Origin of the sequence: Pectobacterium parvum (genome assembly GCF_020971565.1) — a bacterium.
Lineage (GTDB): Bacteria > Pseudomonadota > Gammaproteobacteria > Enterobacterales > Enterobacteriaceae > Pectobacterium > Pectobacterium polare.
On the sequence record NZ_CP087392.1, the window covers coordinates 980,418 to 1,095,760 of the forward strand.

Sequence of the window (115,343 nt, forward strand, 5' to 3'; positions counted from 1 at the left end):
TACCACGCATCGGCAGTTGAATGCGGAAGAGTTAGCGAAAGCGGGAGTGAGTGAGGATCTGGTCAGAATTTCGGTCGGCATTGAGCACATTGACGACATCATCGCGGATGTGGCGCAGGCGCTGGAAGCCTCACAGAAAAAGTAAACGGTAGGGATATTAGAGAAACGCGTTGGAAACCGATTCGGGCTTCCAACGCGTCATAGGCGATTACGAACGGTTAGCGTCGGCTGCGGTCGTTGTCTGTGCTTCAACGGGTGCGGCATTTTGCACGGCATTCAGGCTATCTTGCGGCTGTGCTTCTGGTGCGACAGGTGCAGCAACAGATTCAACCGGAATGGCTGGCGTGGCTTGTTCGATCAGACCATTGATTTTGGTCGGCATACCAGAACGTCTCTGGATTGCCTGATCAACTTCGCTGGTGTTCACGCTGGCGTCGGCCAGAACTTTGCTCACTTTTGGCGTCATGCTGATCGGTGCCGGAGAATCAGAATGGAATTCTTCTACCGTGCGAGACAGCGGATTGTGAACTTCAACATAGCGTGAACCATCTGGTTCCACGGTGGCTTTCACTGGCTCATTGATGAACTGAACGCGAGTACCGACCGGAACGTTGTTGAACAGATACTTGATATCATCGGCGCGCAGACGGACGCAGCCGTGGCTGACGCGCAGACCAATACCGAAGTTGGCGTTGGTACCGTGGATCGCGTACAGGTTACCGATGTACAGCGCATAAAGCCCCATTGGGTTATCTGGGCCAGCTGGGAAAACTTTTTGCAGGGTTTCACCGCGTGCCGCATATTCTGCATGCATCTTCGCGGTTGGTGTCCAGGTTGGGCCCGCTTTCTTGCGCTGAACAGACGTTGTCCAGTTAATCGGCGTATCTTTACCTAACTCACCAATGCCGATTGGCAGCACGACCACGGTCTTGGAGCCTTTCGGGTAGTAGTACAGACGCATTTCTGCGCTGTTGATGACAATGCCTTCACGTGGTGCATCCGGCAGAATCAACTGATGAGGAATCACCATTTTGCTGCCGGGAATAGGCAGGTAAACGTCCGTATCTGGGTTGGCTTCCATCAGGTTGCTCAGACCCATTTGGAACTGTGCTGCAAAATGTTCCAACGGCTGTGTGCTGTCTTCCGGTACGGTGATGTCGATATTCTCGCCTATCAGTCGGCTGTTAGCCGCAGGCAGAGGATAAACAACGGCAAAAGCGGCCTGGCTGAATGCGGCTGCTGCAAGAACTAAAGTCAAGATCGCGCGAATACTCATTTTCATTTCTTTATTTGAGTGGTGAATGCACCCCCCGAATCAGGAGGCTGGTCTGCTAGGGTCGCCATGACGACCGGATGCGCATTATATGTGCAGAACGGCCTCAGAGGGAAACAACATGTGTAACTAATCACACTTTTTGGCGCGTGGATGAGAAAGAAAACCTCTTAGGGTGAACCGTGGCTCAGTTTTCCTCTTCCAACGTGGGTGTGCTAAAGCGGCGATTCGCCAGTACCGGGAGAATCTGACGGGCATACGCCAGTCGCTCTGGGTCAATGTCGGCATAGATAAGAGCCGGTGTTTCCGGTGCCTGAACCACGACAACGCCTAAAGGATCGACCACCATACTGTTGCCGATATTCTTGACGCCGCACTCGCCAACGGCGACGAGATAAGTGGTGTTTTCCAGTGCCCTGGCACGCACCAATAATTCCCAATGCGCTTCTTTCAGCGGTCCCTTAATCCAGGCTGAAGGGAGAACGAGTACGTCAGCGCCGTCCAGCACCAAGCGGCGTGCAAGCTCGGGGAAGCGAATGTCATAGCAGGTCATCAGTCCGACGTTCAACCCGGCGATGGTTAACAGCGGCGGAACCTCTTCGCCTGCCAGTACGTTTTCCGATTCCTGTACGGAAAACGCATCGTACAGATGCAGTTTCCGGTATTGAGCAACGATCTCGCCGTTGCGCAGCGCCAGCAGCGTGTTCCAGACTTTCCCTTTGCCATTCGGGATATGTACACACAGCATGGTCGTCAGGTCGCTGCCTTTACTGGCTTCCAGCAGATGCGAGATAAACGGGCCATCAAGCGGTTGGGCGGCGGTGAGCACCATGTTGGGATTGGTAATATCGCGAGCCAGCACGCCTTCGGGCAGCACCAGCAGGTCGGCACCGTTTTGCTGTGCTGACAACATAAACTCAGTGATGGTCGTGGCGTTTTGCTGCCACTCGCGGTCAACGGCGAATTGTCCCAGTGCGACTTTCATGCTTGCTCCTTCGTTGCCTGATTAATCGCGCTTGGCTGGCATCATGCGCAGCAGCGTATTGTCTTTCATAACATAGTGGTGGAACAGGGCGGCGGCGGTATGCGCGGCAATGAGCCAGTAGCCTAACGGTGCCAGTGTTTCATGCCAGCCAATCAGCGTTTCAGCCAGGTCGAAATTCGGCGTCGCGGCTGTTGGCATGCCGATACCAAAAAGCATCCAGTCCCGACCGCTGTAATAGCGGGAGGCAACGCCCAGTATTGGCAGCGTAATAAACAGCAGGTAAATAACGGCGTGGGTGAGCGAACCCAGTGCACTTTGCCAGCGAGGGGGCTGTGGCGTAATGGCGGGCGAGGTATGCCGATGGCGCAAGAACAGGCGAGCCAGCATAAGAACCAGTATGGCTACGCCGCAGCTAAAGTGCGTCACCATCATCACGGTGCGCAGCAGCGAACCGCGTTCAGCAAATCCGCGCAGCTCGATGGTGGCATAAGTCACAACGAGCAACAGAAAAACCAGCCAGTGCAATGCAATCTGCGATGGTGCGAACTTTCCTTTCATGTTTCGTCCTCTGCGACGTTGAGAGCGGTTTGACACCGTAACGAGCGAATAAACTCATAAAGTATAAGGTAACTTGCGTCTTGTCAGCCCCTCTTTACCATGCCTGACAAACTGGATTATTCGCGCTGGATTCTTCGATATTCAATCTTGTTTGGATGAGGAAAACCGCAACGACTCGTAAGGGTGGCGGCCAGGGATGGCACGCCATAAAAAAACCGGCCGAAGCCGGTTTGGAGCGGAACAATTATTCCTGCGGGTTTTTCTCCGCCTTGCCCGCCATCATCGTTAGGAAGTCAAAGCGGTGGCGCAGATCCCGTTCTGCTTCTTCATAGAGCTGCGCGGTTTCTTCCGGCATCATGTTATTCAGTCGGCGGAAGCGTTGCTCTTTCAGTAGCGTTTCACTCAGGCTGCTGGATGGCGGACGAGAATCCGTCACCAGTGCTGGTTTACCTTCCTCAGCGCGACGTGGATCGAAGCGGTAGAGCGGCCAGAAGCCGGTTGCCGTCAATTGACGCATCTGATCGTGGCTGAATGCCAGATCGTAACCGTGCTCTTCACACGGGCTGTACGCGATAATCAGCGATGGGCCCGGCCAGGCTTCGGCTTCCTGAATCGCTTTCACCGTCTGGTTCAGCTGTGCGCCCAGTGAGATCTGCGCGACATACACGTGACCGTACATCATGACGTTGATGCCGAGATCTTTACGCGCTTTGCGTTTGCCTTTCTCACCAAATTTGGTCACTGCGCCCAGCGGTGTCGCTTTGGACTGCTGTCCACCAGTGTTGGAGTAGCACTGCGTATCCAGCACCAGCACGTTGACGTTTTCGCTCAGGCTCATGACGTGATCCAGCCCGCCGTAGCCGATATCGTAAGCCCAACCGTCACCGCCGATAAGCCAGATAGATTTATCGACAAAGTGGTCGGCTTCGCTCGCCAGCACCTTGGCGTCGTTATCATTGATGGCTGCTAACAATCCACGTAGCTGTTCAATCTGCTGACGGCGCAGATCGGGCGCGATGGACTCTTCCTGCAACGCGTTAACCAGATCCGGCGGTAGTTGCGGCGCCAGCTTGTTGAGTAGGCGCACTGCACGCTGGCGGTGCTGATCGACGCTCAGGCGGAAGCCCAGGCCGAATTCGGCGTTATCCTCGAACAGCGAGTTAGCCCAGGCCGGACCGCGGCCGTTGGCATCGGTGGTCCACGGCGTGGTGGGCAGGTTACCGCCATAAATAGATGAACAGCCCGTCGCATTCGCGACCAGCAGACGATCGCCATAGAGCTGCGTTAGCAGTTTGATGTACGGCGTTTCGCCACAGCCGGAACAGGCACCAGAGTACTCGAACAGTGGCGAAATCAGCTGAGAAGTACGGATATCGATACGTTCCAGCGTAGATTTGTCGATTTCTGGCAATTGCAGGAAGAAATCGAAGTTCTCTTTCTCCGCCGTCAGATTATCCAGACGGGATTCCATATTGATGGCTTTGATTTCTGGGTTCTGACGGTCTTTGGCCGGACACACTTCCACGCACAGGTTACAGCCAGTACAGTCTTCTGGGGCGACCTGCAACACGTATTTCTGGCCGCGCATGTCACGGGCTTTCACATCCAGCGATTGCAGTGAAACGGGGGCATTTTCCATCGCATCAGGCTGGACGACTTTGGCACGAATAGCCGAATGTGGGCAGGCGGCAACGCAGTGGTTACACTGCGTACAAAGCTGTGGCTGCCATAGCGGAATCTCTTCCGCGATATTGCGTTTTTCCCACTTGGTGGTGCCGGTCGGCCAGGTGCCATCGGGCGGCAGGGCGGAAACGGGCAGCGTATCGCCCAGACCCGCCAGCATCGCGGCCGTGACGGTCTTGACGAAATCGGGCGCGGCGTCGGAAACCACTGACGGGCGCTGCGGGCTATCTGGGTTGACGGCTTCCCGCGGCACTTCTGCCAGCGCTTCCAATGTGGCGCTCAGCGCCTGCCAGTTACGTTCAACCAGCTCCTGACCTTTACTGCCATAGCTCTTGGCGATGGCGCTACGCAGTTTTTCCACCGCTACATCGGCTGGCAGAATCTGTGACAGGTGGAAGAATGCCATCTGCATGACGGTATTGATGCGAGCGCCCAGATGACACTCGCGGGCAATCTTGGCGGCGTTGATGCAGTACACGCGAGCGTTGCGCTGATTCAGCCCTGCCTGCACTTCCTGCGGCAAACGGTGCCACAGGTCGTCGCTGCTATACGGCGAGTTGATCAGGAAAACGCCGCCGGGCTTCAGCCGTTCGACCATGCTGTACTTGTCGATGAACTGCCACTGATGACAGGCGACGAAATCGGCCTGATCGATCAGGTAGGCGGAGTTTATCGGGTGCGGGCCCACACGCATGTGGGAAACGGTCAGGCTACCGGCTTTCTTCGAGTCATAGACAAAGTAGCCCTGCACAAACATCGGGGTGGTTTCACCGACGATTTTGATGGCGTTCTTGGTCGCAGAAACGGTGCCGTCACTGCCCAAGCCGTAGAACAGGGCTTCGAGCGATGCGCTGCTGGGAAAATGCTGTTCCGGCAGTGGCAAAGACAGATTGGTGACATCGTCATAAATCCCAACAGTAAAGCGCGGTCGTGGGTTAGCAAGCGCTAACTCATTAAAGATCGCCTGTATGCACTGCGGGGTAAATTCTTTGGAAGACAGCCCATAACGTCCACCAATCACGCGCGGCATAAGTGAACGCTCACCTACGGAGAACGCCTCGGCCAGCGCGGTCATCACATCGAGATACAGCGGCTCTGCCAGCGCACCCGGCTCTTTCGTGCGGTCCAGTACTGCGATGCTCTTCGCCGTTTGCGGAATGACGGCCAGCAGATGCTTGGCGGAGAACGGCCGATACAGGCGGATTTTCACCACGCCGACTTTCTCGCCGAATGTCAGCAGCGTATCGATCACTTCTTCGCAAGTGCCAACGCCAGATCCCATCAGGACGACGATTTTGGTCGCTTCCGGGTGGCCGTAGTATTCAAACGGCTGATACTGGCGTCCTGTCGCGGCGGCGAAATCGTTCATCGCCTGCTCAACGTGCTCATAAGCTGCGTCATACCAGCGGTTGGTTGCTTCGCGCGCCTGGAAGAAGGTATCCGGGTTAGAGGCGGTACCACGAATCACCGGACGTTCCGGTGTGAGTGCTCGCTCACGGTGTGCATCAATAGACTGCTGCGGCAGAAGCTGGCGAATCACGTCATCGCTCAGTGGCTCAATCTTATTGATTTCGTGTGAGGTACGGAAACCGTCGAAGAAATGGATAAACGGCAGACGGCTGTTCAGGCTGGCGATTTGCGAAATCAGCGCAAAGTCTTGGGCTTCCTGCACATTGCTGGCGCATAGCATGGCACAACCCGTCTGGCGAACGGCCATGACATCCGAATGATCGCAGAAGATAGAAAGCGCATGTGTCGCAACCGTACGGGCAGCGACGTGCAGGACAAACGGGGTTAGCTCACCGGCCAGCTTATACAGCGTGGGGATCATCAGCAGCAGACCCTGCGATGAGGTGAACGTGGTGGCGAGCGTGCCAGTCTGCAATGCGCCGTGGACGGTAGCGATCGCGCCGCCTTCCGATTGCATTTCAACAACGCGGGGCGTATCTCCCCATATATTCAGCCCGCCGTCGCTCGACCAGGCGGCCGCGTGTTCAGCCATGCTGGAACTGGGGGTGATGGGATAAATGGCGATGACTTCATTGGTTCGCCAGGCCACGGAGGCGACTGCGTTATTACCGTCGGTGGTGATCATGACTTATAGCCTTTTTGCTCACTAAGCCTTTCATTTTACATGGTCTTTTCGGGCGATGAAAATGATTGGGCATAAACGAAAATACGATTTTTATCGGAGGATTATCGCATTTCATGAAAAAAGAGGGTGGAACGATGTATGCAGAGTTGTATCAAACTGTGTTTGATCCCCGTCATACTTCAAGCCGCATGTGCGTTGGCTTTCTATTCTATCTATATCTACGCGCAGCTCTGGCTTTAGGATGTCCGCGTTTCCTAAAGTTGGGCATATCATACACCTCAGCGCGGATTGATGTCTTTTTGTACCCATTGAAGGGTATCGCCGCATGATTTTATTTGCTCATTACTGCCATGACAGGTAGCGTGCTTATACTAAAATGACATCTGTAATCAATGCATGAAGGAACCGAACAATGGCAAATGATGAAATAAAAAATAAATTGGTTTCCGTACTGGCTTCACAACAGGCGCAGGGAAAAACGCCAGAACAGGCTGTCGAACACATCCTTCAGGCATTGGGTGGACGAGCTAATGAGGTGTCCCGTATTTCGATTTTGACGTCGACATTAATTGCCGATGTGCTTTATACCGTGTATCAGGATGCGATAACACACCAGCAGATTGCGGTGATTTTACGCAAACTGTGTTACGCCGCCCGTGACATTGCCACTGCATTACACGCCATTTATCCCCAACTCACCGCCCATGAAATCGGCCAGCTTTTGCAGAGTCCGGAGATTTATCCGACGATCGATCGCGCTGCATTGCTTGATGCGCTGACCTACGCCACTTTTTCCAAAGCGGAAAGTGAGCAGGTTGCTGACGCTCTCGGAGTTTAGAACCCAAATAACAACGCAGAGCATATAGGTGGCTCTTTTGCCGCTGCGGCGACGGATCGATGCTGGTACACGCTGTTAAATACCACCAGTAAATTTAAATCGATACGCCGCAAATCGAGATGCATGATATTCATCAGTCGCTGTAGAGAATGCAGTTCATACAGTATTTTTAATCCGGTAGCATGGCAAGCCTTGGTCATGGTTAGCATTGGAAAAATTAGCACCGGAGAAGAGAGACGTTATGAACCCAGACGTTATGAACCCAGACGTTATGAACACAGCCTTTATGGATATAGTCATTCGCCCCGCGCAGAAATCAGATGCGAGCGTGATTCTGGATTTAATTATCGAGCTTGCCGTGTATGAGAAAGCGCGCCACGAAGTGCTGGCCTCGCTTGAGGATATTGAACGCTCGTTATTTGGCGAGGAAGCGACGGCTGAAACGCTGATTTGCGAAATTGATGGTAAGCCTGTTGGCTATGCGATTTTCTTCATGAGCTACTCAACCTGGCTGGGGAAATATGGCATCTATCTGGAAGATCTCTACATCGCGCAGGCGTATCGTAATGCGGGTGCGGGCAAAGCGCTGCTGAAACAGGTTGCGCGTCTTGCGCAGGAAAGACAGTGCGGACGGCTGGAATGGAGCGTGCTGGACTGGAACCAACCCGCGATCGATTTCTATAAGAACATTGGTGCGAAGCCGCAGGATGAGTGGGTTCGCTATCGGATGGACGAGAAGGGCATCGCTGATTTTGTCACGGCATCGTAGCGGTGTCGCTCCTGCCAGCCTGAAGGCAGCAGGAGCCAGTCAATTAACGCGTTGACGCCGCCAACGTGGTGCCTGCCAGAATTAAAATCCCATCAGTTGAACGTTTCAACCGTCCTATGCTGCTTGGGGTAAAAAACAGGTTCAATATTTATTTTTGCTATTTCAAAATTTGGTTGAATTTTTCTTATTGCACAATTTGGCTTCGGAAACAGTGCCGGTTTCACCGGCGATGGCGGGAGTTGATGATTTTTTGTCTGGCTTACCTGCTCACCAACGCTGCTCTTGGTTATCCCACGCTTCGCTTTTATCATTTCAATACTCCGCCGAAAGTCAGCCAGTTTTGACTCCGAGGGCTGAGTTGGCTTAAACGAATATAGCGGGAGTTGATGATTTTTTGTCTGGCTTACTTGTTCACCAGTACTCTCCTTGGCTGAGGTCCATTTCTCTATTTCGCTATTAGCAGGCCCCTGAAAATCTTTCCCTGTCTTATTTAGATTTTTGGCCATTAAGGGGCGGGGACAGGGATATGTTTTTATTCTTTTCTCTAAATCTTCCTTATTGGTTGTGTATTTAGAGTTTTTATTTTTTGTTTTTAGTGTGGGTAACAGAGAGGCACTAGGCTTTTCTGTCTGATTTATCTGTGTACTTGTATTTTTAGAATGAATATGTTTTTCATTTCTAAAAATGCTTTTGATCTTTGAAAGAATTGCGTGTGAAAATTTGGTTTTGGCTTCTGTTTTTAGCGTTGGGTTAGTTGCCTGTGGTTCATCAATAGAAGAAGAAGAAGAAGAAGAAGAAGAAGAAAAAGAAGAAGAAGAAAAAGAAGAAGAATGAGAAATCATTTTTACTACTCCAGTTGATTTTAAATCCTATTGTCCCGTTTTTAATAAGGCGTTGTCTTTCAAAGAACGATTAAACGTTAGCAAAGGCTCAGCATGGTCTTGCATTATGGGCAGCGTTCATGTCTCTGCTCTGACGCTTATCTTCAGGCTGCTCTGAAGGTAAAGTAAGAAGTATGGAATTAGCTACTTTGGGGAGGGTAGAGCCTGTCAGTAATTCTGTGTAACTGCCCAGTCGTTAAAGGTGATCGCTCAGGCGGTCACCGAACTCGATAATAAAACGACTCATCGCCAGTCGCCAGTTCTGGATCGGCATACTCCATTTTTTCGACGCATCCCTGATCGCCAGATAAATCACTTTCCGTACCGAGTCATCTGTCGGGAACACTTTACGTTTCTTTATTGCCTGACGGATTACGCTGTTCAGCGATTCGATAGCGTTTGTGGTGTAGATGGCCTTGCGGATATCCGGTGGATAGTTGAAGAACGTATTCAGGTTTTCCCAGTGCGCACGCCAGCTTTTGCTGATTTGCGGGTATTTATCGTCCCAAACTTTTGCGAACGCATCCAGCGCCATCAGTGCCGCCTCTTCGGTCGGGCCTGATAAACCGCCTTCAGCCCGCTGGTGACCGCTTTGTAGTCCTTCCAGGATACGTATTTCAGGCTGTTACGCACCATATGGATGATGAACAGCTGGATATGGGTCTGGGGGTAGACGCTGTTTATCGCATCCGGGAAGCCCTTCAGCCCGTCCACACAGGCAATCAGGATGTCCTGAAGACCCCTATTTTTCAGCTCCGTCAGCACGTTCAGCCAAAACTTTGCGCCTTCATTTTCGGCCAGCCACATACCCAGTAATTCTTTCTGGCCTTCGAGATTAATACCTAAGGCCATAAAACAGCTTTGTTTTCACACTGCCATTCTGACGGACTTTTACGACAATGCAGTCCATATAAACAATGGGATACAGCGCATCCAGTTGCCGGTTTTGCCACTCAGTAACCTGCTCTTTTACCGCGTCGGTGACCTTAGATATCAGCGTGGGCGACACATCAGCGTCGTACATTTCTTTGAAGGTAGCGACGATTTCGCGGGTGGCCATTCCTTTGGCGTAGAGGGATAAAATCTGGCTGTCCATCTGCGTAATGCGCGTCTGGTTCTTCTTAATCAGCTGCGGTTCGAAGGTATTTTCACGGTCACGCGGCGTGTTCAGTTCTATCTCGCCGTCATCGCACAACACCGTTTTTGACGAGTAGCCATTACGGGTGTTTGAACCTGTTTTGGGGGCGTTTTTCTCATGCCCGAGGTGGTCAGTCAGCTCCGCATTGAGCGCCGTTTCGACGGTTAATTTCGTCAGCATACGGGAAAACTGATTGAGGTCGGCTTCGGTTTTAAGACCTTTAGCCAGTTCAGCCGCGAGGGCTTTGAGTTTCTTTTCGTCCATAATTGCCTGTCTCCTTTGCTGGAGTGAACATATCAAAAACAGGCAATTACACAATTTTAATTACAGTCTCGGAGGGTATGCATTATATCACTACATTAGCCCATGGTTTTTTGCCATTTTTACTTTCCTTAACGATTTTAAACGTTATTCTCCGTTTATTTTATTGTTCTTTTCTTTCAGAAAACGATTAAAAATCACTATTCTCAGTATTGTTTTTAATTATTTACAGTGAGTAACCTGTCTTTTATGTCATTCAGAAATACTGCTTAATTGCGTGTTACTAGTAAATGATTGGAGTGAGTAAGATAAATTAGCATGGGGTGTAACAAGTATACGCTAATTTAAAATGATACAGATGGTGTAAAAAGTGAAAAAAAGGGCAAGCCGTGGCTTGCTCCCTTTAGAACGTTTATGCTGTCGCGTGGTTGACCATCTGTGTCAGCACCTTGCGCCATGCGTCTACCTGACCCAGATAGTTTGAGGCTGGGATTTGCTGGAAATTCCCGTTGGCGTCTTCCAGCGCAAAAGTAGGGAAGCCTTGTCCACGTACTTTCGCCAGTAATTCCCGGCTAGCGCTGATGTGCTTTGACAGCGTTTCTGCCTGAATAAAAGCGAACTCGGTGCTGAAAGCCTCGCCATCCAGACCGATTGCTTCCGCGCACTGACGCAGCACGGCGGCGTCGACGATTTTTAGCCCGGAAACGTAGTGCGCACGCTCAATCTCGTGCAGCATCACCATGCCTTTATCATCCATCGCTTCCGCAGCGAGTACGGCAGCTGTCGGCGGCGCGGAATCCAGCACAACGCTGGTGTCGCGCAGCAGCCCTTCGTAATACGCTTCCCCGAAGGTCTGCCCGGTCATTTGTGCAATGCGGCGATCGTGGGGGATCACGTAATCGTGCCACTCTGGGGTGATGGTGCGGCTATTGCTGCCCGTCATCATACCGCCGCCGTGGAGGATCAGATCCAGCCCATCAATCTCCTGCGCGGCCAGCGCGAGTGGGGCGGCGCCGTAGCACCAGCCGCACAACGGATCGTAAATGTAATGCAGTCTTACTGTGGCCACTTCATTTCACCTTTCAGGACTTTGGCGCTCAGTTCAAGACCCGATTCTTCTTTCAGCGTCGGGTAGTGTTTTTTCATTGCTGCGATCAGTTCGGCAGAATCTTTGCTTTTTGCCAGCTCTTTTTCCACCGTATCCAGATATTGCAGCGTAAACGTCACGTTTTTCAAGGTGTAATCCGTTGGCGCGATAAAGTGACCCGGCACGACGGTGGTTGGCTTCAGCGCTTCAATGGATTTCAGCGTGTCACGCCAGTGAACGCGAGATTCTGGTGTTTGGGTATCGGCAAGCCAGACGTGGATGTTGGCAGATACCGGAATACCGCCGACTACGGCTTTCAGCGAAGGGATCCAGACGTAAGTGCGATCCGGCGTTGGCCCTTTCAGACCTTTCACTTCCAGTTTTTTGCCGTCAACGGTAAAGCTATCGCCTTCAAGCGCTTGAGGAACCACGATCTCTTTCGGCGCGTTCTCTTTCAGTACTGGGCCCCAGTGCGCCACTTTGCCGTCTTTGCTGGCGTTGATCGCATCGATGGTTGCCTGAGTCGCAATAATTTTAGCGTCCGGGAACGCGGCTTTAATCACGTCCAGACCGAAATAGTAGTCAGGGTCAGAATGGCTGATATAGACGGTGGTCAGTTTTTTTCCGGTGGCCTTGATGCGATCAACCAGCGTTTGGGCATCGTTACGCTGGAACTGCGCATCGATCAGCGCGACTTCTTTATCGCCGCTGATAATTTCAGAAGAAACCGGGAATATGCTGGCTTCACCAGGATTAAACACGTCGATTTTTAACTCGGCGGCGTTAGCCGCAGAAGCCAGACCTAGCGATGCAGCGAGTAAAGACACGGTAAAAGCGACAGATTTAGACATGGTGATACTCCACAGGTATGACAGAAAGTGGGATCATGTTATGTTGCATTAATCGTACGAAAAACCGCAAAACGGGCAATTGTTTGTTGCATAAAACGGACTAATTTATGGATCGCATTACGGCTGCTGAAGTGTTTGTAACGATTATAGACCGCGGTAGCATGATTGCGGCGGCAGAGACGCTGGATATGTCTCGGGCGATGGTGACGCGCTATCTGGCGGAAATGGAAGCATGGGCAGGAGCGCGGCTATTGCATCGCACCACGCGCAAGCTGAGCCTGACGGATGCGGGTGAAAAAACGCTGGCACGCTGTCGGGAAATGCTGGCGCTGACGGCGGATATGCGCGTCGAGGCCGATAGCGACGATGCCACGTTAAGCGGTTTGCTGCGCGTCAGCTGTTCGCAGTCGCTGGCGCAGGGTGCGCTCGGTATGGCGATAACGGCTTTTCTGCGGCGGCATCCTCGGGTCGCTATCGATCTGCAAATGAATAACCGAACGGTGAATCTGGTTGAGGAACGTATCGATCTGGCGCTGCGCATCACCAACGAGCTGGATCCCAATCTAATTGCCCGACCGCTTTCAAGCTGTGAGTCGGTGCTGTGTGCATCGCCTTCTTATCTGAATGAGCACGGTATTCCGCGACAGCTTACCGATCTCTCGATTCATAACTGCCTGACCTACACCTATTTCGGCAAAAGCCTGTGGCATTTTTCCCGTGGTGATGAAAAATTTACGATTCCTGTTAGCGGTAATCTGAGCGGCAGCGAGTCACTGGTGCTGCTGGCGGGTGCGCTGGAAGGAGCTGGCATCGCGCTGCAACCGCGCTATTCTGTGGCACCTTATCTCGCTAGCGGACAACTGGTGGCGCTGTTGCCGGAATACCGCCCGCAGGCGAGGGGGATTTACGGTATTTACACCTCGCGCCGCCAGATGCCTGCTGCGCTGCGTACTTTGCTGGATTTTCTGGTGGAATGGTTTGCTCACGATCCTCGCTGGCGGGCGCTGGCACAGCCATCGGTGGTGTGACGGCGCTAATCGCAAGCGAATCACGTTATTAGCGCTGCAAGACCTGCTCCAGACGGGAAGGCACATCGGCGGCATACTGCTTGAGTTGATCAATCACGGTATCGACCAACGCCGAAGCGGGGCGATGCAGCGGACGAATCAGGCTGACCGTAAAGGGCACATCGATGCTGAAAGGCCGCACGACTACGCCGGAGGCGGCATAATCCAACGCAGTGAGCGGGTTAACGATCGACAGCCCGATGCCCGCCCGCACCATCGCACACACGGACGCCGCGCTGTGGGTTTCCAGCACCATCCTGCGCGACACGCCCTGTTCCTGAAACAGCTTATCCAGCAACTGGCGATAGCTGTCGGCGCTCGACAGGCTGATAAAGGGCTCATCGGCAAAATCCTGCGGCGTGAGCACCGCTTTTTGCGCCAGCGGATGCCCGGCAGGCAGCACGCACACTTCATTGAGCAACATCAGCGTTTGCCGCTCGGTGCCGGCGGGCGTGAGGCTGTTTTCCGTTAAGCCCAAATCGTGGCGCTGGGCAGACAGCCACTCTTCCAGCAGCGGCGACTCTTGCGGGATAATGTGCAGATTAAGCAACGGGTAACGCGCGAGCAGCGGCTTGCAGGCGTCGGGCAGCAGCGACTGTGAGAACACAGGCAGACAGGCAATCGAAAGCTGCGCCTGCTGAAAACGGCGAATATCGCTGGCGGCGTTGATAATCCGATCCAGCCCATAATACGAGCGCTGCACTTCTTCAAACAGCTGTAGCCCCTGCGCGGTGGGGTAAAGCCTGCCGCGCAGCCGCTCGAACAGCGTCATCTGAATCAGCTTCTCGAAGCGCGCCAGCTCGCGGCTGACGGTCGGCTGTGAGGTGTTCAGCAGGTCCGCTGCTTCCGTCAGATTCCCGGTCGTCATCACCGCATGGAAAATTTCGATGTGCCGTAAGGATACTGCTGCCATGTTGCCTCCTTCATTCATGTTTATAAACAGGCACTGTGATAAACCATATCAGAAATGAATAGAGTCAGCTAAAAACGATATTTGTTTACCCATTGGGTACATTTTATAGTGCCTGCCTATCATCTTTAACCCTGCCAATCGGTAATTTTTTATGCCTCACGATCTGAATGACGTAACCCATGCTCTGAATGCGCAAAGCCTGCGTGAACTGCCTGCCCGCTTTGGTTGCCCGGTTTGGGCCTATGACGCGCAGACTATCGTTAACCGCATCGCCCAACTGCGCCAGTTCGACACAATCCGCTTCGCGCAGAAGGCGTGTTCCAACACGCACATTTTGCGCCTGATGCGTGAGCAGGGTGTGAAAGTGGATTCGGTATCGCTGGGTGAGATCGAGCGTGCGCTGATTGCAGGATTTGTGCCGGGCACCGATGCGCATGAGATCGTATTTACTGCCGATCTGCTGGATCGTCCGACGCTGCAACGCGTTTCCGAACTGAACATTCCGGTGAACGCGGGTTCGGTCGATATGCTGGAACAGCTGGGGCAACAGTCGCCGGGGCATCCGGTATGGCTGCGCGTGAATCCGGGCTTTGGTCATGGTCACAGCCAGAAAACCAACACCGGCGGTGAGAACAGCAAGCACGGTATCTGGTACGGTGATTTGCCTCTGGCGCTGGCGCACATTCAGCGTTATCAACTGAAGCTGGTGGGAATCCACATGCACATCGGTTCCGGCGTCGATTACGGCCATCTGGAACAGGTGTGCGAGGCTATGGTGCAGCAGGTCGTTGAGCTGGGTCAGGATATCGAGGCGATTTCAGCGGGCGGCGGGCTGTCGATTCCCTATCGCCACGGTGAAGAAGCGATTGATACCGAACACTATTACGGGCTGTGGAACGCGGCGCGTGAGAAAATTGCCGCGCATCTCGGTCATCCGGTGACGCTGGAAATTGAGCCAGGACGTTTTCTGGTTGCGGAATCCGGCGTGCTGGTGGCGGAAGTACGGGCGATAAAATCCATGGGAAGTCGCCACTTTGTGCTGGTCGATGCCGGGTTTAACGATCTGATGCGTCCGGCGATGTACGGCAGCTATCACCACGTTTCTCTGCTGCCGGGCGATGGCCGCGATATCAGTCAGTCCACGCTGCGCGATAGCGTGATTGCCGGGCCGCTGTGTGAATCCGGCGATGTGTTTACCCAGCAGGCGGGTGGCGGCGTGGAAATGTTCGCGCTGCCGGATGCGCAGGTTGGCGACTATCTGGTGTTCCATGACACCGGTGCGTACGGTGCATCCATGTCTTCTAACTACAACAGCCGTCCGCTGCTGCCGGAAGTGCTGTTTGAAAACGGCGAACCGCGCCTGATTCGCCGTCGTCAGACGCTGGACGAGCTGCTGGCGCTGGAAGCGCTTTAATCGGTTTTATTCGGTGGTATCAGGGGAGAAGCGCTCTGCTTTTCCCCCAGAACGTGATACGCCAGCCAAACGTCATTCCGGCAGCGGACAGCAGAATGGCGACCGCCCCGGCAAGTTGCATCGCGTCAAGTCGATGCCCAAAAGCCACCCAGTCGACCAGTGCGGCGATAACGGGATAGATAAACGACAGTGCGCCAACCAGCGCGGTCGGGATCTTCTGGATCGCGCTGTATAACAGCGTCGACATCAGCCCAGTATGGATCACGCCAATCGCCACAAGCATTCCCCACTGTGAAGCCGTAGGAGACGCAGGCATTGCCGCGAAGGGGACAAGCACCACGACGCCAACGAGCAGCTGTATCAGCACCAGCAGGTGCGGCGGGATCCCTGACAACTTTTTCGTTATCGCAGCTGCCACGGCGTAGAAGAATGCCGCACCCAATGCCATCAGCACACCGGACAGATAGCCTTTGCCATCGCTGTCGGCCCCCATTTGGGCGCTGACGATTAGGACGATGCCGCCAAAGGCACACAGTAGCCAGAAGGTTTTGTTGAGGGTCAGCGCTTCCCTGAAAAAGACCGCGCCTAGCCCCACGAGCATAAAGGGCTGCGTGTGATAAACCACGGTGGCGACGGCGATAGAGGCGTGTGCATAAGCGCCAAACAGTAGCGTCCAGTTGAGCACCAGCGCCAGGCCGCCGAGTACGGCAATGCCAGCCTGCTTTCTGCTAATGATGCCTCGCCGCAGCAAGCCCAATAGCCCGCAGACGATTAACATCGTCAATGCGCCGAACGCGCAGCGCCAGAAGACGGCTGTCATCGCGGGTTGCCCTGCCGTTAAAACGAACCAGCCAACCGTACCGGAAATGATCATCGCGATAGTCATTTCTATCGTGCCGCGAGTCTGGGGTGTCATCTTTTTTTCCTGCCTGTCAGTGTGAAAAGTGTGCTGCTATAGCGAACAAAATTTTTTATAATGAACAACAGAACAAAATAATGAACACAAACTATTTGTTCGTCAAGTCGAACAAATGGACATTATGGTGAACGCTATGACGATCGATAATCAGGAAAATGGCGCGCAGGAAATTACGCCTATTGCACGGCTGGCCGTTGCTATTCGGCGTGAACGTGAGCGGTTAAACCTGTCAGTCACCGAGCTGGCAAAGCGCGCAGGGCTGGCAAAATCAACGCTTTCGCAGCTGGAAACCGGGGTCGGCAATCCAAGTCTGGAAACGCTCTGGGCGCTGGCGATGGCGCTTGACGTGCAGGTCAGCCAGTTGATTGGTCAGTCTCGCCAGCACGTGCAGGTGATTCGGGCTAACGAAGGCGCAGCAACCTATTCGGAGCAGGCAAACTATGCCGCAACGCTGCTGGCGGCGTGTCCGGCAGGCGCGCACCGAGATATCTATCGGCTGAAGGTGCAACCGGGAGAAGCCAGAGTCTCCCAACCGCATAAACCGGGGACGATCGAACACGTGATTCTGAGCAGCGGTCGCGCCAGAATTGGGCCTGTCGCACAGCCCGTTGAACTGAGCGCGGGGGATTACATCAGCTACTCCGCTGATGTCCCGCATCTGTTTGACGCGCTGGAAGCGGATACGAGTGCGGTGATGCTGATTGAGCATGGCTAAAGAGGCGAACCCCGTGCAGGCTGTTTGCGCGGGGCGTAATTTTATGGTGAGTTTTACTTAGCGTAATACGGCCCTTTCTGTACCGACTCGCGCAGCTTAAGTTCGCCGGTGAAGGGCTGTAGCGGGTTGACGTCTTTGCCTGCGATCAGATCCAGTACTTGCGTAATCGCGGTGGCGGCCATCTCTTCAATCGGCATGTAGACGGTGGAAAGAGAAGGGTGCAGATAGGTCGCGCAGGGTTCATCGTCAAAGCCGAAGACGGAGATATCCTGAGGCAATTTTTTCCCTGCCTCGTACAGCGCTTTCATTGCGCCAATCGCCATGTGATCGTTGCTGACAAACAGCGCGCTAAAGCTGACGCCGCTGTCCAGCAACTGGCGTGCAGCCTGATAGCCGCTGGCGACCATGCTGGTGCCATATGCCACCCGACGTGGTTCAAGCGCGATCTGGTGGGTGGTTAATGCCTGCTGATAACCCGCGAGCCGCGCCTGTGCCGTCGGCGTTTTCATGGGGGCGGTGATAAAAGCGATCTCACGGTGGCCCTGTTCGATCAGGTAATTCACTACGTCAAATGCGGCCTGCTGCTGGCGGAAGAAAATACAGCGTTCCCGTGCCTGTGGCAGATCGCGATTCATCACGATCATCGGAATAGTCAGCGTGTCGAGCAGCGTCATGAGGTCCGTTTCGGACATATAGCGGGTATAGAGAATAATGGCGTCGCATTGTCTGTCAGACAGAAGCTGCACCGCACGATGCTCATCTTCCGGCGTATCGTGCCCGTCGGTGACGATCAGGTGTTTGCCGTTGCTTTCCGCGATATCCGCCGCACGCCGCAACAGGCGGCCAAAGTAGGGGCCGTCAAAATTGGAAATAACGAGACCAATGCTGTTTGAAGTACGACGAGCCAGCGAACGCGCCAGAAAGTTAGGACGGTAGCCTAGCTCCTCCATTGCCTGAAATACGGCATCGCGTGTTGCCTGTTTGACCTGACCCGTGCCGTTTAGCACTCTGGAGACGGTCGCTTTAGACACGCCTGCACGTCTTGCCACCTCAAGCATGGTTTTCATCGCTGCACCTTAATTGAGTATGATGACGGGCTAAAAACGCCTATTCATCCCTGTTACGAACATCATATGGCATGTTACCACAGGCATATTGTTGGATTTAACGCCTGATGTTCGTTTCTCAATCAGATTTTTGTCAATTTTGTGATGCAGCCATTTCTCGGCGTAGCAAGACAATCTCTTCTGCCAAATCCCGGCAGAGCATGGCGGTCATCAGATGATCCTGCGCATGCACCATGATCAGGTTGACGGGCACCTTGCCTTCCCCTTCGTCCAGACCGATCAGCCGTGTTTGAACGCGATGAGCCGCACGCGCCGCTTCTTGTGACGCCGCGAGCAGATCGTCAGCCTGTTGCCACTCCCGTTGGCGTGCCGCCTGAATGGCCATCATGGCGTTTGAGCGCGCTTCACCCGCATTAATCAGCAGTTCCATCACGGTTTGTTCCATATCGAATGCAGGAATGTTTTCTGTGTCTTTCATCGTAGGTTTCCTTATCGCAGTCAGGAAAGCAGCCCAAGTTGGTTGATAACTTATGTGGCTGACAATCTATGTAGCTGAGAAATTATGGTATGCCAAAAATCACATTTTCATCATATTGGAATTCCAATATCGTCTTGTGAGAATCATGTCACAGAAAAATAATTCATTATGGTTGATTTTTGGTATGCCAAACGCGAAAGCGCGGTACCTGCATTTACCCTGCGCGTAACGGCCATCCCGCGTGTCACACGCGATATAACAATATGATGATGAAAGAGGTGGTGTTATGTCATTTAAGGACCAACTGATTGATTCATTGGGCTCCTTTGCCAATAAATTTAACAGTCTGCGTTACATTATGGCGATTAAGGCATCTTTTATTACGCTGATGCCTGTCATTATCGTCGGGGCGTTTTCCGTTCTGATTTCCAACATGGTGATGGATCCGAAAAATGGTCTGGCCAGTTTTTCTATGTTTTCGTTTCTGGCGGAACTGAAACCGATTATGAGCGGCATTAACTACGCCACGCTCAGTTTTCTGACTATCGGTGCCGTCTTCCTGATTGGTATCGAGCTTGGGAAGATTAACGGTTCACGCGGGCTGTTTCCCGGCCTGCTGGCGGTGATCTGCTTTATTGCCGTCACGCCAACCACGATCGAAATGGCCGTCAACGGGCAGATGATGGTGGTGAAAGATGTGCTGGCGAAACAGTTCTCCGATACCAAAAGCCTGTTTCTAGGGATGTTCATCGCCATCCTGTCTGTCGAGATGTATACCAAGCTGCAAAATGTCGATCGGCTACAGATTAAAATGCCAGACAGCGTGCCGCCCAACGTCGCGGCCTCTTTTTCTGCGCTGTTCCCTTCCATCATCACGGTGGTTGCTATCGCCACCTTTGGGTTTGTGTTTCACCGCGTGACGGGCATGTATCTGTATGACGCTGTTTATAAAGTCGTACAGCAGCCGCTGGAATCCGTGGTGCAAAGCCTGCCTGGTTTACTGGTGCTGATGTTTGTCGCTCAGCTGTTCTGGGTGATCGGGATTCACGGCAACCAGATGATTAAACCGATTCGTGAACCGCTGCTGCTGGGGGCGATTGCCGTCAACATGACCGCGTTCGAGCAGGGGCATGAGATACCAAACATTATCACCATGCCGTTTTGGGATGTGTACATGAGCATCGGCGGTTCCGGCCTGACGATTGGCCTGCTGCTGGCGGTGATGATTGCTTCCAAGCGCAAAGAGATGAAAGAGATCGCCAAAATTTCTTTCGGCCCTAGCGTGTTCAATATTAATGAGCCGGTGATTTTTGGTATGCCGATTATGCTCAACCCAATTCTGGCTATTCCCTTCATTATCACACCGTTAGTGACGGGCACGATTGGCTATTTCGCCACCAGCATGGGGTTTGCGGGCAAAGCCGTGGTGATGGTGCCGTGGACGACACCGCCGATCATTAACGCCTGGCTGTCGACGGCGGGATCGATGGGGGCCGTCGCGACACAGATCGTATGCATCATCGTCGCGATGCTGATCTATCTGCCGTTTGTCAAAGTGGCGTCCCGTCGTGCCGAGCTGGCGCAGTTGGAAGCAGAAAAGCAGGCCGCAGCGGAAAAAGCCTAAAACGGACGAGAAGAGAGGTAACGCATGAGTAAGGTTGCACTGACTATTCCACCGGATTTTATTCTGGGCGCGGCGGCATCGGCATGGCAAACGGAAGGATGGAGCGGCAAGAAAGCCGGGCAGGATTCCTATCTGGATCTCTGGTACAAGCAGGATCGCCAGGTCTGGCACAACGGCTACGGTCCGGCGAAAGCGACGGACTTCTTTAATCGCTATCGGGAAGATGTGGCGCTGATGAAGCTGGCAGGGCTGACGCACTACCGTACGTCGATCAACTGGTCACGCTTTATGCTGGACTATGAGAAAGGCATCGTCGATGAGGAGTACGCGGCCTATATCGATAACCTGCTGGATGAAATGCACCGGCAGGGGATCGAGCCGATGATCTGCCTTGAGCATTACGAGCTGCCCGCTTGCCTGCTGGAGAAGTATCAGGGTTGGTCATCCAAGCAGGTGGTGGAGTGGTTTGTGCTGTACGCCGACGCGGTTTTCGCCCGCTATGCCGGGAAAGTGAAGCGCTGGTTTACCTTCAATGAGCCGATTGTGGTGCAGACGCGCGTTTATCTGGACGCGCTACGCTACCCTTATGAGCAGAACACGCACACGTGGATGCAGTGGAATCACCATAAGAATCTGGCGACGGCAAAAGTGGTGCAGCGGTTTCGGCAGCAGGGCTATCACCGAGATGGCGGCTCGATCGGCGTGATTCTCAATCCCGAAGTCACCTATCCGCGATCCCGTGCGGCGCACGATGTGAAAGCAGCGCACCTTTACGATCTGTTCTATAACCGGGTTTTTCTCGATCCGGCGTTAAAAGGCGAATACCCGGCGGAGCTGGTGGCGCTGCTGGCGCAGCATCAGGTGAAGTGGGATTACACGGAAGAAGAGCTGGCGATCATTCGGGAGAATACGGTCGATGAGGTTGGGATCAACCTGTATTACCCGCATCGGGTCAAAGCGCCCAGCCGTGAGTGGAACAAAGAGACACCGTTCCATCCGGCCTATTATTACGAGCATTTTGAGCTGCCGGGGCGTCGGATGAACACCTCGCGTGGCTGGGAGATCAATCCCAAAATCATTTATGACATGGCGAAGCGCATAGAGCGCGACTACGGCAATGCGCCGTGGTTTGTGGCGGAAAACGGCATCGGTATCGAGAACGAAGCCCGCTTTAAAGACGATGCGGGCGTGATTCAGGACGATTACCGCATCGCATTTATTGCTGAGCACCTGTACTGGACGCTGAAGGCGAAGGAAGAGGGCGCAAACTGCCGTGGCTACATGCTGTGGGCCTTTACCGACAACGTCTCGCCGATGAACGCGTTTAAAAACCGCTACGGATTGATTGAAATCGATCTGGAACAGGATCGGCAACGGCGGCCGAAAAAATCCGCCGCCTGGTTTCGTCAGCTACACGACACGCGTCGGCTTGAATTGACGCTGGATGATGAAGAGAAATAGGTGCAGATAACCAAAATGAGGAACGGAATATGAAAAGAATCGTACTGGCCTGCTCAGCAGGAATGTCGACCTCACTGGTGGTCACCAAGATGGAGAAGGAAGCGGAAACGCGGGGAATGGAACTGAAGATCTACGCGATCCCAGAACAAAATTTGCGGGATGAGTTACAGGAGTTCGGCTGCGACATTATTGCGGTTCTGCTGGGGCCGCAGGTGCGCTTCAAGCTTAACGAAAATAAAAAGCTGACGGATAGCTACCAGATTCCTATCGCGGTGATCGACCCGGTCGCCTACGGCACATTAAATGGCGCAAAAGTACTGGATCAGGCGCTGAGTTTGGTAAACTAATGCCCCACCGCCACGTCAGTACGTGGCTGGAGACGTGCCCGTCATCATTCAAGTTGCAGCTGAGGTATGACGGGCAAAATCAGAGCGGGCCTGACGCCCGCACTCAGGGCGAAAGTGCATGTAGGGTGAAAGCGTGGCGAAGGATGTGGTTCTGCAAGAGAAGAAGCAATATCAGGAAATCGGCTGTGATTTACGCCAGAAGATTCAGTCAGGGGATTATCCCGTCGGATCGCGCCTTCCTCCTGAACGAAATATTGCGGAAACCTATGGCGTTAGCCGGACGATAGTGCGCGAAGCGCTACTGATGCTTGAGTTGGAAGGCACAGTCGATATTCGTCAAGGCTCCGGGGTTTATGTCTTGCGTATTCCTGATGAAGATGACGCGGCAGACGGTGGCAAAAATCATATCGGCGCGTTTGAAATGCTACAGGCTCGCCAACTGCTGGAAAGCAATATTGCGGCGTTTGCGGCACGTATGGCAACGCGTGCGGATATCGAAAACCTGCGTAAGACGCTGGAACAAGAGCAGGCCGCGATTGCCGGAAAAGATTACCGTGGCGATTTCGATCGCCTGTTCCATCTGCAAATTGCCGGTGCGACGCAAAATCAGATGCTGCTGGAAACGGTCAGCAATATCTGGGCGTGCCGTGACGATAATGCGCTCTGGCAGCAGCTTTATACGCACGTCGGGACGCAGGGCTATCGCCTGAAATGGCTGGCGGATCATCAGGCCATTCTGGCGGCGCTGCGGCGTCGCGATGTGTCAGGTTCTTATCAGGCTATGTGGCAGCACCTCGAAAATGTCAAAAATACGCTAATGGAAATCTCTGACGCCGATGCGCCGGAGTTTGACGGCTATTTGTTTGATTCTGTGCCAATTTTTCAGGGGAAACTGGTGTAAAGATGGCGGGTATTTCTAGCGTGAAGATTGTTTATCTGGCGGATCATCCTCAGCATCAAGAGCAGGTGATTGACTGGATATGGCAGGCGTTCGGCAGCCAGAACAGCCGTGAATTCTTTGCAAGCGTGGTGCGTAATAGCCTGAACCCGGCGGCGCTGCCGCTGACGTTTATCGCGCTGGAGGACGAGCGTTTAGTCGGGACGGTAGGGCTCTGGCGCTGCGATTTAATCAGCCGACAGGATCTGACGCCCTGGCTGGCATCGCTGTACGTGGAAGAAAGCCAGCGTGACAAAGGGCTGGGCATCGCACTGCAACAGCACGTACTGGATTTCTGCCGCCGTCAGGGCTTTGACGATCTCTACTTGTTCGCCACGTTTAGCGGCTATTACGAAAAACACGGCTGGCGTTACATCGGCGACGGGCTGGACTACCCAGACAAAGCCGTGCGCCTGTATCACCAGCCGCTGTCGGTTGTCTCTTATCCTGCATGAGTATGTGACTAAGAGACAGCAGACCCGAGAAGTATCGGGAGCGTCAGAACGATGTCCAATCCCCGTCACCCGTTGAGGTACTACTCTTCCCCGGTGCTGCTAGCGCAGGTTTTAGGGTTAACGACGGCGCTGCCACTGGGGGACGGGCGTTCTGATGGCTGTTGCCCAAGCGGAACTGACTGACCGTCTCGGCTAGCTGTGCAGCCTGTTGCTGTAGTGACTGCGTCGCGGAAGACGCTTCATTCACCAGTGAGGCATTCTGTTGGGTCGTCACTTCCATCTGGTTCACCGCAACGTTCACTTGCTCAATGCCCATCGTCTGTTCATTGCTGGCAGAACTGATCTCTCCAACCAAATCGCTGACCTTGCGCACGCCGTTGACGATATCCTGTATTGATGCCCCTGCCTGTACCACCAGTCGGTTGCCCGCTTCCACGGTTTGAACGGAACGATCGATCAGCTCTTTGATTTCTTTGGCAGCAGAGGCGCTGCGCTGTGCCAGACTGCGCACTTCACTGGCGACCACGGCGAAACCGCGACCTTGCTCGCCTGCTCGTGCGGCTTCTACGGCGGCATTTAACGCCAGAATGTTGGTCTGGAACGCGATACTGTCGATGACGCCGATGATATCGACGATCTTCTTCGATGACGAGTCGATCGCGCCCATCGTCTCCACCACTTCAGTCACCAACTGTCCACCCGACTGCGCTTGTTGCGTAGTCGATTGTGCCAGTTGGTTGGCCTGACGGGCGTTATCGGCATTCTGTCTAACCGTCGAGCTTAACTGCTCAATGGACGCTGCGGTTTCCTGTAGCGCGCTGGCTTGTTCTTCTGTACGGCTGGAAAGGTCGATATTGCCTGCGGCAAGCTGTGAAGATGCGCCAGCGATGGATTCGGAACCCTGACGAACTTCGCCAACGATAGCGCGCAGACGTACCGTCATGTCTTGCAGGGCGTGCAGCAGTTGGGCTGCTTCGTCACGCCCTTCAGGTTGCACGTTATGTGTCAGATCGCCTGCCGCGACGGCCTGTGTCGCACGGACGGCATGCGCCAGTGGCTGCACGATACTGCGGGTGAGTATCCAGGCGATCAGGACGCCGATGATGGCGCTCAGCACGCCCGTGATGGCAAGGATGAGATCGCCACGGCTTGCGCCCGCGCTGATGTCTTGTCCCATTTTGTCGATACTGGCACGCTGGTGATCGCGCAGTGCTTCGACGCTTGCCAGATAGTCCTTGGACGCTGGGACGAAGTCGTTGTCGAAAAGGGTTCTGGCACGCTCAAAATTACCCGCACCTTTTTCCGTGATAATGGCATCGCGCTTTTCGAGATAGACCTGACGATATTCGCCGACTTTGTCGAATAAGGTTTTTTCTTCGGGCGTGGAAATCAGGCTGGTAAACTGTTCTTGTCGCTTGCTGTTTTCTTTACTGACACGTTCGTTTTCTGCGGTAAATAGCTCTACCAGTGAATCGTCATTGCTACGTGCTACCGCCATACCACGCTGGATACCAGCAACGAGTGCGGCATGCCAGTCTGATGCCAGTCGCTCTTTGCGCAGCGGCTCTTGCATCATCTGTTGTGTACTGCTGGACACTCGGTTGAGTTGATAGATGCCGCTGGTCAACATGACCAGCGAAAGTGCAATAAGCAGGCCAAAGCCGCCGGCCAGTCGGGTACCTATTTTGTAGTTTTTCATTATTCGTTACACAAACCTGGTTAAATTCAGCGTCTGCCCCATGCAGACGCAGCGATCATACCCTTTACTGTCTGATTGATCCTGTTGAAAAAGTGGACTAATACCCCTGTATTTGAATGGTCACTTATCCATAAAAAATCAGGAAGTGTGATCTGACGATAAAATGATGGAAATAGGATACGGGGAGAAAAGGCATCTTTGAGGGTAAATAGCGGCATTTGTATGGTTAAAGAACGGCTGCCTTACATGATTCACCAGAATCTTACAGTTGGTTGCACTTATAGAATAACTCTTTCGATTCATCGCTGGTGATGAGAGGTGACGATCTTTAGAGTTACAAGTCCCAGAGGTATTGATTGGTGATATGCCGATGTACTCTGTACATTGGAATCATTTGATTACACCAACCTACGCGGATGCGTAGGTTTTTTTTTGCCTGAATTTCCCGCTTTCGTTATTTCCAGCCATTTTAAGGCGATGTGAATGCTGTGCCGTCGGCAATCTTCGCGTTCAGCCGCGTACCCGTCGCTTGAAGTATGGTGCATATGTAGTATTTTGACGTATCGCTTGGTGGTTTTTGCGCTTCAGCAAGCTGCCCGTTTATCTGTCTATTGGGAGAAGGCATGATTCATACCCTGTTACGTTGGGTGTTCCAGCGTCTGTACCGCATCCGGATCGAGGGCGACAGCAGCCAGTTTCAGCAATCCAAATTGCTCATTACCCCTAATCACGTCTCATTCCTTGATGGCGTTTTGCTGGCGTTATTCTTACCGATAAAACCCGTCTTTGCCGTGTACTCCTCCATTTCCGATCGCTGGTTTATGCGCTGGCTGAAGCCTTATATCGATTTCGTGCCGTTAGATCCCACTAAGCCTCTGGCAATCAAAGGGCTGATCAAGGTGATCGAACGCGGCCAGCCCGTCGTGGTTTTCCCGGAAGGGCGTATCAGTGTAACCGGATCGCTGATGAAGATTTACAGCGGCGCGGCGTTTGTCGCGGCGAAATCCGGGGCAACGATCATTCCCGTGCGCATTGATGGCGCAGAATTGACGCCGTTTGGTCGGCTGGCGGGCGTCTTTAAACGCCACTGTCTCCCGCAGATTACGATCACCTATTTGCCCCCCACCACGTTGCCGATGCCGGTAGCCAGCAGTGCCAGAGAACGCCGCGCGCTGGCCGGTGAGCATTTGCACCAGATTATGATGAAGGCGCGGATGGATACGCGCCCGCAGCACACGCTGTATCAGGCCTTTCTGGCCGCGAGAACCCGTTACGGGCGCTCCTCCCCCAGCATTGCGGATATCTCATTCAATGAAGACAGCTATCAGGGCTTACTGAAAAAATCGCTGGGTGTGTCGCGCATTTTGCAGCGCTTCACCCGCGCCGATGAACATGTCGGCATGCTGTTGCCTAACGCGACCATTACCGCGGCATCCATCCTGGGTGCATCGCTGCGTAACCGTATTCCTGCCATGCTGAACTACACCGCTGGCGCGAAAGGGCTACAAAGTGCGATGAAAGCGGCGGGGATCAAAACCATCGTCACGTCTCGCCAGTTTCTTGAAAAGGGCAAGTTAACAGATCTACCGAAGCAGGTTAGCGAGGCCAACTGGGTCTATCTGGAAGATTTGAAAGACACGGTGACGCTGACGGATAAGCTGTGGATCCTGTTTCATCTGCTGTTTCCTGCCCGTGCGATGCTGCCGCAGAAGCCAGACGATGCGGCTATCGTGTTGTTTACGTCCGGTTCCGAGGGGAATCCGAAAGGCGTCGTGCATTCCCATGACAGCCTGCTGGCGAACGTTGAGCAGATTCGTACGGTGGCGGATTTCACGCCGCGCGACCGCTTTATGTCCGCGCTGCCGCTGTTCCATGCGTTTGGTCTGACGGTGGGGCTGTTAACGCCGCTGATGACGGGCGCTCGCGTGTTCCTCTATCCCAGCCCGCTGCACTATCGCATCGTGCCGGAGCTGGTTTATGACCAGAACTGCACCGTGCTGTTCGGAACGTCAACGTTCTTAGGCAACTACGCGCGCTTTGCCCATCCGTATGATTTCGCTCGTCTGCGCTACGTGGTGGCCGGGGCGGAAAAGCTGTCTGAAACCACGCGTCAGGTCTGGCAGGACAAATTTGGTATCCGCATTCTGGAAGGCTACGGCGTGACTGAGTGCGCGCCGGTGGTGGCGATCAACGTGCCGATGGCGACGAAAATTCATTCCGTCGGCAAGCTGTTGCCGGAAATCGAATCACGTTTGATTACGGTGCCGGGCATCACGCGCGGTGGCCGTCTACAGCTGCGCGGGCCGAATATCATGAAGGGCTATCTGCGGGTGGAAAACCCCGGCGTGCTTGAAGCGCCGGCGGCAGAAAATGCCCAAGGCGAGTTGCAGCAGGGCTGGTATGACACCGGTGATATTGTCGAGCTGGATGAAAGAGGCTTTTGCACCATCATTGGCCGCGTGAAGCGCTTTGCCAAGCTGGCAGGGGAGATGGTCTCGCTGGAAAGCGTAGAACAGCTGGCAGTGAAGATATCGCCGGAAGCACAGCATGCGGCCAGTGCGAAAAGTGACAGCAGTAAAGGCGAGGCGCTGGTGCTGTTTACGACGGACAACCAGATAACCCGTGACGCATTGCTTGCACAGGCACGCAGCAATGGCGTACCGGAACTGGCGGTGCCGCGCGATATTCGCTATGTGAAAGCCTTACCGTTACTCGGCAGCGGCAAGCCTGACTTTGTCACGCTGCGCCAAATGGCCGAAGAACCTGCAACTAACGCGTCGGAGCCGAATGCATGAGTCAACAGACTGAACCCGCGACGCCTTTGCTGTCGCGTAGTATGAGCGCGGTGATTATCGCGCAGTTCTTCTCCGCGTTTGGCGATAACGCGCTGCTGTTTGCCACGTTAGCGCTGATCAAACAGCTGGTGTATCCCGACTGGAGCCAGCCGTTTTTGCAGATTGGGTTTGTCGCCGCGTACATCATTCTGGCACCGTTCGTCGGGCAAATTGCGGACAGCTTCTCCAAAGGGCAGGTGATGATGTTCGCCAATACCCTGAAGCTGGCGGGCGCGCTGCTGATTTGCGTGGGCGGGAATCCGTTTCTGGGATACACGCTGGTGGGGATCGGTGCCGCCGCGTATTCCCCAGCGAAATACGGCATTTTGGGTGAGATCACGCGTGGCGGCCAGTTGGTCAAAGCGAATGGCCTGATGGAAGCCTCGACGATTGCGGCGATCCTGACCGGTTCAGTCGCAGGCGGCGTGCTGGCGGACTGGAACATTTACGGGGCACTGTCGGTTTGCGCGGTGGCTTACGGCATAGCGCTGGGGGCGAACATGCTGATTCCTCGTCTCAACGCGGCACGACCGGGACAGCCGTGGCATCCGGTGCAGATGGCGAGCAGCTTCTTTTCCGCCTGTCGGGTGCTGTGGCGCGATGGCGATGCCCGACTCTCGCTGATCGGCACCAGCATGTTCTGGGGCGCGGGCGTGACGCTGCGCTTTCTGCTGGTGTTGTGGGTGCCGCATGCGCTCGGCATCACCGACAATGCGACGCCGACGCTGCTTAACGCGATGGTCGCCGTAGGCATCGTGGCGGGTGCGGGGGCGGCCGCGAAGCTGGTGACGCTCGATAATGTACGGCGCTGCCTGCCTGCGGGGTTCCTCATCGGCGTGGTGGTGGTGATTTTCACGCTTCAGCACAATCTCATGAGCGCCTACTCTTTGCTGATTCTGCTAGGAGCGCTCGGTGGGTTCTTTATCGTCCCGCTGAATGCGCTGTTGCAGGAACGTGGGAAGGCCAGCGTCGGTGCGGGTAATGCGATCGCCGTACAGAATTTGGGTGAGAACGGCGCTATGCTGTTAATGCTGGGGCTCTATTCTCTGGTGGTAAAACTGGGTGTGTCGGTTATCGCCATCGGGATTGGCTTTGGCGTCTTGTTTGCGCTATCGATTGCGCTGCTGTGGGCATGGCTGATTCTGGCTAAGCGCCGCGATCGTTCCGTCGGCGCAGGTAAAGAATAAACGTATCGTGTAATGAACACATTGTGTAATGGGGAAAGGTATGAGTTTGATATGGCATGACTGGGATGTGGCAGACCTTAACGTGTATTCACTGCATGACATATTGGCGCTGCGCAATCAGGTATTCGTGGTCGAGCAAACCTGCCCCTATTTGGATATTGATGGCCGCGATCTGGTAGACGGCAATCGCCATATTACGGCGTACCGTGACGGCAAGCTGGCCGCCTGCGCCCGGCTGCTTGCTCCCCATCCGAACAACGATGTGGTAACGATTGGGCGCGTGATTGTCGCGCCGCATGCCCGCGGGCAACATCTGGGGCACCAGTTGATGGAACACACGCTGATCGCCTGCGCACGCCACTGGCCGCAAAAGCATCTTTTCCTGTCCGCGCAGGCTCACCTGCAATCGTTCTACGGCGCGTTTGGCTTTGTGGCGACCGGTGAGGAATACGACGAAGACGGCATTCCACATATTGATATGCTGTCGGCGTTCTGATGTACGGATTTCAAGCTAACTATAGGGCCAATCAACGAGCGGTATAAAAATCCGGAATCTCTGAAAGATTACGGATTTTTGTGTAACCGCTTAATCGCTAAATCACGCTTTAATTAAGTGGTCTTGGTTATGCTGAGAAAAACTTGTCTTTCGCCAGATACTGAATTTGATGCATTCCGCATCACGCCAAATCATCGTTTTTCTCCGCACCCACGTTGAGCTAAATCCTTTGCGGATTGGTGCGAAAATCAGCGCGGTATAATAAAAGTCGCCGTTGCGCTCTTGCCCACATCTTCCGTGTTGTTGCTCACTTTAGCAGTCACAATCATGTTGCCTTCGGTCTGGCTTGACAGTGTTGTACTGACTTGCCCTTTGCCATCGGTTTTGTCCTGTTCAGGGGTAAGCACGCCTCCGGTCGTGGTAAACGCCACATCGACATCCGGTACGGGATAGCCGCTACTGTTTTTCACAGTCGCAGTGACGGTGGTTTTCCAGGGCGGGTCTGCAACAATCGTGCGGGGGTGGACGCCCACGCTGGCAACAATGGCTGTGGTTAGATTGTCGATAAAAGTTACCGCTTTACTTTTCCCTATATCATTGGTTCCCGCTTTTGCTGTCACTGTGACCTCACCCATTTTTTCACTGGTTAGCCTGACGCTGGCCTGCCCGTTAGCGTTGGTAATGACCGTTTTCTGGCTGAGTGTTCCGCCAGTGGTGGTAAAGCTGACGCTGAGACCCGATACAAAATGCCCGTAACTATCCTTCACGGTGGCGGTAAAGGTGAGGGGGGTGAGGTTGTCTGCTGGTGCAATGTCGGGATTGGCCGCCAGAGTGTTTATTCCTGCCGTGGCTGCATCAGCGATAAAGGCCACCGTTGCACTTTTGCCAGCATCTGCCGCGTTGTTATTCACTTTGGCAGTGACGGTGGTATCGCCAATATTTGCGCAGGTCAGCGAGACTGTGGCTTCCCCATTAGTGTTGGTGGTGGTTGTTTGCTGGCTGAGCGTGCCGCCGGTGTTGGTAAAGCTGACATCGCTGTGCGCGACAGATTGACCGTTGCTATTCTTCACGATGGCAGTGAAGACAACAGGTGTGAAACCATTTGCCAGTGCGGTTTTAGTATCCGCCGTCAGGCTGGTGACAGTGTTTATGATAGTGTCGATCATAGTGTGCTCCATTTCTGTGGTAATGGTGATATCACCGCTGGGCGGCCAGAGAAATGGTAGCGGTCTGCTCGTGCTGGTGATATCTGATTTCTGGCTGAGTGTGCTGTAGATAACGGCAACGTTGGCATTGATGCTGGGTACAGGATAGCTGTGACTGTCCTGTACGGCGGTGGTGAAGAAAGTTGCAGGGATGAGGTTATCTGCCACCGCCGTTTTAGGGGACTACTCTGGATTGGGGATGGTTCTGACGATTTCTGGAACAAAGGTCACCGTTGTACTTCTTCCGATATCATTTGGGTTGCTGTCCACTTTAGCCGTAACGATGGCATTGCCAGGTGTGCTGCCGCTAAGATTGACTGTGGTTTGTCCGTTAGCCTTAGTGGTGGCTATTTTCGGACTGATGTTTCCGAGGGTGGTGGTAAAACGGACGTCTACATTCGGCACAAGATGGCCTCTGTCTTCCACTGTTGCGGTTATAGGGATGAGTCTAAAGTTGGCCGTTGTAGAGGATCCTTTTGGTGGCTGGATGTTGGTAACGGTGGTTGTGGCGATATCGGCAGTGAAGGATACCGTTGCGCTTTTGCCCTTATCAACCGCGTTGTCGCTCACTTTTGCTGTCACGATAATATCACCCATGTCTGCACTAGTTAGCTTGATGCTGGCCTGCCCGCTAGCATTGGTGCTGACTGTCGTTGGCTGACTGAGTGTTCCGCCAGTGGTGGTAAAGCTGACGCTGAGACCCGATACCAAATGCCCGTAACTATCCTTCACGATGGCGGTAAAGATGATGGGTGTGCGGTTGTCTGCTGGCGCAATGTCGGGATTGGCCGTCAGAGTGTTTACTTCGGCGGTGGCTGCATCGGCGGTAAAGGTTACCGTTGCGCTTTTGCCAGCATCAGTTGGATTGTTGCTTAGTTTGGCAGTAACGGTGATATAGCCAGTATTTGAGCTGGTCAACGAAACGGTGGCCTTCCCGGCAGCGTCGGTGGTGGTTGTTTGCTGGCTGAGCGTGCCGCCGGTGTTGGTAAAGCTGACATCGCTGTGCGCGACAGATTGACCGTTGCTATTCTTCACGATGGCAGTGAAGACAACAGGTGTGAAACCATTTGCCAGTGCGGTTTTAGTATCCGCCGTCAGGCTGGTGACAGTGCTTATGACAGTGTCGATCATAGTGTGCTCCATTTCTGTGGTAATGGTGATATCACCGCTGGGCGGCCAGAGAAATGGTAGCGGTCTGCTCGTGCTGGTGATATCTGATTTCTGGCTGAGTGTGCTGTAGATAACGGCAACGTTGGCATTGATGCTGGGTACAGGATAGCTGTGACTGTCCTGTACGGCGGTGGTGAAGAAAGTTGCAGGGATGAGGTTATCTGCCACCGCCGTTTTAGGGGACTACTCTGGATTGGGGATGGTTCTGACGATTTCTGGAACAAAGGTCACCGTTGTACTTCTTCCGATATCATTTGGGTTGCTGTCCACTTTAGCCGTAACGATGGCATTGCCAGGTGTGCTGCCGCTAAGATTGACTGTGGCCTGTCCGTTAACATCGGTGGTGACTATTTGTTGCGGGCTGATGTTTCCGTGGGTTGTGTCAAAACGGACGTTTGCATTCTCTACAAAATGGCCACTACTGTCTTTCACTGTTGCGGTTATAGAGATGAAGTTGAAACCTATCGCTGCAGTCGGGAATTCTGGCTCGATATCGGTCACGATGACGGCGGTGACATCTGCAGTAAAGGCCACGGTAGCGCTTTTGCCGGTGTCAGCTGCGTTGTTATTCACTTTGGCGGTGACAGTGATGTCGCCAATCGTTGCACTGGTGAGCGAAACGGTGGCCTCTCCGTTGGCATTGGTGATGGCCGTTGTCTGACTGAGCGTGCCGTCGGTTGTGGTAAAGCTGATGTCTGTATTTGGTACAAGGTGGCCGCTGCTGTCTTTCACCGTGGCGGTGAAGGTGACAGGTGTCATGTTATCTGCCTGTGCGGTGGTGATATCGGGCGTCAGGCTGGTCACGATGGCGGTGGTGACATCTGCAGTAAAGGCCACGGTAGCGCTTTTTCCGGCGTCAGCCGCGTTGTTATTCACTTTGGCGGTGACGAGGGTATCGCCAATCGTTGTATTGGTGAGCGAAACGGTGGCCTCTCCGTTGGCATTGGTAATGGCTATTGGCTGACTGAGCGTGCCGCTGCTGTTGGTAAAACCGACGTCTGCATTCGGTACGAGATTGCCGGTGTCAGCTGTCACTCGGTGACTGTGGCGGTAAATGTGATAGGCGTAAAATTATCTGCTATTGCGGTGGTGACATCGGGCGTCAGGCTGACAACGTTGGCGTTGATAAAGGCTACGGTAGCGCTTTTGCCGGTGTCAGCTGCGTTGTTATTCACTTTGGCGGTGACAGTGATGTCGCCAATCGTTGCACTGGTGAGCGAAACGGTGGCCTCTCCGCTGGCATTGGTGATGGCCGTTGTCTGACTGAGCGTGCCGTCGGTTGTGGTAAAGCTGATGTCTGTATTCGGTGCAAGGTGGCCGCTGCTGTCTTTCACCGTGGCGGTGAAGGTGACAGGTGTCATGTTATCTGCCTGTGCGGTGGCGGTATTCGGCATCATGCTGAAGACGACGACATTGGAGGTAAAGGCTACGGTAGCGCTTTTGCCGGTGTCAGCTGCGTTGTTATTCACTTTGGCGGTGACAGTGATGTCGCCAATCGTTGCACTGGTGAGCGAAACGGTGGCCTCTCCGCTGGCATTGGTGATGGCCGTTGTCTGACTGAGCGTGCCGTCGGTTGTGGTAAAGCTGATGTCTGTATTTAGTACAAGGTGGCCGCTGCTGTCTTTCACCGTGGCGGTGAAGGTGACAGGTGTCATGTTATCTGCCTGTGCGGTGGTGATATCGGGCGTCAGGCTGGTCACGATGGCGGTGGTGACATCTGCAGTAAAGGCCACGGTAGCGCTTTTGCCGGTGTCAGCTGCGTTGTTATTCACTTTGGCGGTGACAGTGATGTCGCCAATCGTTGCACTGGTGAGCGAAACGGTGGCCTCTCCGTTGGCATTGGTAATGGCTATTGACTGACTGCCGTTGGCCGACGTCTGCATTCGGTACGAGATGCCGAGGGTGTCCCTCACTGTGGCGGTAAATGATAGGCGTGAAATTATCTGCGTGCCGCTGCTGTTGGTAAAACCGACGTCTGCATTCGGTACGAGATTGCCGAGGGTGTCCCTCACTGTGGCGGTAAATGTGATAGGCGTAAAATTATCTGCTATTGCGGTGGTGACATCGGGCGTCAGGCTGACAACGTTGGCGTTGATAAAGGCCACGGTAGCGCTTTTGCCGGTGTCAGCTGCGTTGTTATTCACTTTGGCGGTGACAGTGATGTCGCCAATCGTTGCACTGGTGAGTGAAACGGTGGCCTCTCCGCTGGCATTGGTGATGGCCGTTGTCTGACTGAGCGTGCCGTCGGTTGTGGTAAAGCTGATGTCTGTATTCGGTGCAAGGTGGCCGCTGCTGTCTTTCACCGTGGCGGTGAAGGTGACAGGTGTCATGTTATCTGCCTGTGCGGTGGCGGTATTCGGCATCATGCTGAAGACGACGACATTGGAGATAAAGGCCACGGTAGCGCTTTTGCCGGTGTCAGCTGCGTTGTTATTCACTTTGGCGGTGACAGTGATGTCGCCAATCGTTGCACTGGTGAGTGAAACGGTGGCCTCTCCGCTGGCATTGGTGATGGCCGTTGTCTGACTGAGCGTGCCGTCGGTTGTGGTAAAGCTGATGTCTGTATTTAGTACAAGGTGGCCGCTGCTGTCTTTCACCGTGGCGGTGAAGGTGACAGGTGTCATGTTATCTGCCTGTGCGGTGGTGATATCGGGCGTCAGGCTGGTCACGATGGCGGTGGTGACATCTGCAGTAAAGGCCACGGTAGCGCTTTTGCCGGTGTCAGCTGCGTTGTTATTCACTTTGGCGGTGACAGTGATGTCGCCAATCGTTGCACTGGTGAGCGAAACGGTGGCCTCTCCGTTGGCATTGGTAATGGCTATTGGCTGACTGAGCGTGCCGCTGCTGTTGGTAAAACCGACGTCTGCATTCGGTACGAGATTGCCGAGGGTGTCCCTCACTGTGGCGGTAAATGTGATAGGCGTAAAATTATCTGCTATTGCGGTGGTGACATCGGGCGTCAGGCTGACAACGTTGGCGTTGATAAAGGCCACGGTAGCGCTTTTGCCGGTGTCAGCTGCGTTGTTATTCACTTTGGCGGTGACAGTGATGTCGCCAATCGTTGCACTGGTGAGTGAAACGGTGGCCTCTCCGCTGGCATTGGTGATGGCCGTTGTCTGACTGAGCGTGCCGTCGGTTGTGGTAAAGCTGATGTCTGTATTCGGTGCAAGGTGGCCGCTGCTGTCTTTCACCGTGGCGGTGAAGGTGACAGGTGTCATGTTATCTGCCTGTGCGGTGGCGACATCGGGTGTCAGGCTGGTTACTGCTGCTGAGTTTTCATTAGCAATTAGGCTAACATTTGCAGTCTGTAGTTTCTGTTCATTGATGGATGGTTGAATAGTCACTATTCCTATCTGAGAGCCAGCGGTTAGTGTTGAATGGTACACCCCAGCAGAGGATTCAGTAATCGTGCCTATATGGATATCTTTATTGGCCTCGATTTGGCGTTGTTGCATTGTATTAGCAGTAAAAATGGTGGAAAGCACGAGTTGGCTGGCAACACCGCTAACTGGGTTGTTGTTGTTATCTCGTAACGTTATCGCGATCAAACTCGTTGCTTGTCCGTCTGCGGGCAGGATATTTGGTGTTGCTGTTGTGGTTGAACGTGCTGCACTAATTTCTTGTTCATCCACTTTTATTTCGGTTACTGCCTGATTAGATTGATTACCTTCGACATCATAGGCGAAAGCCGTTAATTGATAATGGTTTGTATTATTCCCTCCTGAATGTTGATAGGGCGGCAATGTGATAGCAACGGTATTGATTGATGTGGGCGTGAGTTTTCCTCCTGCTGCTACCAGAGGAGCGGCACTCCACTCAATACGTTCAAGAGCGTGTTTTCCGGTGACGCTAGCCGTAACCGTAGCTGTGTCTCCTGTATTACCTTGAATACTTTCTGGCAAAGTGAGTTGAATTTCATCTTTTTTCTGGTAGTCCAGAACAATGTGATTATTACGCTCTACCAAATTGTATCGATTACCAGATACTACACGGTGAGTGGCTAGCGCTGATGGGCTGATGTGATATTGCCAAGAATTGCCAAAACTATAGTTTAGTTGGAGGCTAATGTTATTATCTTCTTGTCCCCCTTTGCCTGTTCGGTGTTCTGTACCTACTGTTAATAAAGGGAATGGCGTATAATTGACCCCAATAGTTGCGGCATAAGGATTCTTCTGTTGGTTTTCTTTACCAAATAAAGCAACATTTTCGCCGCGATACTTTTCATACATAAGCTTTCCTCCTATCTGTGGATAAGAGGGTAGATAAGCTTCAGCTCGAATATCATAACCGTCCGCTGGGCGTTCATTGTAACCGTTAAAATCTCTCGACTGATGCCAATCGGTAATACCGAAATAGCTATTAGCCGATAGCTTCAGATAGTCTGTCCAAGCCTCAGCTCCCAGACTAATTCGCCGGTTTTTTCCAGTAATGTCGTTATCAAGGAAGGAGTTAACACCATACATCCAATTGTTATTGAAGGTACGAAAACCTATGCCAACATTGACGGTGTTGCGACTATCTTTGTTTCTGGCGCCAAGTTGAGTAAATAACATGGCATCTTTCTGATCATAAAGTGGGATTAAAATATCGGCGGCACTACCGTCTAGTTTGTTATTGCTGTTGATTTTTACCCGTGCCGTGCCAAATTGGCTTAGCCATTGCTCTACAGAATGGTTGATTTGGTTCGTGGCAGTAGAACGAAGCATCCGTTCTCCAGATTTGGCTGCATTTTCATTAGATAATACAGTGGCGCCAGCATACACTTGGCCTGCCAGCTTTTTTTCTGTGTTAGCATCTGTATTTTTATTGTTTGTATTATCTACTGAAAATGGAGACTTCTTGTGGGGAACATCAATTTCCTCCCCGGCCTGAATATGGGAAAAGGTATGAGGAAAAAAACGCTGCTGGTTTAGCTGATGTAATTCATCCAATGTCAGGTTGTATTTTTTTGCGACAGATGATGCCGTTTCTCCTTTTTTTAGGGTATATGTTTCCGTGAATATTGTTTTTTTTTCTGTTTTATTAATGTCTGTTTGGCTGATGTTCACACGAGCAGTGGCTGGCGTGAAAGCGCTTAGTAATGGGAACATAAGTTGAACAATGATGTTCAGCCACGCTATTCGACGTAGGAATGCTGCTCCGGAATGAAATGGATTTCTCTTCATGATTGTCACCAATTTGTTGTTAATGTGTTAATGTGCTTGGGTTTGTTTTTGCATAGGGGGTGTCTTTTTTGTTATATTATTTTCTTGGGTGGTCAATTTTATTTTCTTTACAGAAAAATCTATAAAAAAAGGAAAAGAGCCATTATTTCTTTACTTTCCCCTCAAGTATTTCATGGGGGGTTTAATTGATTTTTCCTTTAAAATCAGATGTTTTTCATAATTAAAAGTATCTAATGAATAGAAACTATTATCATGCAGTACGTTGAGCAATGGTCTAGCTTCATGGCTCTGTTGTTTTGAATTCAACATTCAATATGCCAAAAAATAAAATGCAGTGCGTCCCCTTGCTTTTCGTTCAACCGAAGCAAGCGGAGGGTGGGGTAAGTGCTATGTCATTTATGATGTTATCTGTAACTCTTGTTACTGGTGGGGATTGATTACATCTAATGTATAATTTTCCGTAATTGATATTACTTTTACATGTAAGAAAATGTCCTGTGTATTTTTTAAAAAAAAATTTCTTCTCATTACTGACAACGTAGATGTTAACGATACAAAGCTAAACAAAGCTGAAACGGGTGAGCGATCGTTAAATAACATAATCCTTTCTCTGACATAATTTTTTATTGATAGTGTAATGTCATTACAGGACTTCTTTGAATAAAAGGTAAGTAAAACATTTATATAACAAATTACAGTGGAGGACATTTCTTTTTCCTCGAGGTTTTTGTTTTTTTCTTTTCCATGATTTTTTCTCGCTGAAAGCGAAAAGCATATTTTCTTTATTCACCAAAGGTGATCAGATGATTGTGACACTATCCTCAATACTCAATATATTGAAATGTTTATCTTTTTTTGTTAATTAATGAATCCTGTTATTTGAGCTTGTATCTATGTTCGACTTTGTGCTTAAAAGGCAGATTGAAATCTTAAGGTTATGTTTTTCATTGTTATTTTCTCTCATTGTATTTGCCGAATAAGTTCATGAGATGGTTATTTATCCTCGTTTATGAAATTACCTTTTAGTGTAGTCGTGGTGTTTTAAAAATGAATGTTTTTTTGTTAATTATTTTTTATTATTGTGTTTGTTACGTTAATAGCTTGATAATTTTATTTTTTTAATTATTTAATTGACTTATTATTTTATTGAAAATTATTATCACGTTAATTATTTTTATCCCGCTATTATCATTTCATAGTGTAGCTCATTGATGGGGTTTAATTATAGCGTGTTTTTTAAATATCGAGGTAAACTGGGAGGGATATCTGCTTTTGCGTAGAGTATATGTTCGACTTATGGCTGAGTACTCTGCGTAATTTGAATGTAACCTCATGATAAATCTATTTTAGGCGGCGCGATAGTGCTGCTTGAAAGGAAAGATTTATTGATGATGATTAATTATCAATAGGTTATATCTTTTGGTAGAGTCAATACACTTGATTTGAAATATAGCAGATTATAACTCACAGATAGAGGCGAAAAAAATATGCCCCCTATCATGCCATGTGAGAGTGTTTTTCTTGAGTGAACGGGTTATGTCCTTGTTTTCAGGTAAAGGTATGAATAATAATAGCGCTATTATGCATTAAGAAATAGCTCCAGCAGGGAGTTCAGGAACAGTTTGCCGTGTTCGGTGATTTGCCAGTATGTGGCGGTTTCCGTCAGGTAGCCTTGCGCCAGCGCTTGCTCCAACTGCGGGCGGATGCTGTGCTCTTCCAGACCGGTGTACGCCGTGAAATCCTCGCGCGGGGCGGCTTCCAGTAGGCGAAAGCGGTTCATGAAAAACTCAAAAGGCCGATCGTCGTTGGCAACGTCGTGTTGCTTATCCAGATACGTGCCCTGCATATAGCCACGAGGATGGCGGACTTTTACCGTGCGCAGAATACGGCCATCGCTGAAGGTCAGCTTACCGTGTGCCCCGCAGCCAATCCCCAAATAGTCACCGAAGCGCCAGTAGTTCAGGTTGTGCTGACACTGGTAGCCCGGTTTGGCATAGGCGGACGTTTCATATTGCTGGTAACCCGCCGCGCTCAGTAGCGCATGACCCTGCTCGTAGATGTCCCACAGCGCGTCGTCGTCCGGTAGCGTCGGCGGGCGCGAGCTAAACAGCGTATTGGGCTCGATAGTCAGCTGATACCACGATAAATGCGGCGGATTGAGCGCAATGGCCTGACGCAGGTCGTCCAGCGCTTCGTCCAGCGATTGATCCGGTAAGCCGTGCATCAGATCCAGATTAAAGCTGCGTAAGCCCAAACCGGTCGCCAGCTGCGCGGCGCGTTTGGCTTCGTCCGGGCCGTGAATACGACCAAGGCGCGTCAGCTTTTGCGGATCGAAACTCTGCACGCCGATGGAGATACGGTTAATGCCCGCGCGCTGATAGCCGCTGAAACGGTCGGCTTCAACCGTACCGGGATTGGCTTCCATCGTAATTTCGGCATCCGGCGTTAACGGAATTCTCGCCCGAACGCCGTCGAGCAGCGCCTGCATTGCTTCCGCGCTCAGCAGGCTGGGCGTGCCGCCGCCGATAAAGACCGAGTGCAGTTCACGACCGCTCGCTAGCGGCAAATCAGCATCCAGATCCGCCAGCAGATGATCGACATATTCCTGATGCGGCACGTCGCCTTTCAGCGCGTGAGAGTTGAAGTCGCAATACGGACACTTCTGTACGCACCACGGAATATGAATGTACAGGCTGAGCGGGGGAAGCTTAAGCATTGCGTAGCGCATCCAGCAACAGGCGCAGTGCCTGGCCGCGGTGAGACTGCGCGTTCTTCTCTTCACGCGTCAGTTCCGCTGCCGTTTTACCCAGCTCTGGCACGAAGAAGATCGGGTCATAGCCGAAGCCGCCGCTGCCCGCTGCTTCATGCGTCAGCACACCCTGCCAGCTACCGTGGCAGACAATCGGCGTCGGGTCTTCCGCGTGGCGCAGATACACCAGCACGCAGTGGAAGCTGGCTCGACGCTGTTCGTCCAGTACGTCTTTTAGTGTCAGTAGCAGCTTATCCAGATTTTGCTGGTCGCTGGCATCCACACCCGCGTAGCGTGCCGAGTAAATGCCCGGTGCGCCGCCCAGTGCATCGACAGCCAGACCGGAATCATCGGCAATGGCCGGCAGTCCCGTGATTTGCGCCGCATGACGTGCTTTCAGGATGGCGTTTTCGATGAAGGTCAGGCCGGTTTCTTCGGCGGAATCCACGCCCAGCTCGGTTTGAGCCACAATATCCAGACCGAAATCGGCCAGCAAGCTGGCGAGCTCGCGCACTTTACCGGGGTTTCCGGTAGCCAAAACCACTTTTTGCATTGTCATGTCCTGCGTATTTATTCAATCGTGTTTATTCAATGAAGTCCGCGACGTCAGCCGGGATGTGTTGCGGATGGGTAATTCTAATCTGTTTATGCCGCCCGAGTTCGCCTTTTTCAATCACGACCAGACTCTTGGCGACCCGAAACTGTTTGGCAAGAAATTTAGTCAGATGGGCATTGGCCTGCCCATCAACCGGTGGTGCGGTGATGGCGACTTTCAGTTCGTCGCCATGCAAACCCACGATCTGATCCCGGCTGGCTTTCGGCTGAATATACAGCCGAATCACCAGCGCATCGCCGTGGCGGGTAATGGCACTCACAGCAGGAACCACAGCCCCGGGAACAGGTCCATGCCCAGATAGTTGAGCATATACAGAATCAGAATCACGGCCATCGCGGAGAAATCAATGCCGCCCATAACCGGAATAACGCGGCGGAGCGGTGCCATTAGCGGCTCGGTCAACTGGTGCAGCAGGAACTCGATTGGGCTACGGCCCTGACTGACCCAGCTCATGATGGAACGGATGATGATGACCCAGAAGACTAGATAGCCCGCGGATTTAATCAGCGAAATCAGCCCGACCAGCAGGTTCATTGGGCTGAGGGAAATCGCGCCAACCTGAATCAACAGCAGTAACGGGTATTTGATCGTCGTGAGAATAAAGGCCAGCAGCAGCGAGGCGCTGTCAATCGGCCCTAACGACGGCAGAATACGGCGCAGCGGCCCGACAATCGGCTGGGTGATTTTGACGACAAACTGCGACAGCGGGTTATAAAAATCGCTGCGTGACCACTGCATCCAGATGCGCAGCAGCAGGACCATTACATAGAGGTCGACCAGCGTTTTGACCAGAAAAGTCAGGGTGAGCATAAGTACGTCTTTTCCTTAATAAGATAAAGAATCGGGGAATCCGCTTTGGTTAAAAAAGCGTTTCCATTTCCTGTGCGCGAGCAATTGCCGCCTGCATGGCTTCAGCCACGGTTTGCGTCAACTGCTGTTCGTTAAATACCCGCAGGGCTTCTGCCGTGGTGCCGCCCTTGGAGGTGACATTCTCCCGCAGGGTCGACAGCGGCGTATCTGGGTTGGCTTCAACCAGCGCGGCAGCGCCGGACGCAGCCTGCTGCACCAACAGGCGGGCCGTTTCCTGGCTGAACCCCTGACGGATAGCTTCCTGCTGCATCGCTTCCATAAACAAGAAGAAATAGGCCGGTGCGCTGCCCGCTGCGGCGATCACGCCGTTAATGCCTGATTCGCTATCCACCCAGCAAATTTTACCGACGCTCTGCATCAGCTGTGCGGTGAAGTCTTTATCAGCCTGATTGACGGAGGCGGGGGCATACATTCCGCTCATGCCTTTACCGACCAGAGACGGCGTGTTGGGCATAATCCGCACGATATTCAGCGGTTCGCCCAGCAGTGCCTGAAAACGGGCGATGTTGATGCCTGCTGCAATCGAGAGCACCAGCTTACCGCTGAAGTTGACCTGCTCACGCAGCGGTTCGCAAACTGTTGCCATCATCTGCGGTTTGACGGCCAGCACAATAACGTCCGCTTCCTGAGCGCAGCTGACATTGTCCGCGCTGCTGATCACGCCATACTGTGCAGCCAGCGCATCGCGGTTCTTACCCGAAGGCGCGCAGACGCTGATGTGTTGAGCGGGATAACCGCCATTGACCAATCCGGCGATAATGGCCTGCGCCATGTTTCCGGCACCAATAAACGCTATTTTACGTTGCTGCATCTGCATTATCGCTAATCACCTGTTCCGTTTGTATTCTGTCAAAGATGACGTGCCGTTCAGCGCGTACTCTGCTGTTTAGGTACCTTTTGCTGAATAGTCGCGCGCGCCAAAGATTGCCGTACCAATACGCACCAGCGTGCTGCCCGCGGTAATCGCCGCGCGCATGTCGTCCGTCATCCCCATAGAAAGTGTATCAATATGCGGATAATTTGCGGACAGCGTTTGCAACAGCGCGGCCATTTGTTTGAAAACAGCCAACTGCTGCTCGTAATCGGTTTCCGGTGCCGGAATCGCCATCAGGCCACGCAGACGCAGGTTGGGCAGTGCGGCGACGCTGGCGGCAAGCTCTGCCAATTCAGCGACCATAATGCCTGATTTGCTCGGTTCGCTGCTGATATTAATCTGCAACAGAACGTTTAGCGGTGGCAAGGTAGCTGGGCGTTGTTCACTCAAACGCTGTGCGATACGCAGGCGATCCACGGTGTGAAACCAATCAAAATTCTCGGCCACCAGTCGACTTTTGTTTGACTGTAGCGGGCCGATAAAGTGCCACTCTAACGGCGTGTCTGGGTGGTTTTTCTGGAAATAATGGATCTTCTCCACGCCTTCCTGAACATAGTTCTCGCCAAACGCTCGTTGTCCTGCCGCGATGGCTTCTTCGATCGCGCTCACAGGTTTGGTTTTACTGATTGCAAGTAGCGTAATTTCTTCTGGTGCTCGCGCGCAATGCGCAGCGGCAGTGGCGATTTGCTGCCGGATGTCCTGTAGATTCTGCTGGATTGTCGTCATGGTTATTCAGGAGGTTATCTATGGAGTTGGATGAGTGGATGGCGCGTAGTGTAAAACATAATGCCTCGGATCTGCACCTTTGTAGCGGTCACCCGCCAGTGTTGCGTGTGGACGGGCGGCTACAGCCTGAAAATACCTTACCACGTTTAACGCCGGAGCAGGTGGCACAATGGTGCGATGCCTGGCTCGAACCGGCTCAGCGCGAGCAACTGCGGCAGGCTGGGCAGGTGGACGGCGCGCTAATGCTGCCCGATGGGCAACGCCTGCGGGTGAATGTGTTTCGTCAGCGGGAAGGGTTGTCTGCGGCGCTGCGTATTATCCCGTCCGCTCAGCCTTCATTGGAAGCGCTACAGGCGCCACCCGTTCTATCGACGCTGTTGGAGAAACCGAACGGATTGATCCTGATTACCGGGGCGACGGGGAGCGGCAAATCCACGACGCTGGCGGCCATGCTTGGGGCATTAAACGATAGCAGCGATCGCCATGTGATAACGCTGGAGGATCCGATCGAGTTTATCCATGCCAGCCGACGCTGCCTGATTCAACAGCGGGAGATTGGTGCGCACAGCGCGTCGTTTGCACAGGCGCTACGGGCCGCATTGCGGGAGGATCCCGATGTCATTCTGCTGGGAGAACTGCGCGATACGGAGACGATTCGGCTGGCGCTGACGGCGGCGGAAACCGGTCATCTGGTGTTGTCGACGCTGCATACACGTAGCGCGTCGCAGGCAGTTGATCGTTTGGTTGACGTCTTTCCCGGTGAAGAGAAAGCCTATGTTCGCAGCCAGTTAGCTACCTGTTTGCAGGCCGCCGTGACGCAAAAATTATTACCCGCCGCACAAGGTGGGCGAATCGCACTGTATGAAGTGCTGACTGCGACTGCGGCAGTCAGTAACCTCATTCGGGAAGGGAAAACGCACCAGCTTCCCGGCCTGATTCAAACCGGAGCCGCTGCGGGAATGCAAACGTTCGAGCAAAGCTACCAGCAACGCTGTCGGGATGGGCTTACTTCACACAGTTGCGACCTTGCCGTTTAGCCGCATAGAGGTTTTCATCGGCTAACTGAATCCAGTCCTCAACGGACGCAAGATCGGAACGGTAGGCGGCAATGCCCGCGCTAATCGTGAAACGCAGATTCTGGCGATCGTATTCCAGCGTATGTTGCTCAATCGCTTGTCGAATACGTTCAATCGTTACCGCCGCCGTTTGGTAAGAGACGTCTTTTAACAGAATGATGAACTCTTCCCCACCGAGACGGGCGACCAGATCTTCCTGACGTAGCGACATGCGCATGAGCATCGCCAGCTCTTTGAGGACGGCATCGCCAGCCAGATGGCCGTATTGATCGTTAATGTTTTTGAATAAATCGATATCGATAATCGCCAGACAGCTTTTGTCCGTGTGCTGGTTTTGCTGTTTGAGGAGAAAAAAAGCACTAGCCTGCTCGAAGAAGCTGCTGCGATTCGGCAGTCCGGTAAGAAAATCATGTCCCGCGTTAAAACGCAGAGAGGCTTCTATCTGTGTGCGTTCATCCTCGAGCGAACGCGCGTGAATAATGATGCCGAGCGTTTTCACCAGCGGTGCCAAGAGCTCGATCATCGTTTGATCGTAACCTTCCCGGCGATTCGCCAGCGCGATCATCCCGATCGCTTTGTCGTTGTGGGTGATTGGAATCCCAAGCAGGGAATACAGCGCGGGATGGATAGGCGGGAGATCTCGGCCAGCCTTTTGCCTCAGCAGGTTGTTGGTGCACACCACTGTATTGTGGGTCACTACGTGGCCAAACAGGTTATCCAGCTTACGGAGCCTCAGGCCGCCGTGGATTCTGCGCTGGTGCCTGTACCAGTTCAGGGTTTCTTCATCCCAGGCAAGGTTGGAGATTGCGGGAAGATAGAGCGACTGGCCGTTTTCATCTTCCTGCAATGTGGCGATGAAGCCGAAGGTGCTGTTGGTGACGTTCAGCAGCCGCTCAAAGACTTTATCGCAGGCGGAAGGCAGATTGTGGTCAAGCAGAAAGCTGTCGTGGACTGACAGCAGGATATCGAGAATGATGCCTTGCTGATGGGCTTTCTTTTCGGTTTCGACATTTTGCGTGATGTTGTGAGCATATTTAATGATTTTTCTCACATTACCGTCGCTATCCATGACTGGGCTGTAGGTCGCCTGTATCCAGAATGAGTGATTGTCTTTGCCCAGTCGTTGGAAGCGGCCGCTGATGGGATGACCGCGATGCAAGGTTTCCCAGAATGTTTGGTAGTCGGCTTGTTCGGTATAGATGGGATCGCAAAGCGATTTGTGGTGCAAGCCGAGAATTTCTTTCTCTTCGTAGCCTGTCAGCATCAGGTAGTGTTTATTGGCGTGGGTGATATAGCCGTCTTTATCAAACTCGATCACGCCTTGCGAATTCTCAATCGCGTCTAGCTGTGCCCGATGATCCGACATCAGACGCTTTTCCTGCGTAATATCAAGCGCCAATTTTATGACGCCAACACGGCGACCCGAATGATCAATAATCGGGGTATAGGCGGCGTGGAGCCAAATGATGTCTCCTTTTTGGGTTTTCCGTTGGAATTCCCCTGCATTAATATTCCCTTTAATCACATCGTGCCAGAAATGGTCATGTTTTTGGCGCTGCGCTTCTGGCATAAAAAGCGTGTGGTTTTTCTGAATAATGTCTTCTTTTTTGTAGCCCAGCATTTTGCAAAAAAGAGGGTTGGCTTCAATCAGTTTCCCTGCCAGGTCGAATTCGGCGATGGCATAAACGGAATTGAATGCGTGCAGTTTGGCTTCATTGTCAAATCTGGTAATCAAATCAACATCAACTGACTGATTATTCATGTTTATATTTGCCTATATTCTTTCTGTCTTTACCCTTGATTCGCTGTTGTCAGAGGCATCCGTTTTATCATGATGCCGCCTGTGATGTTATCGGGTGATTGGCTGTCCCCTTTTTTTGTACGCGAAAATCAATAGGTCGAATTAATAAAATAGCGTGCTATTAATTAAATTAATAAATATTATTTAGAGATATAATTAATAGACTAAAACGCATGATGAATATTACCAATAAGAGACGTCTCTCATTGTCTTTTTATTCAATGTATTGCCGTAATTGATTTTTGCCGCTTTACGCAGAAACTCTATTTATACGCTCATGTGTAAAAACAGAGAATAGCGGTAAAAAAATAATACTCAAATTATCTGAAAGTATACCCTAAATAATTCGAGTTTCAGGTAGTTGGCAAGCGAGGGAGTCCCGATGAGCTTACTCAAGTAAGTGATTCGGGTGACTGAACGTAGCCAACGCACATGCAACTTGAAGTATGACGGGTATATATCTATGAAATAGGTGTGTTAAGGGAGAAAAGGGTTCCTGCTTCTTCTCGTTATTTATTCGATTTTTTAGGGAATAGGCGAAAGCGGAGCTATCTGCGGGGGATGCCTGTAGTCAACGCTGGGCTGACTACAGGCGGTGCAATATACCCGTAGATTAGGAAAGGCGAGGATCGACCTGAAACAGCGCCATGGACCGCATCAACAGCTGAGACTGTTGCTCCAGCGACTGTGTCGTCGCCGATGAGGCTTTGACGAGCTGCGCGTTGTGCTGAGCGACCTTGTCGATCTGTGTGAAGGCGACGTTAACCTGCTCAATACCGCGATGCTGTTCTTGCGTGGCGGTGGAAATGTCTCGCATCAGCTGTGTAATACGGATGATTTCATCGGTCACTTCATCCATGGTTTCACCTGCTTTAGAAGCTAATTCAAGCCCTTCGGACACGCGCATCTGTGAATCCAAAATCAATGCGCGGATCTCTTTCGCCGCCTGTGCACTATGCTGCGCCAGATTACGCACTTCTCCGGCGACGACGGCAAAGCCTCTGCCTTGTTCGCCTGCGCGAGCGGACTCGACGGAAGCGTTCAGCGCCAGAATGTTGGTCTGGAACGCGATGCCGTCAATGACACTGAGAATGTCATTAATGCGCTTGGCGCTGGTGGCGATCTCCTGCATTTTTTCAATGACGTAACAGACAGACTCGTTGCTGCGGCTGCTGGTGTTCGAGACATTATTGGCGAGCTGATGCGCAAGTTCCGCATGATCGGCATTGAGTTTCACCGTCGCGCTCAGTTGCTCCATGCTCGCTGCCGTCTGTTCCAGTGCAGCAACGGATTCCTCGGTGCGTTGGGAAAGCTGAGCGTTTTCTTCAAACAGTTCGCGGCTACCGAGATCGATTTGCGTGCTGGCATCGCGCACCTGACTGACTGACTCCAACAGTGAACCCTGCATGCGGCCGATGGCATCATTGAGCCGACCCAGCTCGTTATCTCCGCCTTGAATCAGGCGGCGCGTCAGATTACCGCCAGCAACCTGCTCCAACTGCTCAATCGCATAGTCCAGCGGTTTGAGCAGCATGTGCCGGAGCGCGACCCAGGCTAATGCCACCAGCGTGATAGACAACAGGCTGGCAATGGCAATGAGCAGCAGCATGGTGCGTTCATTGCTCTCGGACTGTGCCAGACCCTGTTCGGAAAGTTGCTGAGCATACTGACGGAAATTCTGGATCGACAAATCAAAGGCTTCACTCAGCGGGCCGAGCTGTTTTTCCAGAACTTCATAATATTCGTCGGTATACTGTTTTTGCAGTGCACTCAGCATCGGGGTCATGCCCTGCTGAAAATAAGCCTGATAGGTTTTCAACACGTCCTGCGCCAGCGCCTGCTGTTTGGGATCGGCATTGGCCGATTTGATCACGCGTTCAATGTCTTCCTGCGATTGGTGGAGATGTTTCTCTACGACCCCGGTTTCCTTGGCACCGTCGTCCAGCAGGCCGATCTCGATTTTCCTGACGGCGAGCGTTGCTGAGGCGCGTGCGCTGAGCGTCTGGTTATAGCCGCTCATCAGGTTGCCCAGCTCAATGCCCTGAATCTGGTTTTGTGCTGTCAGCGTTTCCCTGTCTTTCTTAATGGCAACCACGCCCATGCCGCTGACGATAAGCAGCAACAGGGTCGTTAGCAGCAATAACGTTAATAAGCCGGTACGAATAGAAATATTTTTCAACCCCATGGTGTCCTTTTCCTTACGCCGCCTTCATGGGTGATAACCCAGTCATCATTGGATGTGGTGTGTGCAACGGAAGAGAATACGTTATCTGTGTTGCGGTGAGATAAAATTAAAAAGCTATGGCAGGCGTAAAAAGGGGCGGGCAAGAAGGGCATAAGCGAGAGCTTCCCGCAACACAGGCTTCTCTCACACAGATTTCTCGCAACGCAAAGGGTATAAATAATTAGCCGTAGCGTTTACGCCTGGTTTATTATCTGTTAATAGCGTTGGTTTTTCAGGGGCGTACTCAATACGCCAGTTAATGATACCCAGAGGTATCCGAGGTTTATGTGCAGTTAACAAGTTTTACGGATTATGGTTTGCGGGCGCTGATTTACATGGCATCGCTGCCGAGCGGGAAAATGACCAGCATTTCGGAAGTAACGGAAGTGTATGGCGTGTCCCGTAATCATATGGTCAAAATTATCAATCAACTTAGTCGTGCTGGGTTGGTGATGGCCGTGCGCGGCAAGAATGGCGGTATCCGTCTTGGAAAACCGGCAGAAACCATCCGAATTGGCGATGTCGTGCGCGAATTGGAACCGCTTACGCTGGTTAACTGTAGCCATGAATTTTGCCATATTACGCCAGCCTGTCGCTTAAAGCAGGTGCTTCAACAAGCGGTACAAAATTTCCTGCATGAGCTGGATCAATACACGCTGGCTGATATGGTCAAAGAAAACCCGCCGCTTTATAAATTATTGTTGGTTGAATGAGTTTTGTTCAGCCTCCTGCTGATGACAACGGAGGAACCGCAATGTCACAAGATCCATTCCTGGAACGAGAAGCAGAAAAATACGAATCCCCCATCCCCAGTCGTGAATATATTTTGGCGCACATCGCCAAGCGCGATACCCCGATTAGCCGGGAAGAATTAGCCACCGACCTGCAATTAACCGGAGAAGAAGCGCTCGAAGCGCTGCGCCGTCGCCTGCGTGCGATGGAGCGTGATGGTCAGCTTATTTTTACCCGCCGCCAGTGCTATGCGTTGCCGGAAAAGCTCGATCTGCTGCGCGGCACGGTCATTGGTCACCGCGATGGTTTTGGCTTCCTGCGTGTGGAAGGCCGTAAAGACGATCTTTATCTGTCGGCTGAAGAGATGAAACGGACGATTCACGGCGATGTTGCGTTGGCACAGCCGCTGGGTGCGGATCGTAAAGGACGCCGTGAAGGGCGTATTGTACGCGTGCTGGAACCGCGTACCGGGCAAATTGTCGGCCGCTATTTTGTCGATGCCGGTGTCGGGTTCGTGGTGCCGGATGACAGCCGCCTGAGCTTCGATATTCTGATCCCGAAAGAAGAAATTAACGGCGCTCGTATGGGCTTCGTGGTGGTGGTTGAGCTGACGCAACGCGCCACGCGCCGCACGAAAGCGGTGGGTAAGATCGTCGAGATCCTCGGTGACAATCTGGGCACCGGGCTGGCGGTGGATATCGCTCTGCGTACCCATGATATTCCGCACACCTGGCCGCCTAAAGTGGAAGAGCAGGTAAAGGATCTCTCCGAAGAGGTGCCGGAAGCCGCGAAAAAAGGCCGTGTGGATCTGCGTAAGCTGCCGCTGGTCACGATTGACGGCGAAGATGCTCGCGATTTCGATGATGCGGTGCACTGTGAGCCGAAACGCGGCGGTGGCTGGCGCTTATGGGTTGCGATTGCGGACGTGAGCTATTACGTTCGGCCGAATACGCCACTCGACCATGAAGCACGGGCGCGTGGCACCTCGGTATACTTCCCGTCGCAGGTGGTACCGATGCTGCCGGAAGTGCTGTCGAACGGACTCTGCTCGCTTAACCCGCAGGTCGATCGCCTGTGTATGGTCTGTGAAATGACCGTTTCGGCGCAGGGTAAGCTGTCGTCCTATAAGTTTTATGAAGCAGTGATGAGTTCACATGCGCGCCTGACCTACACCAAAGTGTGGAATATTCTGCAAGGCGACGCCGAACTGCGCGAGCACTACAAGCCACTTGTCGGTGGGTTGGAAGAGCTGCACCGCATGTACAAGGCGCTTGAGCACGCGCGTGAAGTGCGTGGCGGCATCGCGTTTGAAACGGAAGAGGCGAAGTTCATTTTCAACGCTGAACGCCGTATCGATCGTGTGGAAGCGGTGGTGCGTAACGATGCGCACAAACTGATCGAAGAGTGCATGATTCTGGCGAATATCTCCGCCGCGAAATTTGTGGAGAAAAACGAAGAACCTGCGCTGTTCCGCGTGCACGATCAGCCGAGTGAAGACCATGTCTTAGCTCTGCGTAGCGTGTTGGGCGAACTGGGGCTGACGCTGAAAGGCGGAATGAAGCCACAGCCGAAAGATTACGCAGAATTGATGAATGAGTTAGCTGACCGTCCCGATCGGGAAATGCTGCAAACGATGCTGCTGCGTTCAATGAAACAGGCGATTTATGACCCAGAGAACCGAGGTCACTTCGGTCTGGCATTAACGTCTTACGGCCATTTCACGTCACCGATTCGCCGTTATCCAGACCTGTCGCTGCACCGCGCTATTAAGTATCTGCTGAGCGATCGTCATGAGCGCTGGACGTCAACGGGCGGCTGGCATAGCGACATGAATGAAATGCTGCAACTGGGCATGCATTGCTCGATGACGGAGCGCCGTGCGGATGAAGCTACGCGTGACGTCGCGGACTGGCTGAAATGCGACTTTATGCAGGATCACGTGGGTGAGGTCTTTACGGGGATTATCGCCAGCGTGACCGGTTTTGGCTTCTTCGTACGCCTGAAAGATCTGTTTATTGATGGGCTGGTACACGTTTCCACGTTGGATAATGACTACTACCGCTACGACAATATCGGACAGCGGCTGATCGGCGAATCGCGCGGGCAGGTTTATCGCCTGGGTGATGAAGTCGAAATTCGTGTTGAAGCCGTTCATATGGATGAGCGCAACATTGATTTCGCCTTGGTTTCCAGCACGCGCAAAGTGCGTGGCGAAGGGAAAACCGCGCGCGACCGTGTGAAGAAACCGGAGTCGCGTGAGGCCAAGCCAAGTCGACGTCGTCGCAGTGCCAGCAAACCGGCCACAAATTTTGAGCCGGATGCCGCCTTCCGCAAAGAAGGCGATAGCAACGCGAAATCGGATAAGCCAAAAGCCAAGCCGAAAAAGAACCACGACAAAGCGAAAAAGAACGCGGAAAAAACGCGTAAAATCGCCGCCGCGACGAAGGCTAAACGAGCAAAGAAGAAATCTGAGGAATAACGAACGGCTTGACGTTGTAGAGACTTCGGTCTCTACAACCCGCAAGACGAATGTTATCTCGCTTTACACAATCTGAAGAGTATCAATGAGCGAAATTATTTACGGTATCCACGCAGTTAAGGCACTGCTTGAGCGCGATCCACAGCGTTTTCTGGAAGTCTTTATTCTGAAAGGGCGCGACGATCGTCGCCTTCAGTCCGTGATTGCGGATCTGGAAGCGCAGGGCATCGTCATTCAAGTGGCGAATCGTCAATGGCTGGATAAGCAGGCTGAAGACGCGGTGCATCAGGGGATCGTAGCGAAAGTCAAAGAAGGGCGGAAATATCAGGAAAACGATCTGCCTGCGATGTTAGACAATCTGGAAACGCCTTTCCTGCTGATATTGGATGGCGTGACCGATCCACATAACCTGGGCGCTTGCCTGCGTAATGCGGATGGGGCGGGCGTGCATGCGGTGATTGTGCCACGCGATCGTTCTGCGCAGCTAAATGCGACGGTGAAGAAGGTGGCCTGTGGTGCGGCGGAAACCGTACCGGTTATCAGCGTGACCAATCTGGCCCGTACGATGCGCCTGTTGCAGGAACGTAATATCTGGATCGTCGGCACGGCAGGTGAAGCGGATCATACGCTGTACCAAAGTAAGCTGACTGGGCCGCTGGCGCTGGTCATGGGCGCGGAAGGGGAAGGTATGCGTCGTCTGACTCGTGAACACTGCGATGAATTGATCAGTATTCCGATGGCGGGCAGCGTGTCTTCACTGAATGTGTCGGTTGCGACGGGCGTGTGTCTGTTTGAAGCCGTTCGCCAGCGCGCATAGTTGCTGTAGCTATCAATCATAACGAGGTGCCATCAGGCACCTCGTTGATTTTTTGGGTTGGTGTTCTAAATAGTGCTTATGCTGCAGGACTCGCCAGTCTGCGAACGTCTTGCTGCGAAGGCTGTAAAAGCCGGAAAACAGACACTGCATCAGACAGCACGATCGCCTGCTGTTCCAGCGACTGAGCGGCAGATGAGGATTGCTCCACCAGCACGGTGTTTTGCTGTGTGTTCTGATCCATTTCTATAATGGCCTGACCGACCTGAGAAATGCCGCGATGCTGTTCGTCAGAAGCGGTAGTAATGTCTTTCATGATGTCGTGGACCTGCGTCACTGACTGGACAATCCCTTCCATCGTTTTCCCCGCGCCGTTAACCAGTGCCGCACCGTTATTAATCTGCGAAACCGACTCGGCAATCAGTGTATCGATCTCTTTGGCCGCCTGTGCGCTGCGCTGTGCCAGACTACGCACTTCGCTGGCGACGACGGCGAAACCACGACCTTGTTCACCGGCTCGCGCAGCCTCTACCGCGGCATTCAGCGCCAGGATATTGGTTTGAAACGCGATGCTGTTGATCATTGAGGTAATTTCAGCGATGCGGTGGGAGCTTTGCGCGATATCGTGCATGGTGTTGACGGCTTTAGAAACCTGTTCTCCCCCTTGATTCGCAGTGTCAGAAGCATCCATGACCAGTCGGTTGGCCTGATGGGCGTTATCAGCATTCTGTTTCACCGTTGACGTCAACTGCTCCATACTGGCGGCGGTTTCTTCAAGCGCAGCAGCTTGTTGCGTTGTGCGAGAAGAGAGGTCGGTATTACCGGCAGAAATTTCCCCTGCGGCATAGGAAATCTGGTTCGCGCTGAGGCGAATTTTATCAATCATGCTGTGCAGATTGCTGTTCATCTGCCCCATGGCTGAAATCAATTGGCCTAATTCATCATGACGATCGTTGTGAAGTTGCACGGTGAGATCGCCTTCCGCAATCGCACGGGTGGCGTGTAATGCCTGATGCAGCGGGCGTACGATCTGCCGTGAGATAACAATGGCTGTGGTCAGGCCGAGTATAATGGCAATCAGCGTAATCACGCCCAGCTGTATGTCGCTGCTAATGACGTTACGGCCCGCGCGGCTCTCTTCCGTGAAGTAAAGTTTGTTGATGTTTTCCTGCAACACCGCCATCTGCTCGTTCAATTCACTGAGCCGCTGTTGGCTCACATCTGGGCTCATCACCTGCTGGCGTTGTGAAATATAAGCGCTGAGTGACGCATTGATATCCTGAATGGCACTTTTGTCTTCCGCTGGCCAGTGGCCTGTGTCGATCGCTTTCAGCAGCGCGGACAGCTCTTCCTTAATGTTACCGATCGCACTGTCGTGCTGTTCCAGATACTGTGCTTTACGCTCCAGCGCATAACCAAAGTTGCCTTCCCGCGCGACCACCGTCTTGTCATACATGGCACCAAGACGGCTGATGCGTTTTAACGATTGGTCGCTATTGTGTAATCCGTAAAAGCCGACCATGGAAAGGATGACTCCCATGACGAGTAATAAACCAAACCCTACCAATAACTTTCGCGTTACAGACAGGTTTTGAAATGACATCCAGCGCAGCATAAACCTCTTCCTTTCGTTCATTAATTATTTACCGTCATCGCAGGTCAATAACGGATTAGTTGTTGTTGTGTGTTTGCATAAAAAGCAGGTGATGAAGGTGAAACAGGCACTATCTAACTGATAAAAAATGCCTTATCTGTTATCGGCATTTCAGACGCAATGCTTATCCGTTTTCTTAAAAAATGTGAGGAGACTCGTGCGGATAGGATAGCTAGGTTGATAAAGCGTTCCGCTGGGGATTCCTGCGTTGTTTATCACATAAAGTCATGTATAAACACTTTGCTATGCAAGAATCATCTATACCCGTCATACTTCAAATTGCCTGTGCGTTGGCTGCCCTTACTCACCCCAGTCACTTACCTGAGTAAGCTCCTGGGGACTCGTGCGATTGCCGCCTTCACGCAACTTGAATTATTTAGGGTATATAATTCTTCTTTCTTCGCCTTATCTGTTGCTGATGCGCCAACGGGGCGCATTTAAAAGGAATATCGCTATGCCTATTGTTACGTCGCTACTCGCTTTCGCCTCTTATTTCTTTATCGGGTTTGCCATGGTGCTGGCCTTTCTGTTTATCTACACCCGCGTCACGCCGCATGATGAATGGGCGCTGATTAAAGAGAACAACGGTACGGCTGCTATTGGGTTTGGTGGGGCGTTAATTGGCTATGTGATCCCGCTTTCCAGTGCGGCGATTAATTCGGTGAGTCTGGTGGATTACATCACCTGGGGCGCCGTCGCGCTGGTGGTGCAATTACTGATTTATTTCGCGGTGCGCCTGTATATGCCGCGCCTCAGCCAGCATATCCAGAATAACGATATCGCCACCGGTGCCTTTCTCTGTGCCGCCTCGCTCAGCGGCGGAATTCTGAATGCGGCGTGTATGTCGTATTAATTTAGCGTTGCATGACAATACCGGGAATCTGCCCGGTATTGTTTGGCGGACATCTTTGCCTGCCAGCCTTGTTTACCACGTTTTGACAACTTGCCCGTATATTCAGCGGTATAGCACGGCGCGCGCGAACCACATGCCGGGGAGCGTCGCGGCCTCGGATTTCAGCACAATCACATAATAATGCGCGCCGGAGGCATCGGCTTTCTGTTGAAGGGCGTGATCCACATCATCAGCATTTCCGCGCATGCTAACCGAAATCGTCCCCGTTTTTTCCAACTGGCTGGTTTGTGCATAGCGAATTTCGAGCGCTTTCTCCGCAGGCGGCGGTGGCGCGACAGGCTTACCTTGGATGATCTGGCAGCCGGACAGCATCAGTATTAAGGGTAAGAAAAGTATCCGCACGATGTTCATCGTTTCAGCCTGACAGGAGTAGATAGCGGGAGTGTAGCGCTATCGTCGGGCCGATGGCATTCTCTTTAAGCGGGAAAATGACAGACGGGCAACGAGTGCCCGTCTGTGAGTTGAGGTTAGCGCGACGTGACCAGCGTAAAGTCTTCGCCTTTGAAGACTTTTACTGGATTGCCGCGTTCGATCTGGTGGTGGAACAGACGCCGCTGTGCCCGCAGTTCAGCATGCTGCTGTTGCTGTAACGCTTCCAGACGATAGGCGATGAGATAACAGGCCAGACGCTTGTTAGCGTGCTGGCTGCGTTCGCTCTGTACCTTCACCGTGATGCCGCTGGCGACATGGGTGGCGCGGACGGCAGACTCGGTTTTATTCACATGCTGCCCACCGGGGCCAGAGGATTTGGTGGCTTCAAAACGAATCTCGTTATCGGCAAACGCCTGTTCCTGATGAAAACGTGCGACGCCGATAAACCAGTTCTTACGTCCGCCACCTTTACGCCAGGGGCTATTGCACGTCCACTGAAGCGTACCGCACCAGTTAGTAGCCAGTGTTTCTGCCAGTTCACCGTTTAACAGAACCAGCGCGGAACGCAGTGTGCCAGCGCGTTTCCCTGCTTCGGTTTCGATAATTTCACATTCGATGCCTTGCCGCGCGGCATCTCGCGTTAGAGCCTGCAAAGCCTTTGCGGTTGCCAGCATGCATTCGTCCGGCCCCTGCGCGGCGGAGAGTTGAAGTAATATCATTTATCCTCCCCGCGCGTTTTGTAGGTGAGTACCGGTTTCAGGCGGGCAATCAGCGTGATTAATCCCGCCTGCTGCATCGCACCGATCACACTGTCTATTGGCTTGTAGGCTTCCGGCGCTTCCTGAAAAATCAACTGCCTGTCCTGACAAATCACGCGGCTGCCGAAGCGGGTACGCGCGAGTTGCTGAACGCTGTAACGTGAAGACAGCCGATCTTTACACTCCGTGCGCATCCACTTTCTGCCTGCGCCATGTGCCAGCGAATACAGGCTATCGGCGTGAGGAATGGGTTGCACGATGTAGCTGTAGTCGCCGCGCGAACCGGGAATGATGACCGGGCCACAGTCGGCGGGTGTCGCGCCTTTGCGGTGCAGCCAGCCGGAAATGCCCTCAATCGTTGCTGATGTCACCAGATTGTGGTTCACATCCAGTGCGGCATCGCCTTCCGTATGCCAACGTTCCAGCATTCGCTGTGCGATCAGTCGCCGATTGTGGGTGGCAAACGTCAGCGCGAACTGGTGCTGTTCCAGATACGACTCCGCGGCAGGCGTGTTGGCTTCAAGCCCCTGATGGCCGAATTCCCGCACGTGGGCTTCCAGTATGGTTTGTCCTAATCCGCGTGAGCCGCTGTGAACGAGCAACAACAGCTGTTTAGGATCAATATGCAGAGCGTGCAGCGCATCTGGCTGATAGATTTCATCAAGTTGCTGTAATTCCGCAAAATGATTACCGCCGCCGATGGTGCCCAGCGAATAGCGAAAATCCGCCAGCGATGGGGGAATCTCGATATCGTCTTCCAGTGGCCCATCGATATTACCCAGCCGTTTCTCCAGCTTATCCAGCGAAATTTTGTTGGCGTTCAGGCTTGTGCGCCAGAGCGCCATGCCGCAGCCGATGTCGTTTCCGACCAGCGCCGGATAGAAGCGCTGCTGTGAAAAAAAGGCGGCACCGATAGGGTAACCCCGGCCCGGATGCAAATCTGGCATGCCGGTCACGCGAACCATATCGGGAAGTTGTGATGTAATTTGAAGCTGTTGGATTGCTTTATCTTCAATCCAGGTATTTTCCGTCGCGATCACACTGACGCGCGCCGAAATAGAGCGAATAGCATTGCCCATAGATCATCCTGCTGATCAATTTAAAAATAGGGTAAGGCAGGCTACAGCTGGGGGGGGATAACGCAAAGCGGAAAAGAATGCGGAATTAGTCCCGAGATGTCCTGCAAAGAATCAGAGTAAGTGTTGTCATGATGTCGTCTCCTTTGTCAGTGTGGGGGTTGGGTGAAAAAACGCCGGCATAATACGCAAGTAACGGCCATCGTGCAATACCTGCGACACGATGGCCGTTACTGGCTTTTTAAATACGGAAGACGCTGACCAACTCGCTGAGGTGGTGGCCTTTCTGGCGCAGGTTATGCGCGGTGTCTTCCGAATTGTTGACCAGAATGGCGTTTTCCTGTGTTGCCTGACCAATCTGTACAATCGCGATGTTCACCTGGCTGATACCGGCGGACTGCTCGCGTGAGGCGATATCGATATCGTTCACGATGGTGCTGACTTGCAAGATGCGGTTACGCAAATCATCCATTACCGCCTGCGTTTTTTCTGAGAAATGATAACCCGCTTCGATTTTCTCCAGTGATTCATCAATCAGGGTTTCAATCTCTTTTACTGCGGTAGAACTGCGCTGTGCCAGCGCCCGCACTTCAGCAGCAACCACGGCGAAGCCTCTACCATGCTCACCCGCACGAGCGGCTTCTACTGCGGCATTCAGCGCCAGAATATTGGTCTGGAAAGCGATAGATTCGATGACTGTCGTGATATCAGCAATCCGCTGCGATGAGTTCTTGATGTCGCTCATCGTCGACACGGAGTCGGTGACGGTCTGGCTGCCGTTGCGTGCTGCTGCGGCGCTCTGCTCTGCCAAATCTTTGGCGGCAGAGACGTTATCGGCATTCTGTTTCACGCTGGCGGAGAGTTGCTCCATGCTGGCAGACGTCTCTTCGACGCTACTGGCCTGACGGGCAATCTGCTCGCTGATGTTTTCGCTATCGGCAGCCAGCGCATCGGTGCTGGCACTGATTTCTTCGGATGAATTTCTCACTTGCGATACGATGGTCGTTAGCCCTTGTCCAATGCCGTTAATGGCATCGATCAGGCGGCCAACTTCATCATAACGGTTGCTTGAGAGCGTTGCTGTCAGGTTACCGGCAGAAAACTGTTCCGCCACTTTAACGATTTCAACCAGCGGCTGGCTCAGCCATTTGCGCGTCAGTACGACAAAGAATCCTGCGAAGAGCAGAACCAGAATAATGCCACCGCCCAAAAACAAGTTACGGGTGTGGTTAACCTCTGCCATTAGGCTTTCTTTGCTCACTGCGCCTGCAACAATCCAGTTCCACTGCGGAATGCTGCGGTACACCATGATTCGGGTTTTTTCTTCGCCCGTCATCGTGTTGTTGTCGTATTCGAGCGTACCATTACCGGTTGCCAGCACGTTCTCTAGCGCACCTTCTGACCAGTCAGGGCGTTGGTTGGCATTGCTTTGGTGATAAAGATAGTTACCCGCATCCTTTCCTTTTTTCGTGCTAAGGACAAAGAAATGGCCGGTTTCACCGATTTTCTTGTTCAGGATAGTTTGTTGCATCTCGGTAAATTGCTTCGTGATGTCGACACCAACGAACAGAATACCGATCACCTTGTTTTCACTATCGCGTATCGGTTGATACTGGGTGATGTACTGTTTGCCAAACAGTGTGGCTAAACCACTATAGGTGTCACCTTTCATCACGGGCGCATAGGCCGGGCTTTCACGATCGAGTTTGGTGCCTATTGCACGCGATCCATCTTCTTTTTTCAGTGAAGTGGTGATGCGCGTAAAATCCTCACCATCGCGGACAAAAATCGTTGAGATCGCGTGGGTACGGCTTAGAAAGTCGTCCGGCACTTCGGTGTTGAGGTTCAATACCGTATCGCCAGCCTTAAGCGTTGGGTGAGAGGTGCTGCCGAAAGGCGTGCGGTTAACGGTATCCAGTGAAAACCGCGTTGGCAGAAAGCTTGCCAGCAGCCGCGTATAGTTGCTGACCTCGGCTTGTAGGCTGGCATCGTACATGTTGATCATGTCGGTGACGCCATTCACCTGGCTCTGCATGTCGTTAAGGGTCAGAGCTTTGAGCTGATTGCCTGCTGATCGGGTAAGGGATAGGGTGAATGCGATAAAAAGTATCGCCACGCTCAGTGAAGCGATGGCTGATAGCTTGATACCCAGGCCCCAGTGTTTAAAAGAAAGTCCCAACATATGTGTGTCTCTTATAATAAAAAAGGTTATTTTTTAGTCTTGCTTCACATGCGTTAACGGCAGTAAATGGAAAAAAATTAATCACGGAGTGTAAACATTCATTTCAGTTATTGATCTAGATCAATGTGATTTTTTTATTTACATAAATGCGCCGATTAAACCCGAACGGAATCAAGGACGACACGGAGATAAGAAATGGCTGTGAGTGGGGTTATCGTAAAAGGTCGTCCCCTTTCTGCTAAATACGATTTCGCTACATAAAAATAGGCTGACAGAACGGAAAACGAGGGAAATATGGTCGAAATGTCACTGGATAAACTCGGTAGCGGTATTGAAACGATTCACGCGGTACCTGCGGGAAAGCGAGAACAGCCCCTGCCGACGATTTTCTTCTTTCATGGTTACACGTCATCAAAAGAGGTGTATTCGTATTTTGGCTATGCGTTGGCTCAGGCTGGATTTCGGGTGATTTTGGCCGATGCGGCCATGCACGGTGCGCGCTATAACGGTGATGAAGCGCATCGATTGCGCCATTTCTGGGATATTCTGCAATCGAATATTGAAGAACTCCCCGGCTATGTGGCGGAATATCGGCAGCGTGGCCTGATTGATGGCGAGCGGATTGGCGTTTGCGGCGCGTCGCTTGGTGGAATGAGTGCGCTTGGGTGTATGGCGCGTTATCCGTGGATTACTGTGGTGGCGGCGTTTATTGGATCGGGCTATTTCTCTACGCTATCGTCCGCGCTGTTTCCTCCGGTTCCGGCCGATAGTGAGGAAAATCAAGCGGTGTTGCAGACGTTAGCGAGCAAATTGGCTGATTATGATGTCACCACACGTCTGGACGCGTTATCTAATCGTCCGCTGCTGGTGTGGCACGGTGAAGCGGATGATGTCGTGCCGGCTGCAGAAAGCGTCCGTCTCTATCAGGCATTACAGGCGCGCGATAAGCTGGCTAATCTGACGTATTTGACCGAGCCGGGCGTGGGGCATCGCATTACGCCAACGGCGCTGCAGGCGGGTGCTGATTTCTTCCGGCGGACGCTGTAATCCTGCCCCGATGGCTTAAATATTGCCATGCAGAAAACTCCTGTGTTTCTTCCTTGTGTTCTTTAATGTCGGGCACTATAATTACGCGTCATTTTTTCAGCCGCACACACACACGTTCCTTGCCTCCACGGGCCGCGGTTGACCCAGACAGGAGGCTGAATAATCCGTAAGGAGCAATTCGATGCGTCATTACGAAATCGTATTTATGGTTCATCCTGACCAGAGCGAACAGGTTCCGGGCATGATCGAGCGCTACACTGCCACTATCACTGGTGCGCAGGGCACGATCCACCGTCTGGAAGACTGGGGCCGCCGTCAACTGGCTTACCCGATCAACAAACTGCACAAGGCACACTACGTTCTGCTGAACGTTGAAGCGCCGCAGGAAGCGATCGATGAGCTGGAAACAAACTTCCGCTTTAACGATGCCGTTATCCGCAGCATGGTTATGCGCGTTAAGCACGCGGTAACTGAAGCATCTCCAATGGTGAAAGCGAAAGACGAACGCCGTGAGCGTCGTGAAGATTTCGCTGAAGCTGGCGATGATGTGGATGCAGGGGATTCTGAAGAGTAATTGTTGTGGTGACGGTGAATCGTCTGGTGTTGTCCGGCACAGTGTGCAAGACGCCCATTCGTAAAGTCAGCCCGTCAGGCATTCCTCACTGTCAGTTTGTGCTTGAGCACCGCTCGACACAGGAGGAAGCCGGATTGAGTCGGCAAGCATGGTGTCGTATGCCCGTGATTGTCAGCGGACTCTCGTCACAAGCAGTTACCCACAGTATAACGGTCGGCACGCAACTTACCGTGCACGGGTTCATTAGCTGCCATCAAGGGCGCAATGGCTTGAGCAAGATAGTGTTACATGCCGAGCAGATTGAATTGATAGATTCTGGAGACTAGCCACATGGCACGTTATTTCCGTCGTCGCAAATTCTGCCGTTTCACCGCGGAAGGCGTTGTAGAGATTGATTATAAAGATATCGCTACGCTGAAAAACTATATCACTGAAAGCGGCAAGATTGTTCCGAGCCGTATCACCGGTACTCGTGCAAAATACCAGCGTCAGCTGGCCCGCGCTATCAAGCGTGCGCGTTACTTGTCTTTGTTGCCGTACACTGACCGTCATCAGTAATCGGCCACTGTCCATTAACGAGACTTTGAGAGGATAAAGTAATGCAAGTTATTCTGCTTGATAAAGTAGCAAACCTGGGCAGCCTGGGTGATCAGGTAAACGTTAAAGCGGGCTATGCTCGTAACTTCTTGGTTCCACAGGGCAAAGCTGTCCCGGCAACCAAGAAAAACGTTGAGTTCTTCGAAGCACGCCGTGCTGAACTGGAAGCCAAACTGGCTGACGTTCTGGCTGCTGCTGAAGCTCGCGCTGCTAAGATCAAAGAACTGGGTAGCGTTACCATCGCGTCTAAAGCAGGCGACGAAGGTAAACTGTTCGGTTCCATCGGTACTCGCGATATCGCTGATGCGGTAACGGCTGCCGGTGTTGACATTGCTAAGAGCGAAGTTCGCCTGCCGAACGGCGTTCTGCGTACTGTGGGTGAGCACGAAGTGAGCTTCCAGGTACACAGCGATGTCTTTGCTGAACTGAATGTCGTTGTTGTTGCTGGAGCGTAATTCACGTTTATCGTTGAATTAACACTTTAGTTAACATGTGAAACGCTGGCCTAGTGCCAGCGTTTTGCATTTTAGGGATCGGGAAATGACCTATCATTACCTATACCTAAAAAGCAGGCCGGAGGCCGCATGTCTGACTTGATTCATCTCACCCGCGTTTATGACGCGCACGCGCCTTTCTCTTCCCCCACTTTTCTGATTGACCGTCTGTGGCCGCGCGGCATCAGCAAAGCGCGTCTTGAGGGCGTTGAGTGGTTTAAAGACATCGCGCCGAGCAGCGAGTTGCGGAAATGGTTTCACGCTGAGCCTGAACGCTGGGCGGAATTTGTGGATTATTATCGTAATGAGTTAGCGCAGGGCTCGGCGTGCGGCAGGCTGCTGGCGTTACTTGAGCAGAAGCAGGCAATCACGCTGCTTTATGGCAGTAAAGACGCGCAGCACAACCATGCTATTGTCCTGCGCGATTTTCTATTGGAACGGCTGGCTCGTTAGCGAGTACGAGTAAAAGCACCGTCTGCACCGCGGGTGAACCGAATCGTCTGGTTCGCCGTGGTTTCGATCTCCAGCTCGGCGACCATACCTTGTGCATTCAGCTGTAATTTGACTGCCTGACCCGCCCGTAAATTGCTGAGCGGCTTATCCCGGCCTTCCACCTGAGCCATCGCGAACACATCGCTGACGGGCAGATTGTTATCGCGAAAGAGCTGGGCCAGCGTTTGCCCTGAGGCGATCTCATACTGTCGCCACGGTGCTGATGACTGTGCCGGAGGCTCGGTAGCCGCAGGCTGCTGCTGGGGTATGGAAGGCTGGTTTTCAATAATCACGGCCTGCATCGCCGCCTGATTATCTGCCTGCGTAAGAGGGACGGGTGTGGTACGGGCAGGCTGCGGATGTTGGACGCTGTAAGGCCAGAGCAACACGACGAGCAGCAGTGCGATAGCGATTAAAATCCAGCGACGATGGAGGAACGGCAATGGTTCCATCCAATGATAGCCGTCGGGCAGATGCCAGATTTTCTGTAGCATGGCACCAAGACGCTCTCGCAGGGAAGGAGCGGGCAGCTGTTCCTGCTCTTCGCGTTCCCCGTCGTTTTCTACGGCTACAGCATGTGAGGGCTGCCGCTGGATGATTCGCTGGCAGAAGCGTACTAGCGTTTGATAATCCCAGGTGGTTTTCCGCTTCCTGGGCGCAATTCTGCCCATGGTGACCTCTCTTACTACGGTTTAATATAAAAACAGTTCAGTATAAAAACAGCATCATATAAAAATGATGTCATTAACAACGCTATGCCCGTAACTAAAACGATGTCGGTAACTAAGCTATCTCACTAGCCAGACGGCGTCGGCATAAAAACAGTATCAGGATGCTAACGCAATCCAGTATACCGATAACCCGCATGGGCTGACCAGTTAACGCGTTGATGATTAAGGCAACCCGTGCGATAGAAACATCAGAACTACCAGTATAGGCCAGCTTCCCGGAATGGCTTGGCTGGCGTGCGGTTAACGTGATTACCTGCACGCAGGATTTTACCCCAATCCCCGTCGCTGTTATGCTGCGCTTTCAGTTTTTTACAGATTAAAAGGAACATCCATGACAACTCCTTCTTTTGATAGCGTCGAAGCGCAGGCAAGTTACGGCATCGGCTTACAGGTTGGTCAACAGTTACAGGAATCAGGTCTTGAAGGTCTGATCCCAGAAGCTCTGCTTGCTGGTTTACGTGACGCGCTGGAAGGTAATGCGCCTGCGGTGCCTGTGGATGTGGTTCATCGTGCGCTGCGTGAAATTCATGAGCGTGCTGATGCGGTACGTCGCGATCGCCAACAGGTGCTGGCGGTAGAAGGTCAGCAATTCCTGGCCGAAAACGCGCAGAAAGAAGGCGTGAACAGCACGGAATCTGGTCTGCAATTCCGTGTGTTGACTCAGGGTGAAGGTTCGATTCCTGCTCGTCAGGATCGCGTACGTGTGCATTACACCGGCCGTCTGATTGACGGCAGCGTGTTCGACAGCTCCGTCCAGCGTGGTCAACCTGCTGAATTCCCGGTAAGCGGCGTGATTCCAGGCTGGATTGAAGCGTTGACGCTGATGCCAGTCGGTTCCAAGTGGGAACTCTATATTCCGCACAATCTGGCGTATGGCGAACGTGGTGCAGGTGCGTCCATTCCACCATTCAGCGCGCTGATTTTTGAAGTGGAACTGCTGGAAATTCTGTAATCTCCAGACAAAAAGAAAGGCGCTCACTGAGCGCCTTTGTTATTTTTACGGAATGGTTTTTACTGACTTTCTTTTTTTATTGAAACGACATTACTCACCGCGCAGCGCGCGTGGGAACAGCAAATTGTTTTCCAGATGGATGTGTTCCATCAGATCGGTAATGAACTCGTTGATACCAGAGTACAGCGCACGCCAGGTGTTGCAGGCCCCTTCTGGCGGTACAACGCCATTGGTCAGCTCTTTGACCACTTCCACATCACGTCCAGCGTCATCGTGTTCATGCTCCATCACGGAAATCGGTGCGGCAGCATTCGCGCCCATTCCCTGACTGATCATTGGGAAGAGGATACGTTCTTCTTTCATCATATGCTGAGACAGTTCGTTATAAATGGCAGTCAGCTGGTTTGCGAGGCCGTGCGGGCAGTCGGCTTTATCGTGATGGACACGCTCGACTTTTTCCGCCATCAGAATCAGCTCTGGCAGTTGTTCACGGTGGCGATCGTGAAAGCGAGGGATGATGTACGCGATAATGTCAGCCAGCGGTGCTTCACGCCAGTCCCGCGCATCAGAAGGCTGCGCTGCCAGTTTTTCTAGCTGTGCTTCCAGCTCGTCGATATTGAGATCTTTTTTGCCAGCCGCGCGGCTGAGCGTTTGCTTTCCGCCGCAGCAGAAATCCAGATTGAGTTCACGAAAGAGTTTGGTCGCGCGCGGAATAGCGATAGCCAACTCACCCAGGGATTGATCGCGGTATGCCATGATGTTGCCTCTCAACGAATGCAGTTTATAAATTGCATTTTAAATACATCTTTAATCGTTGAATATACCGCTTACGAGGTAGGCGGTAAAAAGAATACCGAGGTTGCTGACAAAGCCCGTATGGCGGTAGTAACGGATAGATCGTAAAGACGCTGTGAATACATCCCTGTACGCTCGGATTGCGCAGATATGAATCTCATCCATGAGATTCACCCTTTCAGGGCCGTCGCAAGCGACGTTCAAAAGCGTTCCTGACGCTTTTGTCCCTGGCGCAAACGCTTTACTCTTCTACTCCGTTACTCCCGTTCTCGTTCAATAAATAGGTTCGTCGACAGTCTGACCGTGCTACTGCACGGTATTGCGGGTCTCAAGCGACTGCGTGATGGTGTGTAAAAGCGCGGGAATATCCATTCTCGGCAATACCACTTCAATGAGCGACAAACGCGACACGGCGTTCACCTGCTCAAGCACCTGTGCGAGTGCGGCCGGTGAACATACTTGTTCGCAGAGTATCTCGTCTTCATTCGCCCCTAGCGCGGCAGGAAGCTGTGTCCAGTTCCAGGCGGCAATGTCGTTGTAGCGCTGTTCGGGGCCGTGAATCGCGCGTTCAACGGTGTAGCCTTCGTTATTCAGCACCACAATGACCATATTCAAGCGATCCCGAATGATCGAGCCCAGTTCCTGCACGGTGAGCTGAAGTGAGCCGTCGCCGATCAACAGCACCACGCGTCGTTCCGGTTCGGCAATCTGTGCGCCGAATGCGGCGGGCAGAGAATAGCCTATCGACCCCCATAGTGGTTGGACGATGAAATGGCAGCCCGCTGGTAACCGGAGCGTGGCGGCCCCAAAACAGGAAGTGCCTTGGTCAGTCACGAGAATATCGCCAGAGCGGAGGAAACGCTGCATCTGTTGCCAAAACTCTCGCTGATTGAGTATGTCTGTGTGCTCTGACTGCGGTAAGGCCGGAGGCGTAATGGTGCGGTGATCCCAACGGGGTGAGAGCATCGCGGTGATGTTTTCCAGCGCGGTGATGGCGTCTGACATCGGAACAGCAGGGAAAACTTGACCTCCAACACGCGCCAGCGTTGGCTGGATATCGATGTTTTTTTCGCTGGAAATCTGGTGGCTGAAGCCAGCGGTAATCGTATCGGTATAACGCACGCCAATGCTGATGATGACATCCGCGTCTTCGATGTGTGCTCGGATCGCTTCGTGACTGCCGCCACCCGCGTAGGTGCCGGTAAAACTGCGATGCTGTTCGTTTAGCGTGCCTTTCCCCATCAGCAAGGTGGCGTGGGGGAGCGGGGTTTTATCGAGCCAGTGTTGGATTTGCCCTGCAACACCAACGCGCTGAGCCAGAAAGTCAGCCAGCAAGGAGACTGATCTTGCCTCGCTGAGCATCGTGGTGGCGGCTGTGGTAAAAGCTTGTAGCGATTCATCAGAGCGTAATGGTTCAGGGATAACGAGCGAATACGGTCGTGTTCCAGCCGGTGCCGCCGCCACGTCTAAGGGCAGAAACAGGTATACCGGCTTGTGCTGCGCAAGCGCTTCTCCAATAACCCTGTCGATCTCCGTGGTAGCGTTCTCGACGGTGAGGCTGGCTTGCGCAACGGTAACTTCTGCTGCCATGCGGGAAAAGTGGCTAAAGTCGCCGTCGCCTAATGTGTGATGGAGTAATTCGCCGTTGTGTTGTGACGCGAGACTGGGCACAGCGGCAATGTGAATGACGGGCAGGCATTCCGCGTAGCTGCCTGCAATACCGTTAATCGCACTGAGTTCGCCCACGCCGAAGGTGGTGAGCAAGGCCGCTGCTGGCCGGCATCGCGCATAGCCATCGGCGGCGTAAGCGGCGTTTAATTCGTTCGCACAGCCCACCCAGGCGATCTCCGGGTGCCTGATGACATGATCGAGAAAATGCAGGTTGTAATCGCCCGGCACCCCGAAGAGATGCTGAATACCAATCTGTGTCAGACGATCCAATAAGTAATCTCCTACCGTATAGTTTTCGCCCATTGCTTATTCCCTCTAGAAATGATGGATATTCTGAGAGTAAGTATTAACCTTTATATAAATATTTCTAATATTTATTCCCTATGGCTAAGTATTTTTCTGCATCTTTCATCGTTGAAGGTCTTTTTAATGTTTAATGAATTAATAGGGTGCTGATGAATAGCGTGCATCTGCGTTAGCGAAACGTTAAGAACGGTAAAATCAGGAAAAAGCGCAAAGACATCAGAGTTTAGCGCTTTTTATGCTAATAAACTTTTTTAGCCGGATAGATAAATCAGTTGTTATTCGCTCTGGAATTTAGAACATTTAAAAACAAAGGGATTAAAAATATCAGCATCCATAAAGAAGAAGATATTAATGAATAAAAAGAGTTTTTAGTCGTATCAGCCAAATAGCCTGCAAGAGGAATACTGATAACCATTGATAACTTAAACATTGCGCTAGTTAGTCCGGTTATTTTACCCAGAATTTCCTTGGGTATTAATAGCTGTCGCATTGTCCATACGCATATAACTAAAATAGATGAGAAAAACCCTTCACCGAATGATGCGAAGTAAAATGAAAATTTGTTGTGGAAAAAAAATAAAGGCGTTGGTATGAAAATTAGTGCAACACCGCAAAAAAAGATAAGGTTACTAGTATTAAATTTATCAATTAACTTTGAAGATATAAACCCAGAGAGTATGGCGCCAATGCCTGACGCGACTAAAATATACGGACTTTCACTCGTGGTAAATACCCCCGACTCTTGAGAGTAAAACATAATGTAAAGAGAAAATACGCCCACAAATGCGTTATTACCCATCATGGCGAATATATAGCAAACGAAATTTTTATTGGATTTTAAAATCGATACCGCCTGTAAAAAATTTGTATTTTTTACCTCCCGATTTAGTGTGTCTGTTGAGTTAAGAGATAAAAGATACAAAAAAGATGAAATAAAGAAACAAAAACTTAACAAATATAACCCAAATGAAGGGTTGATTAATGAAAGCATTAATGATGCAATAATTGGGGAAATCAATAACGACAAGTTTTCAATTATCAATAAAAAAGAATTAGCATTTTTTAATTTTGATTTTTCTATCATTAATGGTAGGACTGTTACTCTTAAATTATTCAGGAGGTAGCCGGAAATTGATAAAAAAAATAAAAAACAAATGGTGGCTAACATATTGTAATATAATGATAAAGCTCCATAAATAAAAGTTACTATAGACGATGATATTGACACGAAGAACCCTAAGGCTTTTTTATTTGAACTGTCGATTATGCTTCCTATATAAAAACCGAGAATAACAGGTCCTATGTAAGCTAAGGCTCGAGTAATGGAAGCTATCAGATCTCCATTTCCTTTCATTAATAAAAGTAAAGGTATAAAAATAAATATTATTTGCGAGGAAAAAGTTTCTAACCCGAAAGAAGTTAAAAGTCCTGATATTTTTAATTTATTCATGTTAAAATCCGGTGGTGTTTAAAGAGATGCTTTTGTAGAAAGCATTTAACCAATTATTGAAGTTATCGTTCAAATCGGAAATTTCCTTTAAAGGGGAAAATACCTTATGCATACTTGAAAGGCAGAGGCACAAAGAACGTAGCTCAAATGTGAGTGAAGATTTTTTGATTAGGCTGTCTACATCCGTGATGCAAGATGTGATTTCAGACTGTTTGAATAAACAAGCAGTATCAAGAAGCAAACGCAATCTTTTTTCTCCAGATAAAACTCCTTGATATAATCTGACTAAATTGAAATAAATAAGGCTTGGTAAATTACTGCGGTTAAATCCAGTTTCAGGCCATCTCTCAGTATTATTGAAAATAGTTTCGTAATCAGATTTATCAATATAGTTATGATGAATTTCTAGAGAAACCATTAAAAACCATTTCTCACCGCGGTATAGCCATGGAAGGTAGCAATCCCCAAAATCGATTGGTAGATCTTTAGGTAGATCGGTTTGAAGAGGTAAGGTGAGCGTGAAATCTTTCTGGGCCCAACTTTGAACGGTGAATTTTTTTTTGATTTCATCATCAACTAAAAAAATTTCAGTATCTGAAAAACCAAATGCATCAAATCCTTTTTGTTTGATATCCCTTTTAAATCTAGCAATGTTTTCTGGAGGTATATGTATATCAATATCGGTTCTCATTCCAAATGGCACAATATTAGATAAGCCTAAGCATCTAGGGAACCCCTGAAGAAAGATTGCTTGACAGTCAATGAGTTCATTATTAATAAGTGTGGTTAAGCACTCTGTTTGCTTTTTTAAGGTGAGTTCATAAAAGTGTTCAAGCGATTTCGTTTCATTGATTGATAAAAAGGATAAATATTCTAATTTATGCTCAAGTAAATAAGGGACAAGCAACTTTATATCGTTCTGGCTAATATTATCTAATGTGATTTTTTGTGATTCGCTGATTGAATCGAGAAAATATGGTAGCTGCTTGATTAAAGTGTCGCTTCTAATCATAATTTTATCTGTTCCTTACTTTTTTTCTATATGTCCCAGGTTTGCCACTGTTTCGCCGTGATGCTGTATCCTGCATTCTCGAAATGTAATCTTCAGAGAGTAAATTGGTGAAACTATCCACTTCAACTTTTTTTATTGCATTCCTGTCATGGTAACTCCTCGGGATAGTGAAAACCTGCAAAAATGGAGTGTCAGTCCGAAAAGGAACAGGAACATCAGTTTTAGTGAATTCAATATTAGTGAAGAGTGGACCTGCCCACCAATCAGTTTCAACAATACCCTCAATAATTTTATAACTGTTAGATCGATCATTATTAATTGGGCTTCGGATCCATAAACTATCTTCTGGTGCTGTATCAGCAAATAACCCTGTCCATACCTGTAAAACTCCTCTTTCCGAGAAAGCTTCCAGGAACACGGGAAGAGTATCGTGCAGTGATTTTGGAACTAAAGAACGCCATATGTCGATTGAGTCAGGTAGGAAAATTTTGTCAATTAAAATCCAGTCATCTCTGTCAATAAACTGGACAAATGTCTGAGCTCCATCCCAAAGTAGATTGAAGTCTACTGGGGGATAAATCAAAAAACCCATACTGTTCGCTGCTAAAAAGGGTTCGCAAAACTGGTGAGCCCTCGAAGAAATATTTCCGTTGATTGATGGCCCAGCTTTCACAGGCAGTGGGGCATCCGGCCAAACCTTCATAAGACGTAGATTTTTCATTATCGTCATTCTCAAATGTAGCAATGGGGGCCTGAGCCCCCATTGCTGTTACTTCAAAGTAGCATTACTTAGCTGAAGAAGCGCCGCCGCCTGCACCACGTACAACAACACCTTTACTGGTTACAGAACGAACGTTACTTGACAGTGATACTTTCATAAATGCCTCCAGTTAAACATTGAGTTAAGAAGAAAAAACGACTAAAGCACAGCCATCATTTATGAGAAATAAAAAAAACACAACGGCTTAATGGTTAAATTTATTTTATGATTATTGTTTTGTGATATTGATCGCATTTCAAAAATCAAACAATTTCATTACAAATTAAAATGGGTTAATCAATAAAAATAATGAATTAAATTATCTAGTTACGTAAATGCCTACAAGCCGTGGCGATTTGGAATCGTTAAAAAGAAACTTTTTTAACATTCCCATGAGGTTAATACATGAATAATTCTAAAATATTCCGAAAGTTACTAAACAGCGAAAGCTTGGAGCTTATCCTTGAAGCTCACAGCGGACTCTCAGCAAAAGTTGCAGAGGATGCTGGTTTCAAGGCCATTTGGGCTTCGGGTTTATCCATTTCATCAATGCTTGGGTTGAGAGATTGTAATGAAGCCTCCTGGAGTCAAATCACCTCGGTGACGGAATCGATTCATGATGCGGTCAATATCCCAGTACTTTTCGACGGAGATTCAGGCTTTGGTAACTTTAACAACGTACGTCATGTTGTAGCGCGCTTATCTCATTACGGAATTGCAGGAATATCCTTAGAAGATAAATTATTTCCTAAAATGAATTCATTCATTAAAGGGGAACATACTCTTAGCCCAACTAAAGAGTTTGAAGGGAAAATCCGCGCGGCACAGGACGCTAAGCGTAATGAAGATTTTGTTGTAATCGCCAGAACAGAATCTCTTATTGCTGGATTAGGCGTTGATGTTGCTCTTGAGCGTGCCTCAAAATATTTTGAGGCAGGAGCTGATGCTATTTTCATCCATTCTAAAGGAACTGATGGTGAGGAAATATTCGATTTTGCACATAAGTGGGATAAACGTTGCCCGCTTATAGTTGCACCAACTACTTATACCGGAGTTGAATTAGGAAAACTACAGAACGTAGGTGTATCAATTTATATTTGCGCAAATCAGTTAATGAGAGCTTCTCTGCATAATATGAAATTGGTTGCAAAGGAAATAATTGATAATCGTAGCATACATAATATTGATTCTAAGTTATCAAGTCTGAATGAAGTGTTTGAAATACTAGATTACTCAGAGTTAAGTCAAGCTGAATTAAAATATACTGTTTAATTAACTATAGGATATAGTGATGAAAATTGATACGCATGTACATTTGTTGATTAGCAAAAAGCAAATTGAGGTGGATTTTTCTTCTATCAATGCAATGCTGGATATTGCAAAAATTAGCGACATCACCGCGATATGTGTTACCGAACATATTGAGGCGATTGGATATGACAAGTTGATGAAGGATTTATTTGTTGACAACAAATTGCAAGGAACCATTTTTCAGGATCATGTCCTTACTAAACAGGGCATTAAACTGTACCCGGGTGCAGAAATTCAACTTGATAATGGTACAAATATAGGTGTTCACACTAAATTAGATACCTTGCTTAAGTTGAATCATAAAGAAGGTGCATATAATTTACCACAACTTGACCAGGCTTTACGTGAAAGCAAAAGTTGGTATAAATTGGTAGCTCACCATATTTTTTGGCCAAATAAAACTTACCCAAATCACGATGAACTTGCCAAATATGTCGATGCAATTGAAATTCCGGCAAAAGACTTAGAAAATGCTGAGAAATATATTTTCCTAGCTGAGGAATATAATTTACCTACAACTGGAGGTTCAGATGCACATACATTTATTCAGATCGGCGCATGTCACAGTGACTTAAGTGATTTCATCATTAGTGATACTCACCCATTAGATTTTGCCTTTAAAACAAACGCTAAAAATCATCATTTCTCCGATTTTAGTAAGCGTTTGGTAGCAATGTCTAAGGTTTACCGTTCTGTTGCTATGGCTTAGGATAAAAAATGAAAAATTTTGATATTTCGTTCAATAAAGAAAATATTCTGAAACTTCTTTCTGGTCGTAAAATGACCATTGAAAATATCGAAGGGTTCGCAACATCTTCTGAAGAAAAAGTTATTTTTGACAGCATGGATAGCTTACAAAAATTGTCGGATATGACAAGCATCCCATTGAGCTGTTTCTTCAACCAGGAAGCTAGTGATGACCTTGATGAAGGCGTAAAAATAGCGAGACGTAATGAGACATTCTCGCGTGAGGAAATTAGAGATGAAGTTCATTATTATACTTACCATCATCTGGTGACGACTAAAGCTGATCCGGGTCTGATGGCACTTAGACTAGACTTACATAGCAATGAGACACAGCCGTTAAGACTAAATGGCGGGCATGCGACGAAGGAAGTTGTCTACGTAAGTAAAGGTTCGGTGAGAGTACAATGGTTAGATGATATGAAAAATTTACATGAGGAAATTTTAAATGAAGGTGATTCGATATTTATCACCCCAGATGTTCCTCATAGTTTTACTAACAATGATGTGAATCATAAGTCCGAGATAATCGCAATTAATTATGAATAATATGAAACTTGAATGCATTCATAATGAACGCAGTCAATTTTTTATCGTCAAAATCGGTGGGAGCATTTCCACCAATAAAGATGGTGAATATGAATTGAACTACGAAAATATTGAAAAAATAGCTGAGGTTATTCACAAAGAAAAATCATGGGAACACTGTAATTTAATTCTTGTTTTTGGCGGAGGATCATTCGGAAATCTTGCTCCTAAGGAATACAATTTAGAATGTAGATCATTAAATTTCAATAATGAGAACCTTTCTAAAATGACCACAATCATGTTTTCTATGTTAAGTGAAATTACCGCTATTCTGATAAAAAATAAAGTTCCTGTCTATCCTTTTCAGTGTTCTGCTTTAGTTAATCAGTTAAGCAGTGGTGAATGGGATTTGCAGGTTGACTCTATGTTTTCAGCTCTTAACCAAGGTTTAATTCCTGTTATTTCAGGTGATTTAGTATTCAAAAATGATGGGGGTTTTAGAATTTTCTCAAGTGACAATGTTCCTGGGCTTATTGCAAAAAAATCCATGGTGGAGCATGTTCTCTATTACTCTGATGTAGACGGATTTTATGTTGATTCCTCAACTAATAATGTTGAGGAAAATATTAAGAGAAATGAAATTGACAGTTATATGCATTTAGCCGGCCCTTCATCTAGACAGGATGTAACTGGGGGGATGAGAAATAAATTATTGCAGATAAAAAAACTTCTTGATTTGAATGTGTCTGCAGAATTGCTCTCTTTTAATAAATTTTCAGATCTGTCTTCATCTCTTAATAAAAAGATAAGACACGGTACTTACTTTGAACCAGGGGAGTAAATTTTGATAATTACACTGGCTGGCACCGATGGTGCTGGAAAATCCACTCAGGCTAAGCTTATAAAAAATTGGCTAAAAGAACGAGGTTTTGACGTTCTGATATTAGATAAATGGAGTATCCTAGATTCAAATCAGCATCCCGAATGTCGTTTTATTCATTCAAGCTTAGATGAATTAAGGCATTGTATATCTGAAATGAAGAATCAAAGTAGGACGCTTTTTCTATTTTGGTCGATTTTCCAAAGCATGGAAAATTTGAGACTCAATGTCTCTGAAAAAACAATTTTCATTTTAGACGGATATTGGATTAAACATGCGGCTTCGGAAATAATTTACGGTAATTCGGAAGATTGGATTCTTTCTATTGCTTCTGAATTTCCTGATTCTGATGTCGTTTTTTATTTCGATATCCCGATTGCCGAAACAGCACACAGAAAGGATGATTTTACACCCTATGAATGCGGAAGGAACATTGATTTTACAAAACAGGATTTTGTTTTACATCAGAACTCGTTGAAAAAACTTATGGATGCATGGTGTGGGAAATTCAATTGGACAGCTATTGATGCTGGATTGGATAAAAACCAAGTGTTTAACTGCATAATTGAGCACATCAAAAGGGTACTTCCATGAGGAAAATTGGCTTTATTGGTTTAGGGCGTATGGGGCAAGCTATTTGTCATAAATTGTTGGAAGCAGGAAATACCGTTTATGTCAATAATCGCACGTACAGTAAATGTGTTGATTTGGTTTCAATTGGGGCTATTTGGTGTGAATCACCTGCAGAGATTTTTAGGCGAACGGATACTGTTATGTTATGCCTTTCTGATGAAAAAATAACTGAGTCACTATTAGCTGAAAATGAAAGTGGTGTTATAAAATACATCAAGCAAGGCAGCATGATCATTGATACTGGAACAATATCTCCTGCGAGTGCCGAACGGAATGTAAACGTATGTGAGGCAATCAATGTATCATATATATCATGTCCTGTATCGGGAGGGATTGAAGGTGCAAATTCTGGAACTCTGGCTTCGATCATATCGTCGCCTGAATTTCTTAAAGAAAAAATAGAGTCTGTTGTATGCAGCTTTACTGATAAAATAACTTGGGTAAATACTAGTTCCGAAGCGCAGAAACTTAAAATACTAAATAATCTTGCGGAAAGTGTAAATTTATTAGGTGCAATAGAAGTCCTGCATATAGGATTAAGACAGGGGCTTACACTTGAAAATTTAAATAGTGTATTGTCTACTTGTCGAGGTCGTTCAGCATACATGGAAGTTGCTTTAAATTTTTTGTTATCAAATCAGAAATCTTCAGATGTTTCTTTGGCCGTCAGATGTAAAGATCTATCTTTATCTAAGTCACTATTGGGTGAAGATGATGAGTATAAAATTTCTCAATTAGTTAGTGTGGTTTATGAGAGAGTAAAAAAAGATTTTGGTTCTGAGGAGGACCAATGTGAATATTTCAATTTCCTAAATAGAGAGGCAATGTAATGAATCTAAAAAATAATATCATTATTGAAGATACAACTTTACGTGATGGTGAACAAGCACCGGGGGTCGCTTTTAACTGTCAGGAGAAACTCTCTATTCTGGATTCTTTAATTGACTGTGGAGTTAAATGGATTGAAGCTGGCATTAATTAGATGGGGGGAAGCGAAAGCCGTACAATGCGAATGATGCTAGAGCGTGTAGAAGGTACAGACATCCACCTGATAGGGTGGAACAGGGGGATAAAAGCTGATATCACCCGCACATTAGATTTAGGTTTTAAACATATTCATATCGGGTTACCAACATCTTCTATCCATTTAAATGACACCTTATCAAAGAGCAGGACATGGTTAATTCAAACTGCCTGCGAATTAGTTGACTATGCGAAACAATGCGGGGCTTTTGTATCTATCAGTGCCGAAGATGTTGGCCGTTCAGAGCTGGACTTTGTTGTTGAGTATGCCGGTGCTATTCATGCTGCAGGTGCTGACAGGCTTAGGCTTTCAGATACTGTGGGTATTTTAAACCCTCAGCAATATTACCATATAGTTAAAACGTTAAATGAAAGTGTAGATATTGACACCCAATGCCATGCTCATAATGATTTTGGCTATGCCGTAGCTAATACTATCTCAGGTCTGGAAGCTGGCGCTCGTTACTTCCACACTACTGTCAATGGTATCGGTGAGCGAGCTGGTATGCCAGATATGGCTCAAACGGTAATGTCATTAAAATTCCATCATAATATTGATTTAGGTATTGATACTACTAAATTGAAATCTTTATCTGACAAGGTAGCTAAAGCCTCAAATTCATCAATTTACCCTTGGCAACCCATCGTTGGAGAAAATGTTTTTGCACATGAGTCAGGAATTCACACCAATGGAACCATAAAAAATGGTTCTTCGTTTGAACCGATCAGTCCTGAAATAGTGAATGGAACGCGTAAGATTATTATTGGTAAACATTCAGGTAAAGCATCTTTGAAGTATGCTCTAGCCGCAAGTGGTAAATATTTTGATGAAAATAAATTAGACGAGCTTCTGGGGCTTGTACGTGAAATTTCTATAATAAAGAAAGGTGAATTATCATACGAGCAAGTCTACCAAATATATGAAACTCTATCGTAGAGGTTACTTTGGATAAACTATTGATTAAATCCAGTTTGATGGGGAAAATACTTTCCACGAGAAAGATGATTGTTTCTGATATAAGCACGCATGTTCAATATGTTGGCGACTGTATTGAGATTAATAATTTAACTTCTTTTTTAGCTATCTGTAAATTAACCTGTATAAGCCCCAATGAATTTTTGTCTTCTTCAATTGACCAAAATTTTTCAAAAATAGCTCCTGTATTGATTTCACGCAGAGAACATTCTTATGAAAGAGTTAAAGGTGACGCTTCAAAAGGGGGATATCATTATCGCCACGTTTTGAAAACGAGCGTTGACCCTGACTTACTTGTTCTGAGGACAACACCTCTCAGTACCAGCGAAAATGTTACTGTTAACTCGGGTCATTTGGTCAGAGAGCTTGTTTATGTTCTAAATGGAAAAGTGGGGTTTATATGGAAGAATTTACAAGGTGATATCAGGAAGCAAGAAATGAATGAAGGGGATTCTGTTTATATTCAGTCTTTTGTTCCCCATGCATTCTACAGTATTATACTAAATTCTGAGATACTTGCAGTGGACTATCTTTAATCCTTTATAAGGCCGCATTGTGGCCTTGATTAAATCATTACTTCTAAAAAGAATTTTTATTTAAATTAAATGCTAATTAATAACATTTCTTTCGTTATTTATATTTGGACTGTGTCTCTCGGTAATTTTCTGAGAAAAAGCTGGATGTGGCCTAATTTCACTATCGAAAGATAATTTTTGGCTGTTTTTTCATACTACGTGGCAATCCGGCTGTACTCTTTTAAAAAACTAAAACATCTCCTAATTAATAGGATACTGATGAATAGCGTACATCTGCGTTAGCGAAACGTTAAGAACGGTAAAATCAGGAAAATGCGCATTTATCTGATAGTGATGCAGAGGAATTCCCCGTATATCTCTGTCAGGCCGCAGTCGCGGTGAGCAAGGAGTTACCCTATGTTTAAGCCACTCGTCATCAGTGCCCTGTTTGTGGGAATGTTTGCGGTTATGCCAGCACCAGAGGCTAAGGGTGCCAGCATTGAGCTGATGCCCAGCGTCACGTTGAATATCGGAGAGCGTGATAGGCGTGGGAATTACTGGGATGGCTATGACTGGCGCAGCGAGCGCTGGTGGCAGGAGCACCGGGGCTACCATCGTGGTGAACGTAATCGGCACGGCTATTATTGGGATGGCTGGCGCTGGCGTGATGCCCGCTGGTGGCGTGAGAGTCAGCGCGACAGACGTGATTATGACAGGCGTCGTTTCGATCCTCCTCGCTATGTTGACGATCGCGGGCCGCGTCGCGGCGAGTGGGACAGGCGCGGGCACGAGCGGGGAAATGGTTACTATCGCAATGGGCGAGGATCGTTTCGCGACTAGCTAAGTAAAAAAGCGCCGCGAAAAGCGGCGCTTGTTCGTTGGGGGATAACGTTTAGTTTGCCAGTTTCGCGGCGATCTCAGCGATACGCTGACCGTACAGCTTACCGGTTGCCAGATCGCCAGCAACCACTTCTTCTACGCTAGCGTCAGAAGGCGTCTGCGCCAGCAGACCTACTGAGCCACCGAGGTTATTCAAATCATCGCGTTTTGCCGCTTTGGCATTGGAAGGCAGTTGGTTCAGGCTGACCCAAATTCCGCCGTGCTGTGAAGCCAGCGTTTGTAGATAAATCAGGGTGACCTGCTTGTCGCCGTTGAGGCTGGCGCTGTTAGTAAAACCGCCAAATACTTTGTTGCTCCAACTGCGGGAGAACCAGGCTTTAGAGCTGGCATCTGCGAATTTCTTGAACTGCCAGGTTGGGCCGCCCATGTAGGTTGGTGTACCGAAAATAATGGCATCGGCGGCGGCGAGTTTCTCCCACTCGGCATCGCTGATATTCCCTTCCGCATCGATAGCAATCAGCTCGGCGTTAGCGCCTTCGGCTACGGCAGTCGCCAAACGCTGGGTGTGGCCGTAGCCTGAATGATAAATAACGACTGCTTTTGACATAAAAAATCCTCGTTTTTCTGTGTTTATCAATGGCTCGCAGGTGACCGATAATCGGGCGTTGCGAGTGATACGTGCTTTCTAATGGATACTAACTCTATAATGTGAGGACTATATCGGAGCCTCATGGTTCTGTTAAGACAGCACTTTTAAGTGAGTTGGTATCTTCAAGGTAACCATACCCGTCATACTTCAAGCTGCTTGTGCGTTGGCCGCCCTTACTCACCCCAGTCACTTACTTGTGTAAGCTCCTGGGGATTCGTGCGGTTGCCGCCTGCACGCAACTCGAATTATTTAGGGTACAGATGGAAACGCGATAATGAGCAAACGCTATGATGTTTATGCGCAAAACTGCCCGACCCGCATGATTTTGGATCGCGTGGGGGATAAATGGACGTTGCTGATTCTGAATATTCTGGTTGAACGACCGATGCGCTTTAATCAGTTAAAACGCGACGTGGAAGGGATTTCACAAAAGATGCTGTCGCAAACGCTGAAGAATCTGGTGCGCGACGGTTTTGTCGAACGAACCGTCTTCCCAACCATTCCGGTGACGGTGGAATATGCCTCAACGGTGATGGGAAAAACGCTGGCCAAGCCGATTGCTGAACTTACCTATTGGGCCGAGCAGAATATGGATAACGTTCTGTTATCCCAGCAGAAATTTGATGCTTTAGCAAATAGTGCGGTTGAGCCGTTGTAAAACACCCGTTCAGGCTCCTGCCGAAGCAGGAGCCTGTGGATGACATCGCTGTCAGTCTCTATTTAGCGTGTTGCAGGTCAAGGCGATAAACCGCAAAGCCCGTTTCATCACTGCCGACGGACGTCATCGGGTACTGTGCTTTCTCTTTGATAAACGCCGTGGCTTTCTCAGACGGTGACGTCTCAAAACGGATATCCAGCGGTGTATCGCTGACGATAGGTGCCAGACGCCAGTTGTTATCCGCCTGCGGCTTCACTTCTCCCGATTTTTGCGTTTCCGCGCTGATGTAAGCCGCCAGAACGGAGCGGTTTTCATCCGGCGAGGCGAAGGCCACGTACTTCTCACCCGTACCGGCAAATTTCTCACCGTAGGCGCGATAGTTATTGGTGGCGATCAGGAAGGTCGCTTTGGGATCGATCGGTTTGCCGTTAAACGTCAGCCCTTTGATACGGTGCGATTTATCGTTGATCAATGCGCACTCGCTGTCATAGCGAGCATGCTGCGTCACATCAATCTGATAATTAACACCATCGATCACGTCGAAGTTATAGGTGCGGAAGCCGTCCCAGTTGAGCAGGGATTGCGGCTCACGCTTGCTTAGATCGATTTGTTTGAACTGACCCGCAGAGCACTCCAGCCATTCTTGTACCTGCTGCCCGTTAACTTTAACCACCACCAGCGTATTCGGGTAGAGATACAGATCGGCAGCGTTACGGAAGGTGAGCTGGCCTTTTTCCACTTCGACATAGCTGGCAGGATCGTTTTTACGTCCACCGGCTTTAAACGGCGCGGCGGCGGAAAGTACCGGCAGATCGGCCAGATCGGGATCGCCCTGAATAAAGTGTTCTACATAGGCGCGCTGCGCATTGTTGACGATCTGCACGGTAGGATCGTCTTGAATCAGGGACAGGTAGCTATACATGTTGTCTGCGGATTTGCCGATCGGCTTGCTGACAAACTCGCGCGTATTCTGGTGCGCATCGGACAGCACTTTCACCAGTTTGTCGTCTTCCGCCGCCAGTGATTTCTTCTGCGCTTTGTCATAGATCGGTCTGGCTTCCGCTTTCGCCTGTTCCACCTTCCATGCGCCGCTGTCATTATTCAGCGTGAAATCGACGACACCAAGGTGGTCACCCCATTGCCCCGGCATCACCGCAGGCACGCCGTTGAGCGTTCCCTGTTTGATGTCAGCGCCCTTGATGTTCGCAAAGTCATTGCTAGGGAAAACGGCGTGCGCATGACCGAACATGATCGCGTCAACCCCAGGAATTTGGCTGAGATAATAAACAGAGTTTTCCGCCATCGCTTTATACGGCTCGGCAGAAAGGCCGGAGTGAGGGATAACAATCACTAGATCGGCACCTTGCTTACGCATTTCCGGCACCCACTTTTTGGCGCTCTCCGTGATGTCTTCTACGGTGACTTTTCCTGTCAGATTGGCTTTATCCCACACCATAACCTGCGGAGGGACGAAGCCAATATAGCCGATACGCAGGGTATGTTGTTTGCCGTCGCGATCCGTAACCGACTTATTTTCAATGTGGTAAGGCGTAAACAGCGGTTTACTTGTTTTCGCATCCAGCACGTTGGCATTCACATAAGGGAATTTCGCGCCGGACAGCGCCTTGTGCAGGTAGTCCAGACCATAGTTGAATTCGTGGTTACCGATGTTGCCGACGGAATAATCCAGCGTGTTCATCGCCTGATAAACCGGGTGCACGTCGCCCGTTTTCAGCCCTTTCGCGGCCATGTAATCGCCTAACGGGCTGCCCTGGATCAAATCGCCGTTATCCACCAGCACGCTGTTGGTGGCTTGTTCGCGTGCGGCGTGAATCAGGCTGGCGGTACGCACCAGACCAAATTTATCGGTTGGCGTATCCTTGTAGTAATCGAAATCCATCATATTGCTGTGTAGATCGGTGGTTTCCAATACCCGCAGATCAACAGTAGCGGCATGAACGGTCGTGGCGACCAGCGTAGCAAGCAGGCTGAGTGCCAGTAAATGCTTCATTGCGTAACTCCTTGTGAGGTAATTGTCGACGCGTGAGGCGATCGGGGGTGTTTTTCATATCATGATGAAGTTAAAGTGATTATCGTCTCTAAATGCTGAGGATGACATCAATAATGGCAATAATCGTAGATTGCCTCACAGATGTATAATGAATGACAGAGATGAAGTCTGCGTTACGCGCAACCCATAACGACGAGGTCGATCATGCTAGAAACTATTTGCCAACTGGCCCGTGACGCCGGTGCCGCCATTATGCAGGTTTACGAAGGGCAACATCCTGTGGATGTCGCGCACAAGAAAGACGATTCACCGGTGACTGCCGCCGACCTTGCGGCGCATCGAGTGGTTAAGGACGGGCTGGCTGCGGCATGTCCTGATATTCCTTTGTTGTCAGAGGAAGATCCGCCTGAGTGGGAAATCCGTCGGCACTGGCAGCGCTATTGGTTGGTCGATCCGTTGGACGGCACCAAAGAGTTCCTCAGCCGCAATGGCGAATTTACGGTAAATATTGCACTGATCGAGAACGGTGAAGCCGTACTGGGCGTGGTTTATGTGCCGGTTACGGGCGTGATGTATTCTGCGGCGGACGGCAAAGCCTGGAAAGAAGAGAACGGCCAGCGTCGGCAGATTACGGTGAAGCAGGCTAGTCTGCCGCTGGTCGTGGTCAGCCGCTCTCATGCCGATCGGGAATTAAAGGACTATCTCAGTCAACTGGGTGAACACCAGACGGTGGCGATTGGATCATCGCTAAAATTTTGTCTGGTTGCGGAAGGCGAAGCGCAGCTTTACCCACGCTTTGGGCCGACTAACATCTGGGATACCGCGGCAGGCCATGCGGTGGCAGTCGCCGCCGGGGCGCAGGTTAACGATTGGCAAGGGCGTCCGCTGTCCTACACGCCGCGTGAATCGTTCCTCAACCCCGGTTTTCGCGTCTCTTTATTTTAATCAGCTAAAGTCTAGATTCGTTATTTCTCTTCCAGCAACTGGCGCAGCAGGGACATCACCTGCTGCACTTCCTGTCCGCTCAACGCGCCATCCTTCACGAAACGGATTTTCCCCTGTTTATCCAGCACCGCGATAGCCGAGCTTTGTGGCTGGAGCTGCCAACTCTTCCGCACGTTACCGTTGCTATCGACAATAAATTGCGACCACGGGAAGGCTTTCTTGTTGTCCTCAAGGCTACTGCGCACAAACATGCTGGTGCCGATGATGGCATCGTCGGTATTCACGATTGTCGTCGTTTGGTAATAATCATGCGGTAGGTTAGCGGCCTTCAGTGCGGAGATGAGCGGATCGTTCATCTCTTTGGCAGAGGTGCGGCCAGCGATATGTTGTATCACCCGCACTTTTCCGGGCAACTGCGCGCTGTTCCAGTTTTTATAACTAAACTGATTATTAAGGTACTGAAGTTCTCCCCGGTCTGCGACGCCGACGGGAGGAACCAATTGGTTAAGTACCAGCGTATGGGCCGAGGCTGGGAGTGAGAGCAGCCCCAAGAGAGGCGTGATAGAGAGCGCAAGGAGCAGGTGGCGTATTTTTATCATGGTATGTCCTTCTGTGTGGGTGGCCCGATGCGATGTCAATGATGGAAAATATCGGGCTATGGAATAAGCGTAGATTCAGGAAACTGGTCTGTCCTGCTCCGCGATAAAACGCTTTGTGCCCGAGTGCACAAACCCCTTATTTTTGAAGGTTTATACTGATGACTAAGGGTTTCCTTAAACACTACTCTGTAAAAATCTGTAAAAGCAGTTAAGAATACTGAATAGTGGGGAACTAAATGCCGTTTTACGGTACTAACTAGCAGTATCCGTTATCTCATTAGCGCTCCAGAACCTCAGCCATGTTGGCGAAAGGGAGAGCGTAAAAAAATAAAACGGGAGAGTAAAACGATGAGGATCTTCGAACGTTACAATCCTTTGAAAGTCGCCAAGTATGTGAAAACCCTGTTTCGTGGGCGGCTGTACATAAAAGGGGTTGGTGCTTTTGAGTTCGACTACGGCAAAATTCTATTGCCAAAGAAACAGGATAAGCAGCATCTTCTGGTGATGTCCGAAGTCAATCGCCAGGTCATCCGGCTTCAGGCCGAGATGGGATAAGTGATAAAGAAACGGCCCGTAGCGGGCCGTTCTGGTTTTTATGTATGCATGCCTTTTAGCGGTTAATCGTCGCTATCAATCTTCGCGCTTGATGAGACAATCGGGCGGTCTTCCAGACGCGTTACCAGCAGCTGATCGATCTTGTAGCTATCGATATCTACCACTTCAAACTTATAGCCTGAGAAGCGCACCGCATCGGTACGTTTCGGGATTTTCCGCAGCGTATACATCATGAAACCGCCAATGGTTTCGTAGTTGCCGGAATGCGGGAAATCATCAATATTCAGCGCGCGCATCACGTCTTCTATTGGTGTGCCGCCTTCAACCAGCCAGGAATTCTCGTCGCGCGCGACAATCTGTTCTTCCATTCCCTGACCGACGAGATCGCCCATCAGCGTCGTCATCACGTCGTTAAGGGTGATGATGCCGACGATCAGCGCGTATTCATTCAGAATAACGGCAAAATCTTCGCCCGCGGTTTTAAAGCTTTCTAACGCTTCGGACAATGTCAGCGTATCCGGTACGATCAGCGCCGGACGAATCTGTATGCCGCTACTCAGCGTCAGGCTCTGGTTTCCCAGCACCCGAATCAGCAGGTCTTTGGAATCCACGTAGCCGATGATCTGATCAATCGTGCCATCGCAAACTAGAAACTTGGAATGCGGCTGCTGGGCGATCTTTTCCTTAATACTGTCTTCCTGCTCGTGCAGATCGAAATAGACCACGCTTTCGCGTGAGGTCATCGAAGAGGGCACAGTACGGGATTCCAGTTCAAACACGTTCTCGATGAGTTCGTGTTCCTGCTTACGCAGTACGCCAGCAAGCGCACCGGCTTCCACCACGGCATAAATATCATCGGATGTGATGTCGTCTTTACGCACCATCGGCAGCTTGAGCAGGCGGAAAATGACGTTAGCCAGGCCATTAAATACCCAAACCAACGGGCGGAAGAGGAGCAGGCAGAAGCGCATGGGGTTGATTATGCGGACCGCGACGGTTTCTGGCGCAATCATACCAATGCGTTTCGGGGTGAGATCGGCAAACAGAATAAACAGGCTGGTGACCAGTACGAATGAGCAGATAAAGCTGATTTGATCCGCAGATTCGGGGGACATAAAGCGTTCAAACAGCATGGCGAAGGTAGGAGAAAATGCCGCATCGCCGATGATACCAGCCAGAATGGCGACAGCGTTGACGCCAATTTGAATTACGGTAAAAAAGATACCTGGTGTCTCTTGAAATTTGAGCACTAGATCGGCGTTGAGGTTCCCCTCATCGGCCATTAGTTTGAGTTTAATTTTACGCGATGCCGCCAGTGAGATCTCAGAAAGTGAGAAAAATGCACTGATGGCAATAAGAAAAAGAATCAGTAATAGACTGTTTAACATAGTTTTTACTTTAGGTAAGTTTTCGCATGCGCCGAGATTGGCACAGCGATCCTCAGAAAGGTGAACACATAAAAGTGAACACATTATGATCATTATTGAAGGTTATAACCGGGCAACGATCCGCCCGGTTCGGACGCAGTATAGCAGGAGCGGTAAAATTACCGCCAGTGGTCAACGCTGAGGCGGAAGACAGACGCCGATACCGCCTAACCCACAGTAGCCGTTCGGGTTCTTGTACAGGTATTGCTGGTGCTCGTCTTCTGCATAATAGAACGGACCTGCAGGCTCGATTTCTGTGCTGATGGCGCGGCCGTCACCGTTTTCCCTCATCGCCTGCTGAAAGCGTTGAAGGCTTTCCTGTGCCGCCTGTTCTTGCTCGGGCGTGAGCGTATAGATAGCGGAACGGTATTGACTACCGATATCTCCGCCCTGACGCATGCCCTGAGTAGGGTCGTGATTTTCCCAGAACAGCTGTAACAGTTGCTCATAGCCAATCACTGCAGGATCGAAAACGACACGCACCGCTTCGGCATGATCGGTCTGCCCGCTGCACACTTCACGGTAGGTCGGGTTGGGCGTGTAACCGCCAATGTAACCCGCCGCCGTGCTGTGGATCCCCAGTTGTTGCCAAAACAAACGCTCCGCCCCCCAGAAGCAGCCCATCGCAAAAATCGCAACAGACATCGAGTCGGGTACATGTGTCATGGAATGTTCATGCACGACATGCAGCCTAGCAACGGGCATGGGGGTGGAACGCCCCAGTAAAGCATCGGATTGCGTAATCCGCTGCGTTTTATCAATTGAATTCATCACGTTGTTAACTCCAGCTAGACTGGGTAAATAACCCACTTTCATGGAAAGCATAACCAAGATGCAAGGGGCTGTCTTTATATCTTCATGGTGTTTAATGTTAAGGTAATGTGTATTTGTAATGCCGCACATTGATGTTTGTAGGTGAAAATCTATTCTTAAGATGGAAAGTTAGTATTTATCACTAATATCATGCAAAGTTGGTAGGCGATTTCAGCGCTACGTGGCGGATTGTCAGGTAAGCGTACAGCGACGGCCGTCAATGCGGCGGGCGAAGTGATAAAAGCCATGCTATAGGTTTTAGGCGACAGATCGATTTATCAGGGAGCTCAGTGACTATTTTCATCTCAACGAAAAGTTTCATTGGAAAAAAAAGCGTTACCGGGCAAAAAGGCATAGCAGGACAAAAAAATAGCTTTGCTGGCTGCGGTGCGCCACGATACCGGGTTCTTGGTCTGATGTGTGCGCTGCTGATGCTGGCCCCAGAGAGCCAGGCGGCGAATGTGCGTCTGCAAGTCATGGGGCTGGAAGGGCAGTTACAAAAGAATGTACGGGCACGCTTATCTACCATTTCGGTCGATGAGATTAATGCCGATGGGCGTTTCCGCTCACGCGTCGATGAGGCAATCCGTCAGGGATTGCGCGCGCTTGGCTACTACGATCCACAGATCGGTTTCGAATTCCGACCTGCCGTTAATGGTGGGCGGCCCGTATTGATTGCCACCGTCACTCCCAGTGAACCGGTAAAAATTGCCGGGGTAAACATCACCCTGCGCGGCGGTGCGCATGACGATAAAGACTACCAACAGCTGGTTAAAGACGATCGCCCTGCAATCGGTTCAGTACTGAACCACGGTGATTTTGATCGTTTTAAAAGCGGGCTGAACGGTCTGTCATTACGCAAAGGCTATTTCGATGCACGCTTCCAGCAAAGCCAGCTTGGCGTGATGCGGGAAGAGAAAGAAGCATTTTGGGATATCGATTTTGACAGCGGTGCACGTTATCGCTTTGGTGCCGTACATTTTCAGGGCGCACAAATCCGCGATGACTATCTGCAAAATTTGGTGCCGTTTCACGAAGGCGATGCTTATACCAGTGAAGATCTCGGTGAGCTAAATCGCCGCCTTTCTGCGACGGGGTGGTTTAACTCCGTCGTGGTCTCTCCCGATTTCGGCCAGTCGAAAAGTACCAAGGTGCTGCCATTGGAAGCCGTGGTGACGCCGCGAACCCGTAACCGCATTGAGACCGGCGTCGGCTATGCCACGGATGTTGGCCCACGCTTTAAAACGACCTGGAATAAGCCTTGGGTGAACTCACGGGGTCACAGTCTGGAAAGTAGCCTGAGCGTGTCCGCGCCGGAGCAATCACTCGATTTTAGCTACAAAATCCCCTTACTGAAGAACCCGCTTGAACAGTATTACCTGCTGCAAGGCGGTTTCAAGCGCGAAGATCTCAATGATACCAAATCCGATGGCACCACGCTGAACGTGGCGCGCTACTGGGATCTCTCCAGCGGCTGGCAACGGGCGATTAACCTGCGCTGGAGCCTCGATCACTTTACACAGGCAAGCGTGACGGATACCACGATGCTGATCTATCCGGGCGTCAGCATTAACCGAACTCGTCAACGCGGCGGGCTAATGCCGGTGTGGGGCGATACGCAGCGCTATTCCATCGACATTTCCGACACCACCTGGGGATCGGACATCGACTTTGCCGTGGTTCAGGCGCAAAACGTCTGGATTCGTACGCTGGCGGATAAACACCGCTTTGTCGCACGCGGCAATCTGGGCTGGATTGAAACCAATAATTTCTCCCGCGTCCCGCCTTCGCTGCGTTTCTTTGCCGGTGGCGATCGCAGCATCCGTGGCTATAAGTACAAATCGATTTCGCCGCGCGACAGCGACGGCAAACTGACCGGGGCGTCCAAGCTGGCGACCGGCTCGCTCGAATACCAATACAACGTCACGGGAAAATGGTGGGGAGCGGTTTTTGTTGATTCAGGTGAAGCAGTGAATGACATCAAACGGAGTAACTTCAAGACCGGCACGGGCGTCGGCGTACGCTGGGCCTCGCCGATTGGCCCAGTGAAACTCGATGTTGCTATGCCGATCGGCGATGCGGAGAAGAAGAACGATGTTCAGTTCTATATCGCGCTGGGGCCTGAATTATGATGGATGAGAAAAACGAAAAAAAAGCCCAGGATCCGGTGACAGAAGAACACGTCGCACAGGATAACGCGCCGACGATGCCAGCACGAAAAGGGCGCTGGTGGAAAAGAGTCGGCATGGGTTTTGTCGCATTCTTACTGCTGCTCGTGGTTGGGATAGGGCTGCTGGTCGGCACCACGCCGGGCCTGCATCTGTTGCTGAATACCGCAGCACGCGTGGTCCCGGGGCTGGACATTGCCAGCGTAAGCGGCGGCTGGCGTGATTTAACGCTAAAAAATGTCAGCTACCAAATGCCGGGCGTGACGGTAAAGAGCGAGGAATTTCATCTGTCGCTTGCGCTCGCGTGTCTGCGTAAAAGTCAGCTGTGCATCAATGATCTCTCGGCAAACCGCGTCGATGTGGTTGTGGATACTAAAGCCTTGCCTGTGGCAGCTGAGCCACCGCCACCTTCAACACCAGTCACGGAAATCTCTGCACCATTCCCGATTTCACTGCGTCAGTTAACGCTCAGCAACGTTCAGGTTACCGTGGATGACACGGCGATTTCACTGAGCGAATTCCGCACGGGAATGCAGTGGGAAGGGCGCGCGTTGACGCTGCTGCCGACCAAAATCAGCGCGCTGCTGGTGGCCTTGCCGAAAACGCCCGTCAACGTGCTTGAAGACGGTAAAGTGACGGCGGCGGAAATGGCTGCTGTCATCAAAGAAACGGCGGAAAGCGTGCGTGAAGCGGCCGAAAAAGGCTCGTCGCAAACCGTTAATATCGATAACGCGCTGGCGGCAAATAATAGGGTCGCGGCTGCCACCACGACGACACCGATACCGACGGCATCGACATCCAAAACGGATAGCACCTCTGACAAGCCTGCCGTGCCTGAACAACCGCTAGGTGAACGCCTTAGCGAGCTGTTCTCCAAACCGCTATTACCTGATTTACCCCAGTTCACGCTGCCGTTGGATCTGAATATTGTCGAGATTCACGGTGAACAGCTGCGGCTGATGGGCGATCAGGACATTTTGATTAATAACCTGTTCGTGCAGGCATCGACCCAGCAACAGCATTTGCGTCTGGACAAGCTGATCGTGCAATCGCCGCAGGGTGGACTGAATGTGCGCGGTGAAGCGACGCTCAGCGATAGCTGGCCCGTCTCGCTGACGGCGAATGGCGTGCTGAACGTCGAACCGCTCAAAGGCGAGAAGCTTAAACTGACGGTTGACGGCGGCCTGCGTGAACAGCTGAATGTGGCGCTGAATCTCTCGGGGCCGCAGCGTGCCCAGTTGGATCTGCAAACTAAACTGGCGGAAGCGGGACTGCCGCTGGCGTTGACGCTGCAAACCGAGCGCGTGCGCTGGCCGCTGACGGGCGCAACGCAGTATCAGGCTGACAACGTCAGGCTGCGTTTTAACGGTAAAGCGACCGACTATGCGCTGTCGCTGCGTGGCGATCTGAGCGGGGCGGACATTCCCCCCGCGACGCTGCTGCTGGATGGCAAAGGCAACGAACAGCAGTTTACGCTGAGTCGCCTGCGGCTGGCGGCGTTGCAGGGGCATGCCGATCTGGCGGCGCTTATTGACTGGAGCAAAGCCATAAGCTGGCGCAGCGAGCTGCTGCTGAACGGGATTAACACCGCGAAACAGTGGCCTGAATGGCCAGCTAAAGTCGACGGCAAGATTACGACGCGTGGCAGCGTTTATGGTGGCAGCTGGCAGTTGCAGGTGCCGGAACTGCGTCTGGACGGCAACGTGAAAGCGAATAAGCTCACGACCAGAGGCGAACTGCGAGGTAATGCTGCGGGTCAATGGACAATTCCAGCGCTGAATCTGGCGTTAGGCCGCAACCAGTTGAACGTCAAAGGCGATCTGAGCGACAAGTGGCAGTTGGATGCAGACATCAATGCGCCGTCGCTGGACGGCATGTTGCCCGGTCTGGCGGGGCGAGCCATCGGAACACTCAAACTCCGCGGCAATCTGCGTGAACCGCAGATGCTGGCGGATATCACGGCGTCTGGCCTGCGCTGGCAGGCGATGACGATTAGCAGTGTGAGAGTAGAAGGCGATGTGCGCTCTGAGCAGCAGATTCAGGGCAAGCTGGCCGTGCGTCTTGAAGCGCTCAAGCAGGACGGCCTGAATATTGCGCTGTTGACGCTGGATGCCAGCGGCAATGAAAAGCAGCACCAGCTCCGGCTGAATATGCAAGGTGAACCGGTCGCGGGGCAACTGGCACTTTCGGGCAGCTTTGATCGTCAGGAACAGCGCTGGCGCGGCACGTTGAACAATACCCGCTTCGACACGCCGGTGGGTGAATGGCGTCTGACGCAGGATATGGCGCTGGATTACCTGAATGCGCAGCAGAAGATCACCATCGGCACGCACTGCTGGCGGAATCCGAATGCAGAGCTGTGCGTACCAAAAGCGATTGAAGCTGGACCGAGCGGACAGGCGAGTATCCGGCTGAACCGCTTCGATCTCACCATGTTGAAACCGTTCCTGACGGCGGATACGGTGCTGGCTGGGACGTTCACTGGCGGTGCCGATATCAGCTGGCAGGCGGGACAAGGCTTACCGCAGGCGAAAGTGTCGCTGGTGGGTAACGGCGTCAGCGTTCGCCAGCAGATGCAGGGCAACACGCTGCCGATTGATTTCGATACCTTTACGCTGAATGCCGGGCTCGACCGCGGGCGGGCGCAGCTCGGCTGGCTGATGGCGATTCGCGAGAACGGACGCTTCAGCGGTGATATTCAGGTGACCGATCCACAGGGCCGACGCAATCTCGGCGGCAGCGTCACGATCAACAATATTTCGCTGGCGCTGCTCAACCCTGCGTTGAGTAAAGGAGAAAAAGCGGCGGGGATACTGAATGCGAACCTGCGTTTGGCGGGGGATGCGGCGCGTCCTCAGCTCTTCGGCCAGATGGTGCTGGAGCGGTTGGATATTGACGGCAACTGGATGCCAGTCGATCTGACCAACGGGCGGTTGGCGGTGAATTTCAGTGGAATGTCGTCAACGCTGCAAGGCTTCCTGAAAACGGATAACGGGCAGTTGAACCTTGGCGGGAACGCGGACTGGTCGCAGCCTGATGCCTGGCGTGCGCGGATTGCGGCGAAAGGCCAGAAGCTGCGGGTCACGATTCCGCCGATGGCGCGGCTGGATGTCTCACCGGATATTGTCTTCGAGGCCACGCCGCAGCTGTTCGCGTTAAACGGATCGGTCAGTATTCCGTGGGCGCGCATTGTGGTTAAAGACATGCCGGAAAGTGCAGTGGCGGTGTCATCGGATGAAGTGATGCTGGATGCGCAGCGGCAGCCGCTGAAGAAAGCCAGCGCCGCGATTCCGATTAACAGCAACCTGACGATCCGCGTCGGGAATGATGTGCAACTGGATGCGTTTGGGCTGGCGGCTCGCCTACAGGGCGACCTGAAAATGGTTCAGGACGAGCGCGGATTAGGGCTGAACGGCCAGATCGACATTCCGTCTGGCCGCTTTAAAGCCTACGGGCAGGATCTGATTGTCCGCAAAGGGCTGATTCTGTTCTCTGGCCCGCCGGATCAGCCGATCCTGAATATCGAAGCCATTCGTAATCCAGACAACACGGCGAATGACGTCATTGCCGGCGTGCGCGTTACTGGCATGGCCGCGACACCGAAGCTGGAAGTCTTCTCCGATCCGGCAATGTCACAGCAGGAAGCGCTCTCTTACCTGCTGCGTGGACAGGGTTTGGACAGCGGTGGAGCAGATAGCTCGGCAATGACCTCAATGTTAGTCGGTTTAGGGGTTGCACAAAGTGGTCAAGTTGTGGGTAAAATCGGCGAGGCCTTTGGCGTAAGTAATTTAGCTCTGGATACACAGGGTGTTGGCGATAATTCTCAAGTTGTCGTCAGCGGCTACGTCCTTCCGGGTCTGCAAGTGAAATATGGTGTTGGCATATTCGATTCTTTGGCAACGTTAACGCTACGTTATCGCCTGATGCCAAAACTATACTTGGAAGCGGTGTCTGGCATTAGTCAGGCATTAGATGTGCTCTATCAGTTTGAGTTCTAGCGATGCGAATTATTGTTTACGGCAGTTTACGACGCAAACAGGGAAACAGTCATTGGATGACAAATGCGCAATGGTTAGGGGACTGTCAGCTCGCAGGTTTCGAGCTGTACGATCTCGGCCATTATCCGGCAGTCGTACCCGGCGATGGAGAAATCCATTGCGAGGTCTATCGCATTAGTTCGTCGATTTTGACAGAGCTGGATGCCTTAAAGCGGGACGGCCACGAATACCAACGTGAGCTGATTCGTACGCCTCTGGGCAGTGCCTGGATCTATCTGTACAAGCCCCCTGTTGTAGGGCTGACGCGTATTGCCAGCGGTGACTGGCTAAAGCGCAGTGAAGAAGATGATGAAGAAGAGGCTTGAGGCCGAGTAGCCAATCAAGTCATGGTCGCCATAAATAAAAACACCGCGCAAGGCGGTGTTTTTGATCATGCGATATCTTGAGCCCGTAAGGGCTTTAATGCATATCGTGTGGCGCTTATTTGTTTTTCGCACGCTCGAAGGAAGCAACGATCTCGGCTTTCGCCGCAGCCGCGTTATCCCAACCTTCAACTTTCACCCACTTGCCTTTTTCCAGATCTTTGTAGTGTTCAAAGAAGTGACCGATCTGTGCACGCAGCAGTTCAGGCAGGTCGTTAACGTCTTTAATGTGGTCGTATTCTTTGGTCAGCTTGCTGTGCGGAACGGCAACCAGCTTGGCATCTTCGCCCGCTTCGTCGGACATTTTCAGCACGCCAACAGGACGGCAGCGGATCACTGAGCCCGGCTGCAACGGATACGGGGTTGGAACCAGAACGTCAACCGGGTCGCCATCCAGAGACAGCGTGTGGTTGATGTAGCCGTAGTTGCACGGGTAGAACATGGCCGTAGACATGAAACGGTCTACAAACAGCGCACCGGTATCTTTATCAATTTCATATTTGATCGGATCGGCGTTCGCGGGAATTTCAATCACTACATAGATATCTTCCGGCAGATCTTTACCCGCCGGGACATTGTTCAGACTCATGTCGGTTTCCTTCTCTTAAACCTGAAATAGCGTGACCGTCATTATAGCCAAAAAGCGTTTAATGTCCCCGATTTTTAGCGTGTGCAAGGCGCGATGCGCTTGCGTGAGTCGTTTAAGTAAAAATACTTTCGTTACTAAAGTTTCTTTAAAGAAAGCAGGTTTTTTACCGATAGGAACATGATCTAGATCACGTTATGCGGAGCCTTTCTCCGCATTTATTTATCATTTGTAATGTCAGGGAAACAAAAATGTTAAGAAACATCACAATCAAGACGAGCTTGATTGCTTTGTTAGGAACGATGGTACTGCTGTTATTGCTGGTGTGCGGAATTGGCATCACCTCAATCAATCAGGGAATCACTTCGCTTACGACAATCGACAAGATTCAGGGCAAAGAAGTCACGGCGCTGGCGGGGAGCTATACCGCTTCACTGCGTGCAAGAACGGGGGCGGCATTGGCCGCTCGTCAGATGGAAAACGGGCTGACCGATCTGGCGAATGCATCAGTCGCGCGGGCAGAAGCCTACACGGCGCTTTCTCACAAAGAAATGACACGCTTTCTTTCCTACGGCACCGTAACGGAACGCGGGGCCAAAATGGCCGCAGAGGTGAAAAGCAACTACGAGCAATACATGAACCTTGGCGTTCAGCCGATGGTTGATGCGCTGAAACGTGGCGATGTCGCAGCCTATTACGTGCTGTTGCAGGACGTGCTACCACCGCTCAGCGTTAAGATGGATAAGGTGGCGAACGAATTCCGTGATTTCGGTCTGGAAGTCGGGGAGAACATGCTCGCAGAAGCGGAAAGCTTCGCGTTCGACCGTTTGATGATCATTGGTATTGCCTGTATATCCGTGCTGCTGCTGGTGTTGGCTGCCTGGATTGCCTTGAAGCGCTCTATTCTGTCTCCGCTTGAAGAGACGGTCGGCCAGCTGGAGTTTATTGCCCGTGGTGATTTGACCCAGCGCATTGCCGATGGCGGCAATAATGAAATTGGCCGTCTGATTCAGGCGATGAAGGCCATGCAGCATTCGCTGGCAACCGCCGTGGGCCGCGTCCGTGACGCCGGTATGCAGATTGATGTCGGCACGCGCGAGCTGTCTTCCGGCAATACCCATCTGGCTGCGCGTACGGAAGAGTCAGCTTCCTCGCTGGAAGAAACCGCAGCCAGTATGGAGCAGTTGACCGCGACGGTAACGCTGAATGCGGAAAGTGCGGAACAAGCGCATACGCTGGCGCAAAATGTGTCCGACATCGCCAATAAAGGCAGCGAGACCGTGGGCAGCATGATTGAGAAAATGCAGATGATCTCCAGCAGCTCCGCACGCATTGGCGATATTCTGGCGGTGATCGACGGCATCGCGTTCCAGACCAATATTCTGGCGCTGAATGCGGCGGTTGAAGCCGCACGTGCAGGTGAGCAGGGGCGCGGATTTGCGGTGGTTGCGGGTGAAGTCCGCAGTCTGGCGCAGCGCAGTGCGCAATCGGCCAAAGAGATAAAAATGCTGATGGAAGAATCTCAAAGTCGCGTCAGTGAAGGCACCGTGATGGCGAAAATGGCGGGCGAAACGATGAATGACGTTTCTGACGCCGTGGCGCGCGTGACGTCCCTGATGCGTGAGATCTCAACGGCAACGCGTGAGCAAAGCAATGGCATTGGGCAGGTGAATCTGGCGGTATCGCAGATGGACGAAGTCGCACAGCAAAATGCGTCTCTGGTCGAAGAGTCCGCGGCCGCCACGCGCTCACTGGAAGATCAGGCGCGCCTGTTGGCAGAAAGTATGTCTCAGTTTAAAGTGCAGTCGCAGGAGTTTGCCGCCATCGGCCGATTCTAATTTCCCGTTATCTTTCATAAAAAAATTCCCGTGAAAACGGGAATTTTTTTGTCTTATTCTTCGGAGGACGTCTGTTCGTCTTCTGGCTGCTTCTTCTTACGTAGTTTATTCCAGATTTTACTTTCCTGTCCGCGCCAGAGGCGTTGGATATTGTCATGATGACGCATCAGTATCAGGCAAGAGAGCATCGCGACGGGGAAGGTAAACTGTGGCTTGAACCACCAGACATAAAACGGTGCGATGAGCGCACTGACAATCGCGCCAAGCGAGGAATAGCCGCTGAGTAGCACGGTCAGTAGCCAGGTACCGGTCATCAGACCCGTCAGATCCCAGCCGATAGGGGCGATGGCACCCAGCGCTGTTGCCACACCTTTGCCACCGCGAAAGTGGAAAAAGACCGGATAGATATGGCCGAGGCAGGCAGCGATAGCGGTTAACCCCAGGTACAGCGGGGGAACGCCCAGCGCGTAAGCGGCCCAGACTGGCAGCATGCCTTTCAGAATATCAAACACCAATACGGTGGCAGCGGCCGCTTTGCCGCCAATACGCAATACGTTAGTGGCTCCGGGGTTCCCAGAACCATGCTGACGCGGATCGGGCAGCCCAGCAATTCTGCAGAACAAAATCGCACTGGAAATAGAGCCACACAGATACGCGATTAACATCATACCAAGCGCGGTAACACTCATAACGCTATTCCGTTTAGTTTGTATAGAGAGACGTTTAATAAGGGTCGTTTTACTCTTCTCATCTGTGGATAATACGCACATTCCGTCGGAAGTGGTATCCGACAGCGACAAAAACAGAGAATGGCGTGATGGATATCGTATTTATTGAAGAACTTACTGTAATCACTACTATTGGTGTTTACGATTGGGAACAGACCATCCAGCAGAAACTGGTGTTCGATATCGAAATGGGCTGGGATAACTGTCAGGCAGCCGCCAGTGACGATGTGAATGACTGCCTGAGCTATGCCGATGTCAGCGAAGCGGTGATTGCCCACGTGGCAAATCAGCGCTTTGCTCTGGTGGAACGTGTTGCTGAAGAAGTCGCACACATGCTGATGCAGCGCTTCTCGATTCCCTGGCTGCGGATCAAGCTCAGCAAGCCGGGTGCTGTCGCACAGGCACGTCAGGTTGGCGTCATTATTGAGCGCGGCACGCGATAAATCTGATTTAACAGAATAAATACTGATTTACGTGCAACTAAACCGTAACCCAAATAGTCTATAAGCCAGTTATAGCGGCTCGCGGAAGTACGCGGCCGCTTTTTTGTGCGCTGCATTTTCGTTTTTATTAGAGGCAAGGATTTTTAGATGACTGACCTGCATTCATTGCTAATCGCATTTATTCTTGGCGTGGTCGAAGGACTGACCGAGTTTTTGCCCGTATCGTCTACAGGGCATATGATTATTGTTGGTCATTGGTTAGGGTTTGCTGATGAGAAAGCCAAGACGTTTGAAGTTATCATTCAGCTTGGCTCAATTCTGGCCGTTGTCGTGATGTTCTGGCGCCGCCTCTTTGGTCTGATAGGGATTCACTTCGGTGAAGTTCCGCACGAGGGGAAAACTGCTGGGCGACTGAAACTGACGCACATCTTGCTGGCAATGATTCCCGCAGTGGTGCTTGGCCTGATTTTTCATGACTTCATCAAGTCGCTGTTTTATCCGCAGAACGTGATGTATGCGCTGGTGATCGGTGGCTTCCTGCTGCTAGCGGCGGAATGGTTCAAGCCAAAAGAGCCGCGTGCTGTCGGGCTGGATGACATCACGCACCGTCAGGCATTTATGATTGGCTGTTTTCAATGTCTGGCGCTGTGGCCCGGCTTTTCACGTTCGGGGGCAACCATTTCCGGCGGGATGCTGATGGGCGTCAGCCGCTATGCCGCTTCTGAGTTCTCTTTTATTCTGGCGGTTCCCATGATGATGGGGGCGACCGTTCTGGATCTGTATAAAAGCTGGCATTTCCTGTCGCTGGCCGATGTGCCGATGTTTGCCGTTGGTTTCGTGACGGCGTTTCTCGTGGCGCTGATTGCGATTAAAACCTTCCTGAAAATCATCAAACGCATCTCGTTTATCCCGTTTGCGATTTACCGTTTTATCGTCGCAGGCGTGGTTTACATGGTGTTTATGTAAGACTGAGTGCGTAGATTTTAGGTCGACCGTTATAGAGAGAAGAGGCCACGCATTAGCGTGGCCTCTTTGTTTCAGGACGTGCCCGAGCTATCCGGTTGTTGTGCTTTCCAGTCTGCCAGTGCATGAATGCGGCGACGTGCCAGTTCGTTGCGTACGTCAATGCCCTTAAACCCATCGGCAACGACGTCCGCACTGCTGACCTGAGTGGCGACACGGAAGGCTTCACGCAGGTAATCACCTTGTGGATACGGGTTCTCTTCAAAACCGGCACGGCCTCTGGCATCGGCTTCGCTTGTGAGCGCTAGCTGCTCCAGACGTTGCGGTTTGCGCCAGACATCAATCGCATCAAATAACTTCAGCAGGGTTTTGGGTTGCAGCACCTGCACGGTATGAACCAAGTCATGATATTCCGCAACCAGCTTTGCCAAATCGCGAATCGGATTCGGTACGCGCAGGCGCTGGCACAATGCTTCAACCAGTTTGACGCCCGCTGGGCCGTGGCCAAGATGACGCGGCCAGAGTTCAGGCGGCGTCAGCCCTTTTCCTAAATCGTGGCACAGCGTAGCAAAACGTACGTCAATCTCGGGACTGAGGCGCGCGGCCATCGCCACCGTCATCATCGTATGAATGCCGGTATCGATTTCCGGATGCCATTTGGCGGGGGCTGGCACGCCGTACAGGTTATCGATTTCAGGGAACAGTACGGCCAGTGCGCCGCAGTCTCGCAGCACCTGAAAATAGACATCTGGCGACGATGTGCCGAGCGCTTTTTCCGTTTCTTTCCAGACGCGCTCTGGCGTCAGGTAAGCCAGCTCGCCTTCATGCGCCATTTTTTGCATCAGCGCCATGGTTTCTTCTGCAATCTGGAAGCCGATATGCGCAAAACGCGCAGCAAAACGGGCGACGCGCAGCACCCGTAATGGATCTTCGCTAAATGCCTCGGAGACGTGGCGCAGTACGCGATTTTCAAGATCGCGACGACCGTGATAAGGATCGATAAGGTCGCCCCGCTCGGTGCGGGCAATGGCATTGATGGTCAAATCGCGGCGCAGCAAATCCTGCTCTAACGTGACATCGGGGGCGGCATGGCAGACAAACCCGGTATAGCCTTTGCCAGATTTGCGTTCGGTACGCGCGAGGGCGTATTCATCGCGGCTAACGGGGTGTAAGAAGACGGGAAAATCCTTTCCAACCTGCTGGTAACCCTGCGCAAGCAGGTTCTCCGGCGTCGCGCCGACCACCACCCAATCTTTCTCGGTGACGGGTAAACCCAGCAGGCTGTCCCGAACAGCGCCGCCGACAAGGTAAATCTTCAACGTCGGGCTCCTGAATCAATAACCAATACTTCACTACATACTACCATCTTTGCGCCGCAGCGTTGGCCGCAAAGAAAAATGCCTGCAAGAAGCAGGCACGTGTTCTGATTAGCTCATCCAGCGATCATTTTTCTTTTTGCGAGGGATGATGTGCGGTAACAGCAGACCCAGCAGCAAACCTATGCCAGCAACGCCGCCGCCATACATAAACCACTGTAAAATGATGGTGCGCTGCTTATCGTCAAGCTGGACATTTGCCGCGCTGACTTTCTTCTGTGCGATGATAAGCTGATTTTTCAGATCCTGATTTTCCTGACGTAACCCGTTGATAACACTATCGCTGGCAGCGACTTTCTGCTGCATATCTGCGGTACGTTGGTTCCAGGTCTGATCGATATTATTCAGTTTGTCAGTCAGGTCTTTGACCTGATTCTCCAGCGCCGGCACCCGCGTGCGCAGGCTTGGCGTATTGCTAAGCTGGTCGAGGGGGATCCAGGTCGTACGGTTTTTATCATCACGGATCTGCGCATAGCCCGCGCTTTCATTAACGCTGAGTAGCGTGACTTCAGCGCCAGCATTCACGGTGCCGACGATACGATATTGATTGCCCGGCCCGCTGTGGACATACGTCAATAATTCATCGGAAATGTAGCGTTTTTCTTCCGCCTGTGCGGTCCAGCTCAGCGTGAGAGAAAATAAAGTAAAACAGAGTAAGCCTAATTTCTGCATAAGATCATCATGTTGCGTTAATGGTGGTCCGATAGTAGAGGCTTAAGTCTGACGAGGCAATGTATAAACCGAAATGAGAACAGTCTTAGAACCTATCCCATGAGGGCTATTTCGCCCCAATAACGCTTACTGGGATAGGTTCTTAGAAGGCGGTGTGCAGCGTGTTTAAACGGGGTAAAACCGCGCAGTTGATGACAGGTTTGCATAAGAAATGCGCGCTTGTTCGCAGGTGAAAAAGAGTGTGTGCGGTAAGAGTAGTCAGGTAAGGTAAAATGTTATTTACTGACATAATAATGAACGCGGTCTTGGTGTTGTGAATGCTATGAGTGAAGAAATTGAGCTGAAGTTTATTGTTCATCCCGACAGCGTTGAATCGCTGCTGACGCAACTGGCTGACTGGGAGAGTGATTACAGTCAGTATGAGCACATGCGTGCTCAGCGTCTGAGCAATACCTATTATGAAACGACGGATAATTACCTGCGCCGCAATGGCATCGGCCTGCGTATTCGCGGCGAAAATGAACGCTACGAAATGACGGCGAAAACGGCTGGCAAGGTGATTGGCGGGCTGCATCAACATCCAGAATATAACGTTGAGCTGGAGAAAGCCGAGCTGGATCTCAGCCTGTTTCCGGCGGACGTCTGGCCGGAAGATTGCGATGTTAAGGTGCTGCAATCGTCGCTCAATCCGCTGTTTAGTACAGATTTTACGCGTGAAAAGTGGGTGTTTACTTACTATCAAAGCGTGATTGAGGTTGCTTTAGATCGCGGTGAGATTCGTGCCGGGGATCTGAGTGAACCGCTGTGCGAACTGGAGATGGAGCTTAAGGTCGGGCAGACCACCCATCTGTTGGAACTGGCAAAGGAAATCGCAGAGTTTGGTGGTATGCGGCAGGGCAGCCTGAGTAAGGCAGCGCGCGGATACCATCTGGCTAAAGGTAATCCGGTTCGCGAGTACCAGCCTCTCAATCGACTGGTTGTTGATCCAAAAACCAATATCGATCAAGCCATCCGCGCGGCGCTGGAACTAGGGTTGAGTCACTGGCAATACCATGAAGAACTGTGGGCAAGAGGGAATGCCTCTGCCCGTGAAGCTCTGCCAGAGGCCAGCGCGTTGATGCGCGAAATGCTGGTGCTGGTGGGAGGCGTCGTGTTACGCAAGGTCACCACGCTTTTTCGCTCTGCACTCGCCACTCTGGAGGCTCGGCTACAAGGCCCCGATGGCGCGGATGTGTGTTACAGCGCTGAGTATCTGCAAAGTAAGTTAGTACTGACTTCCTGGTTGGTCGAGTCTGGCTGGCGTGATCATATGGGTAATAAAGATCGCATTAAGTTACAGGGCTCGTTCAAACGCTTTGCCGACATTATGCTAAGCCGCAGCACTGCGGAGCTGAAAAGCGCCTTTTCTTCTAAATTGACGGAAGCGCAGTACGAACAGCAGATTCCTCGCCTGCAACGTAATATCTACGCTTTTCTTCTCTTATCCGGTGCCTATCCGGCGGAGCAAGTGGAAGCCTACGTTGAACACTGGCAGGCGTTACTGCACGAAATTGAGCGGCTCGCTGCCGGGAAGGCTCCTTCTGCGTATCTGGAAGCCTACCGTAAAGAGGTGCTGAACTTGTCCCCGTTCTGGTTACATAGCGGCGGACCATCACAGTAACCGTTAACTGCCGCTTGTCAGTGAGGATAGGCGGCGCATCAAGGGAACCCCCATGTCGATACTTCCTTTGCCCGCTTTACCTGTGCTTCTGACGGAACAATCTCAGCGTGCTCTGTCACGTTTGCGGGAAGCCGCACCTGATGAACCGATAACGGACAGTGACTCTGCTGTTCTGGCATTGAGTGATTTTGTCAGCGATGCGCTTGCGCTGAATCCTGACTGGTGGCAAGGGATTCATCAGCAACCGCCGCAGCCCGAAGAGTGGCAGCACTACGCCGACTGGTTGAGCAATGCATTGGCCGATGTTAACGATGAAAATGCGTTGATGGCCGCATTGCGACGGTTTCGCCGACATATGTTGACGCGAATTGCGTGGTCACAGGCGCTGCAAACCAGTACGACGGAACACACCTTGCGTCAGTTGAGTGAACTGGCCGAGGTGATGATTGTGGCGGCCAGAAGCTGGCTATATCAGGCCTGTTGTCGCGAGTGGGGCACACCTTGCAATGCGCAGGGTGTGGCTCAGCCTCTGCTGATTCTTGGCATGGGAAAATTGGGTGGGGGAGAGCTTAACTTCTCTTCGGATATCGACCTGATCTTCGTCTATCCCGAAAATGGCCATACGCAAGGCGGGCGGCGCGAGCTGGATAACGCGCAGTTCTTCACGCGTCTGGGGCAGCGACTCATCAAGGTGCTGGATCAGCCGACCGTCGATGGTTTTGTTTATCGCGTGGATATGCGGCTACGTCCCTTTGGTGACAGCGGCCCGCTGGTGCTCAGCTTTGCGGCGATGGAAGATTACTATCAGGAGCAGGGCCGAGACTGGGAACGGTATGCGATGGTCAAAGCGCGCCTGATGGGGGGAATGGACGATGCCTACAGTCAGGAACTGCGCAGTACGCTGAAGCCCTTCGTCTTCCGTCGCTATATCGATTTCAGCGTGATCCAATCGCTGCGAAATATGAAGGGCATGATCGCCCGTGAAGTGCGTCGCCGGGATCTGCGCAACAACATCAAGCTGGGTGCGGGCGGCATTCGTGAAATCGAATTTATCACACAGGTTTTCCAACTGATTCGTGGCGGACGTGAACCGGGATTGCAGGGACGCTCGCTGCTGCCTACGCTTCAGCATGTAGGAGCACTGGGGTTATTAACGCCGCAGCAGGTGCTCGACCTCAGTACCTCTTACCTGTTTCTGCGTCGTTTAGAGAACCTGTTGCAGGCGATTGCCGATGAACAGACGCAAACCTTGCCGGGTGATGAGCTGAATCAGCAGCGGCTGGCATGGGGAATGGGTTTCGACAACTGGGACACGCTGCAATCTATGCTGGAACAGCATATGCAGTCGGTGCGCCATGTATTTGATGACCTGATTGGCGATGATGCGCCGGACAATAATGATATCCCCGAACATGGCAGCTATAGCAGCCTATGGCAGGACACGCTGGACGACGGCGAACTGGCTCCGCTGACGCCGCATCTCTCGGAAAGCGTGCGTGAAAAGCTGATGCGGACGATTGTTGAATTCCGTCACGATGTGGCGAAACGCACCATAGGGCCACGCGGGCGAGACGTGCTGGATCAGCTCATGCCGTGTTTGCTGGCGGAAGTCTGCGCTCGTCAGGAAGCGGATAGGGTGCTGTCTCGTCTGACGCCGCTGCTGCTGGGGATCGTCACACGAACCACCTATCTCGAACTGCTGCTGGAGTCTCGTGCTGCGCTCGCTCAGTTGATTCGCCTGTGTGCGGCGTCGCCGATGGTTGCCAGCCAGTTGGCACGCTATCCCCTGCTGCTGGATGAATTACTCGATGCGTCAACGCTGTATCAGCCGACGGCACCGGGGGCGTACGCCGATGAGCTACGTCAGTATTTGATGCGCGTCCCTGAGGATGACGAAGAACAGCAGTTAGAAGCGGTTCGCCAGTTCAAACAGTCGCAGCAACTGCGTATCGCCGCAGGGGATATCGGCGGCGTACTGCCAGTGATGAAAGTGAGCGATCACTTAACGTATCTGGCGGAAGCGATTATCGCGGCAGTGGTTCAGCAGGCGTGGGGACAGATGGTGGCGCGCTATGGTCAGCCGTCCCATTTGCAGCATCGTGAAGGCCGTGGGTTTGCCGTTATTGCTTATGGCAAACTCGGTGGCTGGGAGCTGGGATACAGCTCCGATCTGGATTTGGTGTTCTTGCTGGATTGTCCATCGGACGTGATGACGGATGGCGAACGCAGTATTGATGGCCGACAGTTCTACCTGCGCCTCGCACAGCGAGTGATGCATCTATTTAGCACCCGGACGTCATCAGGCATTTTGTATGAAGTGGATGCCCGTCTGCGGCCATCGGGCGCGGCAGGTATGCTGGTGAGTACGGTAGAAGCGTTTGATGACTATCAGCACAATGAGGCATGGACGTGGGAGCATCAGGCGCTGGTGCGCGCGCGTATGGTGTACGGCGAAAGCGGCGTGCAGCAGACTTTTGAGTCTATTCGCCGCAGTATTCTGTGCGCAGAGCGTGACGCGGAGACTCTGCGCACCGAAGTGCGAGAAATGCGGGAAAAAATGCGTCAGCATCTGGCGAACAAAGATAAAGCACTCTTTGACATCAAAACGGATGCGGGCGGCATTACGGATATCGAATTCATTGCCCAGTATCTGATGCTGCGTTACGCCGCTCAGGAACCACGCTTGACCCGTTGGTCAGACAACGTGCGTATTCTGGAACTGATGGCGCAATATGGCGTGATGGAAGAGAGCGAAGCCAATGCGCTCAAGCTGGCCTACGTCACCATGCGCAATGAACTGCACCATCTGGCCTTGCAGGAGTTGTCCGGTCGGGTCAGCAAAGATCGGTTTGTTGCGGAGCGGGAGCAGGTACTGGTGAGTTGGAATAAGTGGTTAGTGGGAGCGTAAGTTCCTCCTATCTAATGGTCAAATGTGCCGTGCGGTTTAGAGCCGCGCGGCAGTGGCGTGTATGATACGTGCCTATGATATTATTACGCGCATTATGCGAAATAAGCCTGGAGTAGAGGATGAAAGTGACGCTGCCTGATTTCCGTCAAGCGGGTGTATTAGTGGTGGGTGATGTCATGCTGGATCGTTACTGGTATGGGCCGACCAGCCGAATTTCACCAGAGGCACCGGTGCCTGTGGTCAAGGTTGATACGATCGAAGAGCGCCCAGGCGGCGCGGCGAACGTCGCCATGAACATTGCTGCATTGGGCGCAGGCTCGCGTCTGGTGGGCTTAACGGGTATTGACGATGCTGCTCGCGCACTGAATGCCAAACTTGGCGAAGTGAATGTGAAGTGTGACTTTGTCGCTGTTCCTACGCACCCGACGATCACCAAGCTGCGCGTGCTGTCGCGCAATCAGCAGTTGATCCGACTGGATTTCGAAGAGGGCTTTGAGGGGATTGATCCTCAGCCGATTATCGAACGTATTCAGTTGGCGCTGCCAAAAATTGGCGCACTCGTGCTGTCTGACTATGCAAAAGGCGCATTAGCGCATGTGCAAACCATGATTCAGACGGCAAAAGCGGCTGGCGTTCCGGTGCTGATCGACCCGAAAGGCACGGATTTTGCCCGTTACCGTGGCGCGACATTGCTGACGCCAAACCTGTCTGAATTCGAAGCGGTGGCAGGACGTTGCAAAACGGAAGAAGAACTGGTTGAGCGCGGTATGCAACTGGTGGCCGATTACGATCTGTCCGCGTTGCTGATTACCCGTTCCGAGCAAGGAATGACGCTGCTACAGCCGGGCAAAGCACCGCTGCATTTGCCGACGCAGGCTCAGGAAGTGTATGACGTGACCGGTGCGGGCGATACCGTCATTGGTGTGCTGGCCGCTGCGCTGGCGGCAGGTAACACACTGGAAGAGGCCTGCTTCCTGGCGAATGCCGCCGCAGGCGTTGTCGTCGGCAAGCTGGGTACGTCAACGGTCACGCCGATTGAATTGGAAAATGCTATCCGCGGCCGTGCCGAAACCGGATTTGGCGTGATGACCGAAGAACAGTTGAAACACGCCGTTGAACTGGCGCGTCAGCGTGGCGAAAAGATTGTGATGACCAACGGCTGCTTCGATATTCTGCACGCCGGACACGTGTCTTACTTGGCAAACGCCCGCAAACTTGGCGACCGATTAATTGTTGCGGTAAACAGCGATGCCTCAACCAAGCGTCTGAAGGGGCCGACTCGTCCCGTCAACCCGCTGCCGCAGCGGATGATCGTGCTGGGGGCGCTGGAAGCTGTCGATTGGGTCGTGCCGTTTGAAGAAGATACGCCGCAGCGCCTGATTGCCAGCATTCTGCCGGACATTCTGGTGAAAGGCGGAGACTACCAGCCACATGAAATCGCCGGTAGTGAAGAAGTCTGGGCCAACGGCGGTGAAGTGAAAGTCCTGAACTTTGAGGACGGCTGTTCCACGACGAACATCATCAACACGATTAAAGCCAACACGTCTAAATCTTAAATGAAATAAAACTGACGGTGCTCGAAAGGTTTCGACGCCGTTAGGCCGCAAGCTAATGATTCTCGCTCTGGTACATCACGGGCGAGAATCATAACAATCACGACGCCGACAGGGCGACACGTCAGATAAAACAGGTATGAAACCAGTGAAGAAAGAACCAGCCGAAGTGAATGCGGCCGCACTGCGGGTAGCGGAGTTGCGCCGGGTCTTACGCCATCACGAATACAAATATCACGTTGAAGATGCGCCCGAAATTCCTGATATCGAATATGACAAACTCATGCAGGAACTGAAAGCGTTAGAGGCGGATCACCCCGAGTTGGTGACCAGCGATTCTCCCACGCAGCGCGTGGGTGCTGCACCGCTGGCGGCATTTGAGCAGGTACGCCATGAAGTGCCGATGTTATCGCTGGATAACGTCTTTGATGAAGAGAGCTATCTGGCCTTCAGCAAGCGAATTGGCGACAGGCTGAAGAACGGTGACGATCTGACCTTCTGCTGCGAGCTAAAGCTGGATGGTTTAGCCGTCAGCCTGTTGTATGAAGACGGCGTTCTGGTGCAGGCGGCCACGCGTGGAGATGGCACGACAGGGGAAAATATCACCAGTAACATTCGTACCGTTGCAGCGATTCCACTGCGCCTTGAGGGTGACAATATTCCGCGTCGTGTTGAAGTACGCGGTGAAGTGTTTATGAAGCACAGCGGTTTTGAAAAGCTGAACGAAGAGGCTCGCCGTACGGGGAGTAAAGTCTTTGCCAACCCGCGTAACGCTGCCGCCGGATCGCTGCGCCAGCTTGACCCGCGGATTACGGCTAAGCGTCCGCTGACCTTCTTCTGTTATGGCGTTGGTCTGCTGGAAGGCGGTGAGTTGCCCGCAAGCCATTGGGAGCGGCTGATGCAGTTCAAGGCGTGGGGACTGCCGGTTAGCGACAGAATTAAGCTATGTACTGGTCCGGCCGAAGTACTCGATTTTTATCGTCAGGTTGAGCAGACCCGCAGTTCGTTAGGCTTTGATATCGACGGCGTCGTTGTCAAAGTTGACTCTCTGGAGTTGCAGGAGCGGTTAGGGTTCGTTGCCCGTGCGCCTCGCTGGGCGGTAGCCTTTAAATTCCCGGCGCAGGAACAGCTGACCTGGGTGCGTGATGTCGAGTTTCAGGTTGGGCGGACAGGCGCGATTACGCCCGTTGCGCGTCTGGAACCCGTCGCTGTGGCTGGGGTTATCGTCAGCAACGCCACGCTGCATAATGCCGATGAAATTGAGCGGCTAGGTTTGCAGATTGGCGATCGCGTCATTGTGCGTCGAGCGGGGGATGTTATCCCGCAGATCGTCGGCATCGTGGAATCTGAACGGCCAGAAACGGTGCAGCCGATCGTTTTCCCTACGGCTTGTCCCGTGTGTGGATCTGATGTTGAACGTGTGGAAGGCGAAGCCGTCACGCGCTGTACCGCTGGCTTGATCTGCGGTGCCCAGCGCAAAGAGGCACTGAAGCATTTTGTTTCTCGTCGCGCATTGGATGTGGAAGGCATGGGCGATAAGATCATCGATCAACTGGTGGAAAAAGAGTACGTCAAGACGCCAGCCGATTTGTTTCGCCTGAGCGCCGGGATCATGACGGGGCTGGATCGCATGGGGCCGAAATCCGCGACGAATCTGGTCAATGCGCTGGAAAAGGCGAAAAATACCACGCTGGCACGCTTCCTCTATGCGTTGGGGATCCGCGACGTTGGCGAATCGACGGCGGCTAATCTGGCTGCTCATTTTGGTTCGCTGGAAGCTCTTTTTGCTGCCGATGAAGACGCGCTGCTGGAGGTGCCGGATGTCGGTAAAGTCGTTGCCGCGCACGTGCGTCACTTCCTTGAAGAAGAGCACAACCAAACGGTGATCCGTGAACTGACCGATCCCGCAGGCATCAACATTCACTGGCCTGAGGTTCAGGTGGTCAATGCGGAAGAGATCGACAGCCCATTTGCGGGGAAAACGGTGGTATTGACCGGATCGCTAAGTATTTTGTCTCGCGACGAAGCCAAAGATCGGCTAACGGCGTTAGGGGCAAAAGTGAGCGGCAGCGTCTCGAAGAAAACCGATATGGTGATCGCTGGTGAAGCCGCAGGCTCTAAGCTAGCGAAGGCGCAAGAACTGGGGATCTCAGTGATCGATGAGGCGGAAATGATCCGACTATTGGGGGCGTAAACGGATGGAAAAAGAAGACCTGATAGACATTGCCACGATGCAGATGCCCTTTGGTAAATACAAAGGGCGAGTGCTGATTGATTTACCGGAAGAGTACCTGCTGTGGTTCTCCCGCAAGGATGAATTTCCTAAAGGTCGCTTAGGGGAATTGATGCAGATTACGCTGGCAATCAAGATAGAAGGTCTGCAAGGGTTGGTCACGCCGCTGAAGCGATCCCGTTCCTGATTACCCACTTCCTGCCACACCCTCTGACGAAAAAAGGTCGCTTCAATGAAGCGACCTTTCACGTTGACTGACTACCCCATCCCTGACGCAGACTACACGTAAATATTAATCTGGTTATCTTCTGTCGGGCGGTTAACGCCTTCTTGTTTAGCACTTTGAGTCGAAGCAGAGGAATCAGACTGTTGTTCCGATCCTTCACTCTGCAAACGGGCAATTTGCGCCTGTAGCATCTGGATCTGCGCCTGAATGGTCTGTTGCTGTTGCTCGATCTGCTTACGTTCTTCGTCGCTCTCTGCGCTGGAAGCGGATTCGGCCAGCTTACTGACCTGTTTGGTTAGCGTTTGGAGCTGCTTGTTGAGCTGTGCAACTTGTTGCTCCGAAGTGCTGCTACTGCTTTTACTGCTGCTTGCCGTGGTTGTCGATACGCTGATACTGCTGATGGTGTTTGACATTTTCCCTCCTGAAAAGATGCCGATGTACCCGTCATACTTCAAGTTGCATGTGCGTTGGCTACGTTTAGTCACCCGAATCACTTACTTGTGTAAGCTCATCGGGATTCCCTCGCTTGCCGCCTGCCTGAAACTCGAATTATTTAGGGTTTATACCCGAATGGCTTGGGCTACATGCCTGTGCATCAGCAATTTAAGCACTTTCTCGAAGGGGATATTGTTGGCAATGAAACATGAAATACTCACTTTCCTGACAGCTCATGTAACAAAATGTATCAGTCAGGAAAGAGAGAGAAAAAAGAGGGGAATACGCCAGATATTGCAGTTAGACGTAGATATCAACACCGCCGTTTTTGTCTTTATTTGCAGTTTGTTGTGATGTTGATTTTGATTCTGCTTCCATCGCTTTCTTTTCAGCTTCTTCTTTTTGGATGCGGGCAATTTCGGCATAGAGCGCCTGAATTTGCGCCTGGATCATCTGCTGCTGCTGTTTGATGAGTTTGCGCTCATCTTCACTTTGCGCAGTGCTGGCCGACTCGCCCAGTTCTTTTAGCTTTTTAGTCAGCTGTTTGATCTGATGTTGTATTGCGGCAATTTTTTGTTGAGCACCACTACTGCCAGCAGGCGCAGCCTTACTCTCATTAGTCGACGCAGCTTTATTTTCTGTATTAGATGCAGACTTACTGGCCGTAGAGGCCAACGGGACTGTTGACACCGTATTCATTGTAATCCGGCTGATATCATTGGACATCACTTCCTCCTGAAATAGGTCAGTTCTCCGATCACTATCGGCTGTGTCACTCTTTTCTTTACGAAAAACTTACAAAACGTGAGGGGCGATGCGTTTGCTCGAAGGGAAGAAAAGGGGAAAGGGCGCTTTCCACGCCCTTGCCGCAATGGATGAGATGACGTCAGTTAACTACCGTACACGTTAATCGCGCTATTCAGCCGCCTTGCCTGAAGGTTGAGCCCTTCAGCAGCTTCTGTGGAGTGGGTAACCATATCGGTGTTGCGCTGCGTCATTTTTTCTATCTGTGCAATAGAGGTATTGATCAGGCCCAATGCCGAGGTTTGCTCATGCGTTGCGTTGCTGATCTCTTTGATCATGGTGGAGACCTGCAAGACTTCATCAACGATGTCGCTGATATGTTTGCCCGCATTCTCGACCATTGTGCTGCCCTGTTTCACACTTTGGACGTTAGCATCGATCAACGTTTTAATCTCTTTGGCCGCAGAGGCGGAATGCTGCGCCAGATTGCGAACCTCAGCGGCTACCACTGCAAACCCGCGTCCTTGTACGCCAGCACGAGCGGCTTCAACGGCCGCATTCAGCGCAAGGATGTTGGTCTGGAAGGCAATACTGTCTATCACGCCAATGATATCAACGATTTTATCGCTGGCGCTGGAGATGGAATCCATCATGCCGATGGTTTCCTTCATGATATTGCCACCTTTAAACGCGGTGCTGCTGGCGGCTTCTGCCATGGTGGTGGCCTGTGCTGCCGTTTCTGCACTCTGCTGCACGGCAACGGTAATTTCTTCAATGGCAGCGGCAGTTTGTTGCAGATTGGCCGATGTCTCTTCCGTGCGGGTATTCAGGTCGACGTTGTTTTCCGCCAGCTTATGGCTGACCTTGGTGATGCCGTTTACCTGTGTACTGACGTCGTCGACAAGCGAATGCAGGTTTAGGCCAAACTGGTTAACAGAGCGTAGCAGCAAGCCAATTTCGTCGACCCGGTTCAGGTGGACATGCTTTACTTTACGGCCCGATACCACATGCTGAGCCTGCTTCATTATCATCCTGATCGGCTGTGCAATTTGCTGTTGCAGAAACTGATCCGTGATGACGATGAGTAATAGCGTCAGTGCCAGTAGCCACAGTGGATTCATGCCATTGAAAGCAAGTAGTGCAGGAATGAGTCCCACTGCTAAGACGGCTAAACGCAAGCGCCAGCGGACTGACAATTTTTGCAAGAGCGACAGTGGCGAAAAGAGTCCGGTGCGAACGACTAATCCTTTGTAGAACTTACGGCTGCCCGCCTGTTTTTTCTGCACGGCGCTATACAGCGTTTCGGCATACTTGATTTCTTCTGCGTTGGGCGTGTTACGTACTGAGATATAGCCTGCGAGCTGCTCCTGCTGGTAGACCGGCGTAACGTTGGCGCGAACCCAGTAGTGGTCACCGTTGTTGCGACGATTTTTAACTAACCCAGTCCAGCTATCGCCTTGTTTCAGCGTAAACCACATGTCGGCATAGGCTTCAACGGGCATGTCGGGATGGCGCACAATATTGTGAGGCTGGTTGATGAGCTGCTCTTCGGAAAAACCACTAACCGCAATGAAGGCAGAGTTGGCATAGGTGATGTGGCTGTGAATATTTGTCGTGGACATCAATATGGTGTCCATGTCTAACAGATACTCCTGCTGTGTAACAGGTGTATTTAATCTCATTAGAAACCCCGGCGTACGTATCCCGCTCAGTTTCCAGGTTCAGACACGCTGGCCGCTTTTCTCGCCTCAGACACTCTGGTTATTACAGAGGCTGAAACGCCGTGTCGCTGCCGAATGGTTCGTCCCGTGAAATCTGTCAGGCATATTGCTGTGTAAATATTCAAGTTATTCAAATGGGTATACTGAAATTTTTTGGGTGACTCGTTCATTTATATAAAATAATGTTATGCATTATTTATAATGGGCGGCCTATTTACCCTATATTGTGCGTGATGGCGATTTTGTAACAAATGTTTCATCAGTATTAGCACGCTTTTTCAGCAGGTGTAAATTTATTATGAGGTCGATTATCCTGTCAATTGATTCATTTTATTGGCAATAAATAATCAGGAAAAAAATGATAGGAAATAGGTGATTAGAACATGGAATTTTTACTTGAAATGTGTTTTATATGATAACTATTGACGATTAGGAAAAATCACTTGTTAATTTTCTGTGTATTTTATTTTCCTAAATGAAGCCAATTGTTGCTGTCTTGCTGTTTATTCTTTTAATTACCGTCTTTCTTTCATTTTTATTACTGCTGAATTTATTGTAGATCAAATAACGCGATCCGCAGACCAGATAATGACGCTGGCCTGCGGAGAACGGTAATCAGGTTACCGGCGCTGGATTGAAGACGGCCAGGGCGTTATGCAGCCCCCACTGATCGGACCAGGTTTTTTTCCTGCCGCTGGCGATATCCAAAATGAAGTGGAAAAGCTGCCAGCCTACGTCTTCGATCGTGGCCTCTCCGGTAGCAATGGTTCCGGCATCAATATCCATCAGATCGTGCCAGCGGTTTGCCAATGCGGTTCGGGTCGCCATTTTGATGACGGGGACAGCCAGCAGGCCATAAGGGGTACCGCGACCGGTGGTGAAGACCTGCACGGTGATACCAGAAGCGAGCTGCTGGGTGCCGCACACGAAGTCGCTGGCCGGTGTTGCGGCGTAAATCAAGCCACGTTTGGTTGGGCGCTGTCCGGGGGACAGGACTTCGACAATCGCGCTGGTGCCGGATTTGGCGATGGAACCCAGCGCTTTTTCCACCACGTTCGCGAGGCCACCTTTTTTATTGCCCGGCGATGGGTTGGCGCTACGGTCGGTCTGGCCACTGTCGAGATAATTATCGTACCAGGCCATTTCTTCCAGCAGGCGTTTACCGACTTCTTCATTGATGACGCGTGGTGTTAACAGATGAATGGCATCGCGCACTTCGGTCACTTCGGAGAACATGACGGTTGCACCGCAGCGAACCAAGAGATCGGAGGCAAAACCAACGGCTGGGTTTGCGGTGACGCCGGAGAAAGCATCGCTGCCGCCACACTGCATGCCGACAACCAGCTCAGAGGCCGGACAGGTTTCACGCTGACGTTTGTTCAACCGTTGCAGGTGCTTGTCTGCCATCGTCAGAATGTCATCCACCATCGATCTGAAACCAACGTGGTGTTCATCCTGCAAGCGGACAATGCTGGTGTCGTCGAGGGAGATGGCTTGTACATCAGGCGTCCCTTCCAGCAGGCGCTCCGGCTGTAATTTTTCACAGCCCAGGCCGACCACCAGTATCTCGCCGCCAAAATTCGGGTTCAGCGCCAGATTGTGAATGGTACGGATGGGAACCACCGCAGCAGGGGCATTGATTGCCACGCCACAGCCATAAAGATGGTTGAGTGCGACCACGCCATCCACATTGGGATATCTCGGCAATAAGTCTCGCTCGATAATTTTGACGACATAGTCCACCACGCCCGCGACGCAGTGTACGCTGGTGGTAATGCCCAACAGGTTTTTCGTCCCTACGCTGCCATCGGCATTGCGGTAACCTTCAAAGGTGTAGCCTTCCAGCGCAGGCAGCGTGGGGGGGATTTTGGTCGCCAGCGGCAGGGTGTCCAGCGCGGGAGCCTGAGGCAACTCGACCAGCGATTCATCGATCCAGCTTCCCTTGGCAATATCCCGCAGCGCATACCCGATAATTTCACCATAGCGGATGATGGCACCTGATTTTGCGATATCCACAAGGGCCACTTTGTGACCTTGCGGAACATGCTCAATTAATTCCAGATCATCATTAAAACGGGTTCCAGCACGTAAGCCATTATTATTAACAACAATGGCAACATTATCAGAATCGTGAACCTTAATATAAAGTGGCTGCTCTTGTGCAGCATTACTTTCTGATTTATCTGACATGATGCAAGCCTTTATTATTGGTTTATCAGAAACGCAGTGGTAATGATTACCACGCTATTATTTCATTGCTCGCTAACGAGTATACGTGAGGTTCTCTTCTCGTACATTATGCAATTGACCTAAGCCAGCGCTTTTTGTTTCTTATTTATCAGGCGAAGACCCAATTTTTGGTGAGTTTGATCACATTCTGACTGCGCACGGTTTTTCAGGAGGAAATAACAATAATGTGTATAAATGTAAAAAGAGAAAGGCGGTGTTTTTCGTGAAATACCTCGCATTATATAGGGCAAGTGCACCAACATATTCAAAAGGACATTTTTAATGTTGTGCTTTTAGCTAGTGAGCAGTCAGTGGGTAAAAATTATAATGTTCCTGCGAGTTGAAGATGTCAGCTAATTACTCTGATGCTATATAGCCTGGCTATTCGCAAAAAAAATAAAAATGGGAATGTTAACTATCCACTGATCTTCATTCTGATAACCCTACACCGTTATCTGTTATTCGGAATGAATGAGCGAACCGCGATTGAAGCAGGAGTTCATCATGAATACAGTAAGCTCAGCAGCTGGCGCGATACAAAAGAGAACAAACGCCCGCTACTGGATTGTCGTGATGTTGTTTATTGTCACGTCATTTAACTATGGAGACCGCGCGACCTTGTCCATTGCTGGTTCAGCAATGTCTAAGGAAATTGGGTTGGACGCGGTGGGGATGGGTTATATCTTCTCAGCGTTCTCCTGGGCGTATGTTATTGGACAAATACCTGGGGGCTGGCTGCTCGATCGCTTTGGCTCAAAGAAAGTCTACTTCTACAGTATCTTAACCTGGTCGATTTTTACCTTATTACAAGGCTTTGTCGATATCTTCAGCGGCGCGGGCATCGTTATTTCTCTGTTCCTCCTGCGCTTTATGGTTGGCCTGTGTGAATCACCTTCCTTCCCAGGAAATAGCCGAATTGTGGCTGCCTGGTTCCCTGCACAAGAACGTGGTACTGCCGTCGCGATATTCAACTCGGCACAGTATTTTGCCACGGTCATTTTTGCACCGATCATGGGATGGTTGACGCAGGCAGTAGGTTGGGCACACGTGTTCTGGTTCATGGGCGGGCTGGGTATCATTCTGAGCTTTGTCTGGCTGAAAGTAATCCACGATCCGAAAGATCACCCTGGGGTGAATCAGGCTGAACTGGATTACATCGAAGCCGGTGGTGCCCTGATTAATATGGATGCTAAAGGGACGAAGAAAGCGACCGAGAAAGGCGAAAAATGGCATCAGATCAAGCAATTAATGCAGTCGCGCATGATGCTGGGTGTGTATATCGGTCAATACTGTATTAACGCACTGACCTACTTCTTTATCACTTGGTTCCCGCTTTATCTGGTTCAGGCTCGTGGTATGTCGATCCTCAAAGCAGGATTTGTCGCCTCGGTTCCTGCTATCTGTGGTTTTGTCGGGGGCGTTCTGGGCGGCATTATTTCCGATTACCTGATGCGTCGGACCAATTCCCTGACCTTTGCCCGTAAAACGCCAATCGTTCTCGGTATGTTGCTCTCCATGTCGATGGTGATTTGTAACTACGTTGAAACCGAGTGGGTCGTTATTGCGGTGATGTCTGCAGCCTTCTTCGGCAAAGGCATTGGTGCGCTAGGCTGGGCGGTTATGGCCGATACCGCACCGAAAGAAATCAGCGGGTTGAGCGGTGGACTGTTCAATATGTTCGGTAACGCGTCTGGTATCGTGACGCCGATTGCGATTGGCTACATCATCGGAATGACCGGTTCCTTCAATGGTGGTCTGGTGTATGTCGGGATTCATGCGCTGGTTGCGATCTTCAGCTACCTGTTCATCGTGAAAGATATTAAACGTGTCGAATTGAAGCCGTTCGTTAAGAATTAAGGCCAGTCGTTACCGTATTCGTTTGAATATAGGCAATAACACAAAACGCTGCGCTATCGTACTGATGGCGCAGCGTTTCGCTATATCCCCGTCATACTTCAAGTTGCATATGCGTTGGCTGCGTTCACTCACCCGAATCACTTACCTGAGTAAGCTCATCGGGATTCCTTCTCTTGCCGCCTGCCTGAAACTCGAATTATTTAGGGTATAGATTTGCCATTTATTTATGTCATGGAAAGCTGGGTTTTATCTCTTTGAAATCGGCGTCTGGGAAGACGTATTTCGGTGTTTATAAGGCGGGAATTCGCTTTTCCCGGTTTTCGTGAAACACCTCCCATTGGTCTGTGATAATGACATATTTAATCTGCATTTCGACAGGGAATGCTGTGCTATTGCCCAATGAGTTGTGAAATAAGAAAACTTATACTTTTTACTGAGGTTGGTGAGGCGGTACGAATGACAACACCGCATTCCTGACTGGTTTATTTCAGTAATAACCTGTTTTTATTCTGACAATCTTACAAGCCCTACAAGCATTGTTCAGTTCAAATCAGAGTAAAAACAAGGTCGCGCTAATAAAGTAGGAAAACAACATGAAATCATCTACTGGTGCACCATCCGTTTTTTCTTTCTGTATGACTGAATTATTTTCATCCGCCTCAGCGCGCCCTTGCGTTGTGGCAACCATCGGAAACCTACGCGTCAATCCTGTGCGCGCCATTCATGACGGGAGCCTGTCATGACAAACTTTTCAGCAACGCCTGTGATTACCGACATGAAAGTCATCCCCGTTGCGGGCTATGACAGCATGTTGCTGAACATCGGCGGTGCGCATGGTGCTTACTTCACGCGTAACCTCGTCATTTTAACCGATAGCGCCGGGCATACCGGTGTCGGCGAAGCGCCCGGTGGCGAAGTCATTTACAACACGCTGGTTGAGGCGATTCCCCGAGTGAAAGGCGAGCAAATCGCCCGCATGAACCGTCTGGTTCATGACATTCATGTCGGCAACCAATCTTCTGATTTTGATTCCTTCGGCAAAGGTGCCTGGACGTTTGAGCTGCGCGTGAATGCCGTGGCGGCGCTCGAAGCGGCGTTGCTCGATCT

Annotated in this window: 100 protein-coding genes and 2 pseudogenes (2 of these 102 cut by a window edge); 52 read left to right on the forward strand and 50 right to left on the reverse strand. The window is 51.2% G+C overall.

The window, feature by feature from the left end:
- On the forward strand, positions 1 to 145 hold the 3' portion of the coding sequence (locus tag LOZ86_RS04390) for an O-acetylhomoserine aminocarboxypropyltransferase/cysteine synthase family protein (RefSeq protein ID WP_230242889.1). Its footprint begins 1,136 nt before the window's first position; only the last 145 of its 1,281 coding nucleotides appear in the window; its start codon lies beyond the left edge, outside the window; its stop codon occupies positions 143 to 145.
- Between the two features lie 63 nt (positions 146 to 208).
- Here the strand turns inward: LOZ86_RS04390 and LOZ86_RS04395 are convergent, their stop codons facing one another.
- From LOZ86_RS04395 to nifJ, 4 genes are all read right to left on the reverse strand, one after another.
- Positions 209 to 1,276 (reverse strand): L,D-transpeptidase family protein, encoded by a 1,068-nt coding sequence (locus tag LOZ86_RS04395; RefSeq protein ID WP_230242891.1) that lies wholly within the window; start codon positions 1,274 to 1,276, stop codon positions 209 to 211.
- Positions 1,277 to 1,460: 184 nt separating this feature from the next.
- Complete coding sequence (locus LOZ86_RS04400) at positions 1,461 to 2,258, reverse strand: deaminated glutathione amidase (RefSeq protein ID WP_039487809.1); 798 nt, start codon at positions 2,256 to 2,258, stop codon at positions 1,461 to 1,463.
- Positions 2,259 to 2,279: 21 nt separating this feature from the next.
- Positions 2,280 to 2,816, reverse strand: a complete 537-nt coding sequence (gene cybB, locus LOZ86_RS04405; RefSeq protein ID WP_039487812.1) for a cytochrome b561 — start codon at positions 2,814 to 2,816, stop codon at positions 2,280 to 2,282.
- 244 nt (positions 2,817 to 3,060) lie between these two features.
- Complete coding sequence (gene nifJ, locus LOZ86_RS04410; RefSeq protein WP_039513498.1) at positions 3,061 to 6,594, reverse strand: pyruvate:ferredoxin (flavodoxin) oxidoreductase; 3,534 nt, start codon at positions 6,592 to 6,594, stop codon at positions 3,061 to 3,063.
- A gap of 412 nt (positions 6,595 to 7,006) precedes the next feature.
- Here nifJ and LOZ86_RS04415 point away from each other — a divergent pair, with 412 nt between their 5' ends.
- Together LOZ86_RS04415 and LOZ86_RS04425 are read left to right on the forward strand one after the other, a co-directional pair.
- A complete protein-coding gene (locus LOZ86_RS04415; RefSeq protein ID WP_039487816.1) occupies positions 7,007 to 7,432 on the forward strand; it encodes a hypothetical protein in 426 nt (141 codons plus the stop codon).
- A 286-nt stretch (positions 7,433 to 7,718) separates the two neighbouring features.
- Complete coding sequence (locus LOZ86_RS04425; RefSeq protein ID WP_039487825.1) at positions 7,719 to 8,201, forward strand: GNAT family N-acetyltransferase; 483 nt, start codon at positions 7,719 to 7,721, stop codon at positions 8,199 to 8,201.
- A gap of 92 nt (positions 8,202 to 8,293) precedes the next feature.
- Here the strand turns inward: LOZ86_RS04425 and LOZ86_RS04430 are convergent, their stop codons facing one another.
- The 4 genes and pseudogenes from LOZ86_RS04430 to LOZ86_RS04445 form a co-directional block, all read right to left on the reverse strand.
- Positions 8,294 to 9,043: a hypothetical protein gene (locus LOZ86_RS04430; RefSeq protein WP_230242892.1), complete on the reverse strand. Its 750-nt coding sequence runs from the start codon at positions 9,041 to 9,043 to the stop codon at positions 8,294 to 8,296.
- A 235-nt stretch (positions 9,044 to 9,278) separates the two neighbouring features.
- A pseudogene (locus LOZ86_RS04435) lies at positions 9,279 to 10,484 on the reverse strand (IS256 family transposase).
- Between the two features lie 409 nt (positions 10,485 to 10,893).
- The gene (locus LOZ86_RS04440; RefSeq protein ID WP_039488020.1) at positions 10,894 to 11,550 is read right to left on the reverse strand and encodes a DsbA family protein; all 657 of its coding nucleotides are present in this window, start codon (positions 11,548 to 11,550) and stop codon (positions 10,894 to 10,896) included.
- A complete protein-coding gene (locus tag LOZ86_RS04445; RefSeq protein WP_039488018.1) occupies positions 11,538 to 12,419 on the reverse strand; it encodes an MBL fold metallo-hydrolase in 882 nt (293 codons plus the stop codon). Before LOZ86_RS04445 ends, LOZ86_RS04440 begins: the two co-directional genes overlap by 13 nt.
- 107 nt (positions 12,420 to 12,526) lie before the next feature.
- On the opposite strand from LOZ86_RS04445, the gene LOZ86_RS04450 reads away from it, so the two are divergent.
- Complete coding sequence (locus LOZ86_RS04450) at positions 12,527 to 13,447, forward strand: LysR family transcriptional regulator (protein WP_230242894.1); 921 nt, start codon at positions 12,527 to 12,529, stop codon at positions 13,445 to 13,447.
- Between the two features lie 28 nt (positions 13,448 to 13,475).
- Here the strand turns inward: LOZ86_RS04450 and LOZ86_RS04455 are convergent, their stop codons facing one another.
- Positions 13,476 to 14,399, reverse strand: coding sequence for a LysR family transcriptional regulator (locus LOZ86_RS04455; protein ID WP_039277989.1), 924 nt, complete (start codon positions 14,397 to 14,399; stop codon positions 13,476 to 13,478).
- Positions 14,400 to 14,550: 151 nt separating this feature from the next.
- On the opposite strand from LOZ86_RS04455, the gene lysA reads away from it, so the two are divergent.
- The gene (gene lysA, locus LOZ86_RS04460) at positions 14,551 to 15,813 is read left to right on the forward strand and encodes a diaminopimelate decarboxylase (protein WP_039488014.1); all 1,263 of its coding nucleotides are present in this window, start codon (positions 14,551 to 14,553) and stop codon (positions 15,811 to 15,813) included.
- A 19-nt stretch (positions 15,814 to 15,832) separates the two neighbouring features.
- On the opposite strand, the gene LOZ86_RS04465 is transcribed toward lysA, so the two are convergent.
- Positions 15,833 to 16,729, reverse strand: coding sequence for a DMT family transporter (locus LOZ86_RS04465; protein WP_039488013.1), 897 nt, complete (start codon positions 16,727 to 16,729; stop codon positions 15,833 to 15,835).
- A 124-nt stretch (positions 16,730 to 16,853) separates the two neighbouring features.
- Between LOZ86_RS04465 and LOZ86_RS04470 the strand changes: the two genes are divergently transcribed.
- Positions 16,854 to 17,447, forward strand: coding sequence for a helix-turn-helix domain-containing protein (locus LOZ86_RS04470; protein WP_052012126.1), 594 nt, complete (start codon positions 16,854 to 16,856; stop codon positions 17,445 to 17,447).
- Positions 17,448 to 17,500: 53 nt separating this feature from the next.
- Here the strand turns inward: LOZ86_RS04470 and LOZ86_RS04475 are convergent, their stop codons facing one another.
- Together LOZ86_RS04475 and LOZ86_RS04480 are read right to left on the reverse strand one after the other, a co-directional pair.
- The gene (locus LOZ86_RS04475; protein ID WP_039488010.1) at positions 17,501 to 18,514 is read right to left on the reverse strand and encodes a LacI family DNA-binding transcriptional regulator; all 1,014 of its coding nucleotides are present in this window, start codon (positions 18,512 to 18,514) and stop codon (positions 17,501 to 17,503) included.
- Positions 18,515 to 18,647: 133 nt separating this feature from the next.
- Positions 18,648 to 18,992 (reverse strand): PTS lactose/cellobiose transporter subunit IIA, encoded by a 345-nt coding sequence (locus LOZ86_RS04480; protein WP_039488009.1) that lies wholly within the window; start codon positions 18,990 to 18,992, stop codon positions 18,648 to 18,650.
- Between the two features lie 286 nt (positions 18,993 to 19,278).
- On the opposite strand from LOZ86_RS04480, the gene LOZ86_RS04485 reads away from it, so the two are divergent.
- The 5 genes from LOZ86_RS04485 (at position 19,279) to LOZ86_RS04505 (ending at position 23,816) form a co-directional block, all read left to right on the forward strand.
- Complete coding sequence (locus LOZ86_RS04485; protein WP_010279159.1) at positions 19,279 to 20,616, forward strand: PTS sugar transporter subunit IIC; 1,338 nt, start codon at positions 19,279 to 19,281, stop codon at positions 20,614 to 20,616.
- A gap of 24 nt (positions 20,617 to 20,640) precedes the next feature.
- Positions 20,641 to 22,077, forward strand: coding sequence for a glycoside hydrolase family 1 protein (locus LOZ86_RS04490; protein ID WP_039488007.1), 1,437 nt, complete (start codon positions 20,641 to 20,643; stop codon positions 22,075 to 22,077).
- A 29-nt stretch (positions 22,078 to 22,106) separates the two neighbouring features.
- Complete coding sequence (locus LOZ86_RS04495; protein ID WP_039488005.1) at positions 22,107 to 22,424, forward strand: PTS sugar transporter subunit IIB; 318 nt, start codon at positions 22,107 to 22,109, stop codon at positions 22,422 to 22,424.
- A 133-nt stretch (positions 22,425 to 22,557) separates the two neighbouring features.
- A complete protein-coding gene (locus LOZ86_RS04500; protein ID WP_039470182.1) occupies positions 22,558 to 23,325 on the forward strand; it encodes an FCD domain-containing protein in 768 nt (255 codons plus the stop codon).
- Between the two features lie 2 nt (positions 23,326 to 23,327).
- Positions 23,328 to 23,816: a GNAT family N-acetyltransferase gene (locus tag LOZ86_RS04505; RefSeq protein ID WP_039488004.1), complete on the forward strand. Its 489-nt coding sequence runs from the start codon at positions 23,328 to 23,330 to the stop codon at positions 23,814 to 23,816.
- Positions 23,817 to 23,859: 43 nt separating this feature from the next.
- Here the strand turns inward: LOZ86_RS04505 and LOZ86_RS04510 are convergent, their stop codons facing one another.
- Positions 23,860 to 25,515: a methyl-accepting chemotaxis protein gene (locus LOZ86_RS04510; protein WP_039488003.1), complete on the reverse strand. Its 1,656-nt coding sequence runs from the start codon at positions 25,513 to 25,515 to the stop codon at positions 23,860 to 23,862.
- A 623-nt stretch (positions 25,516 to 26,138) separates the two neighbouring features.
- On the opposite strand from LOZ86_RS04510, the gene aas reads away from it, so the two are divergent.
- From aas to LOZ86_RS04525, 3 genes are read left to right on the forward strand one after another with little or no spacing between them, the layout of a single operon-like run.
- The gene (gene aas, locus LOZ86_RS04515; RefSeq protein ID WP_039488001.1) at positions 26,139 to 28,310 is read left to right on the forward strand and encodes a bifunctional acyl-ACP--phospholipid O-acyltransferase/long-chain-fatty-acid--ACP ligase; all 2,172 of its coding nucleotides are present in this window, start codon (positions 26,139 to 26,141) and stop codon (positions 28,308 to 28,310) included.
- A complete protein-coding gene (lplT, locus tag LOZ86_RS04520; protein WP_230242895.1) occupies positions 28,307 to 29,536 on the forward strand; it encodes a lysophospholipid transporter LplT in 1,230 nt (409 codons plus the stop codon). Before aas ends, lplT begins: the two co-directional genes overlap by 4 nt.
- Positions 29,537 to 29,576: 40 nt before the next feature.
- Positions 29,577 to 30,032, forward strand: coding sequence for a GNAT family N-acetyltransferase (locus LOZ86_RS04525; RefSeq protein WP_039487998.1), 456 nt, complete (start codon positions 29,577 to 29,579; stop codon positions 30,030 to 30,032).
- Positions 30,033 to 30,280: 248 nt separating this feature from the next.
- On the opposite strand, the gene LOZ86_RS04530 is transcribed toward LOZ86_RS04525, so the two are convergent.
- From LOZ86_RS04530 to LOZ86_RS04575, 10 genes are all read right to left on the reverse strand, one after another.
- Entirely contained in the window at positions 30,281 to 31,405 is a 1,125-nt protein-coding gene (locus LOZ86_RS04530) for an Ig-like domain-containing protein (RefSeq protein WP_230242897.1), read from the reverse strand.
- 15 nt (positions 31,406 to 31,420) lie between these two features.
- On the reverse strand, positions 31,421 to 32,575 hold the full coding sequence (locus tag LOZ86_RS04535) for an Ig-like domain-containing protein (protein ID WP_161546800.1): 1,155 nt from the start codon (positions 32,573 to 32,575) through the stop codon (positions 31,421 to 31,423).
- Positions 32,576 to 32,590: 15 nt separating this feature from the next.
- Positions 32,591 to 33,442, reverse strand: a complete 852-nt coding sequence (locus tag LOZ86_RS04540) for an Ig-like domain-containing protein (RefSeq protein ID WP_230242898.1) — start codon at positions 33,440 to 33,442, stop codon at positions 32,591 to 32,593.
- Complete coding sequence (locus LOZ86_RS04545; protein WP_230242899.1) at positions 33,439 to 37,572, reverse strand: Ig-like domain-containing protein; 4,134 nt, start codon at positions 37,570 to 37,572, stop codon at positions 33,439 to 33,441. The genes LOZ86_RS04540 and LOZ86_RS04545 overlap by 4 nt, the downstream gene beginning before the upstream one ends.
- A 1,579-nt stretch (positions 37,573 to 39,151) precedes the next feature.
- Complete coding sequence (gene hemW, locus LOZ86_RS04550; RefSeq protein WP_039486306.1) at positions 39,152 to 40,288, reverse strand: radical SAM family heme chaperone HemW; 1,137 nt, start codon at positions 40,286 to 40,288, stop codon at positions 39,152 to 39,154.
- Entirely contained in the window at positions 40,281 to 40,874 is a 594-nt protein-coding gene (gene rdgB / locus LOZ86_RS04555) for an RdgB/HAM1 family non-canonical purine NTP pyrophosphatase (protein WP_039486304.1), read from the reverse strand. Before rdgB ends, hemW begins: the two co-directional genes overlap by 8 nt.
- 31 nt (positions 40,875 to 40,905) lie before the next feature.
- Complete coding sequence (yggU, locus tag LOZ86_RS04560; protein ID WP_010279110.1) at positions 40,906 to 41,196, reverse strand: DUF167 family protein YggU; 291 nt, start codon at positions 41,194 to 41,196, stop codon at positions 40,906 to 40,908.
- Positions 41,193 to 41,747, reverse strand: a complete 555-nt coding sequence (locus tag LOZ86_RS04565; protein WP_039486302.1) for a YggT family protein — start codon at positions 41,745 to 41,747, stop codon at positions 41,193 to 41,195. The genes yggU and LOZ86_RS04565 overlap by 4 nt, the downstream gene beginning before the upstream one ends.
- Before the next feature lie 49 nt (positions 41,748 to 41,796).
- Positions 41,797 to 42,618, reverse strand: a complete 822-nt coding sequence (proC, locus tag LOZ86_RS04570; RefSeq protein WP_039486319.1) for a pyrroline-5-carboxylate reductase — start codon at positions 42,616 to 42,618, stop codon at positions 41,797 to 41,799.
- 75 nt (positions 42,619 to 42,693) lie between these two features.
- Positions 42,694 to 43,407 (reverse strand): YggS family pyridoxal phosphate-dependent enzyme, encoded by a 714-nt coding sequence (locus LOZ86_RS04575; protein WP_039486301.1) that lies wholly within the window; start codon positions 43,405 to 43,407, stop codon positions 42,694 to 42,696.
- A gap of 20 nt (positions 43,408 to 43,427) precedes the next feature.
- Here LOZ86_RS04575 and LOZ86_RS04580 point away from each other — a divergent pair, with 20 nt between their 5' ends.
- Positions 43,428 to 44,444 (forward strand): type IV pilus twitching motility protein PilT, encoded by a 1,017-nt coding sequence (locus tag LOZ86_RS04580; protein WP_039486299.1) that lies wholly within the window; start codon positions 43,428 to 43,430, stop codon positions 44,442 to 44,444.
- Here LOZ86_RS04580 and LOZ86_RS04585 read toward each other — a convergent pair.
- Together LOZ86_RS04585 and LOZ86_RS04590 are read right to left on the reverse strand one after the other, a co-directional pair.
- Positions 44,413 to 46,245, reverse strand: coding sequence for a sensor domain-containing diguanylate cyclase (locus LOZ86_RS04585; RefSeq protein ID WP_039486297.1), 1,833 nt, complete (start codon positions 46,243 to 46,245; stop codon positions 44,413 to 44,415). The two genes, LOZ86_RS04580 and LOZ86_RS04585, sit on opposite strands and share 32 nt — an antisense overlap.
- A gap of 652 nt (positions 46,246 to 46,897) precedes the next feature.
- The gene (locus LOZ86_RS04590) at positions 46,898 to 48,469 is read right to left on the reverse strand and encodes a methyl-accepting chemotaxis protein (protein ID WP_039486296.1); all 1,572 of its coding nucleotides are present in this window, start codon (positions 48,467 to 48,469) and stop codon (positions 46,898 to 46,900) included.
- A 326-nt stretch (positions 48,470 to 48,795) separates the two neighbouring features.
- Here LOZ86_RS04590 and nsrR point away from each other — a divergent pair, with 326 nt between their 5' ends.
- The 3 genes from nsrR (at position 48,796) to rlmB (ending at position 52,536) form a co-directional block, all read left to right on the forward strand.
- A complete protein-coding gene (gene nsrR, locus LOZ86_RS04595) occupies positions 48,796 to 49,221 on the forward strand; it encodes a nitric oxide-sensing transcriptional repressor NsrR (RefSeq protein WP_005974824.1) in 426 nt (141 codons plus the stop codon).
- A 41-nt stretch (positions 49,222 to 49,262) separates the two neighbouring features.
- Positions 49,263 to 51,719, forward strand: coding sequence for a ribonuclease R (gene rnr, locus LOZ86_RS04600; protein WP_230242900.1), 2,457 nt, complete (start codon positions 49,263 to 49,265; stop codon positions 51,717 to 51,719).
- Positions 51,720 to 51,804: 85 nt separating this feature from the next.
- Entirely contained in the window at positions 51,805 to 52,536 is a 732-nt protein-coding gene (gene rlmB / locus LOZ86_RS04605) for a 23S rRNA (guanosine(2251)-2'-O)-methyltransferase RlmB (protein WP_039486291.1), read from the forward strand.
- Between the two features lie 76 nt (positions 52,537 to 52,612).
- On the opposite strand, the gene LOZ86_RS04610 is transcribed toward rlmB, so the two are convergent.
- Positions 52,613 to 54,148, reverse strand: coding sequence for a methyl-accepting chemotaxis protein (locus tag LOZ86_RS04610; RefSeq protein WP_080728082.1), 1,536 nt, complete (start codon positions 54,146 to 54,148; stop codon positions 52,613 to 52,615).
- Between the two features lie 493 nt (positions 54,149 to 54,641).
- On the opposite strand from LOZ86_RS04610, the gene LOZ86_RS04615 reads away from it, so the two are divergent.
- Positions 54,642 to 55,040 (forward strand): DUF350 domain-containing protein, encoded by a 399-nt coding sequence (locus LOZ86_RS04615; protein ID WP_039486288.1) that lies wholly within the window; start codon positions 54,642 to 54,644, stop codon positions 55,038 to 55,040.
- A 102-nt stretch (positions 55,041 to 55,142) separates the two neighbouring features.
- Here the strand turns inward: LOZ86_RS04615 and bsmA are convergent, their stop codons facing one another.
- The 4 genes from bsmA to LOZ86_RS04635 all read right to left on the reverse strand — a co-directional run bounded on the left by bsmA (position 55,143) and on the right by LOZ86_RS04635 (position 59,488).
- Entirely contained in the window at positions 55,143 to 55,451 is a 309-nt protein-coding gene (gene bsmA, locus LOZ86_RS04620) for a biofilm peroxide resistance protein BsmA (protein ID WP_161546803.1), read from the reverse strand.
- A gap of 116 nt (positions 55,452 to 55,567) precedes the next feature.
- Positions 55,568 to 56,191, reverse strand: a complete 624-nt coding sequence (prfH, locus tag LOZ86_RS04625; RefSeq protein ID WP_039513285.1) for a peptide chain release factor H — start codon at positions 56,189 to 56,191, stop codon at positions 55,568 to 55,570.
- A complete protein-coding gene (locus LOZ86_RS04630; protein ID WP_039486283.1) occupies positions 56,188 to 57,309 on the reverse strand; it encodes an RNA ligase RtcB family protein in 1,122 nt (373 codons plus the stop codon). Before LOZ86_RS04630 ends, prfH begins: the two co-directional genes overlap by 4 nt.
- A gap of 238 nt (positions 57,310 to 57,547) precedes the next feature.
- A complete protein-coding gene (locus LOZ86_RS04635) occupies positions 57,548 to 59,488 on the reverse strand; it encodes a methyl-accepting chemotaxis protein (RefSeq protein WP_230242901.1) in 1,941 nt (646 codons plus the stop codon).
- 294 nt (positions 59,489 to 59,782) lie between these two features.
- On the opposite strand from LOZ86_RS04635, the gene yjfP reads away from it, so the two are divergent.
- From yjfP to LOZ86_RS04665, 6 genes are all read left to right on the forward strand, one after another.
- On the forward strand, positions 59,783 to 60,535 hold the full coding sequence (yjfP, locus tag LOZ86_RS04640; protein WP_230242902.1) for an esterase: 753 nt from the start codon (positions 59,783 to 59,785) through the stop codon (positions 60,533 to 60,535).
- 181 nt (positions 60,536 to 60,716) lie between these two features.
- A complete protein-coding gene (gene rpsF, locus LOZ86_RS04645; RefSeq protein ID WP_005974793.1) occupies positions 60,717 to 61,109 on the forward strand; it encodes a 30S ribosomal protein S6 in 393 nt (130 codons plus the stop codon).
- A 5-nt stretch (positions 61,110 to 61,114) separates the two neighbouring features.
- The gene (gene priB, locus LOZ86_RS04650; RefSeq protein ID WP_015841576.1) at positions 61,115 to 61,435 is read left to right on the forward strand and encodes a primosomal replication protein N; all 321 of its coding nucleotides are present in this window, start codon (positions 61,115 to 61,117) and stop codon (positions 61,433 to 61,435) included.
- A gap of 4 nt (positions 61,436 to 61,439) precedes the next feature.
- Positions 61,440 to 61,667: a 30S ribosomal protein S18 gene (gene rpsR, locus LOZ86_RS04655; RefSeq protein ID WP_005974788.1), complete on the forward strand. Its 228-nt coding sequence runs from the start codon at positions 61,440 to 61,442 to the stop codon at positions 61,665 to 61,667.
- Between the two features lie 41 nt (positions 61,668 to 61,708).
- Positions 61,709 to 62,161: a 50S ribosomal protein L9 gene (gene rplI, locus LOZ86_RS04660; protein ID WP_039486279.1), complete on the forward strand. Its 453-nt coding sequence runs from the start codon at positions 61,709 to 61,711 to the stop codon at positions 62,159 to 62,161.
- 129 nt (positions 62,162 to 62,290) lie between these two features.
- Positions 62,291 to 62,653 (forward strand): DUF488 domain-containing protein, encoded by a 363-nt coding sequence (locus LOZ86_RS04665; protein WP_039486277.1) that lies wholly within the window; start codon positions 62,291 to 62,293, stop codon positions 62,651 to 62,653.
- Here LOZ86_RS04665 and LOZ86_RS04670 read toward each other — a convergent pair.
- Together LOZ86_RS04670 and LOZ86_RS21330 are read right to left on the reverse strand one after the other, a co-directional pair.
- Positions 62,650 to 63,363 (reverse strand): LysM-like peptidoglycan-binding domain-containing protein, encoded by a 714-nt coding sequence (locus LOZ86_RS04670; RefSeq protein ID WP_039486275.1) that lies wholly within the window; start codon positions 63,361 to 63,363, stop codon positions 62,650 to 62,652. The genes LOZ86_RS04665 and LOZ86_RS04670 overlap by 4 nt on opposite strands.
- Before the next feature lie 254 nt (positions 63,364 to 63,617).
- Positions 63,618 to 63,752, reverse strand: coding sequence for a hypothetical protein (locus tag LOZ86_RS21330; protein ID WP_258210326.1), 135 nt, complete (start codon positions 63,750 to 63,752; stop codon positions 63,618 to 63,620).
- 2 nt (positions 63,753 to 63,754) lie between these two features.
- Between LOZ86_RS21330 and bamJ the strand changes: the two genes are divergently transcribed.
- Complete coding sequence (gene bamJ, locus LOZ86_RS04675; RefSeq protein WP_010279036.1) at positions 63,755 to 64,375, forward strand: BamJ family beta-barrel-assembly machinery protein; 621 nt, start codon at positions 63,755 to 63,757, stop codon at positions 64,373 to 64,375.
- Between the two features lie 90 nt (positions 64,376 to 64,465).
- Here bamJ and ytfE read toward each other — a convergent pair whose 3' ends face one another.
- The 5 genes from ytfE to LOZ86_RS04700 all read right to left on the reverse strand — a co-directional run bounded on the left by ytfE (position 64,466) and on the right by LOZ86_RS04700 (position 70,330).
- Positions 64,466 to 65,131, reverse strand: coding sequence for an iron-sulfur cluster repair protein YtfE (gene ytfE, locus LOZ86_RS04680; RefSeq protein WP_010279034.1), 666 nt, complete (start codon positions 65,129 to 65,131; stop codon positions 64,466 to 64,468).
- Positions 65,132 to 65,476: 345 nt separating this feature from the next.
- Positions 65,477 to 67,144 (reverse strand): indolepyruvate decarboxylase, encoded by a 1,668-nt coding sequence (ipdC, locus tag LOZ86_RS04685; RefSeq protein WP_230242904.1) that lies wholly within the window; start codon positions 67,142 to 67,144, stop codon positions 65,477 to 65,479.
- A gap of 271 nt (positions 67,145 to 67,415) precedes the next feature.
- Entirely contained in the window at positions 67,416 to 68,597 is a 1,182-nt protein-coding gene (locus LOZ86_RS04690; RefSeq protein WP_072037844.1) for an MFS transporter, read from the reverse strand.
- A gap of 1 nt (position 68,598) precedes the next feature.
- Positions 68,599 to 69,609, reverse strand: a complete 1,011-nt coding sequence (locus tag LOZ86_RS04695) for a hypothetical protein (RefSeq protein ID WP_039513273.1) — start codon at positions 69,607 to 69,609, stop codon at positions 68,599 to 68,601.
- 4 nt (positions 69,610 to 69,613) lie between these two features.
- Complete coding sequence (locus tag LOZ86_RS04700) at positions 69,614 to 70,330, reverse strand: DUF6065 family protein (protein ID WP_111778470.1); 717 nt, start codon at positions 70,328 to 70,330, stop codon at positions 69,614 to 69,616.
- Positions 70,331 to 70,774: 444 nt separating this feature from the next.
- Here LOZ86_RS04700 and aepX point away from each other — a divergent pair, with 444 nt between their 5' ends.
- From aepX to LOZ86_RS04745, 10 genes and pseudogenes are all read left to right on the forward strand, one after another.
- Complete coding sequence (gene aepX, locus LOZ86_RS04705) at positions 70,775 to 71,641, forward strand: phosphoenolpyruvate mutase (RefSeq protein WP_039513268.1); 867 nt, start codon at positions 70,775 to 70,777, stop codon at positions 71,639 to 71,641.
- Positions 71,642 to 71,660: 19 nt separating this feature from the next.
- Positions 71,661 to 72,389, forward strand: coding sequence for a PHP domain-containing protein (locus LOZ86_RS04710; RefSeq protein ID WP_052237778.1), 729 nt, complete (start codon positions 71,661 to 71,663; stop codon positions 72,387 to 72,389).
- Between the two features lie 8 nt (positions 72,390 to 72,397).
- A complete protein-coding gene (locus LOZ86_RS04715) occupies positions 72,398 to 72,973 on the forward strand; it encodes a cupin domain-containing protein (RefSeq protein ID WP_039513266.1) in 576 nt (191 codons plus the stop codon).
- Entirely contained in the window at positions 72,966 to 73,793 is an 828-nt protein-coding gene (locus LOZ86_RS04720; RefSeq protein WP_111778469.1) for an isopentenyl phosphate kinase, read from the forward strand. The genes LOZ86_RS04715 and LOZ86_RS04720 overlap by 8 nt, the downstream gene beginning before the upstream one ends.
- Positions 73,794 to 73,796: 3 nt before the next feature.
- Entirely contained in the window at positions 73,797 to 74,426 is a 630-nt protein-coding gene (locus LOZ86_RS04725) for a dTMP kinase (protein WP_039513262.1), read from the forward strand.
- Entirely contained in the window at positions 74,423 to 75,295 is an 873-nt protein-coding gene (locus tag LOZ86_RS04730; RefSeq protein WP_039513261.1) for an NAD(P)-dependent oxidoreductase, read from the forward strand. The genes LOZ86_RS04725 and LOZ86_RS04730 overlap by 4 nt, the downstream gene beginning before the upstream one ends.
- Positions 75,295 to 76,032 (forward strand): annotated as a pseudogene (locus LOZ86_RS04735) (beta/alpha barrel domain-containing protein); the annotation flags it as partial. The gene LOZ86_RS04730 and the pseudogene LOZ86_RS04735, both read left to right, overlap by 1 nt.
- A complete protein-coding gene (locus LOZ86_RS21480; protein WP_431191635.1) occupies positions 76,018 to 76,425 on the forward strand; it encodes a homocitrate synthase/isopropylmalate synthase family protein in 408 nt (135 codons plus the stop codon). The pseudogene LOZ86_RS04735 and the gene LOZ86_RS21480, both read left to right, overlap by 15 nt.
- 65 nt (positions 76,426 to 76,490) lie before the next feature.
- Entirely contained in the window at positions 76,491 to 77,000 is a 510-nt protein-coding gene (locus tag LOZ86_RS04740; RefSeq protein ID WP_146754365.1) for a cupin domain-containing protein, read from the forward strand.
- A 396-nt stretch (positions 77,001 to 77,396) separates the two neighbouring features.
- Complete coding sequence (locus LOZ86_RS04745; protein WP_039513252.1) at positions 77,397 to 77,819, forward strand: DUF2502 domain-containing protein; 423 nt, start codon at positions 77,397 to 77,399, stop codon at positions 77,817 to 77,819.
- A 52-nt stretch (positions 77,820 to 77,871) separates the two neighbouring features.
- Here the strand turns inward: LOZ86_RS04745 and LOZ86_RS04750 are convergent, their stop codons facing one another.
- Positions 77,872 to 78,426 (reverse strand): flavodoxin family protein, encoded by a 555-nt coding sequence (locus LOZ86_RS04750; protein WP_039513251.1) that lies wholly within the window; start codon positions 78,424 to 78,426, stop codon positions 77,872 to 77,874.
- Positions 78,427 to 78,742: 316 nt separating this feature from the next.
- Between LOZ86_RS04750 and LOZ86_RS04755 the strand changes: the two genes are divergently transcribed.
- Positions 78,743 to 79,126: a winged helix-turn-helix transcriptional regulator gene (locus LOZ86_RS04755; protein WP_039486265.1), complete on the forward strand. Its 384-nt coding sequence runs from the start codon at positions 78,743 to 78,745 to the stop codon at positions 79,124 to 79,126.
- Between the two features lie 58 nt (positions 79,127 to 79,184).
- Here LOZ86_RS04755 and LOZ86_RS04760 read toward each other — a convergent pair whose 3' ends face one another.
- On the reverse strand, positions 79,185 to 81,137 hold the full coding sequence (locus LOZ86_RS04760; protein WP_230242905.1) for a bifunctional 2',3'-cyclic-nucleotide 2'-phosphodiesterase/3'-nucleotidase: 1,953 nt from the start codon (positions 81,135 to 81,137) through the stop codon (positions 79,185 to 79,187).
- Positions 81,138 to 81,341: 204 nt separating this feature from the next.
- Between LOZ86_RS04760 and cysQ the strand changes: the two genes are divergently transcribed.
- On the forward strand, positions 81,342 to 82,082 hold the full coding sequence (cysQ, locus tag LOZ86_RS04765) for a 3'(2'),5'-bisphosphate nucleotidase CysQ (RefSeq protein ID WP_039486260.1): 741 nt from the start codon (positions 81,342 to 81,344) through the stop codon (positions 82,080 to 82,082).
- Between the two features lie 20 nt (positions 82,083 to 82,102).
- On the opposite strand, the gene LOZ86_RS04770 is transcribed toward cysQ, so the two are convergent.
- Complete coding sequence (locus tag LOZ86_RS04770; RefSeq protein WP_039486258.1) at positions 82,103 to 82,681, reverse strand: YtfJ family protein; 579 nt, start codon at positions 82,679 to 82,681, stop codon at positions 82,103 to 82,105.
- Between the two features lie 348 nt (positions 82,682 to 83,029).
- Here LOZ86_RS04770 and LOZ86_RS04775 point away from each other — a divergent pair, with 348 nt between their 5' ends.
- On the forward strand, positions 83,030 to 83,236 hold the full coding sequence (locus LOZ86_RS04775; RefSeq protein ID WP_005974755.1) for a DUF1107 domain-containing protein: 207 nt from the start codon (positions 83,030 to 83,032) through the stop codon (positions 83,234 to 83,236).
- Positions 83,237 to 83,298: 62 nt separating this feature from the next.
- Here LOZ86_RS04775 and paeA read toward each other — a convergent pair whose 3' ends face one another.
- Both paeA and msrA read right to left on the reverse strand, forming a co-directional pair.
- Positions 83,299 to 84,624 carry a polyamine export protein PaeA gene (paeA, locus tag LOZ86_RS04780; protein WP_039486256.1) on the reverse strand — a complete coding sequence of 442 codons (1,326 nt, stop codon included), beginning with the start codon at positions 84,622 to 84,624 and terminating at the stop codon, positions 83,299 to 83,301.
- Positions 84,625 to 84,795: 171 nt separating this feature from the next.
- Positions 84,796 to 85,434, reverse strand: coding sequence for a peptide-methionine (S)-S-oxide reductase MsrA (gene msrA, locus LOZ86_RS04785; RefSeq protein ID WP_039486254.1), 639 nt, complete (start codon positions 85,432 to 85,434; stop codon positions 84,796 to 84,798).
- Between the two features lie 458 nt (positions 85,435 to 85,892).
- On the opposite strand from msrA, the gene tamA reads away from it, so the two are divergent.
- Genes tamA through LOZ86_RS04800 form a run of 3 tightly spaced genes read left to right on the forward strand, consistent with a single transcriptional unit; the run spans position 85,893 to position 92,007 of the window.
- Entirely contained in the window at positions 85,893 to 87,608 is a 1,716-nt protein-coding gene (gene tamA, locus LOZ86_RS04790; RefSeq protein WP_039486313.1) for an autotransporter assembly complex protein TamA, read from the forward strand.
- The gene (gene tamB, locus LOZ86_RS04795; protein ID WP_230242907.1) at positions 87,605 to 91,642 is read left to right on the forward strand and encodes an autotransporter assembly complex protein TamB; all 4,038 of its coding nucleotides are present in this window, start codon (positions 87,605 to 87,607) and stop codon (positions 91,640 to 91,642) included. The genes tamA and tamB overlap by 4 nt, the downstream gene beginning before the upstream one ends.
- Before the next feature lie 2 nt (positions 91,643 to 91,644).
- Entirely contained in the window at positions 91,645 to 92,007 is a 363-nt protein-coding gene (locus LOZ86_RS04800; protein ID WP_039486251.1) for a gamma-glutamylcyclotransferase family protein, read from the forward strand.
- 115 nt (positions 92,008 to 92,122) lie between these two features.
- Here the strand turns inward: LOZ86_RS04800 and ppa are convergent, their stop codons facing one another.
- Entirely contained in the window at positions 92,123 to 92,653 is a 531-nt protein-coding gene (gene ppa, locus LOZ86_RS04805) for an inorganic diphosphatase (RefSeq protein WP_039486249.1), read from the reverse strand.
- A gap of 248 nt (positions 92,654 to 92,901) precedes the next feature.
- Between ppa and LOZ86_RS04810 the strand changes: the two genes are divergently transcribed.
- On the forward strand, positions 92,902 to 94,488 hold the full coding sequence (locus tag LOZ86_RS04810) for a methyl-accepting chemotaxis protein (RefSeq protein WP_039486247.1): 1,587 nt from the start codon (positions 92,902 to 92,904) through the stop codon (positions 94,486 to 94,488).
- Between the two features lie 53 nt (positions 94,489 to 94,541).
- Here the strand turns inward: LOZ86_RS04810 and plsY are convergent, their stop codons facing one another.
- Positions 94,542 to 95,177, reverse strand: coding sequence for a glycerol-3-phosphate 1-O-acyltransferase PlsY (gene plsY, locus LOZ86_RS04815; RefSeq protein WP_039486245.1), 636 nt, complete (start codon positions 95,175 to 95,177; stop codon positions 94,542 to 94,544).
- Positions 95,178 to 95,305: 128 nt separating this feature from the next.
- Here plsY and folB point away from each other — a divergent pair, with 128 nt between their 5' ends.
- Both folB and bacA read left to right on the forward strand, forming a co-directional pair.
- Positions 95,306 to 95,659 (forward strand): bifunctional dihydroneopterin aldolase/7,8-dihydroneopterin epimerase, encoded by a 354-nt coding sequence (gene folB / locus LOZ86_RS04820; RefSeq protein WP_039486243.1) that lies wholly within the window; start codon positions 95,306 to 95,308, stop codon positions 95,657 to 95,659.
- 147 nt (positions 95,660 to 95,806) lie between these two features.
- Positions 95,807 to 96,625, forward strand: coding sequence for an undecaprenyl-diphosphate phosphatase (gene bacA / locus LOZ86_RS04825; RefSeq protein WP_039486241.1), 819 nt, complete (start codon positions 95,807 to 95,809; stop codon positions 96,623 to 96,625).
- Positions 96,626 to 96,696: 71 nt separating this feature from the next.
- Here bacA and LOZ86_RS04830 read toward each other — a convergent pair whose 3' ends face one another.
- Together LOZ86_RS04830 and LOZ86_RS04835 are read right to left on the reverse strand one after the other, a co-directional pair.
- Positions 96,697 to 97,941 (reverse strand): multifunctional CCA addition/repair protein, encoded by a 1,245-nt coding sequence (locus LOZ86_RS04830; RefSeq protein ID WP_039486239.1) that lies wholly within the window; start codon positions 97,939 to 97,941, stop codon positions 96,697 to 96,699.
- 108 nt (positions 97,942 to 98,049) lie between these two features.
- Positions 98,050 to 98,670 carry a TIGR04211 family SH3 domain-containing protein gene (locus LOZ86_RS04835; RefSeq protein ID WP_039486237.1) on the reverse strand — a complete coding sequence of 207 codons (621 nt, stop codon included), beginning with the start codon at positions 98,668 to 98,670 and terminating at the stop codon, positions 98,050 to 98,052.
- Between the two features lie 322 nt (positions 98,671 to 98,992).
- On the opposite strand from LOZ86_RS04835, the gene LOZ86_RS04840 reads away from it, so the two are divergent.
- From LOZ86_RS04840 to LOZ86_RS04860, 5 genes are all read left to right on the forward strand, one after another.
- A complete protein-coding gene (locus LOZ86_RS04840) occupies positions 98,993 to 100,330 on the forward strand; it encodes a CYTH domain-containing protein (protein ID WP_039513245.1) in 1,338 nt (445 codons plus the stop codon).
- 52 nt (positions 100,331 to 100,382) lie between these two features.
- Positions 100,383 to 103,238 carry a bifunctional [glutamate--ammonia ligase]-adenylyl-L-tyrosine phosphorylase/[glutamate--ammonia-ligase] adenylyltransferase gene (gene glnE, locus LOZ86_RS04845; protein ID WP_039513243.1) on the forward strand — a complete coding sequence of 952 codons (2,856 nt, stop codon included), beginning with the start codon at positions 100,383 to 100,385 and terminating at the stop codon, positions 103,236 to 103,238.
- Between the two features lie 119 nt (positions 103,239 to 103,357).
- Complete coding sequence (gene hldE, locus LOZ86_RS04850) at positions 103,358 to 104,794, forward strand: bifunctional D-glycero-beta-D-manno-heptose-7-phosphate kinase/D-glycero-beta-D-manno-heptose 1-phosphate adenylyltransferase HldE (RefSeq protein WP_230242909.1); 1,437 nt, start codon at positions 103,358 to 103,360, stop codon at positions 104,792 to 104,794.
- 136 nt (positions 104,795 to 104,930) lie between these two features.
- Positions 104,931 to 106,985 carry an NAD-dependent DNA ligase LigA gene (ligA, locus tag LOZ86_RS04855; RefSeq protein ID WP_052237777.1) on the forward strand — a complete coding sequence of 685 codons (2,055 nt, stop codon included), beginning with the start codon at positions 104,931 to 104,933 and terminating at the stop codon, positions 106,983 to 106,985.
- Positions 106,986 to 106,989: 4 nt separating this feature from the next.
- Positions 106,990 to 107,211, forward strand: coding sequence for a DUF3820 family protein (locus LOZ86_RS04860; RefSeq protein WP_039486232.1), 222 nt, complete (start codon positions 106,990 to 106,992; stop codon positions 107,209 to 107,211).
- 92 nt (positions 107,212 to 107,303) lie between these two features.
- Here the strand turns inward: LOZ86_RS04860 and LOZ86_RS04865 are convergent, their stop codons facing one another.
- The 4 genes from LOZ86_RS04865 to garD all read right to left on the reverse strand — a co-directional run bounded on the left by LOZ86_RS04865 (position 107,304) and on the right by garD (position 112,340).
- Entirely contained in the window at positions 107,304 to 107,663 is a 360-nt protein-coding gene (locus LOZ86_RS04865) for a FlxA-like family protein (protein WP_039486230.1), read from the reverse strand.
- 322 nt (positions 107,664 to 107,985) lie between these two features.
- The gene (locus LOZ86_RS04870; RefSeq protein ID WP_039486228.1) at positions 107,986 to 108,411 is read right to left on the reverse strand and encodes a FlxA-like family protein; all 426 of its coding nucleotides are present in this window, start codon (positions 108,409 to 108,411) and stop codon (positions 107,986 to 107,988) included.
- 164 nt (positions 108,412 to 108,575) lie between these two features.
- Positions 108,576 to 110,111, reverse strand: a complete 1,536-nt coding sequence (locus LOZ86_RS04875; RefSeq protein WP_039513242.1) for a methyl-accepting chemotaxis protein — start codon at positions 110,109 to 110,111, stop codon at positions 108,576 to 108,578.
- Positions 110,112 to 110,765: 654 nt separating this feature from the next.
- On the reverse strand, positions 110,766 to 112,340 hold the full coding sequence (garD, locus tag LOZ86_RS04880) for a galactarate dehydratase (RefSeq protein WP_039486224.1): 1,575 nt from the start codon (positions 112,338 to 112,340) through the stop codon (positions 110,766 to 110,768).
- Between the two features lie 543 nt (positions 112,341 to 112,883).
- Here garD and LOZ86_RS04885 point away from each other — a divergent pair.
- Positions 112,884 to 114,236: an MFS transporter gene (locus tag LOZ86_RS04885; RefSeq protein WP_039486222.1), complete on the forward strand. Its 1,353-nt coding sequence runs from the start codon at positions 112,884 to 112,886 to the stop codon at positions 114,234 to 114,236.
- Positions 114,237 to 114,975: 739 nt separating this feature from the next.
- Positions 114,976 to 115,343, forward strand: the beginning of a protein-coding gene (locus tag LOZ86_RS04890) for an enolase C-terminal domain-like protein (RefSeq protein ID WP_039486221.1). The gene runs 970 nt beyond the window's last position; 368 of the gene's 1,338 nt are visible here — the first part of the coding sequence; the start codon lies at positions 114,976 to 114,978; the stop codon falls past the right edge of the window.

Excerpts from the sequence above, each read along its gene's own strand:
- lplT (WP_230242895.1), top strand. The coding sequence starts at position 28,307 with ATGAGTCAACAGACTGAACCCGCGACGCCTTTGCTGTCGCGTAGTATG.
- LOZ86_RS04875 (WP_039513242.1), bottom strand. The coding sequence starts at position 110,111 with ATGAGATTAAATACACCTGTTACACAGCAGGAGTATCTGTTAGACATG.
- LOZ86_RS04510 (WP_039488003.1), bottom strand. The coding sequence starts at position 25,515 with ATGAAAAACTACAAAATAGGTACCCGACTGGCCGGCGGCTTTGGCCTG.
- LOZ86_RS04800 (WP_039486251.1), top strand. The coding sequence starts at position 91,645 with ATGCGAATTATTGTTTACGGCAGTTTACGACGCAAACAGGGAAACAGT.
- paeA (WP_039486256.1), bottom strand. The coding sequence starts at position 84,624 with ATGTTAAACAGTCTATTACTGATTCTTTTTCTTATTGCCATCAGTGCA.
- LOZ86_RS04730 (WP_039513261.1), top strand. The coding sequence starts at position 74,423 with ATGAGGAAAATTGGCTTTATTGGTTTAGGGCGTATGGGGCAAGCTATT.
- LOZ86_RS04455 (WP_039277989.1), bottom strand. The coding sequence starts at position 14,399 with ATGGCAGCAGTATCCTTACGGCACATCGAAATTTTCCATGCGGTGATG.
- LOZ86_RS04470 (WP_052012126.1), top strand. The coding sequence starts at position 16,854 with ATGGTGAACGCTATGACGATCGATAATCAGGAAAATGGCGCGCAGGAA.
- LOZ86_RS04495 (WP_039488005.1), top strand. The coding sequence starts at position 22,107 with ATGAAAAGAATCGTACTGGCCTGCTCAGCAGGAATGTCGACCTCACTG.
- yjfP (WP_230242902.1), top strand. The coding sequence starts at position 59,783 with ATGGTCGAAATGTCACTGGATAAACTCGGTAGCGGTATTGAAACGATT.
- LOZ86_RS04585 (WP_039486297.1), bottom strand. The coding sequence starts at position 46,245 with ATGAATAATCAGTCAGTTGATGTTGATTTGATTACCAGATTTGACAAT.
- LOZ86_RS21480 (WP_431191635.1), top strand. The coding sequence starts at position 76,018 with ATGTCATTAAAATTCCATCATAATATTGATTTAGGTATTGATACTACT.
- hldE (WP_230242909.1), top strand. The coding sequence starts at position 103,358 with ATGAAAGTGACGCTGCCTGATTTCCGTCAAGCGGGTGTATTAGTGGTG.
- LOZ86_RS04430 (WP_230242892.1), bottom strand. The coding sequence starts at position 9,043 with ATGATTTCTCATTCTTCTTCTTTTTCTTCTTCTTCTTTTTCTTCTTCT.
- LOZ86_RS04665 (WP_039486277.1), top strand. The coding sequence starts at position 62,291 with ATGTCTGACTTGATTCATCTCACCCGCGTTTATGACGCGCACGCGCCT.
- LOZ86_RS04710 (WP_052237778.1), top strand. The coding sequence starts at position 71,661 with ATGAAAATTGATACGCATGTACATTTGTTGATTAGCAAAAAGCAAATT.
- prfH (WP_039513285.1), bottom strand. The coding sequence starts at position 56,191 with ATGATATTACTTCAACTCTCCGCCGCGCAGGGGCCGGACGAATGCATG.
- LOZ86_RS04450 (WP_230242894.1), top strand. The coding sequence starts at position 12,527 with ATGGATCGCATTACGGCTGCTGAAGTGTTTGTAACGATTATAGACCGC.
- LOZ86_RS04700 (WP_111778470.1), bottom strand. The coding sequence starts at position 70,330 with ATGAAAAATCTACGTCTTATGAAGGTTTGGCCGGATGCCCCACTGCCT.
- LOZ86_RS04545 (WP_230242899.1), bottom strand. The coding sequence starts at position 37,572 with ATGAAGAGAAATCCATTTCATTCCGGAGCAGCATTCCTACGTCGAATA.
- bsmA (WP_161546803.1), bottom strand. The coding sequence starts at position 55,451 with ATGAACATCGTGCGGATACTTTTCTTACCCTTAATACTGATGCTGTCC.
- LOZ86_RS04810 (WP_039486247.1), top strand. The coding sequence starts at position 92,902 with ATGTTAAGAAACATCACAATCAAGACGAGCTTGATTGCTTTGTTAGGA.
- LOZ86_RS04695 (WP_039513273.1), bottom strand. The coding sequence starts at position 69,609 with ATGATTAGAAGCGACACTTTAATCAAGCAGCTACCATATTTTCTCGAT.
- LOZ86_RS04485 (WP_010279159.1), top strand. The coding sequence starts at position 19,279 with ATGTCATTTAAGGACCAACTGATTGATTCATTGGGCTCCTTTGCCAAT.
- plsY (WP_039486245.1), bottom strand. The coding sequence starts at position 95,177 with ATGAGTGTTACCGCGCTTGGTATGATGTTAATCGCGTATCTGTGTGGC.
- rnr (WP_230242900.1), top strand. The coding sequence starts at position 49,263 with ATGTCACAAGATCCATTCCTGGAACGAGAAGCAGAAAAATACGAATCC.
- LOZ86_RS04630 (WP_039486283.1), bottom strand. The coding sequence starts at position 57,309 with ATGGGCAATGCTATTCGCTCTATTTCGGCGCGCGTCAGTGTGATCGCG.
- LOZ86_RS04775 (WP_005974755.1), top strand. The coding sequence starts at position 83,030 with ATGAGGATCTTCGAACGTTACAATCCTTTGAAAGTCGCCAAGTATGTG.
- LOZ86_RS04755 (WP_039486265.1), top strand. The coding sequence starts at position 78,743 with ATGAGCAAACGCTATGATGTTTATGCGCAAAACTGCCCGACCCGCATG.
- LOZ86_RS04770 (WP_039486258.1), bottom strand. The coding sequence starts at position 82,681 with ATGATAAAAATACGCCACCTGCTCCTTGCGCTCTCTATCACGCCTCTC.
- rplI (WP_039486279.1), top strand. The coding sequence starts at position 61,709 with ATGCAAGTTATTCTGCTTGATAAAGTAGCAAACCTGGGCAGCCTGGGT.
- LOZ86_RS04580 (WP_039486299.1), top strand. The coding sequence starts at position 43,428 with ATGGAGTTGGATGAGTGGATGGCGCGTAGTGTAAAACATAATGCCTCG.
- LOZ86_RS04575 (WP_039486301.1), bottom strand. The coding sequence starts at position 43,407 with ATGACGACAATCCAGCAGAATCTACAGGACATCCGGCAGCAAATCGCC.
- msrA (WP_039486254.1), bottom strand. The coding sequence starts at position 85,434 with ATGAATTCAATTGATAAAACGCAGCGGATTACGCAATCCGATGCTTTA.
- aepX (WP_039513268.1), top strand. The coding sequence starts at position 70,775 with ATGAATAATTCTAAAATATTCCGAAAGTTACTAAACAGCGAAAGCTTG.
- LOZ86_RS04745 (WP_039513252.1), top strand. The coding sequence starts at position 77,397 with ATGTTTAAGCCACTCGTCATCAGTGCCCTGTTTGTGGGAATGTTTGCG.
- LOZ86_RS04445 (WP_039488018.1), bottom strand. The coding sequence starts at position 12,419 with ATGTCTAAATCTGTCGCTTTTACCGTGTCTTTACTCGCTGCATCGCTA.
- tamA (WP_039486313.1), top strand. The coding sequence starts at position 85,893 with ATGTGTGCGCTGCTGATGCTGGCCCCAGAGAGCCAGGCGGCGAATGTG.
- LOZ86_RS04615 (WP_039486288.1), top strand. The coding sequence starts at position 54,642 with ATGCCTATTGTTACGTCGCTACTCGCTTTCGCCTCTTATTTCTTTATC.
- LOZ86_RS04425 (WP_039487825.1), top strand. The coding sequence starts at position 7,719 with ATGGATATAGTCATTCGCCCCGCGCAGAAATCAGATGCGAGCGTGATT.
- LOZ86_RS04480 (WP_039488009.1), bottom strand. The coding sequence starts at position 18,992 with ATGAAAGACACAGAAAACATTCCTGCATTCGATATGGAACAAACCGTG.
- LOZ86_RS04610 (WP_080728082.1), bottom strand. The coding sequence starts at position 54,148 with ATGCTGCGCTGGATGTCATTTCAAAACCTGTCTGTAACGCGAAAGTTA.
- nifJ (WP_039513498.1), bottom strand. The coding sequence starts at position 6,594 with ATGATCACCACCGACGGTAATAACGCAGTCGCCTCCGTGGCCTGGCGA.
- LOZ86_RS04860 (WP_039486232.1), top strand. The coding sequence starts at position 106,990 with ATGGAAAAAGAAGACCTGATAGACATTGCCACGATGCAGATGCCCTTT.
- rpsR (WP_005974788.1), top strand. The coding sequence starts at position 61,440 with ATGGCACGTTATTTCCGTCGTCGCAAATTCTGCCGTTTCACCGCGGAA.
- LOZ86_RS04840 (WP_039513245.1), top strand. The coding sequence starts at position 98,993 with ATGAGTGAAGAAATTGAGCTGAAGTTTATTGTTCATCCCGACAGCGTT.
- LOZ86_RS21330 (WP_258210326.1), bottom strand. The coding sequence starts at position 63,752 with ATGTTCCTTTTAATCTGTAAAAAACTGAAAGCGCAGCATAACAGCGAC.
- LOZ86_RS04475 (WP_039488010.1), bottom strand. The coding sequence starts at position 18,514 with ATGAAAACCATGCTTGAGGTGGCAAGACGTGCAGGCGTGTCTAAAGCG.
- LOZ86_RS04400 (WP_039487809.1), bottom strand. The coding sequence starts at position 2,258 with ATGAAAGTCGCACTGGGACAATTCGCCGTTGACCGCGAGTGGCAGCAA.
- LOZ86_RS04835 (WP_039486237.1), bottom strand. The coding sequence starts at position 98,670 with ATGCAGAAATTAGGCTTACTCTGTTTTACTTTATTTTCTCTCACGCTG.
- LOZ86_RS04635 (WP_230242901.1), bottom strand. The coding sequence starts at position 59,488 with ATGTTGGGACTTTCTTTTAAACACTGGGGCCTGGGTATCAAGCTATCA.
- bamJ (WP_010279036.1), top strand. The coding sequence starts at position 63,755 with ATGACAACTCCTTCTTTTGATAGCGTCGAAGCGCAGGCAAGTTACGGC.
- cysQ (WP_039486260.1), top strand. The coding sequence starts at position 81,342 with ATGCTAGAAACTATTTGCCAACTGGCCCGTGACGCCGGTGCCGCCATT.
- hemW (WP_039486306.1), bottom strand. The coding sequence starts at position 40,288 with ATGCTTAAGCTTCCCCCGCTCAGCCTGTACATTCATATTCCGTGGTGC.
- LOZ86_RS04590 (WP_039486296.1), bottom strand. The coding sequence starts at position 48,469 with ATGGGGTTGAAAAATATTTCTATTCGTACCGGCTTATTAACGTTATTG.
- ligA (WP_052237777.1), top strand. The coding sequence starts at position 104,931 with ATGAAACCAGTGAAGAAAGAACCAGCCGAAGTGAATGCGGCCGCACTG.
- tamB (WP_230242907.1), top strand. The coding sequence starts at position 87,605 with ATGATGGATGAGAAAAACGAAAAAAAAGCCCAGGATCCGGTGACAGAA.
- LOZ86_RS04865 (WP_039486230.1), bottom strand. The coding sequence starts at position 107,663 with ATGTCAAACACCATCAGCAGTATCAGCGTATCGACAACCACGGCAAGC.
- LOZ86_RS04690 (WP_072037844.1), bottom strand. The coding sequence starts at position 68,597 with ATGAATAAATTAAAAATATCAGGACTTTTAACTTCTTTCGGGTTAGAA.
- rpsF (WP_005974793.1), top strand. The coding sequence starts at position 60,717 with ATGCGTCATTACGAAATCGTATTTATGGTTCATCCTGACCAGAGCGAA.
- bacA (WP_039486241.1), top strand. The coding sequence starts at position 95,807 with ATGACTGACCTGCATTCATTGCTAATCGCATTTATTCTTGGCGTGGTC.
- glnE (WP_039513243.1), top strand. The coding sequence starts at position 100,383 with ATGTCGATACTTCCTTTGCCCGCTTTACCTGTGCTTCTGACGGAACAA.
- rdgB (WP_039486304.1), bottom strand. The coding sequence starts at position 40,874 with ATGCAAAAAGTGGTTTTGGCTACCGGAAACCCCGGTAAAGTGCGCGAG.
- ytfE (WP_010279034.1), bottom strand. The coding sequence starts at position 65,131 with ATGGCATACCGCGATCAATCCCTGGGTGAGTTGGCTATCGCTATTCCG.
- folB (WP_039486243.1), top strand. The coding sequence starts at position 95,306 with ATGGATATCGTATTTATTGAAGAACTTACTGTAATCACTACTATTGGT.
- proC (WP_039486319.1), bottom strand. The coding sequence starts at position 42,618 with ATGCAGCAACGTAAAATAGCGTTTATTGGTGCCGGAAACATGGCGCAG.
- garD (WP_039486224.1), bottom strand. The coding sequence starts at position 112,340 with ATGTCAGATAAATCAGAAAGTAATGCTGCACAAGAGCAGCCACTTTAT.
- LOZ86_RS04490 (WP_039488007.1), top strand. The coding sequence starts at position 20,641 with ATGAGTAAGGTTGCACTGACTATTCCACCGGATTTTATTCTGGGCGCG.
- LOZ86_RS04870 (WP_039486228.1), bottom strand. The coding sequence starts at position 108,411 with ATGTCCAATGATATCAGCCGGATTACAATGAATACGGTGTCAACAGTC.
- LOZ86_RS04740 (WP_146754365.1), top strand. The coding sequence starts at position 76,491 with ATGATTGTTTCTGATATAAGCACGCATGTTCAATATGTTGGCGACTGT.
- ppa (WP_039486249.1), bottom strand. The coding sequence starts at position 92,653 with ATGAGTCTGAACAATGTCCCGGCGGGTAAAGATCTGCCGGAAGATATC.
- ipdC (WP_230242904.1), bottom strand. The coding sequence starts at position 67,144 with ATGGGCGAAAACTATACGGTAGGAGATTACTTATTGGATCGTCTGACA.
- aas (WP_039488001.1), top strand. The coding sequence starts at position 26,139 with ATGATTCATACCCTGTTACGTTGGGTGTTCCAGCGTCTGTACCGCATC.
- LOZ86_RS04885 (WP_039486222.1), top strand. The coding sequence starts at position 112,884 with ATGAATACAGTAAGCTCAGCAGCTGGCGCGATACAAAAGAGAACAAAC.
- LOZ86_RS04465 (WP_039488013.1), bottom strand. The coding sequence starts at position 16,729 with ATGACACCCCAGACTCGCGGCACGATAGAAATGACTATCGCGATGATC.
- LOZ86_RS04750 (WP_039513251.1), bottom strand. The coding sequence starts at position 78,426 with ATGTCAAAAGCAGTCGTTATTTATCATTCAGGCTACGGCCACACCCAG.
- LOZ86_RS04505 (WP_039488004.1), top strand. The coding sequence starts at position 23,328 with ATGGCGGGTATTTCTAGCGTGAAGATTGTTTATCTGGCGGATCATCCT.
- LOZ86_RS04715 (WP_039513266.1), top strand. The coding sequence starts at position 72,398 with ATGAAAAATTTTGATATTTCGTTCAATAAAGAAAATATTCTGAAACTT.
- lysA (WP_039488014.1), top strand. The coding sequence starts at position 14,551 with ATGCCTCACGATCTGAATGACGTAACCCATGCTCTGAATGCGCAAAGC.
- LOZ86_RS04415 (WP_039487816.1), top strand. The coding sequence starts at position 7,007 with ATGGCAAATGATGAAATAAAAAATAAATTGGTTTCCGTACTGGCTTCA.
- LOZ86_RS04395 (WP_230242891.1), bottom strand. The coding sequence starts at position 1,276 with ATGAGTATTCGCGCGATCTTGACTTTAGTTCTTGCAGCAGCCGCATTC.
- LOZ86_RS04760 (WP_230242905.1), bottom strand. The coding sequence starts at position 81,137 with ATGAAGCATTTACTGGCACTCAGCCTGCTTGCTACGCTGGTCGCCACG.
- LOZ86_RS04670 (WP_039486275.1), bottom strand. The coding sequence starts at position 63,363 with ATGGGCAGAATTGCGCCCAGGAAGCGGAAAACCACCTGGGATTATCAA.
- cybB (WP_039487812.1), bottom strand. The coding sequence starts at position 2,816 with ATGAAAGGAAAGTTCGCACCATCGCAGATTGCATTGCACTGGCTGGTT.
- LOZ86_RS04525 (WP_039487998.1), top strand. The coding sequence starts at position 29,577 with ATGAGTTTGATATGGCATGACTGGGATGTGGCAGACCTTAACGTGTAT.
- LOZ86_RS04720 (WP_111778469.1), top strand. The coding sequence starts at position 72,966 with ATGAATAATATGAAACTTGAATGCATTCATAATGAACGCAGTCAATTT.
- rlmB (WP_039486291.1), top strand. The coding sequence starts at position 51,805 with ATGAGCGAAATTATTTACGGTATCCACGCAGTTAAGGCACTGCTTGAG.
- LOZ86_RS04565 (WP_039486302.1), bottom strand. The coding sequence starts at position 41,747 with ATGCTCACCCTGACTTTTCTGGTCAAAACGCTGGTCGACCTCTATGTA.